Genomic DNA, 115,343 nt, shown 5'->3' with positions numbered 1-115,343 from the left:
TCAGATGGATATAGCCGTGCAGGATGAGAATAATGTACTCCATCTCATATCCAACAAGGGAAATCTCTTCTGGAAAGAACAACTGGACAGTCAGATTACCAGTCCTGTTTATCAGGTGGATCTGTTTAAGAACGGCAACCAGCAACTGGCATTTTCCACCGGGTATAATCTGGAGGTTCTGGATCGGGACGGCAATAAAGTGAAAGGTTTTCCCATAAAATTCAACAATGCTTTAACTCAGCCCCTGGCAGTCTTTGATTATGATAAAAACCGTACCTATCGTTTTGTACTTACTCAAAACAACCGGGTTTATATGGTTGGACCAAAAGGGAAGGCCATCAAAGGTTTTGATTTTAACGGAACCGAAAGCAGAATCATTCAGGCTCCTAAACATATACGATTAGGCGCCAAGGATTATATCCTGGTACCAGAAGAATCAGGGAAACTTCATATTTTAAGCCGGCAGGGAAACACGAGAGTTCCTGTGACGGAAACTTTCGAATTCTCTGAAAACGAATGGTACGGCTATGAAGATAAATTCATCTCCACGGCTCCCCAGAATGAGCTTATAGAAATTTCACAACAGGGACAGGTTTCTAAAGAAAATCTTCAACTGGCAGAGAATAACAGGGTCGCTGCCACCGGTAAGCACCTGGTTTACCTGAATGAAAATAAACTTTCCATAAATGGCAAAATACTGGAACTGGATTATGGTTTATATACTCATCCGCAGATCTTCAAATTTCAGAAAAGCACGTTAATAGCCATAACAGATACGCAGACTCAGAAAGTGTATGTTTTTGATAGTAAAGGTAAATTACTCGAAGGCTTTCCGGTCTACGGTACTTCCCCGGTAGACATCGCCAATGCCGATCTCGATTCCAGACTGGAAATTGTTGTACAGGGGGAAGCAAACGAAATTCTTATATATAAGCTATAAATTAAGTTTTAAGGGCCTTCCCCTATCAGAATATTTAGGCACTATAGCTAACTTTAAGAGACCATAAATATTAAGCTGCCAGGTATGCGTTTAAAGTTACTCATACTCTTTATTTTATTGAACGTTTCGGCTAAACTGTATTCACAGAAAAAACTGCAGAGGCCTTCAGGAAATGTAGGCATTGAAAGCATAGACTCTGTAGTGGTACAATCCTTCAATTTATATGAAAAACTGTTTACTTACAAAAAAAGACTGGATGCAGGGGACATCTTGAATAAAGATGAACTGTGCCAGATAGAAGCATTTTCAAGCTTCTCTGATAGTTTAGCAAAAAACGCCATAGCCGTTAGATCGGATCTGGATTCCGAAAGTTTTTTAATGAAGATCAGAGGCACTATACAACTTCAGCGAGCAAAAAGAGCTCTAGATTATTGTCACCGTACCAGCAAAGAAATCATTTCTAAAAAGAATACACTTGATTAAGTTTAGTATTGATAGAATTTTCATGCATTCTCAATCAATTCTGCTTCAAACAGGCTCTTAAAATGTTTTAAAAGCTTACCTTCAACTTCTTCTAAACTAATTTCCTTCCTGCCCAACTCCACATTCATAGAAGTTACAGCTTTTCCTTTAATTCCGCAGGGAATAATATTGTCAAAATAACCAAGATCAGCATTCACATTCAGTGCAAAGCCGTGCATGGTTACCCAACGACTAGCCCTCACGCCCATCGCGCATATTTTTCTTGCGAATGGTGTTCCAACATCCAGCCAGACGCCAGTCTCTCCCGGACTCCTTTCAGCTTTCAAACCATATTCTGCAAGAGTGAGAATCACCATTTCCTCAAGAAGCCGTAAATATTTATGTATATCGGTAAAGAAATTATCCAGATCCAGTATGGGATATCCTACTATCTGACCGGGCCCATGATAGGTGATATCCCCTCCTCTGTTGATCTTATAAAAAGTCGCGTTCTTTTCCTGAAGTTCTTTTTCTGAAATCAGCAGGTTTTCAGCATCACCGCTTTTTCCGAGTGTATAAACGTGTGGATGCTCAACGAACAGAAAATAGTTTTTGGTGGGAATATTAGTTTCCTCCCTCCTGTTCTTTATTTTAAGATCCAGCGTATTTTTAAAAAGTGCTTCCTGATAATCCCAGGTTTCTTTATAATCTTTTACTCCTAAATATCTAACCTCAACTTCCTTATTCATAACTAAGATTTAGGATTGTTCAGAATAATTAAAGCGGCTATCACTCCCGGAACCCAACCTAACAGGGTAAGGATCAATACAATAATTATAGAACCACAGCCTTTATCATAGACTGCTAACGGCGGAAACAACACCGATAAGATCACTCTCCAGATACTCATTGGCAGAATTTTCATGCAAAGATAGAATTATTATTTCGGCTTTTAATTGCGTTGTGTGGCAGGCTGATAGTCACTATATTTGCATCCGCATTTTGTTGAATGCACAAATAGAATTATATGCAGCAATTATCAGAACAGGAACAAATTAGACGAGAAAAACTATCGGCTATTAGAAAAGCCGGTATTAATCCATATCCTGCCGATCTTTTTCCGGTAGATCATACTACAACCGATATCAGGGAGAATTTCGAGGAAGGAAAAAAAGTAGTGATAGCAGGAAGATTAATGTCCCGGCGAATTCAGGGAAAAGCATCTTTTGCCGAATTACAGGATTCCAAAGGAAGGATCCAGGTTTACTTTAACAGGGATGAAATCTGCACAGGTGAAGACAAGTCTAAGTACAACGATTTCTATAAGAAATGGCTGGATATAGGTGATTTTATCGGAATTGAAGGAGAGCTATTTAAGACCCAGGTTGGGGAAATGACGGTGATGGTGAAAGACTTTCATCTTCTTAGCAAATCAATCAGACCCCTTCCACTTCCTAAAATCGACAAGGAAGGAAATGTGCATGACGGATTTAACGATCCCGAACAAAGATATCGCCAGCGTTATGCTGATCTTGCCGTGAATCCGAAGGTTAAAGAGATCTTCGTTAAGCGAACTAAACTGTTCAACGCCATGCGGAATTTCTTTAATGAAAAAGGCTATTTTGAGGTTGAGACCCCAATCCTTCAGTCGATACCCGGAGGCGCTGCGGCAAGACCTTTCGTAACACATCACAACGCACTGGATATTCCATTATATCTAAGGATCGCTAACGAGCTTTATCTGAAAAGGCTTATAGTAGGCGGATTTGACGGGGTGTATGAGTTCTCAAAGAATTTCAGGAATGAGGGAATGGACAGAACCCACAACCCTGAATTCACGGCTATGGAGATCTATGTGGCTTATAAGGACTATAACTGGATGATGGAGTTCACCGAAAAGCTTCTTGAGCACTGTGCAATTGCTGTGAACGGAACTACCGAAGCAACTTTCGGAGAGCATAAGATCGATTTCAAGGCCCCTTATGAAAGGCTTACAATGACCGATGCAATCAAAGAATATACAGGATTTGATATCACGGGAAAATCGGAAAAAGAACTTTACGATGCTGCCAAAGAAATGGGAATCGAGGTTGATGACACCATGGGTAAAGGAAAACTTATTGATGAGATCTTTGGAGAAAAATGTGAAGGTAACTTTATTCAGCCTACTTTCATTACCGATTATCCCAAGGAAATGAGTCCGCTTTGTAAAGAACACCGTGAGAATCCCGAACTTACCGAGCGTTTTGAGCTTATGGTCTGCGGAAAAGAGGTCGCAAATGCCTATTCTGAGCTAAACGATCCTATAGACCAGAGAGAGCGTTTTGAAGAGCAGTTAAAACTGTCTGAAAAAGGTGATGATGAAGCGATGTTCATCGATAATGATTTCCTTCGTTCACTGGAATATGGAATGCCTCCTACCTCCGGACTTGGGATTGGAATGGACAGATTGATCATGTTCCTTACCAATAAACAGTCCATTCAGGAAGTATTATTCTTCCCACAGATGAAGCCTGAAAAGAAAGCGGTAGAACTGAATGAAGACGAAAAAGCAGTTTATAAGCTTTTAAAGGCCGATGAGATCTTTGAACTGAACGAGATCAAGGAGAAATCAGGTTTAAGCAATAAAAAATGGGATAAATCCCTGAAAGGGCTTAGAAAACATAAGATGATAGAGGTATTTAAAGAAGACGATGATATGAAAATCAAGATTTCTTAATGATTCTTTAAACCATTTAGAATAAGATTAGTCCAAAGACTGCCGAAAGGCGGTCTTTTTTATTTTCTGATTTAAAATTTCCGTCTTCACATCAAATCTGTATTAACTAAAACAAAAATTTATGATCAAGAACCAGAGCCTAAAGCTGTTGCTTTTAGCCCTCTCATTATCGGTTTCCAGCTGTGCTGTTTTTCAGAAACAGGAAAAAGCACCTGCTTCTGCCGCCAGTAATGACTCCAAAAAAGACAAGAACGGAATTAAACCTTACGACAAGGTGATCACTAAGGATGCAAAAAGTGACGAAGGATTATTTACCGTTCATAAAGTTGAAGACAAATATTTCTACGAGATCCCAGACAGCCTGTTTAACCGCGAAATGCTTACCGTAACACGTATAGCCAAAACAGCCAGTGGCATTGGCTTTGGAGGCGGAAAGCAGAACACACAGGTTCATCGCTGGCAGAAGAAAGGTGATAAAGTACTGCTTAGAGTAGTTTCTTATGATATCTATGCTAATGATTCGCTTCCCGTTCATGAGGCTGTAGTAAACTCAAATTTCGAACCTATAATACAGTCTTTCGACGTAAAGACAATTGGTAAGGATTCCATCAGTAAAACCACCGTGATCGATGTTACCGATCTTTACACCAAAGATGTGCAGCCTTTAGGCCTTCCAGATCGTACCAGAAAACAATACAAGGTCTCAAGACTTGACGAAAGCAGGTCTTATATAGATACGATTAGAAGTTACCCTGAAAATATCGAAATAAGACATGTAAAGACCTACAATGCAGGCGAGCCACCATCTAATGAAAGTATGGGATCCATATCCATGGAATTCAGCAATTCCATGATCCTTCTTCCAAAAGTTCCAATGGAAAGAAGGTATTATGATGAGCGCGTTGGCTGGTTCACCACTGAACAGACCGATTACGGGCTTGCTGCTCAGAAAAGTAAAACCGTAGAATTCATTGACCGCTGGAGACTTGAGGTGAAAGAAGAGGACATGGAGAAGTTCAAAAATGGAGAACTTGTGGAGCCAAAGGAACCAATCGTCTATTACATAGACAGGGCCACTCCTGAAAAGTGGAGACCTTTCATTAAACAGGGAATTGAAGACTGGCAGGTTGCCTTTGAAGAGGCGGGTTTCAAAAATGCCATTATTGCCAAAGACGCTCCTACAGTTGAAGAGGATCCGGACTGGAGTCCTGAAGATGTAAGATATTCGGTAGTTAGATACCTGGCTTCTCCAATTCCAAATGCCAACGGTCCCCATGTAAGTGACCCTCGTTCCGGAGAGATCCTGGAATCAGACATCAACTGGTATCATAATGTGATGACCCTTTTAAGAAACTGGTTCTTTGTACAGACTGCTGCGATCAACCCTGAGGCACAGGATGTGGAATTCAAGGACGAAGTAATGGGAAGACTTATTCGCTTTGTTTCAGCTCATGAAGTTGGACATACATTGGGACTCCCTCATAATATGGGAAGCAGTGTGGCCTATCCTGTAGAAAAATTGAGAGACCCTGAATTCACTAAAGAATATGGAACGGCTCCCTCTATTATGGATTATGCCAGATTCAACTATGTCGCTCAGCCTGAAGATGGAGATGTAGCTTTAATGCCGGAAATTGGTCCTTATGATAAGTATGCTATAGAATGGGGTTACCGTCCAATTCCTGAAAAAGAAGGAAAGGAAGAAAAGCCGGTTCTTGATGAATGGATCCTGGAACATGCCGGTGATCCCATGTATCGCTTCGGAAGACAGCAGGGTGGAGGTGTTATAGATCCAAGTTCACAAACCGAAGACCTTGGGGACGATGCGATGCTTGCAAGTGAATACGGAATTAAAAACCTGAAACGAATCGTTCCTAAACTTATAGATTGGACGGCTGAAGACGGTAAAAACTATGAAGATCTGGACGAGCTTTACGGGCAGGTGCTATCTCAATACAATCGTTACATGGGGCATGTTGCCGCAAATATTGGTGGTGTCTACGAATATTATAAGACCTATGACCAGGAAGGAGCAGTTTACACCCATGTGGACAAAGAGACGCAGGAAAGAGCTATGGATTTTCTACATGATCAGCTTTTCGAAACACCTGAATGGCTAATTAACCAGGATATCTTCAATAAGATAGAATTTGATGGAAATATTGAGCGTATCAGAAATATACAACAAAGAGCGCTGAATAATATCCTCGATTTCGGAAGAATGTCTCGTTTAATGGAAAATGAAGAGATCAACGGTAAAGAAGCATATTCTTTACTTGATATGATGACCGAGCTTCGAAAAGGCATCTGGAGTGAAGTATATTCCGGCAAGAAGATAGATCGCTACAGAAGAAATCTTCAGAGGGCTTACATCGAGAGGATGGAGCATTTGATGAATGAAGAGCAGGATGAGATCCCTGCCAGATGGAGAGATTGGATCACAAGAAGTAACATCGATGTTTCTCAAAGTGATATTAGACCTGTAGTAAGAGGCGAATTAAACACCCTGGAGAGACAGATAAGAAACTCTCTGTACAGGTCTGGAGACACCCTAACGCGATATCATCTTCAGGATGTGCTTAAGCGTATAGATCTTATCCTGAACCCTGTGGAATAGTAGCTTTTAACATTTATAAATAAAAAAACTATCACTTTAACAGTGATAGTTTTTTTTATGTTAAAACATATCCTTCCAGATTCTATATCCCTTAATTTTAAGTGAGTATAAACCAAAACGTACAGTGATGAAGAATATTAGCTTATTATTAGTGATGCTATTCCTTTCGTTTGGGGCCCTTGCCCAGGTTGATAAAAATAAGGGAAAAGCAAAAGGCCATGAAAAACAGGCCATGATGATGGAAGACCCTGAACCACATGCCATGATGTACGCCGATAAAATGGCGACCCGTTTAAGCCTGAATGCAGAACAGAAGGAAAAAATTAAAAAGGCCCAGTTAAAGCGTCTTGAAGCACAGAAAGAGCTCATGGCAGACCATATGGACGATATGGCCGATGAGCCCGAAGATATGGCCGACGAAAGAGCCAATATGCATAAACAAAGGATGAAAATACAGGACGATTTCAAAGAAGAGATGAAGGAGATCCTGACTGAAAGTCAATATACCAAATGGGAAGTGATGCATGAAAGAGAAATGAAAATGCACAAGGGGGAAATGAAAATGGAAGGCAAGAAAAAAGGCAAAAAAGATAAGTCTGATGATGATGATACCGAATATTAGACTTTCAAAAAAAGTTTTTACAAAACAGGGCAAATGCCCTGTTTTGTTTTTAAACCAATTGCAATTTGAAGAGTCAAATAAACTCAACGTCAAAACCTTATGATTATGAAAAACCTAATCACTCTAATACTCCTTCTTTTCAGTGTTGTCACCTTCGCCCAAGAAAGAGGAGAAAGAAGATCAGAAATGTCTGATGAAGAAATGGCAATTCTTGGGGCTAAAAGACTGGCTATGCAACTAGATCTTAATGAGGAACAGGAAGCCCAACTTAAAGAGCTCTATACTAAGAGAATTGGAGAACAAAGGGAACTTATGCAGGAGCGTCGGGAGGAACGTGAGGAAATTCGAAAGGAATTACAGAAAGAACGAGCCAAAATCAGGGAAGAACATCAGGAAATGTCTGAAGAATATAAAGCTGAACTGAAAAAGATCCTTACCGAGGAACAGTATACCAAATGGGAACAGCTTCAGGAAAAAAGACGAAAAGGAAGAAAAATGCATATGCAAAAAAGGAGAAATCAGGGATAAAATCCTTTTCCCATATATTAACCTGAAGGGCCATCCGGCCCTTTTTTAATTTTATCCGTTTATCAAGAATTTTAGTACAAGTCCTGCAGCCAGCCATGCATAGCAAATGAAGGCAATATATTTGAGCGTTTTCTCCAGCACCTGGCTTTTGGGAGCCATTTCTTTCATGAACATTACATCGTCACGTTTAAAGAATCCGAGATAAAGCATATAGCCGGAAATTGCAAGAAATATCATGTTCAGCCAGAAGGTATAATTGATCTTAAAATATTCGGTATCCATGATCTTTACCGAAGACGGATCTGGAAGAAGGTTTAACAAATTAAAGCCGTAATGTAATGCCAGCGATGCCCCGATTAAGGAAGCAAATAAAAGAAACAGAATAAAGAAACTCATTTTCCAGCCGTAATATTTGGCATTGATCCTTAAGATTGGGAAGACTACCAGGTCGCTGAAAATAAAAGCCATTACCCCGGCAAAACTAACGCCTTTCCCAAATAACAAAGCTGCCAGAGGAATATTCCCCATAGAGCCTATAAAGGTTATAAATGCGGCCACCGGCCCTACAATAATGTGCTCCAGGATTGTAAAAAACCCAAGATCTGCATTGCCCTGCCCGCTATTGATAAATAAAGTCTGGAAAAAAGAATCGGGCACAAAAGCGGCTACGATCCCGGCGATTGTAAATCCTATGGTAACATCTTTCCACACCATCTTCCATTCCATGGCGTATTGCTGAGATACCTTAGCCCATCCTGTTTCAGATTTCATCTTTTTTTTCCAGGATTTATCAGGATCGGCTTCATCATCATCTTCACTGTCCAGACGTTCACGAGCCTTTTTGATCAGTTTTTTAGGATTTATAAGTCTGATTAATAACCAGCTTATGAGAATCAGTATAATTCCACCTACATATTCCCCAACAACGAACTGCCAGCCCAGGAAGATCGAAATAATAATTCCCAGTTCTATAACCAGGTTGGTGGAGGCAAGAAGAAAAGCAATGGATGAAACAAAACTGGCTCCCTTTTTAAAAAGACTTTTGGTAGATGCCAGTGCAGCGAAACTACAGGAACTGCTAATGAAACCAAAAAAAGTTCCAAGCAGGAGCCCTTTGGATTCTTCCTTTCCCATAGTTTTTTGCATTCGTTTTTCGGTCACAAAGACCTGTATCCCGCTACTTATAACATATCCCAAAGCGAAAGCCCAAAGAGCCATCCAGAAAAATCCGGCTGTAGTATACGCCGCTTCTCCCCATTGACTTAAAAAATCCTGCATATTAAAAGTTAATTTTAAAACCCTGAGACAAGTTCAGGGTATTATTATCAAATAAAATGTCATTTAGAAGGAGTCCCTATGACTGTCAGCATGATTGAGAAATCTCTTCAGATTTCTCACTTCCTTCGAAATGACCTGATTAATCCAGTTTTGCATTTCTTAACCTCAGCGCATTCCCTATTACAGAAACCGAGCTAAAGCTCATCGCCAGGGCTGCGATCATAGGTGAAAGCAAAATCCCAAACACCGGGTAAAGTACCCCTGCAGCTACGGGAACCCCTATAATGTTATAGATGAGTGCAAAGAATAGGTTCTCCTTGATATTTCTCATCACCTTTTCACTAAGCTTTTTCGCTTTCAACACTCCTTTTAGATCTCCCTTAACCAGGGTGATCTCAGCACTTTCGATAGCCACATCGGTTCCGGTTCCCATGGCTATCCCAATATTAGCCTGTGCAAGAGCTGGTGCATCATTAATACCATCTCCAGCCATGGCAACTTTTTTTCCCTGCTGTTGTAACTTTTTAACCTCTTCCATCTTATTTTCAGGAACCATTCCTGCTTTAAAATCTGCAAGATCAAGGTGCTTTGCCACGGCCGCGGCTGTCTTCGCATTATCACCTGTAAGCATGATCACTTTAACCCCATGTTCCTGTAATTCTCTCAATGCCTCTTCACTTGTCTTTTTAATAGCATCAGTGATCGTAATATAACCGATGATCTTTCCGTCCACTGCGAAATAAGATACCGTTTTCCCCTGCTCCTGCTCTGCGATGACCTTCTTTTCGACCTCTTTTGAGATCTCAGCATTTTCATCAAGCATCAGCTTATCATTCCCTAGAGCAAGTCTTTTTCCACTAAGACTGGCATGAACACCCTTTCCTGTAACGGCATTGAAAGCAGTGGCTTCACTAAATTCAATATTTTGATCTGTCGCGTAATTCACAGTCGCTAAAGCAAGGGGATGTTCACTCTGAGCATTAACCGAAGCTATTAATTCGATCAATTCTTTTTCTGAATAGTCAGGGCTGACTGAAACCACCTTTTCAACCGAAGGTTTTCCCTCGGTAATAGTTCCGGTCTTATCGATGATAAGAGTATCAATCTCATTGAATTCTTCCAGAGCCCGTGCATTTTTGATAAGTACACCGTTTTGAGCCCCTTTCCCTACTCCAACCATTACCGACATGGGAGTGGCCAGGCCAAGTGCACATGGACAGGCAATAATAAGTACTGCGATAGCATTCACCAGCGCATAGACATAAGCCGGCTCAGGGCCGTATATCGCCCAGGCAATAAAAGTGATCACTGACACCAACACCACGATAGGAACAAAATAAGCCGAGATCCTGTCAGCAAGTTTTTGAATAGGTGCCTGAGAACGGCTGGCTTCATTTACCATTTTTATGATCTGTGCGAGCAGGGTTTCATCTCCTACTTTTTCAGCAGTCATAGTGAAACTCTGATTTCCGTTGATGGTACCTGAACTCACTTTATCTCCTTCAGCTTTATCTACCGGAATTGGCTCTCCGGTGATCATGGATTCGTCAATACTGCTCTTTCCGGTTTTTATAATTCCGTCTACCGGGATCTTTTCACCAGGCTTCACACGTAAAACATCTCCTTTTTCGATCTTATCTACAGATATGGTTTCTTCCTTTCCATCCCTTACTCTAACAGCTGTATTGGGAGCCAGTTTCAGTAATTCCTTAATTGCGGAATTCGTTCGGCTATGAGCTCTTGCTTCAAGTACCTGACCCAGCAAAACCAGTGTCAGGATAACGGTTGCAGCCTCGAAATATACGTGCACCGTTCCCATTTCGGTCTTGAACTGAGGCGGGAAGAAATCAGGAAAAATAAGTCCGAATACACTAAAAATCCATGCAACACCTGCACCAATCCCAATTAAAGTGAACATATTAAGGTTCCAGGTCTTTATAGATCTGTAGGCACGTTCAAAAAACATCCAGGTTCCATAAAAAACCACAGGTAGTGAAAGTCCGAACTGAATCCAATTCCATACTCTCATTCCGGCTACTTCATAAAGCGGATTTCCGGGGATCATTTCAGACATCGCAATAAGGAAGATAGGAAGTGTAAAGGCTACAGAGATCCAGAATTTACGAAGTAATTTTTTATATCCCTTTTCTTCAGCTGAAGCTTCAGGTTCCATAGGCACCAGATCCATTCCACAGATAGGACAACTACCTGGTTCATCCTTCACTACTTCAGGATGCATAGGGCAGGTATATTTTGTAGAAGAAGATTTTAGGCTTACTTCTTCCACAAGGTCCATCCCGCATACAGGACAATCACCAGGTTTATCATAAGTTTTATCGCCTTCACAATGCATGGGGCAATACCAAGTTCCCGTACCTTTCCCGACTTTCTTTTTTGGTTTAGATGGTTCCTTGAAAGAGTGTTCATCTCCTGGCATCACTATATGATAATTTCCGCCGGCTTCCTGCAAGGCATTTTCAAATTTTTCAATTTTTATATGCTCTTGCATACTTATCTTTGCTTCTGCTTTTTCAAGGTCAACAGAAACCTCCGAGACACCATCCACATTTCTCAAAGCGGACTCCACATGTGAACGGCATCCCATACAGGTCATTCCGGTTATTTTGTAGGTATGCTGCATTGGTTTGGATGAAGTACCCGGATTACCAGGCTCCATAATATGATAATTACCTCCTGCTTCCTGCAAGGATTTCTCGAATACCTGAGTAGGTACATGTGATGTCATTGTAATTTCGGCTTCTCCTTTTTCGAGATCGACGCTTACATTCTCAACATCTTTAACGTTCTGTAGAGTCTTTTCCACATGTGACCTGCATCCGTTACAGGTCATCCCGGTTATTTTATAAACGTGCTTCATTTTAAAATTATGATGAACTGAATTATATCAGTCAATTAGCAAGAGCTAAATTAAGGGAGAGAAAATATAAACGAATTCGATTTTTTGGAAAAAACTTTTGAAATTAACTGCCTGAAAAATGTTTCAGGCAGTTGATATTTTTTTAGGCGAGATAGGCTTCACATGCATTCACACATTCCCTACATGCCTGTGCACAATCTTTACAATGTTGAGCCTCATGTTTACCACACTCATCCGCACAGTCCTGGCATACCTTTTTACAATATTCCACTAAAGCATTTACATCTTTATAGTTAGTGGCCAAAACCTGGTTTAATGCAGAACATACCTCAGCACAAACACGATCAGTTCTAATGCAGTCAACCATTTTCTTTACATCGTCCTCGTCCAGGCAGGCATCAGCACAATAATTACAGTGATTAATACAATTGCCGAGTGCCTGAATCAATTTCTCATTTCTCATAACTAGTTGATTTTTATTGTTATACCTTAAATATAAAAACCACTTAAATGGGGAGGTTATAAAATTATGCTAAGTTCTTTCGGTTTTAAATGTTTTTAACCTGTAGCAGGGAAATTTAGGATTTTGTAAAGATTATACGAGATCCCAGCTCCAGCCATCCTGTCTCACAAGAGTCTGAAATAACCTTCGGGTATGTATAAGGTCTTTGCCCACATTCATACTCGGGCGGTCAACAGTCGTAAGACCCTCTTTTCTTAACATATCGGTCCCGGCTAATGGAGGGGCCTCTTCAATGATCTTAATATGCGTAACCTCTGTGATTACTTCCCTGTAATTCTCAAATGCAACCTCCAGAGGCTTTAGCTCTATTTCGTCTGGCCTTCTCTCTTTATCTATTTCATATTTGAGTAAATACAGAGCTTCATGGAGCCTGGCCAGCTGTAAAATCACCGCATTCTTTTCCTTCCAGTTATGAAAATAATGAATTACCGGATAGGCCCGGTGATTCTGACTGTGATGTACAAGGGATTCAGAAAGATCATTGATCTTCTCTGTAAATTCTGTAAAATCCTTACCATTCCATGAATTGATCAGTATCTCTTCAGGACTATTCCCCAAATTGCTTAATCTGATCCCAAGTTTACGTTGCTCTATAACCGCCGAAAGAACGGGGATGAAGTAAGTAACTGACATGGTCAAAAGGATAAGGCCTGTAAAAGAGTATATGGCTGATATTATTCTCCAGCTATCTAAAGATGGTATATAATCCCCCACGCCGAGGGTAGAAATAGTGAATCCCGCATAATAAATCTTTTCTAACAGCTTGGCAGCATCCCTTGTCGTACTGTTTATTACAGAATCGTGATCTGCAGCGAGAAGCAGCACAAAACTTGACCACAGTAGGAATACCCAGATCAACACAATGGAAATGAGCAGTATATATCCAGTATGAGATAGAATTTTCTTTTTCCCATCCCTGCCCGATAGTCTAAGAAAGATTGTCCAGAAGCCATGTGAAAATCTACTGGTTATCCATCCACCACCCTGCATGGATAAAGTGGTTTGAATAATATCCAACACGGTGAATAAATAGATAAGGATCCCAGCAACGAGGAGGAGTATTTCCATAAAGGCTTTTACATTATGAGTTACCAGTATGAAAGAACAAAATTATTAAAGAATCTTTCCTAAAATAGCCTTAAATCTTTTGACTCAACTAAACAGCGTCTAGACTATTCCTGTCATTCAGATTCAGGCTCTTATATTCAGAAGGTGTATATCCGGTAGTTTTTTTAAAGGAAGTAGAGAGGTATGCAGGGGTGGAATATCCAAGGAGATCGGCTATAGTGGCAAGGCTGTACTCGTCGTTACTGATGAGTTCTTTTACCCTTTCAGTTCTAACAGCATTGTAGAATTTCTGAATGCTCTGTCCTTCCTGTTCTGTGAACAAATGGGTAATATGGCTATAGTCGTAATTAAGCTTCCGGGTGAGTATCTCAGAAAGCTTTTTATTGGAAGGATCGTTAGAATATACTTCATCAATAATAGTGGATTTGATCTGGTTGATCATTTTTTGCGTCTTATCCTGAACAATCTCAAATCCCACTTTCTCAAATTCCTTCTGAAGCTGGTGTATTTCGATACTGCTTAAATCCCGGGAAATAACGGCTTCTCCGAGCCGGACTTCCTTAAAAGGGATTTCCAGGTTCTTCAGAATACTCTCTACCGTCATAATACAACGGTGGCAGACAACATTCTTGATATGGATCTTAATCTCTTCCAATTATAATTGGTTATGGCTCTATAAAAATAGAAAAAAAAGGGCGGAAAAATATCCGCCCGGTTTTCAGTATCGGTCTTACATTATAGTATCTTCCACACGACCACATTTAAGCATTTTATCGCCAAAATACGGGTTCCTTATCTGGTCTGAGTCCGAGTACCAGTAGTCCCCTTTTCCTTCAAAGGCCATAGGGCAGTACTGCTTATAGATCTTGCCCCCTGAGATAGATCCCTTAAGGACAGGCTCCATACTTTTGGTAAGCTCAGAGAAAAGCTCCCTTTGTTTATTCACATCGGCGGTCTCTGCCATTTGCTGAGCGACAGAAGCAATTTCCTCATTACCTGCTGCTGCCGATTTTAATTCGGCCGCAGCCGATTTCGCTGCTTCAGCATCGGTCTGTACCAGGGCATTTTTTACTGCCAGGTAAGCATCAAAAAGTTTTTGGGATTCCTCATCCTTAAATTCAGTAACGCTCTTCTCTGTTTCTTCAGCATGAGCCATATCTTCACTTTCCTGATGCATTTCATGTTGCATTGGGGCCGAGGCATCATCCTTTTCTTTTTTGTTATCGCCGCAAGAGGTTAAAACTAAACTACCTGCAATTACACTCATTGTTATTAAACTTCTTAGATTCCTTTTCATCATTCTAATTATTAATCTGTTATTGGTTTGACGTATTTAATTATTGTTATTACACTCTGTTTTTTCTCTTTTTTTCCTTTTTCTTCTTTTTCTTCTTTTTACCTGGCTGCACCACTTTTCTAACTGTAGGTGATGAAATATACCACAACAAGAATCCGCTAAACACGGTAATGAGCCCCAGTAAAGAGAAACTACGCAGGGCCAGATTATTAAAATCATCCCTTCCTTCATAATCCATGGTGTGGGTCATCCATAAGAAATCAAACCACCTCCAATCTCTGTGCCGTACCGTTCTGAAATCTCCATTGGTCGCACCTATGTATGCCTTCAGGTTTTCATCGGTATCATAAGAGATCACATAAGCCGGCAAAAGATTCTCCCTGTACTCATGATGTTTTCCGGTTTTGGTAATCCTCTCTACTCCGGATACCTCCAATTCATCTTTCATATACCTCGCTGCGATGGATAAAGCATCCTCTTCGCTTATTTCATCAAGTATCTCCCCTGTCCTGGCATTCATTAAAACTTCTCCATTCAGAAAGTAATAAGGTTGGCCGGATATCTCCTGCAGATCTATCGAGGTGACTTCCATATCCGGAGCCAGCTCTGACGGACTCATCAGATCACTGAATGCCGACTGATCGGGGTGATGCTTCTTAAAATTGTCACCATGAATCTCATCCAGGTCGGTCCAGCTAAAATATAGTCCACTTACCGTCCACATGATAAACTGAATTCCTATAAAAATACCCAGGTACCTGTGAGCTTTCCGGATATTCATCGCTGTTTTTCTCTTTACTATCATTTAAAAAATTTGAATTGGGGTTATTTAAAGGTTATTCTATTTTTCGTTTTCAAGGCGGTATATTATCTTCTTCATTTGGGCTATCTCTCTTTTCTGAGCTTCAATGATTTCCTCTGCCAGTTTTTTGGTTTCCGGATCCTTGATATCGGCTCTTTTACTGGTCAATATTGCGATAGAATGGTGAGGGATCATAGCTTTCATATATAGCACGTCGCCAATTATAGGTCCTTGTGCCCTTACCAGGCCTAGCGCGCTAACAAATAACACCAGGCTACCAACGTATATGGCGATATTCTTTTTTCTGTTTTTATACATATTAAGCATGAAAGACAGCATAATGACAGCCATAGCAGAAATTCCCAGACAGGTCATATAAAAACGGGTGAGGCTGAAATAAACATGATCAAATTCGTAAGTATTCAGATACATGGTGATGTACATTGCAATAAATGACAATCCCAACATCATGAAAAAATTAACGTATTTGCCACCTTTCATTTTATTCTGGTTGTTTTCTTTAGAATCCATGGTCTATTTTTTAGGTTTATTATTTTTTGATAGTTTTCTCTACAGTCCCACAATCCAGCATCTTATCGCCAAAGTATGGATTTGTGATTTCCTCTACATCAGCATACCAGTAGGCTCCTTTATTATTAAAAGCCATAGGACAGAATTTTTTATAGATTGTACCTTTGGAGAGAGCTTCTTCAAACATAGGTCCAACCTTTTCGGTAAAATCAGCGAATAGTTGGCGTTGTTTTTCAATATCATCGGTCTCTGTCAACTGTTGAGCGATACTCTTCATTTCCTCCCTTTCAGAAGAAAACGAATCAGCCATTGACTTCGCCACATCCTTTGCTTTCTTAGCATCTTCACGTGTAAGGGCCATTTTTATTTCCAGGTAATTGTGCCAGACTTTTCCAGTCATCCCGTCAATGAAATCCTGATCTGCCACATCAGCAGTCTTTTTCTGAGATTCCCGCACCTCCTCGGGTGTATTAATCTCTACTGATTGGTTCTCCTTGCCGTCTTTACATGAGGTTAAAAGAATAACAGAGAACATCATCATGCTAATTGTTAATAATCTAGTTTTCATAATAATAAAATTTGGTTGACAATAAATTTAGAAGATTAATAGTTGCTTAATAATGATTTAACTAAGGTTTAAGTATTACTAATCCTCTTCGCAAGTTAGCACTGGGTCCAGCGTAATACATATAAGTATAATCCTCCCTGCTTTTTACTATCACGTTTATACAACGATCGTAAACTATTTTAAAACTTCTACCTGTATGATGGCCGGGGAATTGTTATGGACTAACCTCAAAAGGCAGGCTAATTTTCACCTTTTCCCAGCCCAGACTGATCATCCCTTTATTTCCGCCTATTTTATCAACTTTATATTCCAGCTCTTCCTGAATTTCCTGTGACTGCTCAGGTTTCACATTAAGGACCAGAACATCGTTCTTCTCATCATATTCATCCTTTCCATGCTGATCCCAGTTACTATTAAACATCACTTTCCAGGTTTCCCTTCCAGGAATAGTAAAAAAAGCATATTTTCCAGCTGGTAAGGTCTTACCGTCAAAAACCAGGTCTTTGTTGGTCTCGATCCAGGTGGCCATATGCGCACCGGCCTGCCATACCCTGTCATATCCAACAAGCCCCCCAAAGATCACACGATCCCGCACTCTGGGCGAAGAATAATCTATATGCACATGAGCATCCCCGATCATGGCCATAGCACTGGTATGAGGACTCAAAGATTTTTTCTTCCCTTCCGTTGTTTCCTTGTTGGTCATTGAATGACCCTTATGGTCGTGGTCTTGTGCAAAACCTGAAAAACTTATTACTGCAATGACTATTGTGATTATTATCTTTTTCATTTTTTTAAATTTATTGTTCTGGTTTGTAATCTCTCGAAGAAGAATGTGTTTTGATGATTTTCCATTCTCCCTCTATTTTTTTCAACACCGAAGTCGCAACACCTTTTTTCCGGATCGTACGGCTTTCTGAATTTTCCTGGTTCAGTACTATGGTATAGACGTAGGTTTCTGTAGTAAAGGCATATGGAAGGTCTACTTCCACGTCCAGGCTGTAATCTGAAAATTTGAAACTTTCAAAATGTCCCAGTTCAGGACCTAAATGGTGATCGATGTAATCCTTATAAGTGCCTTCAACCCCTCCCGATTCGTATACCTTTGAAGAATCTGCATAGAGCTTAAAGGTGCCCTCTGTTGTAAGGTTCTCCAGAGCAGATTTGTAAGCCCTGATCACTCCTCTTACATTTTCCTCTTCTGCTTTTAGATCTGCATTTTCACTGGAGGTGATCTCCTGGGAGGTTTCCTTCTTTGTAGCGCTCTTATCATCAGCACAGGAAATAAATCCCAATAGTACTGCTCCAAGCAAAAAATTAAATCTCCATTTTCTCATAATTATTTTGTTATTTAAGGGTTTTTGAAACTTCTCCACAAGTGAGCATAGCTTCTCCATAGTATGGGTTTCTCACTTCTGAAGAAAGGCTTAGCCAGTCGGCTCCCTTATTGGAATCAGCCATGGGGCAATGCTGTATATGGATTTCTTTCCCCAGGCTATCAATATTCGCGGTAAGGGCGATCATATTTTCTGACAGGATCACAAAGTGTGCTCTTTGGTTTTCCAGATTCTCATTGTTAGAGATCGCCTCCAGCATTTCTTCCACTTTCTTAAAATGAGCGGCTGCCATTCCCTGAAGCTTAGCTTCAGGTACAGTTTTTAAAGAAGCCTTCGCAGCATTCATAGCCTGAGTAGGATTAGAATTCACAAGGGCATCCTTAAGTTCAAAGTATTTATCCAGTGTTTTCACAAATTTCTTCTGAAAATCTTCCGGAAGCTCCATTTTCATATTCATGGCCTGCTTCTGCTGGCTTTCAGGATTGTTCATCATGGATCTTTTTCCCTGAAGCTGGGCCGCAGCATCCACGGTAAAGGTTCCGTTAGTCACCACTTCATCTCCATCACTCAAGCCTTCCAGCACTTCATAACTATTATCAAGTGCATCTCCCAGCTTCACTTCCTTCATCTGGAAGACCGGCTCATCAGGATTGGACTTTACATACACCAGTGATCGGGTACCGGTCCATAACACTGCTGATCTGGGGATCAGAATAGATCCTTCCTGAACACCTTCAGGTCTTTCGAGCTCCGCCTGTACGAACATGCCCGGTTTAAGCATATCATCGGTATTTTTAAGCTCCACCCTTACTTTTACCGTTCTGGAACTTTCATCCAGCAATGGATCGATAAAGGAAATTTTTCCGCTGAATTCCTTATCGGGGTATGCATTAGCTGTAATTTTCATTTCCTGTCCTACATTCAGATTCGATATCTGGGACTCATAGGCGTCAAAAATGGCCCACACCGTGTTAAGGTTAGCTATCTTATAAAGTGGCTGACCCTGTTTAACATAATCACCTTCCTGAACCAGTTTTTCAGTAACCGTTCCGGAAACCGTGGCATAAACCGGAAGGTTTTCCCTAACCTCTCCCGAAGCCTCAATCTTATCGATCTGGGCATCGTTTAGTTTCCAGTATTTCAGCTTATTCCTCACCGCCTTATAAAGAGCGGGCTGTGATTCCTTGAGCCTCGCGGCTGTAAGCAGTTCCTGTTGCGCCGCAACCAGATCTGGGGAATAGATGGTGGCTAGCACCTGCCCCCTGTTCACCTTTTCTCCGGTGTAGGTCACATACAGCTTTTCTATCCTACCACCCACATGGCTGGATTGTACCGCATTGGCCTCTTCATTCTCTTTTATTTTTCCTGAAAGACTGATCTTGCCCGGGGTTGCATCTGCATTTCCCACAACCGTAGTCTGAATATTGGCCAGGCTCATGGCATTTTCGGTCATTTTGAATTCATCGGCAGTCAAACCTTCTGCACCGGCTTCAGCTGGAATAAGTTCCATCCCACAAATTGGACAGTCCCCGGGTTCGGGTTGCATGATCTGCGGATGCATGGAACAGGTCCACATTTGTACTTCCTCTTCGGAATGCTCATGAGTATCGGAAACTTGTGAACTTTCTTCTGAATTGCTATTAAAGATCAGATACCCCAGCAACAATCCTGCGAGCATCACAATTATATAGGTTATATATTTTTTCATTTTTAAATTTATTTATCTGTACCTAAAAAATATTCTATCATAGCCGTTTCCTGATAATATTCAACAACAGCATCAATAAGGTTCATCTGGATCTTTAACTGAAGTTCCTGTATATCAAGTACATCATCAAAATCCAGCCTCCCGGTTTCATAGGTCTTAATAAGAATTTCCTCTGCATTTCTCGCCTGCTCAAGGTTATCTAACTGAACCTTCCAGCTTACTATTGCAGAGGACCGGGCGTTCATAGCTGCTTCAAGACGACTTTGTAGCTGATTGAGCTTATCTTCCCTTTTTTGAGCAACTTCCTGTTGTCTTATTTCATTCTGCCGGGTTACCGAACGGTATTTATTACTGAAGATCGGGATCGACACAGAAACCATTGGCATAAGAATATCCTTGCCGTTATCTGACATTTCCATATCGGTTCTTTTGGCCACATTCACATAATCAAGACCAAGTCCCAGTTTAGGAAGCGCTTCTTTTTGATTTAAAGCTTCGGCCTGCAGTATGCTTTCAGAAAGACCGTCGAATTTTAGTATCTCAGGGTTCACTTCAATATTTCCCGAAACCGCTATCGTATCTGCCGCATCTATAGCCAAAGTATCCGGCAAGGCTACCTGCAGGGTAACTTCACGGTTAAGGACCTTATTGAATTCAACTTTCTTCGAGTTGTATTTAAAACCAAGGATCTCTTGCTGTTCTTTTAATTCGTTTTGCCTCATTTTCAGCCTAAGCACCTCAATAGCTGAAGCATTTCCTGCTTCTACTGAATTAAGAGCCAGCTGATGATAGAGTTCCAGCAGATCGATATTCTCCTGAAGTACCTCTTGTTTTTCCTGAAGGGCATAAAGCTGGTAATAATTCTGACTCACGGCAAGAGCGATCTTTCTCCTCGCAATATCGGCTTCTATATCTTCTACATTTACCATGGCTCCCGCGGCTTTCTCTCTGGCATCAATAGTTCCAAACCAGGGCAGCATCTGCCTTACGGAAAATCTCGCTGTTTGCGGACCGGTTCTGGTTTCAGGCTCACTCACAAAGATACCTGCACTCAATTCGGTATCGGGTAGCGAGTTCACCTCCTCTACCTTCTCCCTGGCAATATCTACCCGGGAATTATAAGCACGGAGCTCCGGATTATTATTCTGGGCCTCGTTGATATAACTCTCCAATTGTTGTGCACTTATTGAGTGAAAAGTGAAAAGTGAAAAACTAAAAGCTATCCATAGGGGAAGCTTCTTACGATTTCGCTTATACCGGGCAGACCTAATATTTAATCTTTTACCTGTTTTCATTTTCTTAAATTTTAGACTTTGCGGTTTTTACGGAACTTACCAACATAGCAATCAATTCCTTGCAGGCATTCTTAAGATTGCCGTGAAGCGATAAGTCTATATATTCGGAATCTTTTAGTAAATCCAACCAGTAAATGGTCTCATTTGCTTCCTTTAAAGCAATGCTCATTTTATGAACAAAATCCTTTTTGCTTTCAGCAAATTCGGCTTCACGAATTAAGGCACCTATAGCCGTCCCACTTCTCAAAATTTGTTTACTGATTACAAACTCCTTTTCCTCTTTAACGATTATTTTATAACCCTGAATAACCAAAAGGGCAAACGAATAACTTTTCTCTTTTAAAATACTTTCAGCCATAATTGAAAATTTTAATTGCTCCCTTTTAGTTTTTCACTTTTCACTTTCAACTTACTTTCCTTTCTCCAGCTGAACAACACCGGCACCACGAACAGAGTAATAAGAGCTATAAGCATTCCTCCAAAACTAGGGATAGCCATAGGTATCATAATATCACTTCCTCTTCCGGTAGAAGTAAGTATGGGCAATAAAGCCAGGATAGTCGTTGCCGTAGTCATCAAACATGGACGAATCCTTTTTTCACCTGCTTCCACGACCGAAGCCCTGATCTCTGCTCTATCCTCCGGATCATTCCTGTCGAATGTCTGGGTTAAATAGGTAGCCATTACCACTCCGTCATCGGTAGCAATTCCGAATAAGGCTATAAAACCTACCCATACCGCCACACTCAGGTTGATATTTTTCATCTGAAAGAGATCTCTTAGGTTTTCTCCAAAGAAATTGAAATTCAGGAACCAGTCCTGTCCATAAGCCCACATCATCATAAAACCGCCACCAAAAGCAACAGCTATTCCGGCAAATACCATTAATGAAGTGGAAACCGACTTAAACTGGAAATAAAGGATCAGAAAAATGATGAGCAGCGAAAGCGGCACTACAAAAGATAATGTCTTTTCAGCTCTGATCTGGTTCTCATAAGTACCGGTGAATTTATAGCTGATCCCACCAGGCATTTCCAGCTCTCCGCTGTCGATTTTATCCTGAATAAGTTTTTGGGCGTTTTCAACCACCTCCACTTCGGCATAGCCGTCCTGTTTATCAAACAACACATAGCCCACCAGAAAGGTGTCTTCACTTTTAATGACCTGTGGTCCCTGCTCATATCTAATATCCACCAATTCTTCAAGGGGTACAGGATTTCCTTTTTCAACAGGAATGTAAATATTCTTAAGGTCCTGAGGAGTATTACGGAGCTCACGCGGATACCTCACTCTTATACCATAGCGCTCGCGGCCTTCAACCGTCTGACTAAGACTCATTCCTCCTACAGCAACTTCAAGTACCTGTTGTACATCATCTATACTTATTCCATAACGGGCGAGTCTTTCTCTCTTTATATCCACAAGCAGGTATGGCTTACCTACGATTCTGTCTGCAAATACCGCTTCATCCTTAACTCCTTCGGCTTCTTTCAGAATATCTTCCAGTTTCATCCCGAAAGCTTCTATCTGTTTCAGATCCTGGCCTTTAACTTTAATCCCCATAGGTGCACGCATCCCGGTTTGAAGCATCACCAAACGGGTTTCGATCGGTTGAAGTTTAGGCGCCGAAGTCACCCCGGGCAATTTTGTTGCCTTTACAATCTCATTCCAGATATCATCGGGCGATTTTATATCAGGTCGCCAGTTTCTGAAATATTCTCCATCCTCATCGGGGATCAGATCCTGTCTTTTAAGTAATAAAGGATTTTTAACCAGGGAGTCGGCATAATTTGCTTCATTTTCAACCTCCAGGTTGGGGTTAGCAGCAAGTTTCCCGTTCTTCAACACAAAGAAATTGTCTTCATTCACCCTGTACCGCTGCTGTTTTCCCCTCTCATTCTGCATATATTCAGGTTTATACTGAATTACATTCTCATACATGGAGAGAGGTGCGGGATCCAGGGCCGATTCAGTACGTCCGGATTTTCCGACCACGGTTTCAATTTCAGGAATATTGGCTACCGCCATATCGAGCTGCTGCAATACCCTCTTATTCTCTTCAACACCTGAATGAGGTAGCGATGTTGGCATTAAAAGAAAGGAACCTTCATTCAGGGAAGGCATAAATTCCTTTCCTGTATTCTGCATAATCACACCCCCCATGATCACAATAGCTAAAGGTATTGAAAGGAAAAGTAATTTGTTATCCAGGGCCCACTTCAGGATCTGTACATAGTATTTTCTGAAAAGCCAGAAGAAAGCCAGAAGGCCAAAACTTATAAATCCAACAAATAACAAGTTCCAGAAAATATTCTTATCCAGTCCCAGTGGTCGCCAGTACTGAGCAAGCAGAAAGACAATCACCAGAGCTGAGATGACTACATTGATTTTGTTGGTGAAGGTTTTATCTATACGACCTCTGCTCTCCAGTATTCCTCCAATTCCGAAGGCGATAAGAGCCAGACCAAGCAGAATACTAAAGAACAAACCAACGATCCCAAGTAAAATCAGGAAACCATAAATAAACGGTACCAATTTGTCTTTGACCTTATCCCTTTGGAAAATAAATGCGGCAAAAGGCGGGATAAGGAATAAAGCCACAAGTACAGCAGATACAAGTGCCATGGTCTTGGTAAAGGCCAGCGGCCGGAATAGTTTTCCTTCAGCTCCTACCATAGTGAATACCGGCAGAAAACTTATAATAGTGGTGAGAACCGCAGTAAGGATTGCTCCTGAAACCTCAGAAGTTGCATTATATACTATCTGGTTGATGGATAATTTTTCAGTCTGTTCATTGTTATGTCTTATGATATTCTCAGTGAGGATAACTCCTAGGTCTACCATGGTTCCAATCGCTATCGCTATACCCGAAAGAGCTACAATATTGGCAGGAACGCCAAAGAATTTCATGGAAATGAAAACCATGAGTACGGCTACTGGTAGTAATCCGGAGATCAGAAGGGAAGCCCTAAGGTTGAATACCATTACCACAATTACAAGAATGGTGATGAGGATCTCCAGAATAAGCGCCTCATTTAGAGTTCCCAGGGTTTCCTCAATGAGTTCTGTCCTGTCATAGAAAGGAACAATGGTCACCTGAGAAGTTCTGCCATCTTTCAATTCCTTGGAAGGCAGGCCACTGCTTATTTCATTGATCTTGTCCTTTACATTATTGATCACTTCCATAGGATTGGCGCCATAACGGGCCACCACTACTCCACCAACAACTTCAGCACCTTCCTTATCCAGAATTCCACGGCGTTCAGCCGGTCCCAGAGATACATTGGCTACATCTTTCACTCTTAATGAAGTATAATCTTCAGAAGCTACAACGGCATTTTCAATATCCTCTACTGATTTCACATAGCCAAGACCTCTTACAAGATATTCTGCTCTGTTGATCTCCAGGGTTTGAGCTCCTATTTCCCTGTTACTTTCCTTAACGGCCTTTACGATCTCACTTAAAGAAATATCATACTGCCGCATAAATTCGGGATTCACATCTATCTGGTATTCCTGTACATACCCACCTATTGAAGCTACCTCAGAAACTCCGCTGGCTCCGGAAAGAGCATATTTCACATAATAATCCTGGATGCTCCTCAATTCCTGAAGGTCCCATCCACCCGTCACATTCCCATCCTTATCACGGCCTTCCAGGGTATACCAGAAAATTTGCCCGAGTCCGGTTGCATCCGGTCCCAAAGAAGGATTTACCCCTTCTGGCAACAACCCGGCGGGTAGTGAATTTAACTTTTCAAGAATCCGGCTTCGGCTCCAGTAGAATTCAACATCCTCTTCGAAGATCACATAGATACTCGAAAAACCGAACATAGATGAACTTCTGATAGTCTTTACCCCTGGTACACCAAGCAGGGAAGTAGTAAGAGGATACGTGATCTGATCTTCAATATCCTGGGGTGATCTTCCCGGCCACTTGGTGAAGACGATCTGTTGATTCTCTCCAAGATCGGGAATGGCATCCACGGCCACCGGATCATTCGGAGCAAATCCAATATCCCAGTTGAAAGGAGCAGTAGTGACTCCCCAGCCAATAATCACGGTAAGTAATATTACCGCAACAAGTTTGTTTTCTATTAAAAATTTGATGCTTTTATTCAACATATAAGAGATGATTAAACATTAATTAGAATTAAAAAAAATCAATGCACTGACTTCCCTAAAAACTTTCAGTTTAAAGGATAAATCCAATAATGTTTAATATCAAATGAGGAATACCTGGTCTACGAGCTGAATGTCCCGGACCAGTATAGGAGGAGAATAATCCTTAAAAGGAATGACCTGTTTTGGTAAGCTTTCAAAAAGTTCAAAATAGGTATAAGTGAAAGTTGTGATGAAAACCTGCTGATGAAAATCGAAAGAATCAAATGAGATCTTTAATTCATCCTGCCCTTCCACCGAAACTTTTTCATTAGTACAACAATGATCTTCGGCCGAAGCACTCATCTGCATTCCGCAGGTCTCTGCTTTAGAGAACACTGCTTTATCCACTAAATGCTCCCCGCAATAATGTTTATCCACTGTAAAGGACATGGTAGACAGCATTACAAGGAAAGCCATCATTAGTGAAGCGATATGTCTTAAAGCCTTCTTCATCGGCTACAAAAATACATTTTTTTTCAATATCAGCATTTTAGAGTCTATAAACCCCAAATCTTCCAACAAATCTATCCCGAAAATCTGAATCCCTATTTCAACTTTTGGGAAAAATATTTCAAAAAACAATCCCGATTTTTATTTTCTAAAGCCAGGGAAATTTGACACTTGAAATTAAACTTAATATATGTAACTTTATGTGTATCAAAAACTTAAAAGAATTTATTAGAAATGGAAAACGATAAGATTATTGCAGTAGTAGGGGCTACCGGTGCCCAGGGAGGCGGACTCGTTCGTGCAATTCTGAACGACCCAAAAGGCGGCTTTAAAGTGAGAGCCATCACCAGGAATCCATCTTCAGATAAAGCGCAAAAGCTTAAAGATATGGGAGCTGAAGTAGTGAAAGCAGATATCGATGATAAACAAAGTGTGATCAAAGCCTTTGAAGGAGCTTATGGAGCATATTGTATGACCAACTTCTGGGAGCACCTCTCTCCTGAAAAGGAAATGCAGCAGGCCAAGAACATGGCTGAGGCTGGAAAAGAAGCTGGTCTACAACATATAATGTGGTCTACCCTTGAAGATACCAGAAAATGGATCCCACTAGATGATGATCGTATGCCAACACTAATGGAAAAATACAAAGTTCCTCATTTTGATGCGAAAGGTGAAGCCGACGAATATTTTGTAGAAAGTAAGGTTCCATACACACTTCTTTTTACTTCTTTCTATTGGGATAATTTTATCATCTTCGGAATAGGCCCCAAAGAAGGTGAAGACGGCGAACTCGCAATCACTTTCCCTATGAACAATAAGCAACTTCCGGGAATAGCGGCAGAAGATATCGGGAAATGTGCTTACGCCATTTTTAAGGCAGGGGACACCTATAAAAATAAAATAGTTGCTATTGCGGGAGAGCATCTTACCTGCAAGGAAATGGCAGATATCTTTTCTGAAGTATATGGTAAAAAGGTGAAATGCAATGCTGTTGAACCGGATGTATACCGGAGTTTTGACTTTCCCGGAGCTGAAGAATTCGGAAATATGTTTCAATTCAAGGCAGAAGAGGAGGAATATTTTTGCACCATACGGGATATAAATGCCACACGTAAACTAAACCCTGAGTTACTTAACTTCAGGCAGTGGCTGGAAAAGAACAAGGACAAATTAGAAGTGTAATCGTTATCAGGACCCTCTGTAGTTCATTAAACGATAATAATAGAATGCAGGGAGAAGAATGATCAAAAATAGTGGATGTATAAGAAATCTGCGCACATAAAATAAGGCCAGATAGTGTTCCCTTTCAATATTCAACACAAGAAATATAAATACTATAGTGGCCAGGACATACAGGACCGCGTAAAGGAGCACTGAAAACTTGAGAATGCCCAGATCTCTGAAGCATATGTAAATTATAGCCAGAGAAATGATAGAGTTCAAAGCATATCTCAGGCTAAGGTTGATCATTAGTTTTGCCATATCCATAGGCGGAATGATCCCGAGCAGGTAATCTGACTTAAAAAAAACTATTAGCGGATCATAAAAGAGATCCTGCTCAAAAAATCTTATTGCCGCTAGCAAAAGGGTTAAAATGCCTATTTCTACTATCCGGTATCTTCTCTTTACCCTTTTTTCCATACCGAATAGATTTTAACCCAGATTAGCCATAAAATAAATACAGTACCATAAATGGCGAGAGGAAAGAACACCGAATGCATAAAACCTGAATACTGGGGGTATTCATAGATACTAACAGCGAGGATCACAATCCTGATTATATTTGCCACGTAAATGATCACCGATCCGGCGAAGATGTACATAAAAGTGCTTAAAGGCCGCCCGAAGAAAGCCAGTACGAAAGATATGAAGAGAATTATGATACTTGCCGAATTACAGCCTTCCACAATTCCGGCCAGGAAAATATCTTCCACCATTAGTTTCATGGATAAACCCGTATAATGCATTACCACTTCAGTCTCATATCCCAGACTCTCCATTAGGGTTCCACTTTGTCTGGCCACAAGTTGGGTTAAGGGATCCGGAACGGGCTGTTCTGTATCATACAGGATGAGATAGCCGTTATACAGGCTTGAAAAAAGAAAATAGCTGCCCAGAAAAATAAAAATGAATCGCAGAACGAGGCGGTATTTACGAAATAAACTGAGCAAATTACAGTATGGTTTTTAACAAATTTATAGAAATGAAAGACGCGCTTTACACTTTAAATTGAATACTTTTGCACTAAAGATTGTTAATATGGCATTTCACAAACTCAGACCCCAGATAGAAGAGATATTAGAAAACAGCAAAAAGTCGGTCGATGACAGGCTTTCTGAAGTCTGTGAATTGTTACAAACCAGTGTTCCTTATTATGATTGGGTTGGATTCTATTTCCAGAATGGGGATAAGGAAGAACTTAAATTAAGATCGTATGCAGGTGAGCCAACAGATCATGAAATCATTCCTTTTGGAAAAGGAATTTGCGGGCAGGTTGCTGTCTCCAATAAGAATTTTGTGGTACCCGATGTAAAGGCTCAGAACAATTATATAGCCTGCAGTATCCATGTAAAAGCCGAGATCGTTGTTCCGCTTTTTTTAAATGGCAGGAATGTAGGTCAGATAGATATAGACAGCCATACAGAGGACCCTTTCTCGCATGAAGACGAGATATTTCTGGAGTGGGTCAATAAAAAAGTAGCAGAGATATTATAAGGATCTTATCAATTATAAAATCATAAAACCCTCTTTTCCAAGAGGGTTTTATTTTTATGGATTTTATTCCTGCCGCCTGATCACAACAGAATTGTTAGAATTATAAACAAAAGGGTAAAGAACCCTAGTAGTTGTACAATAGAACTCAAATAATCTTTTTCAATTTCATTTCCCATTTTGATCCCTGTTTGAAACAAATATAACGAAGCTAAATTCTGATTTTTAAGCTTTTAACTAACTTTAGAACTTTTTAAAATAAATTAAGTAAACATATGTAGGAAGGTGTATAAATTTTAACACGAACTTTCATTTTGTCGATATATAGGGGTCGTAAATCCCATAGCTATCAGGCCATTTTCACCTTAAAAGAATTATCAACCAGTCTCGGATCCTGAGCAGTCTCCTGCCTTTCAATACTGCTCAGCCTTATGGAAACATAATCAAAACTACAGACAACCGTACCCCTGCAAAAATAAATACCCTTTCCTCTTATAGGATACTTTTCAGAGGTATCTGGAAATTGAACGGTATCAAAGATCCCGCCTTCTTCATCATAAAAGGTTCCAAAACGCATGATCTTATTATTCACCGTTCCCGCGGTTCGCGAAGTGATAAGATTTCCATAAATCTCTATCTCCTGTCCTATATACTTTTTCAGGTCTTTTGCCTTTACACCTTCCTTCATCGAATATTTTAACAGATCAAACTGACTGCACAAGGGAAAACCCAGAAGTTCTATCTGATCATAAGCCTCTACCAGCCGGGAAATCTCAAATTGAGGCAGATCAAAGTCCCGGTATTTTGGCTTGAACAATAATGGCTGTTGTATGGGGGATTTATTTTTATTCAGTTTAAAATGAGCTTTCCAGAGCAGGTGATATTTATCAAATCCAGTAAACCTGAACGCATTTATCTTTAACAGAATAGTAAGCTGCTCTATAGAAATGGAAAGCCGGTCCAGAAAATCCTCAAAACTCCTGAATTCCCCAAAGAACTGCCTGTTTTCAAGGACCTGTTTTATCACTTTATTTTCGAGATCTTTAATATATCCAAACCCCAGGTATACGTGATTCCCATAGATCACATTCGGATGATCGCTTTTGTTGATACAGGGAGCATGTATCTTCCCTCCCCATCTTCTTATCTCGTGAATATAGGTTTCAGTATTATAAAAGCCTCCGCCGTTGTTAAGAGCGGCTACCATGAATTCCAGTGGAAAATAACGTTTAAGATAAAGACTCTGATAGCTTTCTACCGCATAAGAAGCTGAATGCCCCTTGGGAAAGGCATAACCGGCAAAAGAAGATATCTGCTCCCAGATCTCTTCAGCAAGCTGTGAAGAATATCCTTTTTCTCTGCAGTTATCATAATAAGTCTGCTCCACTCTTTCAAGATCAGCTTTTGCCACTTTCTTACCACTCATTCCCCGTCTTAGAACATCAGCATCTTCAAAATTGAATCCGGCAAATTCATGAGCTACCTTCATCACATCTTCCTGATAGACCATTACGCCATACGTCTCTTTCATAATTTTCGCCATCACCGGGTGAGCCTGTTTTCGTCTTTCCGGATCACGATGACGTTTGATGAATTCCTCCTTCATTCCGGCACTGGAGACTCCCGGCCTTATCACTGAGCTTGCCGCTACCAGGTTCATGTAGTTATCGGTTTTTAGTTTTGTAAGTAGTCCGCGCATGGCCGGAGATTCCACATAAAAAACTCCCATGCAATCCCCTTCTTTCAGTAGCTCATTGATATTTGGGTCACGTGTAAAAGTTTTAAAGTCCTCAATATCTTTCAGCTCTGCTTCCGGCTGATTGTTTTTAATGATCTCTATGGCATCGGTGATCTTTGAAAGGCCGCGCTGGGCAAGAATATCGAATTTATGTATTCCCACATCCTCGCTGATGTTCATATCTATCTGAACCGTTTCAAAACCTTTAGGAGGCAGAAAGGTTCCGCAGTAATTATACACAGAGTCATTGAGGATGAGTATTCCACCCGAGTGTACACTGAGATAATTGGGAAAACCTTCGATAAGTTTACTATACCTCAACACCAGTTTCTCCAGGTGGTCAAGTTCCTGGTAATTAAAATAGCCATCTGAAAGCTTATCGATATTCTCTTTAGGAAGCCCGAAGACCTTCCCAAGTTCGCGTGCCACCGCTTTTCTTTTAAAGGTCACATAAGTCCCCATCAGAGCCGTATTCTTATACCTTTCAAAAATATAACGGGTGATATCCTCCCGGTCCCGCCATGAAAAATCGATATCAAAATCGGGCGGAGAAGCACGACTCTCGTTGATAAAGCGCTCAAAGTACAGATCCAGCTCAATGGGATCTACATTGGTGATCCCGATGATATAGGCCACAATGGAATTCGCTCCGCTCCCCCTTCCTACAAAAGGATAATTCATGGAACGGGCATAGCTAACAATATCATAATTGATAAGAAAATAAGAGACGAATTTCAGCTTAATGATGGAAGTCAACTCTTTCTCTACCCTGTCTTTCACCTTCTGACTGGCTTCAGGGTAACGCCTGTATAAATTCTTATCACAGAGCTCTCTTAACCGCCTGATATCTTCTGCTTCGCTATCTCCATATACCTGTAAATTGCGATTCTCATCCCTGCCAAACTCAAATTTCACCTCACATTCAGAAACCAGGTGCTTGGTATTTTCCAGGATATATGGGAAATCCTCAAATTCATTCAGAATAGTGTCAACTGAAATGAACCGATGTGAAATTGAGCCCTGCTCCGTTTCCGGAAGTTTACTTAAAAGCTCGTTATTATCTATTGCTCTCAGTAAACGGTGTGCATTGTAATCCCTTTTAGTTTCAAAGCTCACTGTTTGAAACAATACCAGCTTTTCCTTATAAGCTTTATATTTTGAAAATTTCAGCTTTCGTAGATTCCCTATGGAAATCCCTATAAATTCATTGTTCTTAAATTCTGATTTATTCCATTTAACTACTTTTTCAAAAGGATAGATAATGATACAGTCAGGCAAAACAGCTGCTTCCGGTTCAAACTTTTTCTGAACGTGGATATGAGTGGAAAGGTGTTCATTCAGCTGCCTGAAACCCTCATTATTTTTAGCAATCCCAACATATTGCTGATCTACCCCGTTCCTGAAATCTATTCCTATAAGAGGCTGAAAATTGCTTTTTTCAGCCATTTTTAGAAAACTCAGACAGGCCGAAGTGTTATTGATATCTGTCACTGCCAGAACTTCTACTTTATTTTTTTCAGCCAGCTCACATAAGCGCTCTACAGGAAAATTTCCGTAGCGCAATGAATACCAGGTATGACAGTTCAAATAGATCATTGTTTGCGATGTGCTAATACGATTGGGGGCTGACCATCGAAAGGATTTCCCATGCGACCGATGGTCTTCACCTCCATCCCCACGGCCCTCTTCACGCTATGCTCTCCAAAGCGCTGCCTGATCTTATCCAGTGAATTGTATAGGCTCAGGATCTCTTCAGAATCTTCAAAAAGGTTTATCTGGTAATGCCCCGCAACCAGCCCGCTGAAACGGACTCCGATAAGGCGGATCAACAGACGCCTGGTATATAGTTTTTCGAACAGCTCTTCTACCGTGGGAATAAGGATATGGTCGGCACTGGTGTAAGAGATCTTTACCTGCTTGCTCTGGGTCTGAAAATCGGAATACCGGATCTTCACAGTGACCACAGAGGCCAGTTTATTACCTTTTCTGAGCTGGTAGGCAAGACTCTCGGCCATCGCAACCAGGGTAGCGTGTAGCCTCACCATGTCTATGGTATCCCTGTTAAAGGTACGCTCGGTAGAAATTGATTTTCGTTCATGGAAAGGAACAATAGGCGGATCATCAATGCCATGGGCTCGTTTCCAGATCACCCGGCCATTCTTCCCAAGTACGCTTTCCAGCATTTCCACCGGCATTTCCTGGATGGTCTTTATCTTTCTAACCCCAAGATTCACCAGCGCCTGAAAGGTTTTGCTACCTATCATCGGGATCTTATTCACTTCCAGCGGAGCCAGAAATCCTCTTTCTTCCCCTGCTTCTATATATTTTTCGGCATTGGGTTTGGCTTCACCGGTAGCGATCTTGGAGACTATCTTATTTTGGGAAAGACCAAAGGAAATGGGGAGGCCGCTTTCTCTTATAATGGTTTCCCGCAATTCATGGGCAAATTTCTTTACCCCGAAAAAACGATCCATTCCCGTAAGATCGGCATAAAACTCATCTACACTCGCCTTTTCAAAGGTAGGCACCTGACTCTTGATGATTTCGGTCACCACTTCAGAATGACGTATATAAACCGAGGCATCTCCCCTGATATAGGTAGCATGCGGACAAAGTCTTTTCGCTACCTTCATCGCCATACCTGAATGCACACCAAATTTCCGGGTCTCATAGCTGCATGCCGCAACCACCCCACGATCACCCAAACCTCCTACTATAAGAGGCCTGCCCTTGAGCCGTGAATCTTTCAGGCGTTCTACGGAAACAAAAAAAGTATCTAAATCGAGATGTAATATAGACTTAGTTTTATTCTTCATTTTGGATTATTTCCATTTTATAGGATATTTTCCAAATTTATAAAATCACCAGATTATTTTCAGAAATTGAATGTTAAAAATTGAGAGAAGAAAGGTTTTCTACATCCCGGTTCTGATGGCTTCCACAGGATCCAACCGGGCAGCGGAAATGGCAGGGATAATTCCGGAGATAAGACCAATAACGGCCGAAACCAGGGTTCCTAAGAAAATGTTGAACGGCGAGAGCACAAATTCAAAATCACCCGTGAATTGCGAAGCGATGATAGAAACCAGCCAGACAATGAAAAGCCCCACAAGTCCACCAATCACCGAAAGTATAACAGCCTCAAAAAGGAACTGAGAAAGAATGAACTTATTTTTTGCTCCCAGAGATTTTTGGATTCCTATAAGACTGGTACGTTCCTTTACGCTCACAAACATGATATTCGCGATCCCGAATCCTCCTACCAACAGAGAAAATCCACTAATCACAATTCCAATGATATTAAGCTGACCGGTAATATTGTCTATAAAATCTGCAAAACCCTGCAGCTGATTAACAAAGAAAGTATTTACCTCTCCAGGCTTAATGCCTCGCATGGTTCTTAACTGCTGCTCCAGCATCGCGATAAACTCATCATTATCCACACCCTCTTCAGGCTTCAGCACTATCTGAGGAAAAACAGTACCTTTTTTGGTCCCATATACCCTTCGTGCGAAATTCGCCGGGACAAATACCTGACTATCTCTGGAATTTCCAAACAAAGATTGTCCCTGTTTCTTAAGAACACCAATCACAGTGGCCCTGCGGCCAAAAACGCGTATTTCCTTACCTATAGGATCGGTTTCTCCAAAAAGATTTCCCGCTACTTCATGACCAAGCACGATAACTCCTGCTCCAGCCACTGCTTCGGGTTCATTAAAGAATCTTCCTTTTTCAAATTCAAAGGCTTCAATATCATAATACTCATGGGTTACCGCACCCACATCAACTCCCGCACTTGTCACCTCACGATATTTCAGGGAAGTGCCGCCGGGAACCCCAAGCGCAAAACTAATCGCCTCCAGGTCTGGAAGATTTTTCTTTAATTGCTGATATTCTTCGTAGGTCACATCCGGAAACTGTTCCCTCTTCCACCGAGGAATATCCGAAGGTCCAAAATTGAACCTCATTACGATCACCGTACTGTTATCCAGGGCACTCAGACTGCCTGTAATGTCCTTTTTAAGGGAATCAACCGCTGCAAGCACCGCGATAATGGAAAATATACCAATGGTAACACCAAGAAGGGAAAGAAACGTCCGTAGCCGGTTATTCCTGAGCGCGCCAAGCGCAAAATTGAAACTTTCCTTAAGTACGCGCAGATAAATTAACATTGGAAAAACAGCTGGTTTTAGAATAATTTAAAGATAGGACGTATGTTCTGAAAATTCGTTACAAACTTTCCCGATAATTCGCCAGATTCACTTTCCCATTTTTAGTTGAATTGGTTACTTTTGCAGCTTTAACAAACACAACACAATGAGCGAATTAAAACAAGCAAAATCTGCTTTAATTTCAGTTTTTAGTAAAGACGGGCTGGAGCCCATAGTAAAAAGACTTGACGAACTGGGTGTAACCATCTATTCTACAGGAGGCACCGAAAAATTCATTAAAGATCTCGGGATCAATGTTATTCCTGTTGAAGATATTACCTCTTATCCTTCAATTTTAGGTGGAAGGGTAAAGACCCTTCACCCAAAAGTTTTTGGAGGGATTCTTAACCGTCAGGAGAATGAAAGCGATGTAAAAGAACTGGAACAGTATGAAATTCCGCAGATAGATATTGTGATTGTAGACCTATATCCGTTTGAAAAAACCGTTGCTTCGGGAGCCTCAGAACAGGATATCATCGAAAAAATAGATATCGGGGGAATTTCATTAATTCGTGCAGCTGCGAAGAACTTCAAGGATGTTACCTGTGTTTCTTCGGTAGACGACTACGAAGAATTTTTGAATTTGCTGAATGAGAAAAACGGAGAGACCAGTTTGGCAGATCGCAAAAAATTCGCTACAAAGGCCTTCAATATTTCTTCTCACTATGATTCGGCCATCTTCAATTATTTCAATCAGGAAAGAGAAGTAAACTCATTCAAGCAAAGTGAGCTGCAAGGAAAAGAACTGAGATACGGAGAGAACCCGCATCAAAAAGGAACTTTCTATGGGGATTTTGAGGCGATGTTTGACAAACTGCATGGAAAAGAACTTTCATATAACAACCTTCTGGATGTTGATGCAGCGGTTAATTTGATGAACGAATTCAAAGGAGAAGCCCCTACATTCGCTATTTTAAAACACAACAATGCCTGTGGTCTTGCACAACGTAATACTATTCACCAGGCATACGTAGATGCCCTGGCCGGGGATCCGGTTTCCGCATTCGGTGGAATTCTAATAAGCAATGTGGAAATCGACGCCAAAACTGCTGAAGAAATCCACAAACTTTTCTGTGAAGTGGTGATCGCTCCATCATTTTCTGCAGAGGCCCTGGAAATTCTTAAAGGCAAAAAGAACAGGATCCTGCTTGTTTTAAAAGATATCGAGCTTCCAAAAGATCAGGTAAGAACCTGTCTCAATGGAGTTTTGGTTCAGGATAAAGATCTTAAAACAGATGCCCCGGCAGATCTGAAACTGGCCACCCACAATAAAGCTACCGATGAGGAGTTATCTGACATGATATTTGCATCAAAGATCTGCAAACACACAAAATCCAATACCATCGTTTTAGCGAAGAACAAACAGCTATGTGCCAGCGGAACAGGACAGACCTCAAGAGTGGATGCCCTGAAACAAAGTATCGAGAAAGCTCACTCCTTCAATTTTGACCTTAATGGGGCAGTAATGGCGAGTGATGCGTTTTTCCCATTCCCAGATTGCGTGGAGATCGCAGGGAATGCCGGCATTACAGCTGTAATTCAGCCCGGCGGATCGATAAAAGATCAGCTAAGCATAGATTATTGCAATGAAAATAATATCGCAATGGTGATGACAGGAACCCGCCATTTTAAACATTAATTTTAGTACATTTACCCAAACCTCAATACTTATAACACACTATGGGATTTTTTGACTTTCTCATTGAAGAAATTGCGATAGACTTAGGTACAGCTAACACCCTGATAATTCATAACGATAAAGTTGTTGTAGACAGCCCTTCGATAGTAGCCCGTGACAGAACTTCGGGTAAGATCACTGCCGTGGGTAAAGAAGCAGCAATGATGCAGGGTAAGACTCATGAGAACATCAAAACCATTCGCCCGTTAAAAGATGGTGTAATTGCCGATTTTGATGCGAGTGAGAAGATGCTCACCATGTTCATCAAAGAGATTCCGGCACTTAAGAAAAAGCTTTTCACGCCAGCACTTAGAATGGTGATTTGTATTCCATCCGGTATTACCGAGGTGGAGATGAGGGCCGTAAAAGAAAGTGCCGAAAGAGTGAATGGAAAAGAGGTTTATCTTATTCATGAACCTATGGCTGCTGCGATTGGTATTGGGGTAGATATCATGCAGCCAAAAGGGAACATGATCGTGGATATAGGAGGTGGTACCACCGAGATCGCGGTTATAGCACTTGGAGGTATCGTGTGTGACAAATCGGTAAAGATAGCCGGGGATGTATTCACTAATGATATAGTGTACTACATGCGTACGCAGCATAACCTTTATGTAGGAGAGCGTACAGCAGAGAAGATAAAGATCCAGATAGGCGCGGCGACTGAAGATCTTGAAGTTCCGCCAGAAGAGATGAGCGTCCAGGGTAGAGATCTGTTAACGGGTAAACCAAAGCAGGTGAACATCTCTTACCGCGAGATCGCCAAAGCTCTGGATAAATCGATTCTAAGGATCGAGGATGCCGTAATGGAAACCCTCTCTCAAACTCCGCCGGAACTCGCAGCAGATATCTATAATACCGGTATCTATCTTGCAGGTGGTGGATCGATGTTACGAGGACTGGACAAACGTTTATCTCAAAAGACCGATCTGCCGGTCTATATTGCTGAAGACCCATTACGTGCGGTGGTACGCGGGACAGGTATAACCCTAAAAACACTTAACCGTTATAAAGGAATTTTGATCAAGTAGGAGAAGTTTAGTTTATGCAGCAGATTTTTAACTTTCTTATAAAGAATAAGAATTCAATTCTATTCTTGTTTCTGCTTGCCGTATCCCTTTTCCTTACCATTCAGAATCACGCCTTTCATAAAAGCAGGTTTATAAGTTCAGCGAATGTTGTCACAGGAGGCATCTATTCATGGTCAAACAGCATCAATACTTATTTACATCTGGACGAATATAATGAGAGGCTGCTGGAGGAGAATAATAAACTCCGGAACATCATTTCAAATATCAACGACAGTATCTCGGTGGAAAAGCAACTGGACAGCACCTCGTTTGAAGGTGATTACCTGTTCAGAACAGCCCGCGTGATAAACAACAATTTCGCGAAACCCAACAACTATCTCACACTAAACCGGGGAGAGAAATCAGGGATCCAGCCGGAGTATGGTGTGATCACCAGTCAGGGGATCGTTGGGATCGTTGACAGGGTGAATAAGAATTATTCCAGGGTAATTTCAATCCTGAACAGCAACTCGAGGATAAATGCCCAGCTAAAAAACACGAATCATTTTGGTAGTCTCGTGTGGAATGGTGAGAACCCCAACATCGTCCAACTAATTGACGTTCCAAGACAGGCTCCTCTTCAAAAGGGAGATACAATAATCACCGGAGGTCGCTCGTTGATCTTCCCAAAAGGTTTACCCATTGGTAAGATAAACGATTTTACACTGGACCAGACACAGAGTTATTACACGATTAATATCGAATTATTCAACGATATGACCAACATAGGCTATGTGTACGTGATTGAGAATGTAAATAAGGAAGAAATCAAAGCCCTGGAAGAAAGTGAACAGTAGTCTGATATCAAATACACTTAGATTTGTTTTACTGGTACTACTTCAGGTACTGGTACTAAACAACATCAATTTTGCGGGATACATAAACCCCTACCTCTATGTTCTCTTCATCCTTCTTTACCCGTTTACCGGAAATCAAAGTCTGTTCCTCTTCCTTTCGTTCCTGCTTGGTATAAGCATCGACATTTTTGAGGATAGTGGTGGAATAAATGCCGCGGCATGTCTTGTTGCAGCTTTTGTAAGACCTAATCTCCTGAGATTTTCATTCGGAATAAGTTATGACCATCAAAACATCCGGCTTTCGGCAACTCCATTCGGAGCTAAACTGAGCTACGTTTTTTTAATGGTTCTTATACATCATTTTGTACTATTTTCCTTGGAAATGTTCAGCTTAAACCATATACTCATCATACTGAAAAAAACGTTTTTTTCAAGTATATTCACAGTGATCGTAATCCTTCTTAGTCTTACACTTTTCACGAGGAAATACAGATGAGAAAAATTCTGCTTTACATAACCATATTAACCACGGGGCTGATATTTATTGGCAGGCTTTTTTATTTACAGGTAGTAGACACCTCGCTTGCCATAAGGTCTCGAGATAATGCGATCAAGGTCATTTACGATTATCCCCAGCGTGGATATATTTACGACAGGAATGGTGAGCTTATGGTCTCCAATCAACCCTCCTATGACGTGATGGTGATTCCCAGGAATCTTAAGCCCTTTGATACTACCGAATTCTGTAATATTCTAAGCATTGAACGTGAAGACCTGGAGAAAAAGCTGGATAAAGCAAGGATATATTCCCCCATGTTACCTTCAGTAGTGATTCCCCAGCTAACAAAAAGCGAATATGCCATCCTCCAGGAGAAAATGAGAAAATATGAGGGATTTTATATTCAGAAGAGATCTTTACGCGATTACCAGGTTGATCATAGCGCGAATGTTCTTGGCTATATAGCCGAAGTGAATCAGAGCAAGGTAAACAGCGATCCGTATTATCTTTCTGGTGACCTTATTGGGCGTGCAGGCGTGGAGGAGTATTATGAAGAATTGCTTCGGGGAGTAAAGGGAGTTAAATACATTCAGAAGGATCGATTTAACCGTGATATAGGCCCTTATAAAGAAGGGATATATGACACCCTGCCAGAAAAAGGTAAGGATATAAGTCTTACCATAGATGCGGCACTCCAGGCGTATGGCACCAAACTCATGGAAAACAAAAGAGGAGGCATCGTTGCACTTGAGCCTGGAAGTGGGGAGATCCTGGCGCTAATTACGGCGCCTACCTATGATCCGGCAAAACTTGTAGGACGTAAGCGCTCCCCTAATTTTACCGAACTATATTACGACACTATTGCCAGACCGCTATACGACCGCGGACTTCTGGCCGAATACCCTCCGGGCTCACCTTTCAAAACCCTGAATGCACTGATAGGTCTTCAGGAAGGAATTGTTGATACTAACGATAAATTCTCCTGTAATCATGGTTATGCCTACGGAAGAGGAAGAAAACTTGGCTGTCATGCCCACAGAAGTCCCCTGGATATGATCCCCGGGATCGCGAATTCCTGTAATGCCTATTTCGCGAATGTATACCGTCGTATTATAGAGAAGTACCCTACTCCACAGGAGGGAATGGATGTATGGCATGATCACCTGGCTAGTTTTGGCCTTGGAAATTATCTAGGTTCGGATCTTACAACTGGAAGACCCGGAAAGATACCTTCTTCTGAATACTACAACCAGATATATAACTATCCTACCTATAAGTGGTATGCTACGGCTACCATTTCTAATGCGATAGGCCAGGGTGAGGTATTGATGACTCCCATGCAACTCGCGAATATGACGGCGGCCATCGGGAATAAAGGATGGTATTACACCCCGCATATCCTTAAAGAAATAGAAGGTAAGCCCATCAAGGATGAAAAGTTCACCAAAAGAAATTATACCAGTATAGATGCAAAACATTTCGACCCGGTGGTTGAGGGCATGCATGAAGTTTATAAAAGCGGAACGGCATCTACCCTACGAATTCCCGGTATTGAGATAGCAGGAAAAACAGGTACAGCGGAAAATTTCGCCAAAATTGACGGCAAACGGGTTCAGTTGACAGACCACTCAATATTCATAGCCTTTGCACCGGTAGAGAATCCAAAGATCGCATTAGCGGTATTTGTGGAAAACGGATACTGGGGAAGTCGCTATGCAGGTAGAATTGCCAGCTTAATGATAGAAAAATATCTTAAAGGGACCATTACAAGGACCGATATGGAAGAATGGATATTAAATCACAGCCTTGAAGACGAATATGCCAAACCACTTAGTGGCGAACCTTTCAAAATTAACCAGTAAATGAGCAGGAGCAGCGCGGGATTTGACTGGATAAGCATTTTTATTTATTTAATTTTAATCTGTTTTGGCTGGGCTAATATATACTCGGCTTCCCTGGGAACAAACACGGGTTCCTATTTTGACCTGGGCCAGCCTTATGGAAAGCAGGCGCTTTTTATCGGTCTCAGTATTTTCCTTATTATTATCATACTTTCTATAGAAGCTAAGTTCTACCAGCGATTTTCAAGTATCATTTACCTTGTTTCCCTGTTATCTCTGGCCGGATTGTTCGTTTTCGGAAAGACGATCTCCGGGGCTACTTCCTGGTATTCCTTTGGCAGTTTCGGAATCCAACCTTCCGAATTTGCCAAATTTGCAACAGCTCTGGCCCTAGCCAAATATTTAAGCGACATACAAACTAATATAAGAAAGCTGAGCCATCAGGTGCAGGCCTTTATCATTATTGCCATCCCGGCGCTACTTATTATACCTCAACCCGACCCCGGTAGTGCCCTGGTCTATGCAGCCTTTTTCTTTCCCCTTTACAGGGAAGGACTGTCCGGTTTTTACCTTGTAACAGGTCTTTCGGCCGTAACCGTATTCATTTTAACCCTTCTGGTTGGCCCTTTCTGGGTAAGCGGGGGTGTTCTGTTAATAGGTCTCTTTTTATTTTTCAGAAAAAGAAAGAAAAGGCCAGGTCGCGTGCTTATTACCCTTTTTACCATTATTTCAATCGGCCTGAGTTTTTCGGTGAATTATATTTTTGAAAATGTATTCGAACAGCGTCACCGTGATCGTTTCAACATTGTTCTGGGTAAGGAAGTGGATTCCCGCGGAATTGGCTACAATACAAATCAAAGTGAGATTGCTATAGGCAGCGGAGGCTGGTTTGGCAAAGGCTGGACCGAAGGTACCCAGACCAAGGGTCATTTTGTACCGGAACAACACACGGATTACATATTCAGCACTGTAGGAGAAGAATGGGGATTTTTAGGGAGTGCAATGGTAGTGATACTCTTTGTTCTACTACTTCTCAGGCTGCTCCAACTGGCCGAAAGACAACGAAACCAGTTTACCAGGGTATATGGTTATTCAGTGATAGGCATATTATTCTTACACTTCCTGGTTAACGTAGGAATGGTGATAGGGATCTTTCCAACGGTTGGTATTCCCCTACCCTTTTTCAGTTACGGTGGATCAGGTTTATGGGGATTTACGATCCTGATCTTCATCTTCATCAAACTGGATTCTGACAGACTCTCTTATTAAGCGCATTTATCAGTCAGCAGAAGAATAGCCGCTATCAATAATATGATTACCGGATAGATATATTTTCTTTTCATCAGTTCAGTTTACACCATAAAAAAACCCGGAACCTTGATCCCGGGTTTTCAATAATATGACAGAATTAATTTTTAACTTTTTTACGCTCCACACCAGCAACTTTATTACGGGTGATATTATTCATTTTCATGTCGGATAGAAGATTAATGGCCTCTTCCATATATACATCCTTACTAAGGCTTTCGTGCCATCTCTGTCTTTTTTCTTTCAGAACGGTATCGTTAACAAAGAGTTCTTCTTCGTAAGGCAGAGAGTTATAGGTCAAATCTGTCTTATAATCTTTGATAGCATCAAATTCCTTAGCCTTTTGTTTTTCCCGTTCAGCCTCCTTAGCATAAACCTCATAATTAAGAGGATAACTGGAGTCTTCACTTTGCTCTTTAACCCATTTAGCATTTTCTTCGATAAGCTTTAACTGCTCATTCTGGCTCATTCTCTTCTTACTAGCTTCAATAGCCTCTTCATAGCCTACGTATCCATCCCAGATATCATAATCGGCAGCATCTATCTTATCCCATGGAAGCGGGTTTTCCTGGTCTTTTTCTCCTATGTCCACAAAGCTGTAACGATCTGGCACCACTACATCACTTTTTACACCTTCAAGCTGGGTTGAGCCTCCGTTAACACGATAGAACTTTTGGGTAGTGATCTTAAGTGCTCCCATATCACCCATATCATTATTTCTCAACCATCGGTTAAGGTCTATTACGTTCTGCACGGTTCCTTTACCATAGGTTTGCTTACTACCTATAACGATCGCTCTTTTATAATCCTGCATGGCAGCAGCAAGAATCTCTGAAGCCGAAGCTGAAAGTTCGTTCACAAGGATTACTAATGGGCCATCCCAAAGCACCTGGGGATCCTCATCCTTTAGAACCTCTTTACGCTGGCCGTTGGATTTTACCTGAACTATAGGGCCTTTTTCTATAAACATCCCCGCGATATCCACCACAGTCTTAAGCGAACCTCCGCCATTATTCCTTAAGTCCAGGACAAGACCTTCCATTCCCTCTTTTTTAAGACGGATGATATCCTGCTGAATGTCTGAAGCCGCGTTACGCTCTTCGTAATTTTCCATATCAAAGTAGAACTTTGGAAGATTGATCACACCAAACTTTCTACCTTCTTTTTCAACCAGGGAAGCTTTGGCATAAGTTTCCTCAATTTCAATTACGTCACGGGTAAGAGTTATTTCCTCGATATTACCCATAACCTTTTTTCGTACGGTAAGGGTGACTTTAGTATCTTTTGGGCCTTTGATAAGGTCTACCGCGTCGTCCAGTCGCATCCCGGCAATACTTACAGCTTCTTTTTCATCTTCCTGCTTTACCTTAAGGATCACATCTCCTTCGCTTATCTGCTCACTTCTCCAGGCCGGACCTCCCGAAATCACTTCGGTAATAGTAATATTATCATTTTCCTTAATGAGACGCGCCCCTATTCCCTCGAGCTTACCAGACATGGCTATATCAAACCTGTCTTTATCCTGAGGAGCAAAATAGAAGGTATGCGGATCAAATTCTTCTACGATGGAATTGATATAAACTGAAAAATAATCTTCCCTTTCAAGATCGTCTGTGAAATCATAATATCTGTCAATATTAGACATAGTGGTCTCGCGCGCCTCTTTCTCAAGCTCGGCATCTGACTTCATTTCATACGAAGAATCCTTTTCCTTCTTTTTTTTCTCGTCCTGTTTGAGATCATAATAGGTGATAAGAGTATTGAATTTCAATTGCTCTTTCCATCTTTTTCTCATTTCTTCTTTTGAAGAAACATATTCCAGATTATCGTAATCTGTATTGATGGTCTCTTCTTCGGTAAAATCAAAAGGCTGGGAAAGAATCTCCTTATACATAGATCTGGCCTCTTCCATCCTTTTGCCCAAACGAGCGTACGCCAGATTAAAAAAGTCTATATTCTTAGCTTTTATCTGGTCGTCTATCTGCTTTTTATACTTGTTGAATTCCTCTACATCTTCGGCATAAAAGAATCTCTTGGAAGGATCAAGGTCCTCCAGAAAATCTTCATATACATTAGCTGAAAAACTGTCGTTTATGTCTTTGGCATCATAATGACCCTGATTAAGTACATAGGTAATAAGGTCTATTAGCAGCTTATCTTTATTAGGGTCATCAAACTTTTTGGTAGTAAAACTACAGGAAGCAACGGCCATAAGAAGAACCACCGCTAAAATCTTAAAATTCCTTTTCATAATTCGCTTTAATTTCGTCATCGTTTGGTTACCATAAGTATAGTAAAAACTGTGCCAATGAGTCGGTTAAACGGCACTAATTTTGTCAAACCACTAATATAAGCTTTCCTTATTTAAATTCTTATTTTAGCGAAACCAAATATTTTTGAATGAATAAATCGAAACCGCTTATCCTGGTTACAAACGATGATGGTATTACTGCACCGGGAATCAGGACACTTGTTGAAGTAATGAAAGAACTCGGAGATGTGATCGTTGTGGCACCAGATAGTCCGCAAAGCGGAATGGGACATGCCATCACAATAAGTGATACGCTTTTTTGTGAACAGGTCACCATCAAGGAAACCTACAAGCATAAAGAATATAGTTGTTCCGGGACGCCGGCCGATTGTGTAAAGATCGCCACGCAGGAGATCCTCCATCGCAAGCCCGACCTGTGTGTAAGCGGGATCAACCACGGATCGAACTCCTCAATAAATGTCATTTATTCAGGTACGATGAGCGCGGCAGTGGAAGCTGGTATAGAAGGTATTCCGGCGATAGGTTTTTCTTTACTTGATTATTCATTGAACGCCGATTTTGAACCCACAAGAAAATATGTAAAGACCATCACCAGGAACGTCCTAAAGAATGGCCTACCAAAAGGAGTGGTTTTAAATGTAAATTTTCCTAAATTAAAAGAATCGGAAATAAAGGGCGTAAAGGTTTGCCGACAGGCAAATGCACACTGGGAAGAAGAATTCGATAAACGAACAAACCCCCAGGGAAGGGAATATTACTGGTTAACCGGAAAATTCGTGAATAAGGATGATGGCGAAGATACCGATGAAAAAGCCCTGGCAGAAGGATATGTTTCGATAGTGCCGGTGCAATTTGACCTTACGGCCCATCATTTTATTAAAGATCTAAGCAGCTGGTCTCTTAATGATTAAACAGGATCTATTTACAGGCTTCTTAACAGGTATCGCCGCAAATATAGCGGGGGTTCTGCTGTATGTTAGTTTGCTTTCTGAAGCCGGGCTGGACGCAACCCTCCAGGACGCAGTCGCAAATGGCTACCTTGGAAAGATAATTGCCCTGGGTGCCATTCTGAACTTTCTGCCATTTTTCGTTTTTTTAAAAAAGAAACAGAACTATCACGCCCGTGGAGTCTTACTGGCAACCGTAATCGTTGCGGTGGCAGTAGCAATCTATAAATTCCTGTAGAATGAAATATTATATCATCGCCGGCGAAGCCTCTGGAGACCTGCATGCCTCCAACCTAATGAAGGCTCTTAAGGAAGTTGATAGTGAACCACAATTCCGCTTCTGGGGTGGCGATCTTATGCAACAGCAGGGTGGCACTTTAGTGAAGCACTACAAAGAACTTGCTTTCATGGGATTTTCTGAGGTGATCATGAACCTTCGGACTATTTTTAAGAATATCAGTTTCTGCAAGCAAGACATAAAAAAATTTGATCCGGATGTAATTATTTTTGTGGATTATCCCGGTTTCAATATGCGCATCGCGAAATGGGCAAAAAATGAGGGTTATAGAACGCATTACTATATTTCTCCTCAAATATGGGCCTGGAAGGAGAACAGGATCAAAAAGATAAAGCGTGATGTGGACCAGATGTATGTGATCCTTCCGTTTGAAAAGGACTTCTATACTAAAAAACATGATTTCCCCGTTCATTTTGTGGGGCATCCGCTACTGGACGCAATTGAGAACAGGCCTCCGGTGGACCCCGGCAGCTTTAAAAAGCAGCACGGGCTGGATAACAGGCCTGTGATAGCCCTGCTTCCTGGAAGCAGGAAGCAGGAAATTGAAAAAATGCTGACAGTAATGCTCAGTATTACCCAGGATTTTAAGGATTATCAGTTCGTTATTGCCGGTGCCCCAAGTCAGGATGAGGAATTCTATGAAAGTTTTATGAAAGGGTCCAATATCAGCCTTATAATGAACAAGACCTATGATGTATTAAGCATCTCCCATGCGGCCCTGGTAACTTCGGGTACCGCCACTCTGGAAACGGCTCTTTTTAAAGTGCCAGAGGTAGTTTGTTATAAAGGCAGTTATATTTCCTATAATATCGCCAAACGAATTATCAACCTGGATTATATTTCTCTTGTAAACCTGATTATGAACCGGGCTGTGGTGAAGGAACTTATTCAGAACGATTTCAATTCAAAAAACCTTCAAACCGAGTTGCACAAAATACTTGATGAAGACAACAGGAAAAGGATCTTTGAAGATTATTATGAACTGGAAGAAAAGCTCGGCGGAAATGGCGCCAGTAAAAAAACCGCTCAACTTATCTACAAAAATATAACTGCATGAGCACGGGAATAGTTAAAAGATCTCTATTGATGACCGGGCTTTTTATTTTAACAGGAATTCTGCTTACTTCCTGCGGTTCTTCCCGGTCCAGAGTTATTACTACCAAAAAGGAACAAAACAGGACCGAAGAGATATCGCATTATGATAGAGATCCTTCCGCGGAGCCTGAGAACAATAAGGCCCTTAAGGTGATTGAAACAGCAAAAAGATTTGAAGGTACCAGATATAAATTCGGTGGAACAGACAAAAAAGGAATGGACTGCTCCGGACTCATCTACCGCTCGTTCCATGAAGAAGGCATCGCTCTTCCAAGAACTTCCCGTGCCATGTCCCTGGAAGGAAAGCGGCTTTATCTGAAAGAAGTAAGTGTTGGGGATCTCCTCTTTTTTGAAACGAACAAGAACAGAAAAGTGATTAATCATGTAGGACTGGTAGTTGAGGTAAACAATGATGGGATATATTTCATTCATTCATCCACTTCCAGGGGAGTTATTATATCCTCACTATCAGAATCTTACTGGTATAATAATTTTGTGATGGCCCGCAGAGTGATCTGAAAATTTCATATCTTCTGAATGTAAATAGCATTCGTTGAAGAACTTCCAGTTTATCTTTCTCAGGTTCTCTATCTATCTCATTGCAGGTATAATTTGTGCTTACTATTTTCCATTTAGCACAGAATTTATCATCGTTCTTGGTTTAGCAGCCATTCTGCTTTTTATCCTGGCCTATTTGAAGTCTAAAAGAAAGTTATTTCCCGATCTTTCAATGGGTATAGCTACTTTAATATTCATTTTCGCCCTGGGTCTCTTTACTGCACATTTTTCAATTCCTTCCAACCAGCCGGGTCATTATCTTGGAAAATCTAATCCTTCTAAAGAAGAATTATTTGCAAGAGCTCTCATTACTGAAGAATTAAAGCCGACTAATTTTTCAAAAAGATATCTGGTAGAAATAAAAGAACTGGTCAGTCAAAATAGTGTTGAATCTGCTAAAGGAAAATTATTACTTAACCTACACGTTGATTCTTCCTCGCTTAAAATGGGAGATGAAGTTCTTATTCCATGGAGGTCCAACGAAATAAGCAGACCTCTGAATCCATTTCAGTTCAATTACAGGAGCTACATGCAAAAGCTGGGAGTAGAAAGACAGATCAGTATTACCACGAACCAGTTAAAGATAATCGGGCATATAGAGAATATAACTTCAACAGCCTGGAACCTCAGGGAACAGCTGATCACAGAACTCCAGAAATACAACTTCAAAAAGGATGAAATGGCAGTATTCCAGGCTTTGATTCTGGGACAGCGTCGAGATATCACGGATGAGCTCTATAAATACTATGCCGCCGCCGGAGCAATCCATATCCTGGCGATTTCAGGTTTACATATTGGGATACTACTACTCTTACTGAATTTTATTTTAAAGCCGGTGGAAAGTTTCAAAAAGGGAAAATATATTAAGCCCATCCTGGTGATACTATTGCTGTGGTCGTTTGCCCTCTTAACCGGCTTAAGTCCTTCTGTGGTCAGGGCTGTTTGTATGTTCAGCTTTCTCGCTATCGGCCTTCAAATGAACAGGAAAACAAGCACCCTCAACAGTCTCTTTGTCTCGATGTTCTTCCTCCTGCTCATAAATCCACGATTCCTGTTCCAGGCGGGATTCCAATTAAGTTATCTTGCGGTATTCAGCATCATTGTTTTTCAGCCCCCAATATACCGGTTGCTAAAACCGAAAATTAAGGTAATTGATTACTTCTGGAAAATTATATCGGTGAGTCTGGCTGCTCAGATAGGTGTATTACCATTGAGCTTGTACTACTTCCATCAGTTTCCAGGTTTGTTCCTGGCAAGTAACCTTGTGGTGCTGCCCCTTCTGGGTATAATTCTCGGTCTGGCTATCATGGTTATTCTCATGGCTTTAATCGGAATTCTCCCCGATATACTTGCTGAACTTTTCGGGCAGGTTCTAAGTTTCCTTAATTCATTTATCCACAGAATAGCTAATATAGACTCTCTGGTCTTTAGTGAAATAGATCTCAGCCTGCTTCAATGCCTTACACTTTACCTTTGTATTCTTGGCATCCTGCTTATCCTTGTAAAACCAAATTTTGCAAGATTATGTTTTCTTCTCACAAGCATTTTACTATTTCAGCTATCCAGTTTTTACAATAGGATAAGTATCCCACCACAGGAGTTAGTGGTTTTTCATAAAAGCCGCGAGAGCCTAATAGGAAAAAAACAGAGAGATCTCCTTTATTTATTTAAAAGTAATCAAATCAACACGGGTTTTATAAAGGATTATATACGTGAGCGAAAGATTGAAAATATCGAACTGGACGAGATTCCCGGGATCTTATCATTTTCAAAGGATCTAATTCTTGTTATTGATACCGCTGCGAACTATAAGCTTCCAGATTTTAAGCCAGAGATTATAATTGTAAGAAATTCTCCCAGACTGAATATGGATAGGCTTATTCAACAGCTTCAACCCGGACAGATTATTGCCGATGGAAGTAACTACCTCACTTACGTAGAAAGATGGAGACGCACCTGCAATTCAAAAAAAATCCCTTTCCACCATACCGGTGAAAAGGGAGCATTTATTTTTAGTGATTTCAGGAATTAACTGGAAAAAGTTCCTTCAAACTCTTCCTGGTATTTTTTCCATTCCTCATTGGTCTTTACCTTTTTATAATCATCTGTAGCAAATACCTTCAGAAATATCTCCAGTTGTTGAGGACTTAGGTATCCTTTTAAAGGACTTAGAAACTCCCCTTTCTCGTCGAAAAAGACCATGGTTGGATAAGCACTGACTCCCATAGCCAAGGCAAACTGATGTATACTATTTCGTCGCTGAGCTTTTTCGGGATCATAATCAGGATTTTTAAAAACCTTATCCCTGTAGTTTACAACCTCGTTACCTTCAGCATTAAACTTTACGGCATAGTAATGTTTATTGACGTACTCAACCACATCCTTATTAGAAAAGGTGTTCTTATCCAGTAATTTACACGGCCCACACCAGTTGGTATAAGCATCTACAAATATCTTTTTAGGCTGCTTTTTTTGGGCTTCCAACGCCTCATTCATACTCATCCATTCAATTTCCTGAGCATTCATAACGCCACCGGCAATCAGCATTAAAAAAAGGAAAAATCTCTTCATAAAATCAGTTTTTCATACATCAAAGCAAAAAGCATTCCCAAATTTAATGAATTCCATTCATCCATTTACGTAGGAGAGGTACAAGAAATAGCAAAATTAATGCAGCTATACCAACTACGCCTACTCCCCAGATAAGATAAGTTTCAGAATAGATGCCCAGAGTCATTTCTGCCGGGGTATCATCGGTGACGGCCTCACTGGTTGTAAGGGTACCTATTAAGCCTGCCATCTTATTGGCCAGGGCAATTGACAGGAACCACGCTCCCATTACGAATCCTACAACTTTTGCTGGTGAAAGCTTGGTAACCATGGATAGTCCTATAGGAGATAAAGAAAGTTCTCCGGTTGTATGTAATAAATACATCAAAGCAAGGAATACTATTGGCACAAGCCCGTCTCCACCAGCGAAGAATTTCGCTCCCAGGACAATCACTCCAAATCCTAAAGCAAGCTGAGTAAGCCCCAGAACGAATTTCATAGGGGTACTTGGCTCCTTTCCTACCTTATTTAACCTTAGCCAGATCCAGGAGAATAATGGCGCCAGTAACATTATGTAAAGCGGATTTAAACTCTGAAAGATGGATGCCGGTATTTCGGTGCCACCTACGAACCTGTCTACATTCTTATCTGTAAAGATAGTAAGACTACCTCCAGCCTGTTCAAACAACGCCCAGAAGACAGCATGGAAAAAGAATAAAACCACTACCACCAGCAATCGTTGCCCCTCGACTCTGTTTTTTGTGGTTAAAGCCTGATAAAGAAGATAGCCTACAATTAAGAGGGAGACCACGATGAGGGCCCCAGACATGAACTCGTCAAGGTCCAGCATAAATGCACAAACGGGTACTGCCAGCAATGAGATCACATAGATCCCGATATCGGGTTTCATACCCAGGAATTTTCTTTCCCCGGTTCTAACTTCTTCGGGCTCTATTCCTTTGCCTTCAAAATCCTTACTGGATTTTGTAAAAACGTAGAATACGATGAGGCCTAATAACATTCCTATTCCTGCCAGTCCAAAACCATAATGCCAGTTTATCTGCTGTCCCACATAACCACAGGTCAAGGTGGAAAGAAACGCCCCAATGTTCACCCCCATGTAGAAAATAGAGAAGGCACCATCTTTTCTGGCATCATTGGGATCATAGAACGTTCCAAGGAAAGAACTGATATTTGGTTTAAAGAACCCGTTCCCTACAATGATAAGCGCCAGCGCAGCAAAGAAAAAGGGCATATTCCCCTCCAGGTTTTCAAAGCCCTGCAGAGCCAGCGTAAAATGTCCTAAGGCCATTAATAAGCCTCCCCAGATAATGGTTTTCTTGAAACCGAGTAACTGGTCGGCAACCAGCCCTCCCAGGACGGGAAACAGATATACCATGGCCGTATAGGAACCATAGATACCATAAGCCTGGGTTTCAGCAACATTTTGAGCGAGGTCAATGAATAAAACTTTCGTCATATACAATACAAGCAAAGCCCGCATTCCGTAGTAAGAGAAACGTTCCCACATTTCAGCAAAAAACAAAACAAACAGTGCTTTGGGATGCGTATCCTTATTCGTATAAATGATAAAAGGAACCCAGATGAGCACGAAAGCCCATCCGATAATCATGATCCATAAAGTAATATCCATGGCCTTAAATATTTAGTTTATTAATTCACTTCAGTATCTGCAATTTCATATTGTTCCTGTTCCAGCATTTCCCTTTCATTATCTTCGGCACCATGCGTGAGTCGCTTAAGAGGTTTTAGCATTATTAAAACTATTGCGGCAAAACATACCGTAAATATGGTTATACCAGAGAATATCGCAATATCACCGGCTTCAGACGCAAATTCTCCAACCACCCCGGCAACTTTATTTCCTAATCCAGTAGCAGCAAAATAGACCCCCATCATAAGGGAAGCATATCTAACCGGAGCCAGTTTGGTGATGAAAGAAAGTGCAACCGGCGAAGAACACAGCTCACCAATAGTATGGAAAAGATAAGCTAAAACTAACCAGTACATAGCTGAAGCTCCGTTTGATTCGAACTCTAAAGCCGCAAACACCATAAACACGAATCCTAATCCCATAATGATCACCCCTGTGGCCATTTTAAAAATAGAAGAAGCCTCTTTATTTTTCAGCTTTCTTCTGGCCCAGAAATTTGCAACCACTAATCCGAAAATGATAATAAACATCGCGTTAAGTGACTGGAACCATGATGCAGGAACTTCATTTCCTATCAAAGGAAGACTAAACGGTAAGGACCTGTCTGTATTATCTAAAGCGTAAATATTCATCAAACCTCCGGCCTGCTCAAATGCACCCCAGAAAACGATAACCAGAATAAATGAAAGAAGCATAACCACATATCTGTCTTTCATCACTTTTGTAGTGAGATCTTTATAAACCATCATCATCATGGAAATAACCCCGGTAAGGAAAATAAAGAGCAAACCATATGCGATTCCCATCATATACATTCCGAAAAGGGATGCAGCAAGTAAGATTATAGAAATCACTAATTGTACAGGAGATTTCAGAAGATCACTAAACAGGTTACCAAGAGAGGCTCCTTCATCCCTTTCAGCTTTTGAAAGAAGGTTCCCAACATTCCGAAGGTGTTTCTGGCCCACAAGATATACGATCAAGCCAAGAGCCATAGCGATCCCGGCAAGACCAAAACCATAATGCCATCCTATATTTTCACCTACATAACCCACGATCAAACTTGAAAGGAATGCTCCGAGGTTGATCCCAATATAGAAAATGGTGAATCCTTTATCCCTTCTAATATCTCCTTCTTTATAAAGACCTCCTACCATCGTTGAAATATTAGGTTTCAGGAATCCTACACCTATTATAATAAGCGTTAAACCGGTATAAAAGGCCCACATCTGCTCCACCGCCAGGATCCCGTGACCGGCCACCAGCACTATTCCACCAATTAGGACCGCTCGTTTCTGACCAAAGAGCTTATCGGCCAGGATACCGCCGGGGATAGAAGCCACATAGACGAGCATGGTATACCATCCATACAGGGCAAGAGCCTCTGCCTGTGTCCATCCCAATCCTGCATTTCCTTCTGTGGTGGCACTAACAAGATATAGTACCAGAATTGCACGCATTCCGTAGTAAGAGAAGCGTTCCCACATTTCTGTAAAAAATAAAATATAAAGCCCTACAGGATGCCCAAAAAGCTCTTTCTGTTTAACACGAACGTCTTTAGTTGCCATTTTATAGTATTGTATTTGATTAAAGGTTTTCCAGTATAAAATTTGTCATCTTCGTATAAAGATGAAGTCGGGTATTGCCACCGTAAATCCCGTGATTTTTATCGGGGTAAATAGCCCAATCGAATTGTTTATTCGCCTGAATAAGTTCTTCTACCATTCTCATGGTATTCTGAAGATGTACATTATCATCTCCCCCACCATGGATTATAAGGTAATCTCCTTTCAGTTTCTCAACATGATTCAAAGGAGAATTCTCATCGTAACCAGATGCATTCTCCTGCGGAGTTCTCATATATCTTTCTGTATAAACCGTGTCATAGAATCTCCAGCTGGTCACCGGCGCCACGGCTATCGCAAGAGAGAAAGTATCGTTGCCTTTAAGGATCGCGTTGGAAGACATGAATCCACCATAACTCCAACCCCAGATACCTATTCTTTCTTTATCTATATAGCTTCTTTCTCCAAGCTTTTGTGCAGCAGAGATCTGATCTTCTACCTCATACTTGCCAAGTTCCTGGTAAGTTACTTTCTTAAATTCGGCTCCTTTGAAACCTGTTCCTCTTCCATCCACACAGGCAATGATATATCCTTTATTTGCCAAAAGCTGATACCAATAATCATTAGTGCTGAAATATGAGTTTGACACCGACTGCGAACCGGGACCGGAATACTGAAACATTAACAAGGGATACTTCTTATTCTCATCAAAATTGGATGGTTTGATCATCCACATGTTCAGCTCATTTCCATTAATTTCTATAGTGGAAATTTCTTTTGGAGAAAACTCATAATCCTCGACTTTTTTCAGCAGCTCATTATTATTCTTAATTTCACGAACCTGCTTGCCATCTTTTGCTCTGTGAAGACTATAAATATGCGGAGTGTTGGTATTGGTAAACGAATTGATAAAATAAGTGTAATCTGCACTAAAGTCGGCAGAGTTCATTCCTGTTCTTTCAGTAAGTCTTTTCTTTGATTTTCCGTTTGGCCTGATGGAATAAACATCACGATTCACACTTCCGTTCTCGGTACTCTGATAATAGATCCTGTCAGCCCTTGGATCGTAACCATAATAACTGGTCACTTCCCAGTTTCCCGAAGTAACCTGATTTAAAAGTTCACCATCTTCATCGTAGTGATAAATATGATTATAACCATCCTTCTCGCTGGTCCAGATAAAACTGTTATCTTTTAAGAAAGTAAGGTTATCGGTGATATCAACATAAGCTTTATCGGTCTCTTCAAGGATTACCTCTGTCTCATTATCCTCAGCATCCACAAAGATCAGATCAAGATCATTCTGATGCCTATTCAGAAACTGAACACTTAACAACATTGGATCATTGGTCCATTTAATACGCGGAATATAGAAATCGGTGAAATCTTCAGTTTCAACTTCCGAATCCATTGAGGCCATATCATATTTATCACCAAGGTCAATTTCTTCGGAAGATTCAGATTCCACATCATACATATGCAGACTTACTTTTGAATTGGATTCGCCAGCCTTGGGATATTTGAAAACATGCTGACTTGGATACAGATCCTTTCCGAACATATCCATGGAGAATTCCGGAACTTCAGACTCATCAAACCTTAAGTAGGCCAGCTTTCCACCATTTGGATTCCAGGCAAAAGCCTTTACAAAAGAGAATTCCTCCTCATAAACCCAGTCTGTAATCCCGTTAATCACACTGTTTATTTCACCGTCGCTGGTAATCTGTTTGATTTCGCCACTTTTCAGGTCTTGGATATAGATATTGTTCTCAAAAACATAAGCCACCTTTGACGCATCTGGAGAAAAAGAAGCCTCCTGTATCTTTTGATCGCTTATTTTGGTCAACTTTTTAGAACTTACCTCATAGACATAAAAGATCTCACGCGAAGACCGTCGGTAAATAGGCTCCACCTGAGTAGAAAGCAATATTTTATCTTCATTTTCACTGAACTTAAAAGCCTGAAAAGAACTTATCTCATCAAGATCGGCACTGTTAACCAAAGTACGGGTCTTTTCCCCGGTTTTATAACTGTAAACATCGATGCTGGTATTACCGGTTTCTCTGTCCCGGTTAAGCACCACATATTCCTCGCCGTTATTTAATGATTGAAGGGATTGAAGTCTTTCTTCCCGAAAGGTCCCGCTCCAGATTTCTTCGAGACTCACTTCTTTTTTTTGCGCTGTTAGCACAGAGGATGTTGCCACAATAAAAGCAACGAGTATTTTGGGGAATTTCATAAAAATTCAAGAATATTTATTGAAGGCCAAGTTTAATAAAATTTGACCAAAAAATGGGCATCTTGAGCGTTAAATACTAAGAATTTGTTAAAAAAATTTAGTTTTCGGTTTTTTACTATTGCCCGGAATATTCCGGTCTAAAAATTTGAATTGTATCTTTGCCCCTTTGAAAGACTAAATAGAATGACAAAACCTGTAAACGGATTTTCAAGGCTTAGCAAAAATGAGAAAGTAGAGTGGCTTGCTGAGCATTATTTAAAGAATGACGAAAAGGCTGTTTCAGTCCTGAAACAGTACTGGAATGAAGATGAGAAATTGCAGAAATTGCATGATGAGTTCATCGAAAATACCGTATCCAATTTTTACCTGCCTTTAGGGCTGGCTCCTAATTTCCTCATAAACGGGAAATATTTCACACTGCCGATGGCTATTGAAGAAAGCTCGGTAGTGGCAGCGGCAAGCAAAGCCGCGAAGTTCTGGAGTGAAAGAGGTGGATTCACGGCAAAGGTTATCAACAATAAAAAAATAGGTCAGGTTCATTTTATTTTCAAAGGAAACTATTCAAAACTGCAAGCCTTCTTCAATAAAATCGAACCCAGACTTCATGAGGCGGTGGAGCACATCACCCGGAACATGGTAAAACGTGGTGGCGGGATCCTGGATATGCAGATTGTCGATAAGACCGCGGAACTGGAAAATTACTACCAGCTCTTTGTAAAGTTTGACACACGAGATTCCATGGGAGCGAACTTTATAAATTCCTGCCTGGAGAAATTCGCCGAGGTATTACAGGAAGAAGCTAAGAAACAGGAAGGTTTTACACCTGATGAGAAAGACCTTCAGATCATCATGAGCATACTTTCCAATTATGTACCGGAATGTACAGTAAGAGCGGAAGTTTCCTGTCCCATAGAGCAGCTTTCCGAGGATAACAACATCACCGGGAAGGAGTTTGCCCAGAAATTCATTCAGGCTGTTAGAATAGCTGAAATTGAACCTTACCGGGCAGTAACCCATAATAAGGGAGTGATGAATGGGATTGACGCAGTGGTCCTGGCTACCGGAAATGATTTCAGAGCGGTGGAAGCGGGAGTACATGCTTATGCAAGCCGAAATGGAAAATACACCAGTTTAACCCATGCCAGTATCGAAGACGGAATCTTTAGATTCTGGATGGAAATCCCATTGGCACTTGGAACAGTAGGAGGTTTAACCAGCCTGCACCCTTTGGTAAAACTTGCACTGGACATACTCCAAAGACCAACAGGAACAGAACTGATGGAGATCGTTGCGGTGGCCGGTCTTGCACAGAATTTTGCAGCCCTACGATCACTCATTACCACAGGAATACAACAGGGACATATGAAAATGCACCTGATGAACATCCTTAACCAGCATCAGGCCACGGAAGAAGAAAAGGCCGAAATGGTAGAATTCTTCACCCACCACACCATTACCCATAGCAGCGTGATAGAGCAACTTGAAAAATTGAGATCTTAATGCAGGTTTTCAAAAGCAATGGAAAAGTTTTATTAACCGGAGAATATGCCGTTCTGGATGGTGCAAAGGCTTTAGCACTACCTACGAAAAAAGGTCAGAGCCTTGAAGTCGCCGAAGACGGAAAAGACATAATCAAATGGACAAGCCTGGACGAAAATGGGGAAACATGGTTTGAGGCACAATTCGCCATTGATAATGGTAAGTTTCAGCCAAAACTGGATATTGAGCAGCAAAAGGACCCTGAAGTAAGGAACACCGCCCAACGGCTACAACAAATACTGAGCAGTGCCTATGAGATCAATCCGGAAAGATTCTCAGGACAGATAGGTTACAGTATTACAACAAGACTGGATTTCAATAGAAAATGGGGTCTCGGAACTTCTTCTACCCTCATAAATAATATTGCACAATGGCTGGAAACAGACCCCTATAAATTACTGGAGAAGAGTTTTGGCGGCAGTGGCTACGATATTGCTGCAGCCGGAAACGACCATCCGGTTACCTATCAGAAGACCTCGCATGGGCCGGCGGTATTCACTGCAGATTTCAATCCTGTTTTTTCTGACAGCTTATTCTTTGTCTATCTTAACCGAAAGCAGAATAGCCGCAAGGCAATAGCCCATTACAGGAATCAATCTACAGAAAACATCCGGGAGCTTACTGAAAAGATCTCAGGTATCACCGAGCAGGTATTACAGAGCGAAAACCTTGAGGAGTTCAAACTTCTTCTGCAAGCTCATGAAGTGCTCATATCTAAAGCAATTAATCTACCCAGAATACAGACTGAACTGTTTCCGGATTACCATGAGCTTATTAAAAGTCTCGGTGGCTGGGGAGGTGATTTTATACTGGCCATCGGTGGTGAGCAAGAAAAGGAGTATTTCAGAAGAAAAGGCTACAACATAATATTTGATTATTCAGATCTGATACTTTCATAACCGCTAAAAGATCCCAAAGTACCCGGTAGCTACCGGGATAACCTTATAAATGAAAAGCCCCGCCAAATGGCAGGGCTTTTTCAATTTGTATATCGATCAGATCCTAGTAGAATCTGGCTCTGTTATCTTCGATTTCAGCTTTCTTCTTAAGAGCATCAAATACTCTCATAGAGGCCTCAGCTCTTCGAGCCATGCTCTCCTGCTGTGCAAAAGCCTTATATGAATCCATTGCTGGCGCTTCAAACTTACTAACAAGCTCTACCACATAAACACCTTTTTCCCCGGCGATAGGCTCACTTACCTTACCTGGCTCAAGCGCAAATACAGCTCCAACAACCTCTGGTTCTTCCCCGGCACCTGCAAGAGTAGGACTGCTCAGGTTAACCGCATCTGCAGTCTGAACACTTTCTCCATGGTTGTTCGCGATCTCCTGAAGATTACTTCCTTTCAATCTTTCCTTGATCAACTCAGCCTTTTTCTCCTTTTTAAGAATTGGAGTCACAATAGAAGAAGCTTCTTCAACGCTCATAAGACCTTTATCTTTCTTAGATATAAGCTGGGCAACGATGTAGCCATTATTGGTATCAAATCTCCTAACATCTCCTACTTCAGCTTCGTCTTCAAAAGCCCACTGAATAACTCTACGCTGTGCTCCTGCTCCAGGAATATTCTCATCAAGCGCCTTTACATCCCTTACTGTCTTAACCTCGTAGTTGTTTTCTTTTGCAACATCTGCAAAGTCACTTTCAGAAGCCGAGATCTCAAATTTGGTAACCTCGTTAAAGAGCCTGTTCATAGTAGTCTCTGAAGCCTCGATCTCTCTAGCAATAGTCGCAACTTTCACCGCTCTTGCAGCTTCGGTCTGATCGTCTATAGAGATCACATGATAACCCAGAGGAGTTTCAACAACTCCAACATCACCGGTTTCATTTTCAAAAACATAGTTCTCAAATGCAGGAATCATCATCCCAGGAGTAAAATATCCAAGATCTCCACCCTGCTCTTTATTTGAAGTGTCAGCAGAATATTCTGAAGCCAGTTCGGCAAATTTATCCTTATCATTTCTCACCACTCCGGCAATACTATCTGCCAGTTGCTGGGCTTCTTCCTTAGAGCGGCTTACTCCGGCTCCAAGCTGCGATCCCTGGTAAGTAACAAGAATGTGACTTGCTTTTACAGAATCTGGAATGTTCTTGGTCTCAACCACCTTGCTTAATTTCCAGTAGCCGTTTTCCTCATACGGTCCAAAAGTCTCTCCTTCTTCAAGATTGAAAATGGTTTCGGCATTCTCACCGGTAAATTCATTTCTGAATTTGAACCTGCTCTCAAATGGCAGATCTGAATTATTGCTCAGGAAATCCCCATAATCCTCTGTACTATCAAAACCTGGAAGAGTATCGTTAGCTCCGATGGCAGCATTATATTCAACTCGCTCCTTTCTAAGGTCGCTTAAAGACTCTTTTGCTTCGGTCCTATCTTCTTCAGAAGCGGTCTCTTCAAAGATCACATACTGAATATTTCGGGAGGCCTCGGTCTCAAAACGAGCAGGATGCTCCTCAATATAGCTCTTGATCTCAGATTTGGAAACCTCTACTTCAGTATCAGGAATAGAAGAGTATGGCAACTGAACGAATTTCATATTGATATTGTCATTCTTCATTCTATATGCCTGCTCTCCTTCTATAAGAGTAGCACCAACACCGGCGCTTACCATATTATAATAACTGTTCAGTTTGGCAGTTTTACCCAGATTCGAAGTGAAATCCTGCCACTGCTCGTATGCCTGTGGGGAGGTCTCTCTTAAATTGGCTACATATTCTCTAAGCCTGTTCTCATCAAACATACCAGCCTCATTGGTGAAATTTGGATTTCCGGCCATTTGTGAACGCACAAGATTGGTAACCTGTCCTTCACCTGCCCTTATTCCAAGTTTTTCAATCTCTTCGGTAAGGATCACTTCTCTAAGTTTCTGATCCCAAACTCTGTTCACCGCCTGGGTAGTACTTATGTTACGACCCATATTTCTTTCAAATGCCTCAACATCACGGGCGAATTCCTCTCTTCCAATCTCTTTACCATTTACGGTTGCAATCACATTCTGGGAATTTTGAGAGCTCAATCCACCGTTTCTTATCACATCGGCCAGAACGAAAGAAAACAGGGCCAGTGCGATGATAATAATCAAGAAAACAGACCTTTGTCTGATTTTATTTAATACTGCCATTTGAATTTAAATTTATCAAAATATAGGGGGCGAAAATAAGGTTTTTAGGCTAATAATAAAATTTAAAATTAGCAAATTCTTAACTTTTAAAGTTTAATCTTCAGCTTTGATTTTAAGCTCTACCAATTCGATTTTGGTATTGGAAGTTTCCAGGATTTTTATTTCGAAGTCTTCAATGTGTATAACCTCTCCCTGTTGAGGAATTTCTTCGGTATGATTCACGATAAAACCACTAAGGGTTTCGTAGTTTTCACCTTCCGGAATTTCTGTTCTATACATCTCATTGAGGTAATCCACCTCAAGCCTGGCTGAAAATTTGAAATGTCCTTCGCCGATCCTTTCTTCAATAAGGATCGCTGAATCATGTTCGTCCTCAATTTCCCCAAACAACTCCTCCACTATATCCTCTACGGTCATCATTCCACTGGTTCCACCATACTCATCGATTACTACCGCGATACTTTTTCGCTTCTTAATGAGAATATTCAACACATCTTTTATCCACATGGTCTCCGGAACAAAAATCACCGGCAGCAGAATGGATTTGATGGATTTTGGTTTTTTGAATAACTCAAAGGAATGAACGTAGCCAATGATATCATCTATGGTTTCATTATAAACCAGGATTTTGGAAAGACCGGTTTCTGTAAAGGTCTGAACAAGATCTCCCGGCGCCTGGTTCTGATCCACAGCAATGATCTCGGTTCGTGGTATCATAACTTCCCTGGCCTTTATATCTGAAAATTCCAGGGCATTCTGAAAGATCTGTATCTCGCTATCCACCTCTTCATGCTCTTCAACGGTTTCCATCTGTTCACTGATAAAATTCCCGAGTTCCACTTTACTGAATGCAAGCTGCACCTCATCTCCATCGGTCTTAAAGAAGCGCTTTAGGATCATATCTGAGATCCAGATAACAAATGACGAAACAAAGCTGAACAGCAGGTAAAAGATATAAGCAGGAACCGCGAAGAATTTCAGCATGGTATTCGCATAGATCTGAAAAAATACTTTGGGGAGAAATTCGGCGGTCAATAGGATCACCAGCGTGGAGATCACCGTTTGAGTAAAAAGACTCAGGTCTGTAATCATATATTTCACGAAACCGCTTTGAGTATCCATCCCCGTGAGCCAGGCCATGAGCAAATCCCCCATAAAGAAACCATAAACAACCAGGGCAATATTATTCCCCACCAGCATAGTAGCGATGAACTTGGAAGGTTTTTTTGTAAGTCTCTTTAAAACAGTGGCAAGAAAGTCATTCTGACGTTTCTCAATTTCTATGAATATCTTATTGGAAGAAACATAGGCGATCTCCATCCCCGAAAAAAACGCTGAAAGGATAAGAGAACAAATTATAATAAGTATATCAACCTCCATCGGGTCTACTTGTTACGATCTTCGTATTTCCGCCTGAAACGTCTTTTAAAGAAGAACATAAAAACGGCTATACAAACAAAAAACAGGAATAAATAAGCCCTGTTCCTTTCAGTATTCCATATTCTGATCGCCTCAAAAATGAAAAAGGCAGCAAAAAAGAGGTAGGCATATTCAAAATACCTGAAAAATTTATTCATCCTTTTTTTCTTCTATTATTTGTATACCGGTATTGGTTCGAGAACGGAAATTACCGAAATTTTGATTAGAATCAAAACCCTGCCCCTGGTTTAAAGCACCATTTGGAAAGCGAATGGTATTAGGCTTATCAGTGAACACCCAGTTTCTATCCTGATCCCAGAAGAGCTGACTCGCTTCCAGCCTGGTACTATCGGCAGTAATTATTACAACATTCCCTTGCAGATCGATAAGATTTGTTTGCTCATAAACGATCCCGTAATCGGCTTCCACAGTATTTTTGCGGTTCTTTTCATCAAAAAACTCTACTTCCACTCCTTCGGGAAATTCACGGTAAGGAAAAGATTTATTGCTATAATCGAGCATTTTTGGGCTTTGGAGTGTCGCCACCAGCCTGCCGGAGTCTGTAAACTTTAAATTAATACCCTGAGCAATGGCCTGGGGCGCATCTTCCTCAAGACTGAAGGCTCTTACTTCCTGTAAATTACCTTCGCATGAAAAAAGCATTGTCACGCCGATAAGCGTGACAATGCCTGAAATTATATTACTATATGTGAGTTTCATATTATTGGTTCGGGATACGAACGCTTCCACCTATCCAGCAGTTGAACTGAATAGCATCTCCTACATTATAAGAAGACTGGAATACATCAGACTTTTGAGGAGCTCGTCCTCTATATGCGGATGCAGCCTGATTCGCGTTGCTCGAGATAGACGGGTCCACTCTCGCAGCTCTGGAAGCATAGTCCGCAGCCAACCAGTATACAGCTCTCTTAGTAAATGCGTCGTTACCACAGTTATTCGCACTTTGAGCATACATGCTGGCTATCTGTAAGTAAGCACTACCCAGAGAAGGTTTCGCATTTAAAGCTTTCTGGTAAAAGCTTCTTGCCTGGCTAAAGCTACCTCTTTCCTTATAGTTATTAGCAATTCTATAGTAGATCTTAGCCTGGTCAGACTTATTGGTCTCAAGCTCTGCAGCTTCATTATAATAGTCAAGCGCTTTTGCCCTGTCTCCTTCAGCTTCGGCTAACTGACCTAAAGAATAAGCTGACTTCGCTGATGGCTCCAATTTATGAAGAGCTTCAGATACCTGGAAGAACAACGGATCTTCAGTACAGTCTTTAGCAGAGAGTCTCGCGTTAGCATTTTTCAACCAGGCAACATCTGTCTTCTTAGAATCAAAATCTTTCTTGTAAAGAGGGATAAGATTATCACAATCTGCTCTCGCACCAAGTTTTGCATTGATTGCCTGCTTTACCTTAGCATAGTTAGAAAGGTTAATTTCAGCATACTTAATTTGCTTTTCCTCTTTAGAGGTAAGATCTTCACCTTCCTCCTGCTTTTTCAAGAGGGGAGCAAGATTTTCTGCAGCTTCGTTCTCTTCTTCCTCGATCTTGGTAAAAACCTTGTCATAGTTATCAAAAACATCCTGAAGAGATCTTTCGCCTTCATCCTGCATTTCCACCATCAGGTCAAAATATGCGTAAAGACCTTTAGGGCTTTTAAAGTTATCTTTATCTTCAGTATAAGCCTTATCGAAAGCATTATACTGCTCTTCCTTATCTCCTATTTTATTATCGAACATTAGCAAAGCGATATCGGAATACACCTTACCCTTTTCAGTTTTGTTAGGATAAAGCTCAAGTCTTTCCTCCCAAACCTCGATAAGCTCTTCTACAAGCTCTTCTTTTTGTTCCCCTTTAGCCGATTTAAGTTTTGCCTCAATAGCTCTTTCAAGATACTGATAGGTTGCAAGGCTATATTTTGGACACTCTTCCCTTACCTTTAATAAAGCAGGATAAGCAGCATCATAATTTTTGGCTTTTGCATCATCATAAGCTAAAGCCGCCATTGTAGCACAATCGCCAGACTGTGCGCTCATAGCCCCAGAACCTAATAAGGCCACAGTTAATAGTGCCAGAAATCTCTTTTTCATCTTCTTGTTTATTGTGTGGTTAATCAAATTTTCTTTTAGTGAACCATTTGTCGTTTAATGACAGTCCAACAGACAATCTTAAAAAATTCTCCTGAATCAATCCCGAATCGGTTGTGCCTCTGCGGCCAAGCTCGATTCCAAGGTTTGCATTAGAGAATAAATCCCTGTTGTTGGCTCCAATTGGCAATCCTAATCCAAACGTCATGCCAAACTCCTTAATGGACTCATTATTGATAACAAGACCCGTGCCATCGTAGCGGAATCCTGCCCTGTAAACCACCCTATTAAAATAGCTGGTAAATGAGTTGTACTGGGGAATATAGAATCCGCCCACCGAAAACTGGGAAGCATCCTCAAATTCACCACCATCATTTCTAAACATAAAGCTATCTTCATAAGAAGAAGAGCCAAGATTTGAATACTCTGCTCCCACAAACCATTTATGAGGTTTTCCAATCCCCACACCAAAGCTCAGCTTTGAGGGTAGGCTAAACCCATTATCTTCCACATCAACCTCACGCACATCCACAACGCGCTCCCCTCCGCCGGCAAAAGCAACAGTGGAAACCTCTCTGAAATTTTCTGCATTCAGATCCATTGCCGGAGCATAGGTTCCTGAGATGTGCAGTTCCAGTTCCTCGGTAAGCATTTTCTGATAATTAGCTCCAAAATTAAAATTGAAACCTTTGATATCAGACCTGTTTACATCACGAGTTCCAAACTGGATCCCATCCCGGATCACCGTTCTTCTATTCTGAAAATTACCAAAATTATAATTAGCATCTACCCCAATGCTAAAATTATCGTTGAAAGCGTAGCCTGCAGAAAGAAAAACCTTATTCATCCCACCTCTTCCATTAAGGCGACTAGCTGATTCATCTTCAATATCAAGTATCCTGTATCCAACAGAAGTATATGGAATCAAACCTACGCCAATTCCAAAGCCATCACCTAGCGGAATACCTAAAGCAAGATAATCCAGAGAGGTAATCTTTGCATTGTCACTGGCCTCTGAAGATTCCAGATTCACTCTTTCATGACTGGCTCCTACAAGATAGTTTGTAAGTTTAAGCCTACCATAGGAAGCAGGGTTCTGAAGATTGGAATGAATACTATCATTAAAAATACTGAAGCCTCCCATAGACCTGTTAGCAACAGTCCCTTTGAAGTTGGTTAAGCCAATACCATAGTACGAATAGGGTGAAGATACGTTTTCCTGTGCCTGGGCACTAAAAGCTAAAAATAAAGCTACGATTACTATAAATCGTTTTATCATTGAGTTTTGTTAAATTCTAGAATGAAATTAAGTCCTTCTAACAAAAAATTTGAGTTCGCAAATATGCTATTTTTTAATGGTATAGACAAAATTTGACTGTCCCCACCGGTAAAAATTACTGTTAAATCTTTGAATTCAGCCCGGTAAGCCTCAATTGTGCCCCTCAACTCCATTCTAATTCCGTTAATAATTCCCGATAGAATACTCGTTTCGGTAGATTTCCCGATAAGTTCCACATCAGGTTTAGGTTCTACTAACGGCAAATTGGCGGTAAACTTGTGCAGCGACCGGAACCTCATTCCCATTCCCGGCGAAATGGCTCCGCCAAGATAGCTCTCATCGGCTGTTTTTATATCATAGGTAATACAGGTTCCGGCATCTATCACTAAAACGTTCTGACCGGGATAATCTTTTACCGCGGCCGCTACAAGCGCCATCCTGTCTTTACCCAAAGTGGCCGGCGTGGCATATTCATTCTTAAAGGGCAGCTTAATAGTGCTATTCAATTCCAGCAGAAAATAGATCCCTTTCACTTCCGAAATGATCTCAGCATCATCAGAAGTCACACTTGAGATCACCGCATGGGTTATTTCAGGGAAGTCTTTGCAAATAATTTGAAAATTTTCAGAAAATTCCTTCTTGTTAAAAGCCCGTCTTTCTAAAAGCCTATTATTTTGAAAAACAGCAGTCTTCACAAGAGTATTTCCAGCATCGATGACTAAATTCATTCAGCTTATCTTTAGATCTCAAAAATACGAAAGCATTTTTTTAATAATTCCTTTGTGAGATTTTAAAAATGAATTTATATTTGCCACCGCTTTCAAAGCAAACGGTACCTTAGCTCAGTTGGTAGAGCAACGGACTGAAAATCCGTGTGTCCCTGGTTCGATTCCTGGAGGTACCACCTTTAAAAACCCGCTTCAGATGAAGCGGGTTTTTTTGATTTTCATTCGCAACTAACAAATATAAGGCTTTAGAATAAGCTATAATCTTAGTTATTCGTTCTCGATAAAACTTTCCTTTTGTTTCATTTAATTAAATCCTTTATTAATTTGTTCGATCATGCATATAATTCTCTACATCCATGAGAGTCTAAACCAATTTATTACCTATCACCTCCACGATTTTATTTTTTGATTCTTTATAGGTATTCACTTTTTTAGGTTCATCTAGGAAATATTTTGTCTTTTCATATCTGAGGGCGAAACTCCAAAGGTTTCTTTAAAGTTTTTTCCAAAATATTTCGGATTTGTGAAACCAACCATATACGCAACTTCATTTATTCTTATTTTATTATTATCCCTGAGAATTTGTTTGGCTCTGTTCATTCTCATTTCATCTAAAATTTCTTTTCCTGACTGACCTGTAAGGCTCTTAACCTTTCTATAGAAGTTGGAATGACTCATTCCTAATTTCTTCTCCAGTGAATTTACATTGAACTCGGAGTCCGGAATTCCTTTCTCTATATATTCCATAAGCTCTTTTAAAAACTTTTCATCCATGGAATTCACAGTGACAGCTGAAGGCTTTAAAAAGCTGCCTTTAGCTTGAAAGATTTTTCTCAGTTTTTCTCGTGATTGCAGCAAATTCTCTATACGGAGGCTTAAATATTCCATTTCGAAAGGCTTGGTAATATAATCATCCGCCCCCGTCTCAATTCCTTTATATTTAGACTGCTTATCTATTTTAGCAGTAAGTAAAATTATAGGTATATGGCTTGTTTTGAGATTGGTTTTAATATGATGACAAAAGGACATACCGTCCATATTGGGCATCATGAGGTCACTTATAATTAAGTCTATATCATAGTTTTCTGCCCTTTCGATACCTTGTATTCCATCTGCTGCTTCTAAAATATTATATTTATTTATGAGTTCAGATTTAATGTAAGATCTCATATCAGCATTATCCTCTACAATTAATACTGTTTTTGCAGAATCTTTAACCGGTTTTATTTTCTTTGCAGGTATTTCATTTTCTATTCTGTAAATATCATCTTCACCAGATCCTACTGCTTTATTTCCTGTACTCGAAGTGTTCACATGGGGAATAAAGAACCTAAATGTGGTCCCCTTATTTTCCTCGCTTTCAGCTTCAATAAATCCATCATGGGCCTCTATCAATTGATAGGTATGAGACAGCCCAATACCATAACCTTTACCATAAGCAGTATCTTCCTGATAAAAACGATCAAAAACAAGTTTCAGTTTTTCTCTTGGTATTCCCTTCCCAGTATCGCTTATTTCCACCTTTATGAAAGAATCGTATGGAGAATTAGCAAGAATAGCATGTTCATATTTCTGAACCTCACTTATTTGAATGTCAACCTCTCCATACTCGGTATATTTTAAGGCATTCGAAATTAGATTAAAATAAACTTTAGAAAGCATTCCTGAATCAAATCCAATAATTAAGCTAGAAAACGGTGAGTTAACGTTCCATCGTAAACCTTTTTTACGAAATGCATAAGTAAAGTGTGAAATTTCTTTTTTGGTAAAAGCTATTATATCCTGTTCTTTTAAATGGGCAACTAATTTCTGATTTTCTGTCCTTCTAACATCCAGTAGTTGTTCTACAAGGTAGTTTAGTCGTTTTACATTCCGTCTTATTAAAAACAATTTTTCCTTTAAATCATGATTAAGATTCTTTTCTTTGAGAATGCTATCCAGGGGGGCTTTTATTAAAGTTAAAGGGGTTCTTAAATCATGGGATATATTAATAAAGAATTGCGTTCTTAATTGGTTTAAAGATTGAACCTTATGATTATGTTCTTGCTCTAATAACAGCTTCTTCTTCGTGGTATAGCGAATAATTGAATAATATGAAAAGTAAACCAGAATCAATATAATAACAAGAAAATATAGAGCATATGCATACCAGGTATATTTAAAAGGGGTTTTTATATGAATAGCTAAATTTCTACCTTCTTCTTCCCAGACACCATCACTATTGGTGGATTTAACTTTAAATATATAGCTGCCATGATCCAGATTTGTGTAATTAGCTGTAGTTCCCTCCGTATATTGCCACCCCTTGTCAAAACCATCAAGCATATATGCATACTTTATTTTCTCTATATCTGGATAAAGCATTGAAGAAAATTCAAAACTGATATTATTTTGCGTAGGAAGAAGATTGACAGTATCGGCAACTGATATGCCTTTTTTTAAAGGGACATTTTTTCCAAAAGTCTTATTTGGATGGATTCGATTTCCATCAATGTAAAAATCTGTAATAGTTGTTTCAGGCTTTCGTTTACTCTTATTTATTTTATCAGGGTAAAAAGTGGTTATACCATTAACTCCCCCCATAATAATTTCACCATTTTGGGTCTTATAGGTAGTATGCTCTGAAAACTCATTACTTTGAATACCATCACTCTCAAAATAGTTTACAAAGAGTTTACTAGTTGGTATATACTTTGACAGACCTTTATTCGTTCCTATCCACAAAGAATTTTCATCATCTTCAATTATTGAATTGATCATATTATTTGGTAATCCATCTTTTTTGGTATAGGTCTTAAAAGAAATCTCTCCTTCTAAAGAAGAAGTGATTATCTTATTTAGGCCCTCATAAGTTCCAATCCAAAAATAACCATGGCTATCCTTAATAATGGATCTGATATAATTATTACTAATTGAACCATCAGATTCGCTACTTTTATATTTCTCATCCTTAATTACTTCCTGTTCATCATCTAGAGACAGAATATGAAGTCCATCCCCTTCGGTACCTACCAATAGATTATTTGACTCATCATTGAAATAAAGAACTCTACAGTTCTGGGGGTGGTTTGACTCCTTAGACTTTAAGGAATAATTTTTATCAACAATTATTTTATCATCATTAACTTTTAAACGGAATAAGCCTTCAAATGATGCTAGCCAGTAAAAGCCTTGTTTACCCCTGACGATATAAAAAGTAGCATTTGATTCTTCATGGCTCAAAATATTGATATCGTTTTCGGACTCTTCAATTAAATACAAACCTTCATCAGAACAGATAAAATATTTATTTTCAGCATAGGAAGTTATATAAAAGACAGTCTTATTTTCTAGCCCGAGTTTATCTATATTTTTTATATCCCTATTAATCTGATAAAGACCATTACTATGGGTCCCCACCCACAATTCCTCACCAGGATTCATATATACAGCCCGAATAAAGTTTGACCCATTCGTGGTGGAATTATTAATCCTAAGGTTATTAAAATTTTTCTGATCCCAATCAAAATAATTAACTCCTTTTCCAATGGTTCCAACCCATACAATGTTATCTCTAGAAGAATATAACGTACGGATGAGGTTAGAATTTAAACTAGAAGGATCGTAAGGATTATATTGCAGGTATTCAAATTCTATATTTTCATTATTAACCTGATCTGTGGTAATTAGATTAAGACCGTTATCAAGTGTCCCTATCCAGACATTCCCCAATAAATCAACAGCAATATCTGAGCATTTCAAGGAGGAAGGGCCATAATTAGAATCGGTAGGTTTAAAAATATATTTCTCTTTTGTACGTATATTATATCTTAACAAACCACTTTTACTACATGAAACCCACAGATTATTGGAGTTATCTTCTGCCAGATCAAATAAACTGAACGCGGGATCCATTATGGGGGTTTCTACGATAACGGCTTTATCACTCTGATTATCAAATAATATCCTACTCACCATACTACTTGTTTGCACCCATAAACCACCAAGACTGCATTCTTTTAAATTGACTATATTCCCTAATGTTTCACCCTGTTCAGTTTGGAGATCAATCCGTTTTATATCTAGCACTTTCTCAACATTAAACTGGCCATCAAGATTAATGCGAAACAAACCACTTCCCGTGCCCAGGTATAATTGAGTGTCATATATTAATAATGTATTAATATTTAGTTTCTGGGACGAAGAAGAAACAGGGATTATTTGTTTAATTATTTCCTGGTGGGGGTCATACATATTTAAACCATCATCTGTACCAATCCATATTCGGCCTTTAGTATCTTCGACAAGACTTCGTACTGTATTATTGGTTAAAGCATTGGGATTGTTTTTTTCGGTATTGAAAATTTCAATACTATAACCATCAAAACGATTGAGACCATCAACAGTCCCAAACCACATAAAGCCTCTACTGTCTTTTAAAAAACAATATACTTCGCTCTGGGAAAGGCCCTGGTTTGAGGTTACATGATGAAAACGTCTAACTTGCGAGTAGATATTAGTATTTAGAAGAATTAAAAAAAACACCAGGGTTATCTTAGCAGTCTGTCTCATAAACACAATATTACAACTTTAAGGGCTGCTCTTCATAAAGTTGAATATCAGAATCTTTCACCTGAACTAAATTTACCCCTAAACAGACCAGAAATTACCACCTACTGAACAGATATAAACCAGAAAATGAAATTTTATAGACCTGTAGATAAGTGTTAAAAATTGTTAATTTGATATATATAAAGATCCTCGGAAGAAATCACTTTAATCGTATTCATCCAGAGCTTGATTTTAACTCTTAAATTAATTTTTATGAAAAACCAACTGAAATTATTAAGACATTCATTAATATTTTTATTTAGCCTCTTGTGCTTCTCGGTATGGGCACAAGAGGTGGTTGTGACTGGAACAGTAACTAATCAGGAAGATGGTATGCCTCTTCCGGGTGTCACAATCCGTATTGAGGGGACTAATGATGGTGTCATCACCGATTTTGATGGTAATTATACTATTAAAGTGGATAATCCAAATGCAAGACTCCTTTTCTCTTACACCGGATTTGCAGAGCAATCTGTTGTAGTAGGTGATCAACGAACCATTAATATTTCATTGGAACCTGTCTTTACCGATCTTGATGAAGTGGTGGTTGTTGGGTATGGTACTGCTAAAAGACGGGACCTAACAGGAGCCGTGGCTTCTGTGAAAGGGACCAGCATGGAAAAAGGAAAACCACTCTCCGTTCAAAGTGCTCTGGCAGGTCGTGTAGCTGGTGTTCAAATTTCCCAAACAGATAACTCTCCGGGGGCAGGCGTTAGAATGCTGGTTAGAGGAGGTTCAACTCTAACAGGTGGAAATCAACCTTTATATGTGATAGATAATTTCCCTATTGTTCCTGATAATAGCGATCCTTCTCAAAATCCTTTAGCCGATTTAAATCCCAATGATATAGAGTCTGTTGAAGTACTGAAAGATGCTTCTGCCACAGCCGTTTTTGGGGCCTTAGGTGCTAACGGTGTAATTCTTATAACTACCAAGCTGGGAAAACTAGGAAAGCCCCAAATTAATTTTGAATACAATAGTGGTGTTTCGTATATGACGAATACCCCGAATATATTAGATGACCAGGAATATTTGCAATGGCAGATAGAGAGAGGCCCTCAATTAAACTTTATTAACAGCGGTAATCAATCCAGTATACAGCAATGGATAGATATTCAAAATTCCGGTCAAGAAGGTAGTGTCTGGATTGATAGAATTACTCGTCCTGCATATACAAACCAAGCGGATATTAGCTTTAGTGGCGGTGCAGAGGGTACGAGATACAGGTTGTCAGCAGGATATTTAGGGCAGGAAGGTGTAATTAAAAACTCTGATTTCAACCGTACTAATTTAAGTGCCAATTTAGAGCAAAAAATAGGGAAAAAGATAAAAATTGGTTCCACCATAACGTACTCCTCGAAAAAAACCGAAGGATTAGTTACTGTTTGGGATCAAAACTCACTGCTAAAGACAGTATTCCAGTTGAACCCTTTTATGCCTGATGATTTTGATATTGCAGATTTTCCTGAGGATGATGCAACTTTTATCTGGAATTCTGAGAATGTATTAACTTATATTGATGAAGTTCAAAATTTTTCGGAATCAGAAAGAGTTTTAGGTAATTTATTTCTTGAATACAAATTGGCTGATAACCTAAGTTGGTATACAAGTTATGGTATTAATCAATTCAATGACGAAGATTCACAATTTTACCCTAGTTCGGTTAGAAGAGGTTTCAGCAATAATGGTTATGCTCGATTTAGAACCCGTAAAACTGAGAATACTAATTTTCAAACACGTTTAAACTACAATAAAAGTATAGAAAAACATAGTTTCAATGCCACTACGGTCTTTGAAGCAAGAACCCATGATTTAAACATACAAACTTTTGGCGCATCAAATTTTGAAGAACAGTCACTGGGACTCTTCGATTTGTCATCGGCAGCACAATCAGATTTTCCGGTAAATATCGTAGATGAAAGAACTGCATTATCATTCCTGGCAAGGCTGGGATACTCATACGCAGATAAATATTTATTGACAGCTTCATATAGAGGAGACGCCGATTCCCGTTTTGGATCAAATAATAAGTGGGGGTATTTTCCATCCCTGGCCTTAGGTTGGGTTGCTTCCGAAGAGGATTTCATTAAAGATCTGAACACCTTCGATTTATTTAAATTGAGATTATCTTATGGTGAAACAGGAAACAGTCAAATTCCCACCTACCAGTCCCTGGCTAGACTAAACACTCAAAGATATATTTTTGGAGATGCTTTGGTGGTAGGGCAGGTACCAGGCAGTGTAGCTAACCCAGATTTGCAATGGGAGATCACTACGCAATACAACATTGGACTGGATTTGTCATTTTTCAAGAATCGACTTTCAGTAACCACAGATGCCTATTATAAAGAAACAAACGATTTATTATTAGATGTACAATTACCGTTAACTTCCGGGTTTGAAACTGCCGTTCAAAATGTAGGCTCTATAAGTAATAAAGGTCTTGAATTCGCTGTTCAATCATTGAATATTGATACTGAAAACTTTAGCTGGAATACTACATTTACCTGGTCTACCAATAAAAGTGAGGTTTTAGATTTAGGAGAAAGAGAAGAAATGTATTTCTCCAGAGTATTTAATTATAATTTCAGAGATGAAATATTGCTAAGAGTAGGTGAAGAAGTAGGTACGTTTGTTGGATATATTGAAGATGAGGTTCTTAATAGTGAGAATGAAATTGCTAACAGTCCTGAATCACAGCTTTTAGAAAATATACCCGGACAGGTAAAATTTAAAGATGTTAATGGTGATGGTATTATTGATACCAACGACAGGGTTATTATCGGAAAAACACAACCAGATTTTATTGGTGGGTTCAACAGTGAAATGGTATATAAAAACTTTGACTTTAGCTTCTTTTTGAGATGGAGCTATGGAAATGATGTAATTAATGCAAATCCACTATTTTTAGATAGGGTAGGTAATGGAAACTGGAATACCTTAGAAGGTTTTGTGCCTAATGCCTTCACTCCACTTAACCCGGATGGAACTGTCCACGGTCAGGTACCGGATACCTACTCTAACTTCATGAAAAGTAGTATTGTTGAGGATGGTTCGTTCTTAAAATGCGACTATATTACTTTAGGTTACACCTTACCTCAAGATATGATGACTAATTATGGCCTAAAATCCATGAGGTTATTTTCAAGGGTTAATAATCCTTTTATGATTACAAGATACAGTTGGTTTGATCCTGAAGTTAGTACGGGTTTTGGAACCGCTGCAAAAGTAGGGCCTGGTGTTGATTATGCTACCTATCCAAGATCGGTAACTTTTACGGTAGGAGCATCAATAAAACTATAATATTGAATTAAAAAAAAAGATAAATCCATGAAAAGTTTCAAAAATTATCTGTTAATCTTAGGTACTTTAATAGTCTTTACCGGCTGTGAAGATTATCTAGAGGAAGAGCCAATGTCTCAGTTGTCTCCTGAGAATTATTACAGAACTGCAGATCAGGCGGAGGCTGCTGTGGTAGGGGCATATAACGCTTTACAACGAAGTGGTGTATTTGGAAGTAAACAATATTTTCTTACAACTGATATTGTCAGAACTGCGAGCTGGAATACTCAGGGAGGTATTGGCACCTACACCTTTTCAGCTGATAACGTTCAAGTGATTTTGCCATTATGGAAGGATCATTTTCAGGGAATTAATGAAGCCAACGCTGCTATAACCCATATTCCAGATGTGGATATGGACGTAGACAGAAGAAATGAATTAATCGCTGAAGCCCGGTTTTTAAGAGCATTGATGTATTTTAATTTAGTTCGGTATTTCGGTGATGTTCCATATTTTGATACAGAGACAAATTCTTTAGAGAACTTAAAGGTTTCAAGGGATCCTGCATCAATGGTTTATGAAAAAATTATCGCCGATTTAGAATTTGCCATAGAGCATCTTGATACCAGAGCAGAAATAACCCAACCGGGCAGAGCTACAGTAGGTGCAGCTAAAACTGCACTTGCCAAGGTTTATCTTACCAGGGGAAGTATGACAAAACGTGATGGTAATGGTGATGGGAAGGCAGACTTTCAAAAGGCTGCTAACCTGGCAGGAGAAGTTATTGCCAGTGGGGAATATCAATTAGTAGATTATTTTCCTGATATCTTTATTAATGAGAACAAGAATAATTCTGAAATCATTTTTGATGTCCAATTTAAAGGTGGGGGAATTGATGAAGGAAGTTGGATTGGAGCACATTTGGGCTTACAAGGTCCTCCAAACAGGGGTGGAAGCTGGGGAAATCTTAATGCTACAACCTATTTTCATACCATGTATGATTCCACAGACGTGGTTAGACAAGAATGGACAACCCCACATGTAAGAGTTCTTGGTAATGGAAGTTTGGATTTGGATAGACCATGGTGGGACGTTTGGAAAATAGGAAAATTTAGACGCTACCCTGTCCGAAATTCTGATTATCAGTTCAGGGATGCAGATACAAACTGGCCGGTATTTAGATATGCCGAGGTGTTACTAATTTATGCCGAGGCACTTAATGAAGTGAATAACGGTCCTACAGATGAAGTTTTTGATGTTCTAAATCAACTGAGAGAACGAGCACGAAATGTGAACGGGGATGGCACCCGGGAATATTTGCATGCTGATGTTTTACCCAGAGATTTAACATATGACCCAAGTATTCTACCGGATATTTCAGCTGCAGACTATCCCGATTATGCTTCTATGAGACAGTATATCATGGATGAACGTGCCCGGGAATTAGGCGGTGAAGCGAAACGCTGGTTCGATTTAGTTCGTTGGGGAAATCTAGTAGAGAGAATCCAGGTTCCACTGGATATGTCACCTCCAGAAGGTGGCGGATGGGATGTAACAGCAACCAATGTAGACGAACATCACGAACTTTTACCTATTCCAAATACTGAATTGCAATCAAATCCTAATTTGGTTCAAAATCCGGGATATTAATTTTATACCTAATTAAACGATACAACAAATGATAAATAATATAAAATCTTTGCTGATACTAGCTACTTTAGTAATTACTATTAGTTGTAGTAAAGAAGCACTCACACCGGAAGTCAACTTCAATGTGGATAATGCAAATCCTCAGGTTGGAGAAACAATAACCTTCACCGTTAGTGGCGACGCAGAAACATATGTTGTTTACACAGGAGACACCTCCCATGAATTTGCCAAAAGCCATTTAGTACTTACAGAAGGAATGGATGTAGACCAGGAACTCGTAGTATTGGCTAATGATAGTTTACCGGCAATAAGAGAATATTTAGAGGGTCCTGTAAATAATTATAATGCTGATGCTAATGCTAATGGAGAAATTAGTCTGGACAATGTCATGTCTAACATCGCTAATCTGGTTGGCAAAGAATATACAAATAAACAGACGGCAGCTTATGAGATGTGGGAGTTTGCATCTGGTCTGGAAGGTCAATTGTTTAGAGATTTAGTTGATTTGTATTTTGAAGACAATAGTACTTTACTAGCACCTGAGGGAGGATTTTCAACAGGGTTTGCAGTAAATAGATATGAAAAGACCTTTAAGTATACATACAGTACCCCAGGCACCTATACTGCAACGCTAATTGCCACCAACGTAGGTGGAAAAGAATATTCAGGTTCCGGCTATCAGGATGATAGAACCTCTTCGGGTGATGAATACGATTTGAATCGTAAAATTAAAGAGTTGGTAATTACTGTTCAGCCTGACTAGTTAAAATATTCCTCTTGAGTTAGTTGTTTGATTAAGTATCCTTAACCCCCTGCTGACCTATTAACAGCGGGCAGGGGGTTTCATTTCTAAAATTATGATATGAAAAACATAACAGTTTTCATTTTGATGCTCTTTTTAAGTGGTACATCTTATTCCCAAGAGAATCAATCTGTTGAAATTGAAGTCGAAAAAGATGAATATTGGTGGGGAGGTATCAGTTCATTAGGTTATCAGACACCATATGATAAAAATTCTAATTTTTCCTTGAATTTGTATGGTGACAATAAAGGTAATCAGGCACAGCCTCTACTTTTATCAAGTAACGGTCGGTATATTTGGAGTGAAAGTCCTATTGAATACGGTATTTCCAATGGTAAATTGACTGTATCTACTACAAATGGCAAAATTCATTATGGCACCGCTGGAAATAATTTAAAATCGGCCTACGACTATGTGTCCGAAAAATATTTTCCTTCCAATGGAAAAATACCGGATGAACTATTGTTCACCCACCCACAATATAATACGTGGATTGAACTAATGTATGACCAAAATGAGGAAGATATTTTAAGGTATGCCCAGAGTATTATTGATAATGGTTATCCACCAGGAGTTCTTATGATAGATGACAACTGGCAGGAAGATTACGGTACCTGGGAATTTTCGGCACGCAGGTTTAAAGACCCCAAGGGAATGATAAAAAAGTTGCATGGCATGGGGTTTAAAGTCATGTTATGGATCTGTCCTTTTGTTAGCTCAGATTCTGAAGTGTTCAGAAAATTAGCGGCAGAGGGACTATTATTACTCGATGCTGAAAGAACACAGGAAGTATTATGGGCTAATACTAAAAATAAGGCAGCAGTTATTCGGTGGTGGAATGGCGCAAGTGCATGTTTAGACCTAAGTAATCCCAAAACTAAAGAATGGTTTAAAGGCAGGCTGGATTATCTAGTAAATGAATATGGTGTTGATGGTTTTAAATTTGATGCAGGAGATGCACAATTTTACAAAGATGATGTGATCTCCTTTGAAGAATCAACTCCTAATGATCACACTCAATATTTCGCGGAAATGGGATTGTATTATCCGTTGAATGAATACAGAGCCTCCTGGAAAATGGCAGGTTTGCCTCTGGCTCAGCGTTTAAGGGACAAAGGTCACAACTGGGAAGATCTTCAAAAACTAATCCCTGATCAAATGTCCCAAAGTGTAATGGGCTACGCCTATACCTGTCCTGATATGATTGGCGGGGGTGAATATCAATCCTTTTTAAATAGCGATACCATTGATGAGGAATTAATCGTACGCTCTGCACAGGTTCATGCTTTAATGCCAATGATGCAGTTTTCAGTTGCACCATGGCGTGTACTGTCTCCCGAGAATCAGGAGATTTGCTTAAAAATGGCCAATCTACATGAACAATTTGGACCTTATATACTGGAACTGGCCAGGAAAGCATCGTTGACTGGGGAACCAATTGTAAAACCCATGGAACTGGCTTTCCCGGGATGTGGTTATGAGACTATAAAAGATCAGTTTGTTCTGGGTAGTGATATAGTAGTAGCACCTGTTATGGAAAAGGGAGTACGATCCAGAAAAGTCGTTTTACCTAAGGGAAACTGGGTGGACGAAATGGGAAAAAAATATGAAGGAGGAAAAGTGATAGAAATAAATGTTCCAATAGAACGCCTTCCCTACTTTAAAAGGAGGAAATAAAACAATATTTATAGTCGATTAGATGAGAAATAGAATTGAAATAAGTATTACTCTATTATTGATGTGGAGTATATTACATACAAGTTGTTTATCAGGAAAACCTGAACCAGAAGAAACTAAGGAAGAACCTATGGAGGTTAAGGTTGCTCAAACTCCGCCAATGGGATGGAATAGTTTTGACAGTTATGGAGTTTACTTACATGAAGAAGCTGCAATGGCCAATCTTGAAGCCTTTGCAGAAAAACTTAAACCCCACGGATATGAATATTTTGTTATTGATGCAGGCTGGTTTGGTGAATTCAAATTAAAAGAAGGTACTATGTATCCGGCTGAGAAACATGCTTTAACACTTAATTTTAACGAATACGGACTTCTTCAACCTTCACAAACTTATTTTCCCAATGGATTACAGCCTATCATTGACCGCTGTCATGAATTAGGGCTTAAGTTTGGTATTCATTTAATGCGGGGAATCCCAAGAGCAGCGGTAGAAGCCAATACAAAAGTGAAGGGAACTCAATACCATGCCCAGGATATTGCAGATACTACCAGCATTTGTAGTTGGAATCCACAAAACTATGGGATAGATATGTCAAAACCCGGAGCACAGGAGTTTTATAATTCACTTATAGATCAAATGGCAGAATGGGGTGTAGACTTTCTAAAATATGACGACCTGGTACCTTATCCCAAAGAAGTGGAAGCTATAGCCAATGCTATAGAACAGAGCGGAAGACCAATAGTATACAGTCTAAGCCCTGGAGGTAATGTAGATGCTAATGCAATAAATTCTTTTAAACGTGCTAATATGTTACGTGTGACCCCGGATATTTGGGACGATCAAAAAGGATTGGATGAATGTTTCGCGGCCTGGCGGAAATGGCAGGGACATGAAGAACCGGGCTTCTGGATCGACATGGATATGATTCCATTTGGACAACTTCAACTTATGTCACCTAAACCGAATGGGATTGACGGAGATGAGTCTAAAGGCGAAATTGAAAAGAAAATAAAGGATGGTGAATTAGAAGATATTGAGCTTTTGGCCGGAAAAGGCTGGACCCGGCATAGCAAGTTTACAAAAGACCAAATGTATACCTTTATTACGCTTAGAGCTTTATCTGCGTCCCCATTAATGATGGGTGGGGATTTACCAACCCTTGATGACTTTTCATTAGAGTTAATAACAAATAAAGATGTAATTGAATGTAATCAAAATGGAGTAATGGGTAGTTTGGTGTATGAGGATGATGGAATCGAAATCTGGAATACTCCAAAAAAAGAAGGAACGGGTGGTTGGATTGGAATCTTCAATCGATCAGACGTATCAAAAATGACCTCTCTTTCTATGGCCGATTTAAAATTGGGAAATACAGAAGATTACGCCATCATTCATGACATCTGGAATAATAAACAGGTAAACGATTTGAACTTTGAAATCAATCCGAATGGTGTTATTTTTTTAGAATATGAATATTAAGATAATTTATATAGTTGTACTATTTGGTCTATTCGGCTGTAATAATTCTTCTAGCAAAAAAGAAGATAGACCTAATATATTATTTTGCATATTGGATGACGCGTCCCCGCATATGAGCGCTTATGGGTATGACTGGATAGAAACACCGGCATTTGATAGATTAGCTGAAGATGGAGTTCTATTTAAGAATGCGTATACCCCTAACGCCAAATGTGCTCCATCCAGATCCATAGTACTCACTGGCCGCAATTCTTGGCAATTGGAAGAGGCAGCAAATCATGTGAATAATTTCCCGGAAAAATTCAGGACCTTTCCAGAGGTTTTACGGAAAAATGGTTACGTAACTGCGAAAACTGGTAAAGGCTGGGGCCCAGGAGATCCAGGCACAATCGATGGGGAGCAAAGACTCTTAATTGGCACTTCCTATAATGAAATCAAGACCACACCATGGGCTAATGGAATGAGCACTGAAGATTACGCAGGAAATTTTGAACGGTTTCTGAGCGATCTTAATGAAGATGAGCCATGGTTCTTCTGGTATGGAGCCAGAGAACCGCATCGCAGATATGAATATGGTTCCGGGCAAAAAGTTGCAGGAAAAAAAATTACAGATATAGATTCAGTGCCATCTTTTTGGCCAGACAATGAAATTGTGAGGAATGACATGCTGGACTATGCCCTGGAGATCGAATATGCTGATTCCCACATGGAGCGTATGATTGCCACTCTGGAAAAAAGAGGCTTACTGGACAATACGATTATAGTTTTCACATCTGATCATGGCATGCCCTTCCCTCGCTGTAAAGCTCAGGAATATGAATACTCCAATCATGTACCATTAGCAATCATGTGGCCGAAAGGATTAAAAAACCCCGGTAGGGTTATTGACGATATGGTTAGCTTTATAGACTTTGCCCCTACTTTTTTGGAGCTCGCGGGCATTGAATTTGATAAGTCTGGCATGCATTCCTCCCCAGGGATCAGCTTAACAGATATCCTGTTTTCAGATAAAAATGGGCAGGTAAACCCTGACAGGGATATGGTCCTGATAGGAAAAGAGCGTCATGATTACAGTCGCCCCGACAATCAGGGATATCCTATTCGGGGAATTGTTTCCGATGAATACTTATACTTATATAATTACGATATATCATTATGGCCGGCCGGGAATCCTGAGATAGGTTACCTTGATATTGATGGGTCACCCACAAAGAGTGAAATACTTCGATTATTCCGTTCTGGGAAAGATGATTCGTATTGGCAGTGGTCTATGGGAAAACGAAAGGTGAATGAAGAATTTTATAAAATAGACACGGATAAGGAATGCATGCAAAATCTTGCTAACGTGCCAGAATTTAATCATGAAATGTCCGATATGAAAAGACGAATGTACACTATGCTTAAGGATCAAGAAGATCCTCGAGTATTAGGAAATGGAGATATTTTCAATTCATACGGTTATTCCAACGAGGAAGGCTGGAATTATTACGAACGCTTTATGGCAGGTGAATTCACAATAGAAGATACTGAATGGGTAAATGCCACTGATAAAGAAGAAAAAAAATTGGATTAAAAAAGGATCATGAAAAAATATTTTTACCTTATTATCTCCTTACTATTAATTTCTCAAAGTTGTAAAAAATCAAATAGCAGTAATTCCTTTTCAGAAAAACCACCTGTGTTAGCTCCTTTTAAAGGTATAGATACTATTGCCACTAATGATTGGTGGAACAGAAAATCAAATAAAATTATAGATGTTAAAGTAGAAAGGGATAAGGTTATCGCTTTTGGCATTTATACGCTTCACAATAACACCTTAAAGTTAACTGCCCAACTATTTCCATTATACCCTAATGAAACCAGAGAAGTTAGACTTGAGATAGAGAGAGATGGAGATTGGCAAGAGATTCAAAAACAAAAGGTAAATGATTTAGGTTGGTCTGCCACTTTTAGAGTAGAAAATTGGAACGCTACAGAAAATTTTAAATATAGGATATTACATGGTAAAAAAGCAACATTTGAAGGTTTAATCAGAAAAGATCCAAAAAATAAGAAAGAAATTGTTTTAGCAGCTCTTTCTTGCAATAGTAATAGGGACAGAGGAGATAGAGATAAGATCGTAAATAATATTAATTATCAAAATCCAGATTTGGTGTTTTTTGCTGGAGACCAATCTTATGACCATTCAGAACATACAGCAGCATGGCTAAAGTTTGGTATGCAGTTTAGAGAAGTTTTTAGAAACCGACCTTGTGTAACCATTCCTGATGACCATGATTATGGCCAAGGAAACTTCTGGGGAGAATCTGGAAAAAAAGCCACAACTCCTGCTGGTGATGATGGCGGTTTTTACTATCATCCAGAGTATGTAAAAATGGTAGAAAGATGCCAGACAAGTCATTTGCCTGATGCTTATGATCCATTACCAATAAAACAAGGTATCGGGGTTTATTATACTAATTTAATAGTTGGTGGAGTTGATTTCGCTATTATAGAAGACAGGAAATTTAAATCAGGCCCTAAAGGAAAAATTCCACAAGCGGGCCCAAGACCAGATCACATTAGAGATCCCAACTACAACCCTGAAAATATAGACTTACGAGGACTTAAGCTGTTAGGAGACAGGCAATTAAAATTTTTAGATGATTGGGGTAGACAAAATAAAGAAAATATAAAAGTAGTTTTGTCGCAAACAGGTTTTTGTGGAGGAGCTCATTTACATGGTAAAAACAAAACCAGACTTCATGCTGATTTAGATTCAAATGGATGGCCTCAAAGTGGAAGAAATAAAGCATTACAACTAATTAAACAAGCAAATGCAATTCATATAGCAGGCGATCAGCACCTGGCAACTGTTGTTCAGCATGGCATTGATGAATTTGAGGACGGACCTTGGGCCTTTGTGGTTCCTGCTATCGTGAATAACTATTACAGCAGATGGTGGTGGCCGGAAGACGAGAAAGCTGGAGAAAACTCAAACGGTGTATTGCCTTGGAATGGCCGATTTTTAGATGGTTTCGATAACAAGATTACGATGCATGCTTATGTTAATCCTGACAATACTTCAAACGGAGCTGGATACGGATTAATAAAATTTAAAAAGAACAAAAATAAGGTTGTTTTTGAATGCTGGCCTAGAGATGTGGATGTAACCAATACTGATGCCCAACAATTTAAAGGTTTTCCAATAGGAATTATGTTAAAATAATCCAAACAGGTCGGAATTATTACGAACGCTTTATGGCAGGTGAATTCACTATAGAAGATACTGAATGTGTAAATTCTGGTAATCTTTAAGAAAAGCCTTTGGATTAATGTAGATTTAATATTTTAGACATTATTAAAAAACCGGAACAAGACTGAACAGTTTTTTTTCGGTTTTTCTGATGAATATAACGGGCTTGGGATTAACTTACAACCAAACCACATCCATTAATTTTTTTAGAGTCATCCCTTAATATCATAGAAGCATTAATCTAAAATATTTGGTAGGTATTATATCTTAAAAACCTGGAATACAGTTGTATGTTAATAGCCTTGAAAAAAATTTTAAACCGCGTTTGTTTGTGAACTCTTAATTAATTTTTCGGTCCTTCAGGCTCATTTATTTCTGGTAAATAAGCTTTTAATTTTTCTTTGATTTTTCTATATGCGGGGTTCAAAATAAGATTATTATGCTCCATAGGATCTCTTAAATGATCATAAAGTTCCTCAACTCCATCACCCTCCACATTTATATAACTATATCGCCCGTCATATATCCTATGTGCTTTATATCTATCTGTGGTAATGGTTGGATCATCCCATATCATATCAGGATTTCCCAGGAGTTTCGCAAAACTTCGCCCATCATTAGCCGGGTTTGGAGGTAATCCGCATAAATCTATCAAAGTTGGATACATGTCGATTAAATTAACTACACCATCACATTTTTTCTTCGATGTGGTTAGGCCTGGTACTTTAACAATCAGAGGAACACGAGTAGCTTCATTCCAAAGCTGAGTTTTACCATACTTTTGCTTTTCGCCTAAGTGCCAACCATGGTCACCCCAAAGCATTATTATAGTATTATCTGCATATTTACTAGAGTTTAATCCATCCATCAATACTCCAATACAGTCATCAACAAATGTAATTGTAGCCAGATATGCCTGAACAGCTTCTTTATGGCGGCCATGTTTTTCGGCCCTTTCCCATGAAGTCCCGGGGCTGTAAGCTTGCTCACCCCATTTGTTCAATATATCCGTCAGATCATTTTCTTTTGTTTCAGGAATTTTGATCTCATCCAGTGGGTACATATCGAAATACTTTTGTGGTACATACCAACTCAAATGAGGTTTACTGATTCCGATAGCCATAAAAAAAGGTTTACCTTTAAAATCTCTTGTCAACAGCTGGTCAGCAGCCCACTTTACAGTTTTGTAATCAAGCATCTTCTTTTCATCATTCCCTTTGGTTGGTCCCCAATCAAAGGCCCATGAATGATAACTATTGAGATTTTCATTAGGTAAGTTTGGTAAACCATTAACCGGACGCTCTGAGCTTATGGGACCTACTCCACCTAAATGATGATGCCATTCCTCAAAAGCCCACTGCCCTTCCTCTAGTTCTTTAGAATCTGGCACCTGATGCTTATGGAATATTTTTCCCATTGATATTGTATGATACCCATACTTGCTGAAATATTCTGGTAAAGTAATTAAGTCTTTGGCCTTAGGAGCATTCTTAAGGTTAATATCATTACGATACACTCCGGTGTGATGTGGATACCTACCGGTCAATATAGCCGACCGAGACGGATTACAGACGGTAGCAGGCGCTTGAGCTTTAGACATCATCATACCACCCATCGCATGTAACTTGTCAATATTGGGCGTTTTAATCTGAGGATGCCCACCAAAGCCACTAACCCAATCATTTAGATCATCAATGGCAATAAATAATACATTTGGTTTCTCTACAGCCTGTGCTTGAATAAAAAAGCTTATTAACCCAGTAGTGATATAAAGTAATATTTTTCTATTTATCATATTTTTTTATTGTAGAAGTAAATAATCAGTTTTATATATTCAATTGTTAGTCTCTTAAAAGTGAATTGGGAATTATAAAACATTACCCATTCTTAGGGATTAATCCTCACAGATTCGAACAGTACATTGTACCCCTTTGATTCACTCCACAGATTCTGGTTAGCGAAGCGAATAGAGTATTCTGACCGCCTCTGGAGCTTAGGAGCAGCATCGGGGATCCAAAGAGCTAACTTGTACTCCCCAGATTGCATATTCAAAGGCAGGTTAACCGTCTGCGGTTTAAGCTGAAAGCAGCCACTTACCCATTTCCGTACATCCACTTCAGGCAGGTCGATATTATAACGTTCAGTTCCGTTATCAAAAACAAGGTATATAGGGCGTTTTTTAATGATACCAGCGTACCCGTCGTTACTCAAATTAGCAGAAATAATAAAGCTCTCCCCGGCTGTTGCAGATGTAGGAAAGGTAGCGTCGATCAAGCGCAGGCGATATCCAAGTTTACGTGAGATGCGATCAAATTCTGACTCTGCCGGGTCGTTACCAATCGCAGGCAACATTCTATTTTTCCATTTGTTTATAGCCTCCCCCCAGAAATTGATGTTAATTTCTGACCAGTTTGCATATGCCATCTCTGCTTGTGTATTTTCAATACGGTCAATTGCAGGTGAGCAGGTTTCCCCACCCATGATCTTATTACCCCCGTACGAAGTTATAAGATCAAATGTGTATTGCTTCTGGTGATTCAGGGTTTGATCACCAAACCATAAATCCTTTCTTGCATAAGTACCACGGTCATCTTCGTTGAAAAGAAAACAATCATTGTGGTGGCCCAGGCGATCCCTCTGAGTTTGAGTCAGCGGTTCACTGCCCTCGGGTACTGGGAGTTCATCCAGTATTTCGCGAAGATGCATAGGGTAACGCATTGCGATTGGAATTGTGTTAGGTGTCGTATTCAATATCTTTTCTACAATGCGATACCTAGTGTCGCCTTCACGTTTATTACTTAGTTCTGTATAACGTCCGGAATGCCATTCTCCCCACATACCCAAATATCCAGCCTCGAGATGATTAATTATCTCAGCATTTGCCGATATGACGCAATTAATTTGTTCGATGTGGCCCAAAATTCTTGCTTCAGGAACAGAATGTTCTTCGTCCCACACATAAGTAGGTCGCAGGATAATCTTTAAGCCCTGCGCCCGAACAGCGTCCAGAGCTTCCTGTAAATCATCGAGGTATGACTGGGGTATCCTGTCCGTTTCTCTGAAATCGTCCAGGCGAAGGTAGCTGTGAACCAGAGTATGCCCCGCCGCTCTCACATCTGAAAAATCACGATCATCATCGCCATTACGCCCATCGACATCACGGCGATTATGCCAGCCTCGCTCGGGATTCGGAAACACGCTGTTGAAATCGGCTGTATATTTAACAGTAATTCGCTCTTCAGGTTTTTTTCCTGAATACGATATTAATATTAAAACAATGAGAACCGCAAGTATGGGTAACAGTTTATTTTTAGACATTATAGGGTTTTAATTTTACGAGTAATAGTCCGCTATGTTATCACAATCATTTACTGGGGGTTGAATCAAGAATCGCAATATTGACCAGTGATTGATCACTGTAAATTCTTCGGTTCGAGTCTCCACCACCCCTGATCTGCTAAAAAAAGACAGGCAGATATATCTTCAACTCTTAGCGATAGGCAATCCAATGGGATCAGTTTTTTATTTCTCAACCTCACTAGAAATCTTAATCGTCAAAAGACTTCCCGTCAGTAACGCCTTCCCAATCGTCCGTTCTAAAAGGAATGGCAGGCAGGCCTTCCTTATTATATAAATTGAACTCCGAGGGGTTGGAAGACCAGGCAAACCTGACGGCAACCGGCTTATTTACCTTATCAGACCACACGATAACTTTATCTCCATTTAATTTGGCTTTTGCCCAGTGAAATTTCTGATCCTCACCAGCAATCTCAAACTCATTTATATAACCGTGTTTACTTTTAACCATAAGTCCGGAGCCGATATGATCAAAATATATTACAGCCTTACCGTCTTCTATTTGCATAGATTTATATTTTGGACCGGAATGAACCACATCATCTTTACCGTAAGCTACCTTAAGAGCGCTTAGCTTCAAACGCTCACCTACCTCCTGTTTATTTGTAGGATGGATGTCGTCTGCTTCACCAATATCTATGGCTAACGCCATTCCCGTATTATTCAGACTTAAAGCACTGGTTTGAGATTCTCGAAGTTCAGCCCAATTATCTTCTCCTGGCATTAATTTAGGTTTCTGAAAATTAGCCAGCTGAACGAACAAAAAGGGGAAATCACCTTGTTGCCAATTTTCCCGCCAATTATTTATCATATTAGGGAATGTAATTGCATATTCTTTAGCCCGGGGAGTATTATTTTCTCCCTGATACCAGATCACTCCCTTTATGCCATAAGGAATGAGCGGATGGATCATGGCATTATACAGTAAACTTGGAACTTCGTTGGGTGAAGCTTTGAAATTGTCATATACCTCATCAACCTTAAATTTCCACTTACCGCTAAGAGGAATGTTTTGCTTCCCGGCCTTTAAGAAAAATTTTTCCTGCGTGGTGGCAAAGCCTCCCTTACCCCATCTATCGTCCACCCGAATAGTAATATTGTTTAAGCCTGGCTTAAGTACATCAGGTGGGATTTTATATTCTCTATCTTTTTCGTGGCCCCATTCCATTTCTCCAACTTTTATTCCGTTTACCCAAGTGATATCAGAATTATCAATCCTACCTAAGTATAAAAAGGATCGTGGATCAATATCGTCTTTCTCCAAATTGAAGTCATAACTAAACCAGACAATTCCATCGAGGTTTTCATATCCAAGATTTTCCCAGAAGTTTGGAATTTCAATAGTTTTCCACTCACTTCGGTCCATCGAAGATTTCATCCATCCTTCCTCCATGCCCCTTTCACTCATAGGGAGAGAGCCTAATGCATCTTCGAGGGAGTTCCTGTTTCTTTTCTCAATCTCTTCAGGATTAAAATTTTCAATTCGTTTACCAAATCTTTCATATTTTGGTACCTGAACAATAGATTCTTTAGAGGTCCATGTTTCTACACAGGTGCCTCCCCATGTTGTATTAATAAGACCAATTGGAACATCCAACTCATCGTGCAAGCCCCGGCCAAAGAAATATCCCACGGCCGAAAAATCTTTTATAGTTTCAGAAGTACTAATTTTCCAGGATGTATTTTTCATTTCATTCTTAGGAACACTACTTACAGCATGCGGGACGGAAAAAAGTCGGATATTCGGGTAATCTCCTTTATCAATCTCCTTTTCTGCATTATCTGATTGTGCTACCGTCCAGGCCATATTGGATTGTCCTGAACATATCCATACATCACCTATTAAAATATTGCCTAGTACAATACTGTTTTTACCCTCAATGATCATTTCAAAGGGTCCCCCTTCAGCCATTGGACTGAGTATTACTGACCAATTTCCCTTTTTGTTGGTTCTGGTTTCCAGCTTCTGGCCATTAAAACTTAAGGTTATTTTTTCACCAGGATCTGCATCTCCCCAAACTTTTAGTTCTATTTGCCGCTGTAAGACCATATTATCAGTAAAGATATCAGCAACACTTACGTCGGCTTTAAGAATTTCTGTACTCAGTAATAACATTACAAGAGGAAAAAGTAATTTCAGGACTTTCATAATTAAATTTTTTTGCTGATTTAATAGTTGTTATCTATACCTTCTCTAAAAGGGAAGTCCGTATTTTCCACGTGTTCCTTTTCCATAATTTCCAAAAGTTCCTTTACAATTTCCGGATGTTTTGAAGCTATATTGTTTTGTTCACCTATATCCACACTCAAATCATACAATTCCACTGTGGTTTTGGCTTCATCAAAACAGTTTAATTTCACCGCTTTCCATTTTCCCTTGCGCACAGCCTTTTTTCCTCCCTGCTCATGAAATTCCCAGTATAAAAACTTATGCTCTTTCTGCTCTCCTCCTGTTAATTCCGGATAAAATGAAATGCCATCTATATTACCGGGGATTTGTGTCTTTGCAACCTCCGCTAATGTGGGCATAATATCCCAAAAAGCGGAGATATGCTCTGTTTTGGAGTTAGCCTCTATACTACCTGGCCATCTTGCTATCATTGGCACTCGTATCCCACCTTCATATAAATCTCTTTTGTGCCCTCTTAGCTCTCCATTGCTATTGAAAAAATCAGGATCGGCACCTCCTTCCATATGAGGACCATTATCTGATGAAAATATTACGATAGTGTTCTCATCAAGTCCCAATTCCTTTAATTTGGAAATAACCTCCCCTACCTGTTTATCAAGTAAGGATACCATAGCGGCGAAGGTAGTGCGAGGTTCTGGTTGCGAAGTATAATATTTAACCTCGAATGGTTCATCACCATAATCTGCTCCAGTACGCTCATCTACATAACCGGTCTCTTCAAATTTTCCCCGGTACTTATCCATCATTTCCCCTTCCGGCATGATAAGTTCTGCATGAGGTAAAACATTTGCATAGAAAAGGAAAAATGGCTGATCCTTTTTAGATTCTATAAATTCCAGTGCTTGTTCATGGATTCTATTCCCGGCGTATTCTTCTGTATTTTTGAAGTCATTACCTTCCAAAAACACCTTTTCATCATTGTGCCATAGATGTTCCGGGTAGTATCGATGAGCCTGACGTTGACAATTATACCCATAAAATTCGTCAAAGCCTTGTTTATTAGGATCACCTTCGGTGCCTACGAAACCTAATCCCCACTTACCAAAAGCACCGGTAGAATAGCCCGCCTCTTTTAGCATTTCAGCAATGGTGTAAGTTTCACCATCCATGGGGTGTTGTCCTTCAGGAATATATTCTTTATTTCCTCTTATAGCTGTATGACCCGTATGTTTGCCCGATAATAGCACACTACGAGAAGGAGCGCAGACGGTACTCCCAGCATAATGTTGAGTAAACATCATACCTTCCATAGCCATTTTGTCAAGACTGGGAGTTTCTATTTTGGTTTGACCATAGCTACCTACATCGCCATAACCTAAATCATCTGCCAGAATATAAATAATATTGGGAGGTCTTTGCTGTTTATCCTGTGCTTGATCTTCTTTTGGTGCATTATTGCAAGCCTGGAGCATAAGAACTATAACTGTGAGCAACCATATTAATCTCTTCATATCTGTATTCAATTATTGTTTTTCTATTTATTGATAAAATTACTGTCGTAAATTTTAAAGAATTCAACACCTATTCTTTTCATACTTCCTGTATTATAATGTCCAATTGGTTGTGGATACTGTTCATAATAATTTGGAGAACTCTTATCCTGTGATTGAGGTATCAGAAAAACACGGTCATCATTTTTGGCCGTAGAAAGCATTCCCTCTACTACTTTTCCTTTCCCCACCTGAAAAATGATAAAAGGCATTTCCAAAGCGTTAAGGTCAATTCTTACGTTCTCAATAAGGTTTTTAAGATTTTTACCATAACTGGCAGCTGGTTCTTCTCCCCACCTGTCTGTATAACTATCATGTTCTCCCTGAACCCAAAACATACCTTTTATTTCATACTCTTCGGGCTTATATGACTGAAGTATACTTTCAGTATAGCTAATAAAATCAGAATATAACTTTGCTTTATTTTCTTCATTTATTAAGCTGGCCTTCTCATAGGTCCACTCAGGATTCCAGCATCCATATAGCGAAGTACCTCCCTCTGATCTTTTGATAAAGATGAATTGATCCTCCGGGTATTTTTCGGCCAATTCAATTCCAAAAAATAATTCCGGACCAAAAGATTGATTTAAATTAAATTTGTTTTGTACGAATTTTCCAGGTGTGGTTAATTGAAGTGGGGTAACAGGTTTTTTATTATAATAAAAAAGGATTCTATCTGCCACTTTCGTAAGTCGCTCCAAATCCTTTTTGGACAATTCCTCTCCATTTCCCCTGCCGTCCATATTGGACTGTCCGGCAAACAAAAAAACCTTTTTCTGATTCCCACAGCTTTCTATTTCATTAGCCTGAGGGTAAGAGGACATAACGGAAAATAGAAGAAGAGTAAATATTAGAATTCTCATTTCTCTTATATTAAAATTCTATTTTTTTGAATCTCTTTTCATTACTTCAATCAAATGGAAACGACAATCAGTGATTCCTTTGTTTTTAATAATCAGGTCCGCTCCTTTCTCTCCACCATTATTCAATAAGGCATCATTTAAGGAAATAGTAACCTCATTCCATTTACTCTGGCCGGTATTGGTTATTGATATGGCATTTTTCATGGTTCCATCAGTTGCATGATATAACAGTTCCCAACTGCCTTTATCACCTTCGTAATAGATAATTTTTACCTGTACTTTAGATTTCTGTTTTGATGTGTCCTTATCCAGGAAATTATTATCTAAATCAAAGTACATTGCATTTTTGTCATTTTTATAATCAAATCCCCGGGCAAAACGACCATAAATACTCTTATCTATATTCCACCAACCAATGCTTGTTTCCTCCGGGTCTATTTGTGATAAATGCCGCTCATAATTACCTGGCAGAATTTTCCAGCCGGCATCATTATAGCCATTCCTTTTTCGATTTATCATACCTCCACCTGTTGCCTTTTCTGGATCGGCCATCTGTGCCCCATATTGGCTAAATGCACTGGCGATATTTACATAGCGTTGCTGATTAGATTTAACAGCTTTACCATATACACTTTCGGGAAACCTATCAGTGTCTGAAGCATCCAAACCACTTCGTAATGCACAGAATGCAAAGTTTGCTGTCGGGGCATGAATTTGAGCAGCATAGCGATTGAAAAGGTCAAATGCCGGAAAGTTTTCTTTCTGGGTGCAAGCCTCCCATGGAATATTCCACATTGTAAGACCACAATGAGTGGCATACAAAGCAGACCAGTAGAAGCCCTGGGGAATATTTCTTTTACTCCAGCCATATGTCTTATACTCAGCGTCCTGCTCTCCACGTGCGAAAAATACTTTACCCTGTTCTTCTACTTTATTTCTATAGTTGATAAAATTTACCAATCGCTCCTGGGCATCACTAATATGGTAACCATGGGAAAACATGCCATTTTTAATTCCAATTGCATTGGGCAAATTAGAAATCATCCAATCATATTCTTTCTCTCCATTTGAATCGTAATTTGTGAGGAGCGGGACTTGAAGTATATCATCCCTTGAAAAAGCCTTGACCAGCACCTTCCAGGTTTCGACCCTAAAGTCATCCCATTCATCGGAAGAAATATTATATTTTGATTCAAGAGGTTCCCCTTTATATGGCTGTCCATCTCCAGTTGATCCTTCAGCACTTTGAACAAACAATATCCTATTTCTGAGGTTTGAAGGTAAGCTTAAAACATATTTCCCCAACTCCTCCAGCATTCGATGAAAATAGAATTTATAAGTTTGATCAAGATAATAAGGAAAATATCGTGTTAAGGTCTTTCCCAGGGGATTCACCGTGGGTGGAAACTTCACTAGTGGTACGCCTTCTTTAAAAAGCCATGAAGGAGTGAACGCCCAGGTAGTATCCTTCATGGTAACCTCTGTAGTAGAGAAGGCGATCCAAACCATTATTGTGGTATAATAATTATCTTTTTCTAAGTCTTCTAATTTGGTTTTTATTAATTTATCAAATTTAAATTTTCCGTCTTCGGGCTCCAGATCGGCCCATTTTAATATTATAGGAACACCTTTTACATTAGGTGTTTTTTCAGGGTTAATTAAATCCGGATCATATGAACCCCAGGTATATACACCCCAGGCATCTTCAGGAAAAATATCCTGAGCCTGAATATCAAAGAATACTATGGAAAAGAATAGTGTCAGAAATATTTTAGCTCTCATTCTCTTCCGGATTTTATAATTCTTACAAAACTTATTGTAGGTTCAAACCCCTTTTCTCCATGTATTTCAAGATCAAACAGCAGTTCCTTATTCTGAAAGTCTGTATTAATAAAAAATGAAGCTGTCTTAACCTCGCCTGTGTTTGTATTCTTTAGGCTTCTCTTTTCGATTCCTTTTTTACCTTTAAATAATAGAGACCATTCACCATTTCCTATGTCCATGTACGATATTTTAATGACAAATTTCTCATGTGATGCAAGGAATTCGTCATTAATATCGAACCCAATTTTCCGGCCTTTTCTGGCAACAAAATCAAAGTAATTTTCTGGATGTACCATCCACATTTTGATAGGATGATTTATTTTTAAAACCGGTGTTGTTTCATAACCCGGCTTATCCCTCTGGTAAATCCATCGCTCGAAATTTTTTACTGGACGGGCTTCATCTCCTTTTAAATAACTTTCACGTAAAAAACACCAGGCGTCGGGGGCATCTTCTTTTGTCCTTCCCAACTCTAGACTAACCCAGGTGAGCATATCAGGTAATAATGCAAATTCATTATTTAACAGGTAATTATTTCGCATTTGCAATAGCCTGAGGTTAGCTGTAAAATAACGATAAGGGAAGGGTTTAGTGTTCTTTCCAAATCGAAAGTCCCTTTCAGCTGTCGCCCATTTTTCGTCATATTCCTCATTCTCCTCGCCATGGAAAAAGTTATTCTTAATAATACTATTGTCCTCATTAACGTATAAATACCCATTATTATCTAGTTCCTGTCCTATATGTTCATCAGGGATATGGTAAAGATACATTTCCACAAATCCGCGTCTTATGCCAAAACCTTTGCTCAGGCCATAATTGGATAATCCTCCCATGAAAACTTTGTTTTCCACACCTGAACAGGCACTAGCCCATGCATCGATTCTCTCTCTCACATGTTTTACAGTATCATTGGCTTCGGCATATATCTCCGGATATGGCCCAATACCTTCATCACCATTGGAAGGAGAAGCGTATCCCAGAAATAAACCCTTTACCTCGTTCATATGCGGTATTCCACTATTCCCCAAAGCCTTAATAAATTTTATATAGCGGTTATGAAACCTGGGGTCGCTCACTTCATAGTTTCTTTTAATGGGATTCTCTTTATGTTCCTTTCTAATAGGAATATTATATTTTTTGATCCATTCAGGTGCGAAATCTGTTGCTGAAAAATGAATTCGAACTACTGAGCCATATCCTTTCTCATAAGCTTTTTTAATATTCCTAATGAGAGGTTTAAAATTAATCTCATCTTCTTGAGGTTCTAAATCTCGCCAATTCACCCAATGGGAAATAACAGGATTTGCAGAAAAATTGATATGTGGAAGTTTCTTTATTTTGTCAATATCCAAACCGAAGTTACGTGCCACACAAAGATTTGATGTTTCAGAAGGTTCAATTGAATCGGGGAGCGACCAATCCCACCCATTTATAATTGTATCTTTATTAATCCATTTGGGATTTTCGATATTAGCAACTGGTGTTTTGTGATATTCACCCCAGAAAGGGTAGCTATATTCTACATTACTTAGCAGTTTACCTTGAGCATTCGTGGTTGAAAAAAATAACGCAAAAACATGGATAAGAAATATAGTTTTTATTTGAATAGCGGAAAATTTCTTCATTCTTTTAGATTCATTATTTTAATTTTTTTACTTATTATACCGGTGAAGAAATGTTATTTTCTAAAATTAATTCAACCAGAATTCAACGAATGAATAAAGAAGGATAATTAATATTATCTTTTAATAGTTTTCTGGTTTAAAAGTATAGAAGGGGGGATAAAACAAGTAGGTTCAAATATTCCAAAAACTGGATAATTCTTGTTCTTTTAACTATAATTATGCATTAACTTTTTATTGAAATAACATTGCTGGGATATTGAGTTAACAGAATCCAAGATTTTCGAACTTGAAATAAAGACTTCATGCGGTTACAGTTTTATACAGAAATTTCGGAAAGAAAGCTCTTATTACCATTACTACCTTAATCACTATTCAAAACTGTTACTATTTTTCATGAATGTTATTTCCTGAAATTTTATCAACAGGTTACTAAGCTACTTCTGATTACTTAGGAATACACTTAAGATTTTCTGAGTGCATTTTAGATTTTTCGAGAACATATCAAACTAAAAGTCAATTACTTGAAGTGCACAAACGGCCATTTTATTTAAAGGAAGTAAATTGTCTCTGGTTTCTGGAGGTACCACCTTTAAAAACCCGCTTCAGATGAAGTGGGTTTTTTGTTTTAAATAAAAAAGGCGGGTTTGGAAATTGTAACCGCCTTTTCTTCTTCTTAAAACTAAACACCTTAAACAGAGCATTATACACTAAATCCCACATAGAAGTGGGCAGTATTCAAATTCCAGGATCTAAAAGATATACCTATTTTATGATGGAACAGAAACCTCTAACAATTTCAAAGACTCCCCTTCTATCCTAATTGATTCTGCTATCGCGGGAACCAATATAGACTCACCATATTCAATTACATCTTCCTTACCATCAACTGCAATTTTTCCATGTCCGCCCACGCACATTAGAATTATGAAAGAATCCATCAAAGAACAATCCTTAATAAATTTTCCATCTATATGGATAATGTTTGTTTTAAAAAATTCACAATCTACCAAATTCGCTGGCTGGTTGGGCATGGCTTTATAATTAACGGAATGATCGTCATTTACATTAAAGTTCATAGCCTGGGCAGCCAAATCTACATGCAATTCTCTTGAATTGCCTTTTTCATCCACCCTATCCCAGTCATATACTCTATACGTAACATCGGAAGTTTGTTGGATTTCAGCTAGCATAACTCCCGCTCCTATTGCGTGAACCTTTCCTGCTTTTATAAAAAAAGTATCTCCCTCATCAACCTGAATAAAATTAAGATAATCCGTTATAGTTCCTTTTTCAATACCCTCCCTATATTCTTGAGGACTTATAGGATTCTTCCACCCAACATTTATGTTCGCGCCTTCATCGGCCTGGATCACATACCACATTTCAGTTTTACCAAAGGAATTATGTTCCTTTTTCGCCATTTTATCATCCGGATGTACCTGCACAGATAAATTCTCAGCAGCATCAATAAATTTGATTAACAAAGGAAATTTCCCTCCAAATTTGGCAACTACGGCTTTACCCAGAATTTCGTTGGGGAAACTCTCAAGCAGGTCGTCAAATTTCCAGTCTTTATACTCTCCGTTTTTCACTTCAGAAATATCCCCTTCTACCGCTGAGACTTCCCAGCTTTCTCCAGCCTTGGAAGAAGCATGTTTTCCCAGAAGATCTTTTAATTTGCTGCCACCCCATATTTTATCTTTTAGTATGGGTTTGAATTTGATTCCGTATGAATTAAATTTCTTAAGTATCATTTAATTTTATTAAAATTCCGTATTTCAGGTGAGAGCACTTATTATAAAAAGTTACTCGAGCTGCCCGATAAATTGAAAATATCATTCTTAAAAATGCCAGTAAAGAGCATTAATTCTCAAAGAATTTCTCGATCTCCTCTAAAGATTTTCCTTTTGTTTCAGGCATTAAATAATGGACAAAAAGGAGCTGTAATACCATTAGTCCGGCGAATATTGCGAAAAGTACCCAGGGCTGGAGTGAATTGAGCAAGATAGACCCGAAAAGGGTAACGAGTGCTGCAAAAACCCAGTGAGTTCCACTTCCCCATGCCTGACCGTAGGCCCTAACCTTATTGGGGAAAATCTCAGAAATGAATACCCAGATCACTGCTCCCTGACCTATTGCATGGGAGGCTATGAATGTGAGAATAAATATTAGTTTTGAGATAGCGGATGCATCAATGAGGAATAAATAACTTACCATCCCCAGACTGATTATATATCCAATCGAACCTATATACATTAGATTCTTTCTCCCTGTCCTATCAATCAGAGAAACTCCTACAAAAGTGAAAATAAGGTTCACCAGTCCAATCGCTATTGAGCTAAAAAGAGAATCCTCGGTGCCAAATCCAGCTTTCCCCAGTATTTCAGGAGCGTAATACAATATAAAATTGATCCCAGAAAGTTGATTGAAAAAAGCGATTAAAAAAGCCAGAATTAAAGGAAATCTGTACTTCCTGGAGAACAAACGGGTACTGTGACTCACACTCAACTCACGATCCCTTTCCATATCCCGCAGAGTGTTACGGGCTTCTTCCTCTGAACTGGTTTTGGCCAGTACCTGCATAGCCAGGTCAGGCTGATCCTGATGGAGATATAGCCAACGCGGACTTCTGGGCACTCCAATCATCAAAATGGTATAGACCAGAGCAGGAAGTGCCTCCACTCCCAACATCCATCTCCAGTCATTACTCCCCCCAACTCCTTCAAGGAGATAATTGCTTAAGTAGGCTACAAGAATACCAAAAACAATATTAAACTGATATAATGAACCAAGTGTACCTCTATTCTTTGGATTGGATATTTCAGATATATAGGTAGGGGCTGCAATAGAGGAAATCCCAACACCAAGTCCCCCGATAAAACGGAAGAATGAAAAACTATAAGGATCCTGAGCCAGTCCTGAACCAATTGCCGAAATGAAATATAATATACCTATTGCTATAAGAGTATTCTTTCTTCCAAATTTATCGGTCGGAATTCCGGCAAATAAAGCGCCTATTACCGTGCCCCAAAGGGCCATAGACATTATAAAGGTTCCGTGAAACCAGCTAGAAGTATTCCATAGTTCTTTAATGGGGAGGTTGGCACCGGAAATAACAACCGTGTCAAAACCAAAAAGAAATCCCGCCATTGCCACGGTAATGGAGTAATATAATAATCGTTTGTTCACAATTTATAGGCTTTTTTAATTAGCGAAGCAGTCTTCTTCCCCAACACTAATTTAATTAGTAATAAAGATCAGAAATAATTTGTTTTTGAAAATAAAGCTTTAAAGAGTAAGTATAACGTATGAACCCAAAATACACCAGCAGAATAATAAGAAAAGGCATATTCGGAGTTCATTCTACCCTTAAGTCTTACCAGTTAAAAAAGCCTGTTTAAAACAGAAGAGGCTAATTTCAAATTTGACAATCATCACTAAATAATTCTGTAATTTAAACAGGCTTTTTCAAGACTTTTTTAACCTTATTTGCAGGGTTTGGATTTAACTACACCCACCATACTATCGGCAGTACCATAGTACAGATACCAGGCATCGTTAAAGTAAACCAAACCTTCTATAAAAGTGGTTCCGTCTTTATACTGACCTGATTTCTCAAAGGGCAGTTCCGGCTTGATGAAGGGCTTATCTGCGCGGTCCAGAAGCTTCCAGGGTTCATTAGCATCAAATAAGGCCTGGCCACCGGTATATATACGATTCCCGAGTTCTTTAACTCCAATATTCTTGGAGTTTCCGGCATTATAAAGTACCACGATCCCATCTTCTGTAAGAATTGGTGGTGGTCCTGCTTCTACCAACCAGGAATCAAAATATCCAGGACGGGGATTAAGAACTGGGGTTAAATTTCCTTCATAATCTTCTACGGGCTCCCAGTTCACAAGATCTGTTGAAGAAGCCAGCCAGATATGGGGGACCCCATAGTACATCCAGTATTTCCCGTCTATTTTGGCGGCTACCAGCTTACCATCCTCATTAAGTTTACTTACAATAGCACCAGATTTAGTGTGCATATCATTGTATTTTCCATCTTTATACTCTTCAAAAGCAGGACCATGCTTTTCCCAATTTTTCAGATCCTTTGAAGTTGCAACGGCTAAACGGGGTGTATCCCTGTTCCATTGGGTATATGTGAGAACATAGGTCCCGTCTTCGGTTTCAATAATTCTGGGGTCTTCTGTTCCTCCAGTCCACTCATATTTTTTCTGATCATCATTATCCGGATAAAAAACAGGCTTTTCCTTTCTTGTATATTTCACACCATCTTCTGAAATTGCCAGTCCCAGCCTGGATGTATGGGTTCCTATCCCATCTTCACCGACTCTTTCTTCAGCCCGGTAGAAAACATTTATCTTACCATCCTTAACAATGGCCGCGGGATTAAAAGTCGCCATGGACTCCCATCTAACTTCCTTCCCACTCATAGGATCATTAAAAGTAGATAAGGTATCCTTGGAAATTATTGGTTTTCCCTGGGTGAACCTCTGAAAGGGCCCTAACATCCATTCCTTTTCTTTAGTTTCCTGTGCTATTCCCTGCATTCCGCCCATAAAGAGCACGTATAGTAAGGTTGCACCTAAAAAACTTATTTTTTTCATATTGTTGTTTTTATTTTCCGGCTACCTCTGGGTAGCCGGGTTTTATTGATTTTTCTAGTAGCCGGGATTCTGGGAAATCTGCCCACCCGATTTATCGATCTCTCCCTGTGGAATTGGGTACAGGTAATTAAAATCCTGGAAGTTCTTTCCTAAGTCTGTAAGCACCTCATCGGCGATCTGCCATCTCTTAAGGTCCATAAAGCGTTGAGATTCAAAACCTAGCTCTACTCTTCTTTCATGCATAAGAACCTCCATGGCTTCAGCCTGAGTAAGCCCCTGTCCTGAATAAGAAGGCAGTGCATCACCCGGAGTTGCACGTCCATCTACAGCCTGGGTATTTCTTGCTCTTTCTCTAATTTGATCTACTATGGCAAGGCCCTCTTCTACCTCTCCAAGCTGGATATGTGCTTCAGCTTTCCACAATAGCACATCAGCATATCTGATATAAATTTTATTCCCAGGAGAATCGGCATTCCCTTTAAAACTACCGTCAGTAGAACCCAGTAATTTATGTACTTCCTGCGCTTCCACATCTACGGTATAACCTAAACGAGGATCGTTCTCTTCAAATGCGGCTATAAAGTCTTCAGAAGGAGCAACAAACCCCCATCCCATTAAAGCAGCAAGACCGTTACCCTTACTAGGGTTCACACCTTGCTTATGATCATAGGCAAAGATCACTTCATCTTCGTTAAATTCTTTTGTCACATCAAAAGAATCAAAATAATTATCATTTAATGAATAGAATCCCCAGGACTGAAGCTCTTCAATATGAGAAATAACACTATTCCAATTTTCCTGATATAAGGCTACTTTTGCCTGCATAGCTTTAGCAGCACCAATAGAAACTCTCCAGGGTTCTGAAGCACTTGAATACTTTTGTTGTGGAAGCAGAGAAACGGCTCGTTCAAGATCAGAATTTATAAATGCTATAACTTCGTCCTTAGGCGTTCTTGTAGTAACCTCGTATGCTTCAGAAAAATTCTCTAATGGTTCTGTAAGCAAAGGTACATCTCCAAAATTATTTACCAGATCAAAGTAATAGAAGGCTCTGAGGAAATAAGCCTCACCCAGAAGTCGGTCCCTCGTAGCCGCATCCATATCGATATTCGAGATCACCTCATCCTGATTCAGGATGTTTATGGCCTGATTAGCTCTTGCTATACCTTCATAATCATAGCTCCACTGTCCATTGAAAGCTCCATTCATTGATGTGAAGTTAAAAGCAGCGATCTGATCCATCCAGGCCTGGTCACCATCAGGATTCCATTTCTTTTCCATATCTCCGGAAGCAATGTCCTGAAGTATGAAGTCGTTCCTCAATACAGTGGCGTCATCCCAATTCCACTCCCCTATAATATTCAGGGTACTGGAAAGGGTTTGATAGGTTGAGTTCACACTGGAAGTAACCGAAGACGCAGTCGGTTCCGCATTTATTTGCTCCTGCGTAATAAGGCCTATTGGCTCTTTGTCCAGGTAGGAGTCACAGCCGGTAAGAAATACGGCTGAAGCTATTATTAATATTTTAGGAATATGTCTCATTATATTCAGTTTTTTTGTTAATTAAAGTGATTTAGAATCTTGCATTTACACCGAACAATACGGTTAAAGACTGCGGATATGTTCCCATATCTATCAGATCTGTTGATTCCGGATCAAGACCCGAATAATCTGTAAATGTTATCAGATTCTGGCCTGAAACATAAAGTCTGATATTTCCAAGACCCGATAATTTATCGGCGTCAATGCTATATCCTAACTCCACATTTTTTAGTCGCAGGTAAGAAGCATCTTCTACAAAAATATCAGACACCTTGCTGCTTCCATTATCACTAAAGCTCACCCTTGGAATGGTGTTGGTAGACCCCTCTCCGTCCCAGGCACCCAGAACCCTGTCTGAATAATTGAACGGACGAGTGTCATAATCAATGATCTTCTTAAGGTCATTATACCTGTCTACATCTTCCACTCCCTGCAATAACATGCTAAAATCAAAAGCCTTGTAATCCAGATTAAGGTTCATTCCGTAGGTCAACTTAGGATTAGGATTTCCTATGAAATCACGGTCATTATCGTTAATGATACCATTTCCATCCAGATCCTTAAACTTGATATCACCTGGTTTTTGCGGTGGATTCGCAGTTCCCGACAGATGTTCATTCACTTCTGCCTGGTTCTGGTAAATTCCTTCCTGAACAAAGCCATAGTAAGCATTCAAAGGTTCACCCGGCTGAGTTCTTGTGACTCTCCCATTCAAATAAGGAAGATTAGGGTGTAACGACTTTACTTCATTTTTCAGTGTCGCCATATTCGCACTAACGCTGATTCCAACAGGATTGTCATAATTCCTGTATGAAAGAGCAAATTCAAACCCGCTGTTCTCCACTTCTCCGGCATTTAGATAAGTTGGGGATACATCACCCACAAACTGAGGCAGAGAAATAGGTAACAGGATATCTGAAGTATTCTTCTTGAAATAATCTGCGCTACCATATAACCTGTTCTTATAGAGCCCAAAATCAACACCTATGTTTGCCTGGGTAGTAGTTTCCCATTTAAGATCTGGGTTTCCATATCTGCTTATAAGATACCGGTCTGCATCCCTTCTATACAATGTAAGGTATGCGTAGTTAGGGATTTCCTGATTACCCAGTTGCCCCCAGCTTCCTCTTAGTTTTAATTCAGAAAGCCAGTCAGTATCCTCCATGAATTCTTCTTCGGTGATCATCCACCCTGCAGAGACCGATGGGAAATATCCCCATTTATTCTCTTCGGCGAAACGTGATGAAGCATCTGCTCTTAAATTGGCAGTTAACATATATCTGTCTCCATACACATAGGTTGCTGAACCAAAATATGAGAACAACGCCCATTCCTGGGCAAGACCTCCATTCCAAAGATCACGGTCTGTCCCTCCAAAATCAATATATCTGAAATTTGGATCTGTAAAGTCATATCTTAACCTTGAAGCACTTAGGTTTGCAGATTCATTCATAATGAATTCAGTACCTAAAAGAGCACTTATGGAATGCTCATCAAATTCCTTATCAAAATGAAGACTGTTATTCCAGGTGATCGTAAAGTCCTGCCCTCTTGCTTCAGATAATGAACTCGGACGATTTTGTCTACCAAGGCCCTGGTCTATAGCCGCACTGTTTCCATCATCATCCCCAAAATTCCTGTTGAAAGCTTTTGAATGGAAAAAGTTTAGGTCGGCCCCAAAATTTGTCTTGAACTTTAGTGATTTATCCTTTAAAATATCATACTCACCAAAGACATTTCCGAAAGTCTTAAAAGTGGAGGTTTCATCATCGGTAAAATAGGCTAAAGCTATCGGGTTCTGGCTGTATTCATATTTCCCGCTCTCATAACTATTTGGTCCCTGGTAAAAAGGAAGATCGGTAAAAGGATCTTCTTCAGAATACGTTGGATCTGAAGGGTCTTTGCGAACAGGGATATTAGGAGGACGTAGAAATGCATGCCTTATAATTCCAGGGGCATCTCCTTTAGAAGAAATCCTGTCCTGCGTATTATAGGACATCTGCACATTGGCTCCTACTTTTATACGTTCCAGTACCTGCGAACTTATATTGGTACGAAGATTCAGTTTTCTGAATTTATCGTTATCATAAACCACTGTTCCATCCTGGCCAAAATAACCTCCAGAAAGCATATAGCTGGTCTTTTCATTTCCACCTGAAACCCCAACATTAAGACTATGAGTTTTTCCTAATTCGAATAATTCATCAAGATAATCCACATCTGCAAAATCTGAACGGCCAATATCTTCAGTATAAGGATTCGTACCCTCATATCCGGCATTATCCCATGCCTGTTCAACTGTTTGCATATACTGTTGCGTATTTAGCATAGTTGGCAGATTGATCACCTTCTGGATACCTCCAAAATAATCCACTTTAAACTGCCCTCCTTGTTGTCCTTCTTTGGTCTTAATAACTATAACTCCACCAGCAGCCCTTGAACCATAGATGGAAGCTGCAGCAGCATCTTTAAGAACCGTCATCGATTGTATATCTGCCGGATTAAGGAAAGATATCTCACGGCTTGGAATTCCGTCAATAATGTAAAGCGGATTATTATTCCCAATGGTCCCATTACCTCTTATTCGCACTTCCACTTCATCTCCCGGAGCACCGGTACTTTGAGTTATATTAACACCAGCAACCTGTCCCTGTAGTGCCTGTGTTACTTCAGAAACTCTTCTGGACTCCAGTTGGTCAATATCCACCGAAGAAATAGCTCCGGTAATAGTGGACTCTTTCTGAGATTTATATCCTACCACTACCAATTCGTCCAGCATTGCCACATCTTCCTGGAGAGTGACATCTATCCTCTCTTTTCCTGCAACTTCGGCTTCAAAAGTCTGGTAGCCTACATAAGAATATACCAGGACTGCATCACTGCCCGACACCTCAATAGAGTATTCTCCGCTAAAATCTGAAACCGTACCGTTGGAGGTTCCTTTTTCCACTACCGAAACGCCAGGGAGAGCACCGCCTGCATCAGTGATTGTTCCGGTGACGGTCTGTGCATTAACCACACCTGCCGTAAATACAGCCCATATTATCAACAGACTGAAAATCGTATTTTTTTTCATCATAATAGTCTTTTCAAAAGATTAGTAATAGAGTTGACTTTTTTCATGCTATACATTTATTAATTACATTCTTATTAGTTTTTTGCTTCTCTTTTATAAACCCTAACTAGGTTTAGCTTAAAAATTAAAACTCCTTTTTCTCATAATCGGGATCCATGGCAGGGCTACGAAGGCCCGCAAATTCATTTGCCATTAATACAAACACATTCCAGCTTAGTCCTCTTGTAGAATCCCACCATTCTTCATAATTGTTCCATTTAGTTGGGATAAATTCTTTGCTGTAAGGCCAGTTTGGATTCAGATTAATCTCTGCCCATAAACGGTTCTCCATACGTTTTTCGGCTTTTTCCCAGCCGTGTTTGAGACCAGTCACATATGCGGTATATTCGGCACGCAGCCAGCTACCCCCATTATAGTAATAACCATCCCGGGCATGGTCACCATAATTGTTCTTTCCAAATTCACCGAATGGCTGATAGTTTTCATCCATATAGGTATAGCCCGGAGCATCATCCGTTAATCTTATACAAATGGGAGAAGTAGTTCCAATTTCAGGATAAGGCGCTTTGTTAGTTTTATTCAGTGCCGGGATCTGGTCCAGATGATTTTTAACCATTTCATCGGTGAGCATGGGCTCGTCAAACACCCAGAGAGAAAGGAATTCAGGAATAAGATCGGTAAAGCTTATAAGATCAGGATAATCTGTATCAAAAAGCAAATGCTTGCGCTCAGGATCGTAAAAATTCGAATACTCCTTTTCAGCTTTTGCTATGTAATCTTCACTGATCTCCACTCCCAATGCTTTAATGGTCTTCAGGGCCACCGTGAACATCCCCTGGTTGGCGGCCATGCGTTTCGTTTTAGGATGGTATTCCATTACATCTATCTGACTCATAGAAAAATGGGAGGCGCACACTGCATCGCCGTCTTCATCGAATTCGTTCAGAATATAGTCTGCTGCAAGCTTTATCTTATCTTCAGGTAATTCAACACCGAAACGTCTTTTGTTTAGCAATCCCCATATAAGCCATTCTATGGTTGCCTCATTATCTTTGGCTTCTACCGACCCCATATACGGAGTAATAATAGTTCCTATAGTTCCTCGCGAAGTCTGGGTTTTGGCCCACTGATTCCAGATTGAAACGTTTAGTTCCCTGTTATAAGTTGAAATAACTGACCAGAATGAATCCCTGTTATACATATCTGGCGAATAATTCATATTTGGTACATTAAATGCCGTAAAATCATCCACTGAAGTGATCCAGGTCATCATCTGGAAATTAGCATACAACATCTTTTCAATTTCAGTACCCTGAAATCCCATTCCTTCGGCCAGTCTGGTTTTTGTAGAAATTTTAAACTGCTTCTGGTCTTTCCAGGGTTCCGAAAAAATATAGGTGACCTTTTCTACCGGCTCACCTAAAGTCAGCTTATTATAAGACCTTTCAAATGGGTGGTTTTCCTCTATTTTTAAATTTTTTAACTGTAAAGTGCCATTTTCAGGATTATTAGCTCCTATGAACATCTTAATACTATCCTTCTCGATATATGGAACCAGAACGCTCCCTTTAAACAAGGTCCACTCTTCCGTATTCACCGGGAAATTATCAATATACTTGATCCCGTGTTCCAGCTCTTTGGTTCTTTTCCCATTTTTCATTCTGAATAATTTCAGAGAAAGAGGGGAATTAGCTTTAGCGAGGAATGAAACAGTATACACCCTCTGGTCCCTCATAGATGTAAGTAGTTCAATCCCCGCTTTATTATTGTCTTTAAATTTCAATTCTATTATGCTGTCTTTTCTTTCCAGCTCGATATTTCCAACTTTATTAAAAGTATCAGGCAGATCAAGCTCTTTAACCGAACCCCGGTCCAGCACATCCATACTCCCGAAAGTGTATTGTATATAATCCTCGCCGGATATTTGCTCCTCAGGCGAGGCAATGGAAAGCAGACGGGCATCAGGAAGCACCCTCATCCCAATCATTCCGCCCCCACGACCGCTAAAACGCCTGCGGGTAGTTCTGGTAAAGTGATTCTTATAACCCGGATCTGTTAAAAACCCAACCACATTACCCTGGGAAGTAATAAACCCGGCTGAAGGATAGAGCTCGTGAACCAGGCCACCAGGAAAATCCTCATGCTCAAAGGTTATATAGCGTTCCGGTGTATTTGCAGGCGTATTCTTAAGCCTAAGAGTGTAGTAAAGAGCAGGAATGGATGGCTGAAAAAGCCGTACTGTTTTCTTAATAAGATTAGAACTCAACTGCTCGTAATTCACTTCCACCGATAGGTTTGAATCATATTGCTCCAGATAAATATCTTTATAAAGACTTATTCCGGTTGCTGTATTTTTAAAGGAAGCAGCTCTAAAATCCCTGAGCTCCTGCTGGACACTTAAATCAAGATTTGAGAGGCTGAGAGTAAATTCCCCTTCAGATGATAACAATAGCTCCTCCCCATTAAGAACATTCACTGAATAGCCATTTTGTTCGTCCCCGGAAACCTGTAGATTCAGCTTCTGAGCAATAGCCGTAGATGAAGTTAACCAGAAAACGACTCCTATAAATAAATAAATATGTATGCGGTAAATAGCCATCCTTTTGGATTAGAGTTAAGTATTTATTTAAAAAATTAGAATGTTTAAACTTTACACTCTTATGTAAAACGTTTTACTAAATCGATTTAGTAAAACGTTTTACATAAGCGCTAATATAGATATCATGTTCCGATTTACCAAAATATTGGAGCAGATAATCTACCTGTCAGTTTACGTATAGACAAAAATTATGGCCTAAATTGCATTATTCTCAGAAATACGCTGAGATGAAGTTCTCTCTACCAATTTTCCTTTTAAAACTTTTTGAAACCTTGAGTTAGGTTTCAAATCTTCTTCAAGTAAATTTAAAGTTCCTTCTATAAGCTCATTAGCCAGGTGACTAACCGGTTGGGATATCACACTAATAGGTGGCGAATAAAGTTCAAAAAGGTCACGGTCGTCAAAGGTAAGAACCGAAATATCCTCCGGAATTTTAAGCCCCATTTCCTTTAACAACTTAAGTCCGGTTATGGCCAGGCTATTGGTAGCAAACAATAAAGAATCTATTTGGGGATTTCTACTGATGAATTCATAGATCTTCTTCTTTCCGGTGGGTGTTTTCACCTCATCAAAGGAAACAAGAACCGAACGCTCTTTCTTGGCATTTTCAGCCATTACCTGCTGGTACCCGTGGAGTCTTTCCTGGGTTGTTGAAATATCAGATTTCAGCCCTACAAATCCCACATTCTGAAATCCGTTATTAAGGAGGTATCTTGTAGCCCGTATGGAACTATCAAGATTGTCTAACACAACATAATTATGCTCAAAATCATCATAGTATCTGTCAAAGACCATGACCACCTGTTTATTCTCCTTAATTAGTTCTTCCATTTCATTTTTGAAGTCTTCAGGAGGAGTAATAATAAAGGCATCTACCTGCCGATCCTTAAAAAGAGTAAGAAGCTCCAGGGCTCTCTCCTTTTTATTCTCTGTACTGCAATAGATGATTTTATAACTGTTTTCAAAAGCAATTTCTTCCATCTCTTTTGCTATGGCAGAAAAAAAAGGGTCAGAAATATCCTCGGCCATGAAAACTATGGTCTTTGATTTTCCGGTTCTTAAGGTCTGAGCAGTAGAATTAGGCTTATAGCCAACTTTTTCTATATAATCTTCAACCTTTTTTATAACTTCTTTACTTATCCTGTTTTCAGCTTTACCGTTAATGATAAATGAGATGGTAGTTGTAGAGATCCCCAGTTTTTTAGAAATATCTTTTATCGATATTTTTCGCTTTTCTTTCATTTTGTATTGGATTATAGACTCAGAGTAAGGTAAATAACCGTAAGCTTGTAGGGGACCAGATAGTAAAGCTTACGAAAAATTAGAACTCAAATCTATTAAAATCATGTTCATAAGGCAAGGTATTTATATTATTTAGCTTTAAAATTAAATTAGAAACAGATTTTACTGATGGTTCCAATTTAAAAATCTGGCTTCACTTTTACTCCTCTATATCAGCCCTAAACCAATGTTTAAAAGCATTATATAAACAACAGGCCTTCCAAACCTCGTCAATACAACTTCCAAACTGAAAGATCAAAAAACACAAAATCCTTTTACCGTCTTGGAAAGACCGCAAAAGGATTTTGAAGAATTAGCAGTTTAATTCTGGTTATTCCCTAAAATTAAACATTGTGAATTATCACATTTACAACAGCTCCTACTACAGCAAGTAAGATTAACGCTAACGCTAATGTTACCGCAATTTTGGCAAAAACATTTAAACCTTGTAGGGATCCTCTGTAATTGTGAACAAAATCAGTAAAAATGTCCATACGCAAGTTTTTTAAGATTCATATTCAACCTTTCTAAATTTAAGAAGATAGCCTCCCGATTCAAAAAATAATCGGTGAACTAACGATATAATAGTTGTATAGCACACAGCTGTTTTTACCTGCAATAAAAACTCTCAAATTATTATTATAGAGCGCATTACAGCTATTGTTAATCTTCAATGTTAAGCTGCAAAAACATGATTTTAATCATATTATACTTCAATTTTAGACTCTAACTTATACGCAGAAAAGTTTTCGTAGTGCATCCACCTAAAAGGTCTACTTCATGAAAAAATCCGGTTTGGATGTCTACATCCTTTTACCCATCAAAAATTTTATTGAAAAGCAAACCTCGGTTGGAATAAGTCTTATTATCGCAACCGTTCTGGCACTACTTATCGCTAATTCTCCTTTGGCTGAATTTTACCATAAATTCTGGAAACAGGAAATATTTATCGGGATGGATGAATTCGTGATCAGTAAAAGCCTGCATCACTGGATAAATGACGGTCTTATGTCCATGTTCTTTTTTCTGGTAGGCCTGGAATTAAAAAGAGAGGTTATGCATGGTGAATTATCCAGCTTCAGAGGAGCAGTTTTACCTGTGGCCGCCGCATTAGGAGGAATGTTATTTCCCGCTCTTATCTATTTCTTTTTTAATATGGGTACAGATTCCATATCGGGCTGGGGTATCCCTATGGCCACTGATATAGCATTTGCTCTGGGTATACTCTACCTCCTAAACGACAGGGTGCCTGTTTCCCTCAAAATATTCCTTACCGCCATTGCCATTGCCGACGATCTTGGAGCAGTGCTGGTAATCGCTTTCTTTTATACCGAACAGATCTCATTAGATAGCCTGGGAATAGGTGTTTTCTTTCTGGCGGTTTTAATTCTGGCTAATTACATAGGCATCAGGAATGTGTTATTTTATGCGGTGATGGGAATTGGAGGGCTATGGCTTGCAATCTTACTTTCCGGGATTCATGCTACCATAGCTGCGGTACTGGCCGCATTCGCCATCCCTACCAGCAAAAGGATAAATACTCCTATCTTTTTACGAAAAGTGAAATTATTATCCTACCATATTAAAAAACAACTTAAAAAGCCCTACGGCCATAAGGAAAAAGACCAGGAGGAGATCTCAAATACAATTGAAAAATTCTCATTGCTTACCCAGGACGCTATCCCACCTCTTCAGCGGCTGGAAAACGCCTTATATCCTTTTGTAAGCTTCGTGGTACTGCCTTTGTTCGCCTTTGCTAACGCCGGCGTTAGTTTTACAGCGGATTCTCTTTCCTATTTCCTGAAACCCGTGAGCCTCGGCATACTTCTGGGTCTTATCCTGGGTAAATTCTTCGGAATTGTACTCTTTACAAGGCTCATGGTAAGCCTCGGAATATCCTCCCTGCCTAAAAAAGTACAATGGAAACATATCTATGGTGTAGGACTGCTGGCAGCTATAGGCTTCACTATGTCACTGTTCATAACCGAACTGGCCTTTGACAACGAGACCTATCTGGATCAGGCAAAAATAGGGATCTTTTCAGCATCACTTCTTGCGGGGGTTATGGGTTATTTCTACCTGAAATATATCAACCGTTAGATCTAGATAAAATCAGCAAAAACCGTTAATCTCTACATTCTTATGATCCTATGTCTTCCTCTGTGCTGAGGGGCCCTACCTCCTCCAAAACTGCTGAATTTATAGGTAAAACTCAGCATACCGTAACGCCGCAGGATAAGATTATTTACATCCTGGATGTAATCGTCTCCAACCATTCTTCGGGTATCTACATTCTGATCTAGAAGATCATACACCTTCACTTTTAAGGTTGCTTTTTCTTTCAGAAACTGATATCCGAGGCTGGTGTTCCATAATAAGGAGGTATTATCAAAGCCGGGTGAGACATTTCCGTATAGATTATAGGAGATATCATTGCCAAAAACGACATTTTTAGGCCAGTATGTGGTAGTCTCCAAAGACAGGTTATGGTTAACATAGCTCTGATCCCGACCTCTGTTGATATCATATCGAATATCATTATAAGACAATGAATATCGCGGACTTATCTCCAGAAGTTCATCAATGGCGTAAGACAAAAATATGGCAGGACTCAGGGTATACTGATCAGAATTATATTTCACCGCGTTAATAAAACCAACATTATGATTATAATTAGCCCCCAGTCTTACGCGGAATCGAAACTCACGTTCATCCTTTTTATAGGTTTTGGAATAACTTGTTCCAATGTATCCATTAACCACACCATCTACATTTGTAAAGGTGGTCTGGCGCACGAAATCTTCATTTAATCGGCTTAAAGCAACCACCTGATTACTGATGAAATTCAGGTTAAAATAACTAAAAAACCCACTGCGAGTGGCAAAGTCGAAATTTCTGAAATTAAAGTTTATCCTTTGATTGAAACTTGGCTTCAGTTCCGGATTTCCTACAATAACATTCAATGGATTGGTACGATCTTCCACCGGTTGCAGCTGCCTTACAGACGGCACATTAGATCTTGTGCTATATCCCAGATGCAGACTTTTTGAACGCTCTATGGTATATCGTACATCGGCGTCTACAAACAAATTATTAAAAGTATTGTCAAAGGAGACATTGTCAATAAAGTTATTGGTTTGAAGCCTGGTACTAAGTAATCCTAACTCGGTATCTATTCTCCATTTTTCACCTTCATAATTGATCCCCGCATTTGGTGTATGCACATAACTTATCACTTCAAAATCATTGCTGAGCAATTCATTGAAATTTGTGTAGCTCCCATTTTGAGCATTAAAGACGCTTCTCGTGGTGGTAGACTTTGAAGTATTGAAATTGTAATTTACATCAAGAAAAAGTTTATCTGCCAGCACGCTTCTCTTAGAAGCGCCCACTTCAAGTGAATTTCTGTCTTCATCCTGATCTATGTACTGATCCTGAATCTCAGCTTCTTCGACCCCGTCTGAAATAAAAAAACTTTCAGAATAATAGAAATTATCATTCCGCTGCCTTTCATGAGAATGGTTCAGGTCTAACTGAAGATAAGAACCCCTGCTGCCAAACCGCTTTATGAAATCTATCCTGTTGGAAAAATCTACACTCTCCAGATCTTCTGTTTCGTTTGTGGTCGTGGAATTTTTCAAAAACTTATCCTCATCTAGCGTTTCCTGCTCACGACTTCGATAGGAAATGCCAAAATTCGCATTCATTCTGGGTCTTACGGAAAGCCGGGTAAGAGTATCAAATTCCACCTCAAGCCTAAGATTCGCGCGATGGCTGTCATTCATCAGATTGCTTTCACTAAGCGAATTGATGAAATATCTGGAATCTGGAAGGATATTCTCACGTTCTACCCGCCTTCTTGTTTCGGTATCGTTGCGGCCAAAGAAATAGTCGGTACTTAATTCTAACCCATTATCCCATTCATTCACAAAATTAAATCCGCCAGTTTCGGATTTGGTAATTCCTCCAGAATTTCCAAAATTATTTCCGTTTATACTGAAGGATCCATCACCACCAACCCTTATACTCCGTGCATTGCCTCCCATCATATCAAAGACCTCGTCAAAGCTAAAACCCGAACTATTGATATTATTGGAACTGGCCAGTACGCTTAGCCTCATATCGTCCTTGAAATAATTTCCAATTCCGCTAAGCTCATAACGATCATCTGTCCCCCCACCGGCAGTTATCCGGGAAAAATAACCTTTGTTCTTATCTTCCTTGAGTTCGATATTAATGGTCTTATTATCAGGATCCCCGGCCTTTCCCGTGAACTCTTCACTTTTGGTTTTGGTATCGGTTACCTGAACTTTATCTATGATCTCCTTCGGAAGGTTTTTTGTTGCGATCTGGGGATCATTTCCGAAGAACTCCTTCCCATTTACCAGAATTCTCGAAACCGGCTTCCCATTTACGGTAATATTTCCATCAGAATCTACCTCAAGGCCGGGAAGTTTTTTCATGAGGTCTTCGAGGTTGGCATCCTGCCTCGTATTAAAGGAATTCGCATTGAATTCCAGCGTATCTTTCTTAATAGTTATAGGAGCTCTGTTTGCGGTAAGTGTAATTTCTTCCAGGGTATTATCCATCACGGCCAGGGAAATATTCCCTACACTTATCTGCTCCTCCACCTCCAGAGCACGCCTTTCGGGAACATAGCCAGCATAACTCACAAAAAGATTAACTTGTCTGGCGTCTGTTTCACCCTGCAGCAGGAACGAACCATCTTTTTCACTTATCGTATAACTTACCAGACTGCTGTCACTAACCTTTTCAACATACACGGTTGCAGCTTCAAGGGGCTTGGATTCACTATCTGTGATTGTGCCTGTGATTTTAAAATTCTGAGAGAAACCTGCATTCGTAATTAAAAACACAAGCAGGCTAAAGTATACACGCATTATATAAGCTTATAAAATTGATTTTCAGAAAATCCATAGAATTCCTGGCTCAGATTGTTTGAGCTTTAGACTTATACAATTGTTAATAGTTTAATTAGAACCTATTTCTTTCTGAAATATATGGTTACCGGCACCCCCTGGAAATCAAACTCCTTCCTTAGTTTGTTCTCTATGAATCGTTTATACGGATCCCTTACATATTGCGGAAGATTACAGAAGAATGCAAACTGCGGATGCGGAGTAGGCAGCTGCGTACAGAATTTGATCTTCACATATTTCCCTTTATAAGCCGGAGGTGGATTCTTTTCTATAATAGGAAGCATGACATCATTCAGTTCACGGGTCTTGATCTTACGGCTACGGTTCTCAAATACTTTAACCGCGGTTTCAATAGCCTTAAACACCCGTTGCTTGGTCAAAACCGAAATAAACACGATAGGAACATCTGTAAAGGGTTCTATCTCCCTGCGTATCATCGCCTCATAATCCTTCAGAGTATTGGTCTCTTTATCTACCAGATCCCATTTATTCACAAGGATCACGATACCTTTATGATTACGGTGGGCTAGCCAGAAGATATTCTGCACCTGCCCGTCAAATCCACGGGTGGCATCCAGAACCAGCAAACACACATCACAATTCTCGATCGCTCTTACCGAACGCATCACCGAATAAAATTCAAGATTTTCCTTGACCTTTGATTTTCTTCTTATCCCCGCAGTATCTACAAGGTTAAACTCAAACCCGAAGCGATTATAACGGGTATCCATCGAGTCCCTGGTGGTACCTGCGATATCTGTAACTATATAACGATCTTCACCAATCAGCGCATTTATAAACGAAGATTTTCCGGCATTTGGTCTTCCAACCACTGCAAATCGCGGCAGTTCGGTCTCTTCTTCGGCTTCTACTTCAGGCAGGGCTTCTACAAGAGCGTCCAGCAGATCACCTGTTCCACTTCCATTGGTGCTTGCTATCGGGAAATATTCACCGAGTCCCAATGAGTAGAATTCAACGGCATTTTCCAGCCTCTTGTTATTGTCTACTTTGTTAACAGCAAGCAATACCGGCTTTTTCACCTTTCGCAGCAGAGTGGCTACTTCCTCATCCATCGGTGTTACACCCGATTCAACATCTACCATAAAGATGATAGCATCGGCTTCATCAATGGCCAGCTCCACCTGCTTATCGATTTCAGCTTCAAAGATATCATCACTACCCTTTACGTATCCACCGGTATCTATTAGGGAAAACTTATGGCCATTCCAATCAGATTTTCCATAATGCCTGTCGCGGGTTACCCCACTTACCGAATCCACTATCGCTTCGCGGCGCTGAATAAGGCGATTAAAAAAAGTTGATTTACCCACATTAGGTCTACCCACAATGGCGACGATATTGCCCATAACTAAAATTGATTTCAGGGTGCAAAAGTAATGGTTTTAAACCAATTAAGCGCCCTATGTATTAAGCTGAAAAGATTATTTTTTATCGGTGTATCCGAATCGACGAAGTTGTTTGGAATCACTTCGCCAGTTTTTGTTCACTTTAACATACAATTCCAGATGCACCTGTTTTCCGAAGAATTTCTCGAGATCCTTCCTGGCTTCCACTCCTACTCTTTTGAGAGCTGAACCCTTGTGACCAATGATGATACCCTTTTGTGTTTCACGCTCCACCATGATCACGCTGCGCATCCTGATGATATTTTCCTCTTCAAAGAACTCGTCAGTTTCGATCTCCACGCTATAAGGAATCTCTTTTTTATAGTGCATCAGGATCTTTTCACGAATAATCTCATTAACGAAGAATCGCTCGGGTTTATCGGTAAGCGTATCCTTTGGATAGAAAGCCGGAGATTCCGGAAGCAGTTCCACAATGCGGTTAAAGACTTCAGAAACATTAAAACCTTCAAGAGCTGAAATTGGATGTATCTCGGCATTTGACACCTGTTCCTGCCAGTATGCCACCTGCTCTTCCAGTTGTTCCTGATTGGATTTATCGATCTTGTTCAGCAACAAAAGAACGGGAACTTCCGAATTTCGGATCTTATTCAAGAAGGCTTCATCTTTTAAGGCCTTTTCGCCAATTTCCACTATATACACAAGCACATCGGCATCTTCAAAAGCCGATTTCACAAAATCCATCATGGATTCCTGAAGCTCATATGCAGGCTTTATGATTCCGGGAGTGTCACTAAGTATCACCTGAAAATCCTCTCCATTCACTATCCCCAGTATTCTGTGACGTGTTGTTTGCGCCTTAGAAGTTATGATAGACAACCTCTCACCCACGAACGCATTCATGAGGGTAGATTTCCCAACATTGGGATTTCCAATAATATTCACAAAACCAGCCTTATGTGCCATAGCTCTTCTTCATTGTATTAAGAGTACAAAAATAGGAACTTAAAAGTGAGCATTTCGTAAAACCCGGAGCAAATTTCGAAACAAGACCTAAAAGATTCGAATTTGTTTATCACAAGAACTTAGAATATTCAAACTTAAAGGACTGAAAATCAAAATTCCATAAAAATTTCAATCTAACCGCTTTAGAAGTTGTGCTTCTATTTTTAATAACTATTTTTGCCCGCTCTTAAAGTGAGCTGAAAAGCGAAAAATATTGTCATGAAAAAAGTTCTGAACCTATTCGATTTCTCACAAAAGGTCAATTATAAAACCGAGATCCTGGCAGGTCTTACTGTTGCTCTGGCTTTGATCCCGGAAGCAGTCGCGTTTGCAATGATCGCCAAGCTTTCGCCTCTTACCGGTCTTTATGCCGCTTTTGTAATGGGGCTTATCACTGCGATCCTGGGCGGACGTCCCGGAATGATCTCCGGAGCCACTGGTGCGGTTGCAGTTGTAATAGTTGGACTTTCGGTTTCTCACGGCCCTGAATATATCTTTGCCACCGTGGTCCTGGCTGGAATTCTACAGGTGCTTGCCGGTGTATTCAAACTTGGGAAACTTATAAGGCTCGTTCCTCATTCAGTGATCTTCGGATTCGTGAACGGGCTGGCAATTATCATTTTCATGTCCCAGCTTGCACAGTTTAAAACTCTGAATGCCGCAGGAGAGACAGTCTGGATGACGGGACAACCACTCTATATTTTCCTTGGTCTGGTGCTTATCACCATGCTCATCATTTGGGGACTTCCTAAACTTACCAAAGTTTTTCCTTCGTCCCTGGCCGCTATTCTGGCGATATTCGGAATTGTGATAGCCTTTGGAATAGACACCAAAAGTGTGGGAGATATGGCCTCAATAAGCGGGGGATTTCCTCCATTCCATATCCCGATGGTGCCTTTAAGCTATGAAACACTTTCTCTTATCTTTCCTTACGCTCTCATAATGGCCGGTGTTGGTCTTATTGAAAGCCTGCTTACCCTGAACATCGTGGACGAGATCACCGAAACCAGGGGAAGCGGAAACAAAGAATGCGTGGCTCAGGGAACCGCAAATATCTTTTCCGGATTTTTCTCAGGAATGGGAGGCTGCGCCATGCTAGGGCAAAGTCTTATCAATATATCCTCTGGTGCCCGGGCACGATTGTCTGGAATAACCGCTGCGATAATGCTTTTGGTCTTCATCATGTTTGGCGCAGACCTTATAGAAAAGCTGCCAATGGCAGCATTAACCGGTGTAATGGTAATGGTTGCCGTTGGAACCTTTGAATGGGCCAGCCTGAAGACCTTTAATAAAATGCCCAAATCTGATGTGATCGTTATGGTTTTGGTTACAGGAGTTACCGTAGTACTGCACAATCTCGCCCTGGCTGTACTGGTGGGCGTGATCATCTCGGCCCTGGTATTCGCGTGGGATAATGCAAAAAGGATACGGGCAAGAAAAAGGATTGATGAAAACGGCGTTAAGCATTATGAGATCTATGGGCCTCTTTTCTTTGGATCGGTAAGCACATTCAACAGCAAATTTGATATTCTTAACGACCCGGAAGAAGTGATCATCGATTTTTCAGAAAGCCGGGTGGTAGACATGTCGGGCATAGAAGCCCTGAATAAATTGACCGAGCGCTACCTGAAACAGGGAAAAACGCTCCATTTAAGGCACCTGAGTTCAGATTGTCGCCGGCTTCTGGATAATGCCGATGAGATCATAGAGGTTAATATTCTTGAAGACCCAACCTATAAAGTAGCTACAGACAGGATTTAGTAGTTAAAGCCTGTTATTGTTCACCTCTATCCAGTATCCGTCGGGATCCTGAAGGTAGATCTGTTTAATTCCA

General features: G+C 39.9%; 84 protein-coding genes and 1 tRNA gene (2 of these 85 cut by a window edge). 31 read left to right on the top strand and 54 right to left on the bottom strand.

Annotated features, from left to right (window positions below; genetic code table 11):
* Both EZJ28_RS10260 and EZJ28_RS10255 read left to right on the top strand, forming a co-directional pair.
* Positions 1–940 carry the end of a hypothetical protein gene (locus tag EZJ28_RS10260; protein WP_131397503.1) on the top strand. 1,490 nt of this gene lie to the left of the window's left edge, so the window shows 940 of its 2,430 coding nt (coding positions 1,491–2,430); the start codon falls outside the window, past its left edge; its stop codon occupies positions 938–940.
* Between the two features lie 84 nt (positions 941–1,024).
* Positions 1,025–1,423 (top strand): hypothetical protein, encoded by a 399-nt coding sequence (locus EZJ28_RS10255; protein WP_131397501.1) that lies wholly within the window; start codon positions 1,025–1,027, stop codon positions 1,421–1,423.
* Between the two features lie 20 nt (positions 1,424–1,443).
* Here the strand turns inward: EZJ28_RS10255 and lipB are convergent, their stop codons facing one another.
* Positions 1,444–2,151, bottom strand: coding sequence for a lipoyl(octanoyl) transferase LipB (gene lipB, locus EZJ28_RS10250; protein ID WP_131397499.1), 708 nt, complete (start codon positions 2,149–2,151; stop codon positions 1,444–1,446).
* Positions 2,152–2,153: 2 nt separating this feature from the next.
* Positions 2,154–2,312: a YqaE/Pmp3 family membrane protein gene (locus EZJ28_RS10245; RefSeq protein WP_131397497.1), complete on the bottom strand. Its 159-nt coding sequence runs from the start codon at positions 2,310–2,312 to the stop codon at positions 2,154–2,156.
* 117 nt (positions 2,313–2,429) lie between these two features.
* Between EZJ28_RS10245 and lysS the strand changes: the two genes are divergently transcribed.
* The 4 genes from lysS to EZJ28_RS10225 all read left to right on the top strand — a co-directional run bounded on the left by lysS (position 2,430) and on the right by EZJ28_RS10225 (position 7,888).
* Positions 2,430–4,121 carry a lysine--tRNA ligase gene (gene lysS, locus EZJ28_RS10240; protein WP_131397495.1) on the top strand — a complete coding sequence of 564 codons (1,692 nt, stop codon included), beginning with the start codon at positions 2,430–2,432 and terminating at the stop codon, positions 4,119–4,121.
* A gap of 121 nt (positions 4,122–4,242) precedes the next feature.
* The gene (locus EZJ28_RS10235; protein WP_131397493.1) at positions 4,243–6,738 is read left to right on the top strand and encodes a zinc-dependent metalloprotease; all 2,496 of its coding nucleotides are present in this window, start codon (positions 4,243–4,245) and stop codon (positions 6,736–6,738) included.
* A gap of 127 nt (positions 6,739–6,865) precedes the next feature.
* Positions 6,866–7,360, top strand: a complete 495-nt coding sequence (locus EZJ28_RS10230) for a hypothetical protein (RefSeq protein WP_131397491.1) — start codon at positions 6,866–6,868, stop codon at positions 7,358–7,360.
* A 105-nt stretch (positions 7,361–7,465) separates the two neighbouring features.
* Entirely contained in the window at positions 7,466–7,888 is a 423-nt protein-coding gene (locus EZJ28_RS10225) for a DUF4890 domain-containing protein (RefSeq protein ID WP_165499062.1), read from the top strand.
* 51 nt (positions 7,889–7,939) lie between these two features.
* On the opposite strand, the gene EZJ28_RS10220 is transcribed toward EZJ28_RS10225, so the two are convergent.
* From EZJ28_RS10220 to EZJ28_RS10145, 16 genes are all read right to left on the bottom strand, one after another.
* Positions 7,940–9,166 carry a permease gene (locus EZJ28_RS10220; protein WP_131397479.1) on the bottom strand — a complete coding sequence of 409 codons (1,227 nt, stop codon included), beginning with the start codon at positions 9,164–9,166 and terminating at the stop codon, positions 7,940–7,942.
* A gap of 139 nt (positions 9,167–9,305) precedes the next feature.
* Positions 9,306–12,044, bottom strand: a complete 2,739-nt coding sequence (locus EZJ28_RS10215; protein WP_131397477.1) for a heavy metal translocating P-type ATPase — start codon at positions 12,042–12,044, stop codon at positions 9,306–9,308.
* A 142-nt stretch (positions 12,045–12,186) separates the two neighbouring features.
* Positions 12,187–12,507 carry a four-helix bundle copper-binding protein gene (locus EZJ28_RS10210; RefSeq protein ID WP_131397475.1) on the bottom strand — a complete coding sequence of 107 codons (321 nt, stop codon included), beginning with the start codon at positions 12,505–12,507 and terminating at the stop codon, positions 12,187–12,189.
* 132 nt (positions 12,508–12,639) lie between these two features.
* Positions 12,640–13,635 carry a potassium channel family protein gene (locus EZJ28_RS10205; RefSeq protein WP_131397473.1) on the bottom strand — a complete coding sequence of 332 codons (996 nt, stop codon included), beginning with the start codon at positions 13,633–13,635 and terminating at the stop codon, positions 12,640–12,642.
* A gap of 88 nt (positions 13,636–13,723) precedes the next feature.
* The gene (locus EZJ28_RS10200; protein WP_242670101.1) at positions 13,724–14,290 is read right to left on the bottom strand and encodes an AraC family transcriptional regulator; all 567 of its coding nucleotides are present in this window, start codon (positions 14,288–14,290) and stop codon (positions 13,724–13,726) included.
* A 75-nt stretch (positions 14,291–14,365) separates the two neighbouring features.
* Positions 14,366–14,902: a DUF3347 domain-containing protein gene (locus tag EZJ28_RS10195; protein WP_165499061.1), complete on the bottom strand. Its 537-nt coding sequence runs from the start codon at positions 14,900–14,902 to the stop codon at positions 14,366–14,368.
* A gap of 79 nt (positions 14,903–14,981) precedes the next feature.
* Complete coding sequence (locus tag EZJ28_RS10190) at positions 14,982–15,734, bottom strand: PepSY domain-containing protein (RefSeq protein ID WP_131397548.1); 753 nt, start codon at positions 15,732–15,734, stop codon at positions 14,982–14,984.
* A 39-nt stretch (positions 15,735–15,773) separates the two neighbouring features.
* Positions 15,774–16,265 (bottom strand): DUF305 domain-containing protein, encoded by a 492-nt coding sequence (locus EZJ28_RS10185; protein WP_131397469.1) that lies wholly within the window; start codon positions 16,263–16,265, stop codon positions 15,774–15,776.
* Positions 16,266–16,284: 19 nt separating this feature from the next.
* Positions 16,285–16,833, bottom strand: coding sequence for a DUF3347 domain-containing protein (locus EZJ28_RS10180; RefSeq protein WP_131397467.1), 549 nt, complete (start codon positions 16,831–16,833; stop codon positions 16,285–16,287).
* Positions 16,834–17,047: 214 nt separating this feature from the next.
* Positions 17,048–17,623: a DUF2911 domain-containing protein gene (locus tag EZJ28_RS10175; protein WP_131397465.1), complete on the bottom strand. Its 576-nt coding sequence runs from the start codon at positions 17,621–17,623 to the stop codon at positions 17,048–17,050.
* Positions 17,624–17,633: 10 nt separating this feature from the next.
* Positions 17,634–18,170, bottom strand: a complete 537-nt coding sequence (locus EZJ28_RS10170; RefSeq protein WP_131397463.1) for a nuclear transport factor 2 family protein — start codon at positions 18,168–18,170, stop codon at positions 17,634–17,636.
* 10 nt (positions 18,171–18,180) lie between these two features.
* Entirely contained in the window at positions 18,181–19,878 is a 1,698-nt protein-coding gene (locus tag EZJ28_RS10165; RefSeq protein WP_131397461.1) for an efflux RND transporter periplasmic adaptor subunit, read from the bottom strand.
* Positions 19,879–19,886: 8 nt separating this feature from the next.
* On the bottom strand, positions 19,887–21,173 hold the full coding sequence (locus EZJ28_RS10160) for a TolC family protein (RefSeq protein ID WP_131397459.1): 1,287 nt from the start codon (positions 21,171–21,173) through the stop codon (positions 19,887–19,889).
* A 4-nt stretch (positions 21,174–21,177) separates the two neighbouring features.
* Positions 21,178–21,531, bottom strand: coding sequence for a four helix bundle protein (locus EZJ28_RS10155; RefSeq protein WP_131397457.1), 354 nt, complete (start codon positions 21,529–21,531; stop codon positions 21,178–21,180).
* 11 nt (positions 21,532–21,542) lie between these two features.
* On the bottom strand, positions 21,543–25,298 hold the full coding sequence (locus EZJ28_RS10150; protein ID WP_131397455.1) for an efflux RND transporter permease subunit: 3,756 nt from the start codon (positions 25,296–25,298) through the stop codon (positions 21,543–21,545).
* A 99-nt stretch (positions 25,299–25,397) separates the two neighbouring features.
* The gene (locus EZJ28_RS10145) at positions 25,398–25,790 is read right to left on the bottom strand and encodes a hypothetical protein (protein WP_131397453.1); all 393 of its coding nucleotides are present in this window, start codon (positions 25,788–25,790) and stop codon (positions 25,398–25,400) included.
* 231 nt (positions 25,791–26,021) lie between these two features.
* Here EZJ28_RS10145 and EZJ28_RS10140 point away from each other — a divergent pair, with 231 nt between their 5' ends.
* Complete coding sequence (locus EZJ28_RS10140) at positions 26,022–26,969, top strand: NmrA/HSCARG family protein (RefSeq protein ID WP_131397451.1); 948 nt, start codon at positions 26,022–26,024, stop codon at positions 26,967–26,969.
* A 6-nt stretch (positions 26,970–26,975) separates the two neighbouring features.
* Here EZJ28_RS10140 and EZJ28_RS10135 read toward each other — a convergent pair whose 3' ends face one another.
* Together EZJ28_RS10135 and xrtF are read right to left on the bottom strand one after the other, a co-directional pair.
* Positions 26,976–27,428, bottom strand: a complete 453-nt coding sequence (locus EZJ28_RS10135; protein WP_131397449.1) for an exosortase F system-associated protein — start codon at positions 27,426–27,428, stop codon at positions 26,976–26,978.
* Positions 27,413–27,958, bottom strand: a complete 546-nt coding sequence (gene xrtF / locus EZJ28_RS10130) for an exosortase family protein XrtF (RefSeq protein ID WP_131397447.1) — start codon at positions 27,956–27,958, stop codon at positions 27,413–27,415. The genes EZJ28_RS10135 and xrtF overlap by 16 nt, the downstream gene beginning before the upstream one ends.
* 88 nt (positions 27,959–28,046) lie before the next feature.
* Here xrtF and EZJ28_RS10125 point away from each other — a divergent pair, with 88 nt between their 5' ends.
* Complete coding sequence (locus tag EZJ28_RS10125; protein WP_131397445.1) at positions 28,047–28,502, top strand: GAF domain-containing protein; 456 nt, start codon at positions 28,047–28,049, stop codon at positions 28,500–28,502.
* A gap of 346 nt (positions 28,503–28,848) precedes the next feature.
* Here the strand turns inward: EZJ28_RS10125 and EZJ28_RS10120 are convergent, their stop codons facing one another.
* From EZJ28_RS10120 to EZJ28_RS10110, 3 genes are all read right to left on the bottom strand, one after another.
* Positions 28,849–31,833, bottom strand: coding sequence for a DNA polymerase III subunit alpha (locus EZJ28_RS10120; protein ID WP_242670100.1), 2,985 nt, complete (start codon positions 31,831–31,833; stop codon positions 28,849–28,851).
* Positions 31,830–33,053 (bottom strand): DNA polymerase IV, encoded by a 1,224-nt coding sequence (gene dinB / locus EZJ28_RS10115; protein WP_131397443.1) that lies wholly within the window; start codon positions 33,051–33,053, stop codon positions 31,830–31,832. Before dinB ends, EZJ28_RS10120 begins: the two co-directional genes overlap by 4 nt.
* 99 nt (positions 33,054–33,152) lie before the next feature.
* Complete coding sequence (locus EZJ28_RS10110; protein ID WP_131397441.1) at positions 33,153–34,409, bottom strand: ABC transporter permease; 1,257 nt, start codon at positions 34,407–34,409, stop codon at positions 33,153–33,155.
* Between the two features lie 145 nt (positions 34,410–34,554).
* Here EZJ28_RS10110 and purH point away from each other — a divergent pair, with 145 nt between their 5' ends.
* The 6 genes from purH to rodA are packed head-to-tail and all read left to right on the top strand — an operon-like array spanning position 34,555 to position 41,602.
* Entirely contained in the window at positions 34,555–36,087 is a 1,533-nt protein-coding gene (gene purH, locus EZJ28_RS10105) for a bifunctional phosphoribosylaminoimidazolecarboxamide formyltransferase/IMP cyclohydrolase (protein WP_131397439.1), read from the top strand.
* Positions 36,088–36,128: 41 nt separating this feature from the next.
* Positions 36,129–37,157 carry a rod shape-determining protein gene (locus EZJ28_RS10100; RefSeq protein WP_072553762.1) on the top strand — a complete coding sequence of 343 codons (1,029 nt, stop codon included), beginning with the start codon at positions 36,129–36,131 and terminating at the stop codon, positions 37,155–37,157.
* Between the two features lie 14 nt (positions 37,158–37,171).
* On the top strand, positions 37,172–37,993 hold the full coding sequence (gene mreC, locus EZJ28_RS10095) for a rod shape-determining protein MreC (RefSeq protein WP_131397437.1): 822 nt from the start codon (positions 37,172–37,174) through the stop codon (positions 37,991–37,993).
* On the top strand, positions 37,983–38,489 hold the full coding sequence (locus tag EZJ28_RS10090; protein ID WP_131397435.1) for a rod shape-determining protein MreD: 507 nt from the start codon (positions 37,983–37,985) through the stop codon (positions 38,487–38,489). Before mreC ends, EZJ28_RS10090 begins: the two co-directional genes overlap by 11 nt.
* A complete protein-coding gene (mrdA, locus tag EZJ28_RS10085; RefSeq protein ID WP_131397433.1) occupies positions 38,486–40,354 on the top strand; it encodes a penicillin-binding protein 2 in 1,869 nt (622 codons plus the stop codon). The genes EZJ28_RS10090 and mrdA overlap by 4 nt, the downstream gene beginning before the upstream one ends.
* Positions 40,355–41,602, top strand: coding sequence for a rod shape-determining protein RodA (rodA, locus tag EZJ28_RS10080; RefSeq protein WP_131397431.1), 1,248 nt, complete (start codon positions 40,355–40,357; stop codon positions 41,600–41,602).
* 139 nt (positions 41,603–41,741) lie between these two features.
* Here the strand turns inward: rodA and EZJ28_RS10075 are convergent, their stop codons facing one another.
* On the bottom strand, positions 41,742–43,892 hold the full coding sequence (locus EZJ28_RS10075) for a carboxy terminal-processing peptidase (protein WP_165499060.1): 2,151 nt from the start codon (positions 43,890–43,892) through the stop codon (positions 41,742–41,744).
* Positions 43,893–44,041: 149 nt separating this feature from the next.
* On the opposite strand from EZJ28_RS10075, the gene surE reads away from it, so the two are divergent.
* The 5 genes from surE to EZJ28_RS10050 are packed head-to-tail and all read left to right on the top strand — an operon-like array spanning position 44,042 to position 48,843.
* The gene (gene surE / locus EZJ28_RS10070) at positions 44,042–44,824 is read left to right on the top strand and encodes a 5'/3'-nucleotidase SurE (RefSeq protein WP_131397427.1); all 783 of its coding nucleotides are present in this window, start codon (positions 44,042–44,044) and stop codon (positions 44,822–44,824) included.
* Positions 44,817–45,098, top strand: a complete 282-nt coding sequence (locus EZJ28_RS10065; protein ID WP_131397425.1) for a hypothetical protein — start codon at positions 44,817–44,819, stop codon at positions 45,096–45,098. Before surE ends, EZJ28_RS10065 begins: the two co-directional genes overlap by 8 nt.
* Before the next feature lies 1 nt (position 45,099).
* A complete protein-coding gene (gene lpxB, locus EZJ28_RS10060) occupies positions 45,100–46,215 on the top strand; it encodes a lipid-A-disaccharide synthase (protein ID WP_131397424.1) in 1,116 nt (371 codons plus the stop codon).
* A complete protein-coding gene (locus tag EZJ28_RS10055; RefSeq protein WP_242670099.1) occupies positions 46,212–46,772 on the top strand; it encodes a C40 family peptidase in 561 nt (186 codons plus the stop codon). The genes lpxB and EZJ28_RS10055 overlap by 4 nt, the downstream gene beginning before the upstream one ends.
* Positions 46,773–46,806: 34 nt before the next feature.
* The gene (locus tag EZJ28_RS10050; RefSeq protein WP_131397422.1) at positions 46,807–48,843 is read left to right on the top strand and encodes a ComEC/Rec2 family competence protein; all 2,037 of its coding nucleotides are present in this window, start codon (positions 46,807–46,809) and stop codon (positions 48,841–48,843) included.
* On the opposite strand, the gene EZJ28_RS10045 is transcribed toward EZJ28_RS10050, so the two are convergent.
* The 4 genes from EZJ28_RS10045 to EZJ28_RS10030 are packed head-to-tail and all read right to left on the bottom strand — an operon-like array spanning position 48,840 to position 54,840.
* Complete coding sequence (locus tag EZJ28_RS10045; protein WP_131397421.1) at positions 48,840–49,382, bottom strand: thioredoxin fold domain-containing protein; 543 nt, start codon at positions 49,380–49,382, stop codon at positions 48,840–48,842. The genes EZJ28_RS10050 and EZJ28_RS10045 overlap by 4 nt on opposite strands.
* Before the next feature lie 43 nt (positions 49,383–49,425).
* Positions 49,426–51,015: a peptide MFS transporter gene (locus tag EZJ28_RS10040; RefSeq protein WP_131397419.1), complete on the bottom strand. Its 1,590-nt coding sequence runs from the start codon at positions 51,013–51,015 to the stop codon at positions 49,426–49,428.
* A gap of 20 nt (positions 51,016–51,035) precedes the next feature.
* Positions 51,036–52,604, bottom strand: coding sequence for a peptide MFS transporter (locus EZJ28_RS10035; RefSeq protein WP_131397418.1), 1,569 nt, complete (start codon positions 52,602–52,604; stop codon positions 51,036–51,038).
* 19 nt (positions 52,605–52,623) lie between these two features.
* Complete coding sequence (locus tag EZJ28_RS10030; RefSeq protein ID WP_131397416.1) at positions 52,624–54,840, bottom strand: S9 family peptidase; 2,217 nt, start codon at positions 54,838–54,840, stop codon at positions 52,624–52,626.
* A 183-nt stretch (positions 54,841–55,023) separates the two neighbouring features.
* Here EZJ28_RS10030 and EZJ28_RS10025 point away from each other — a divergent pair, with 183 nt between their 5' ends.
* Positions 55,024–56,340, top strand: a complete 1,317-nt coding sequence (locus tag EZJ28_RS10025) for a hydroxymethylglutaryl-CoA reductase, degradative (RefSeq protein WP_131397414.1) — start codon at positions 55,024–55,026, stop codon at positions 56,338–56,340.
* Entirely contained in the window at positions 56,340–57,278 is a 939-nt protein-coding gene (locus tag EZJ28_RS10020) for a GYDIA family GHMP kinase (protein ID WP_131397413.1), read from the top strand. Before EZJ28_RS10025 ends, EZJ28_RS10020 begins: the two co-directional genes overlap by 1 nt.
* 103 nt (positions 57,279–57,381) lie before the next feature.
* Here the strand turns inward: EZJ28_RS10020 and EZJ28_RS10015 are convergent, their stop codons facing one another.
* The 7 genes from EZJ28_RS10015 to EZJ28_RS09985 form a co-directional block, all read right to left on the bottom strand.
* Positions 57,382–59,502, bottom strand: a complete 2,121-nt coding sequence (locus EZJ28_RS10015; RefSeq protein WP_131397411.1) for a peptidylprolyl isomerase — start codon at positions 59,500–59,502, stop codon at positions 57,382–57,384.
* Positions 59,503–59,595: 93 nt separating this feature from the next.
* On the bottom strand, positions 59,596–60,882 hold the full coding sequence (locus EZJ28_RS10010) for a hemolysin family protein (RefSeq protein WP_131397410.1): 1,287 nt from the start codon (positions 60,880–60,882) through the stop codon (positions 59,596–59,598).
* Between the two features lie 5 nt (positions 60,883–60,887).
* On the bottom strand, positions 60,888–61,079 hold the full coding sequence (locus tag EZJ28_RS10005) for a hypothetical protein (protein WP_131397409.1): 192 nt from the start codon (positions 61,077–61,079) through the stop codon (positions 60,888–60,890).
* A complete protein-coding gene (gene lptC / locus EZJ28_RS10000; RefSeq protein WP_131397407.1) occupies positions 61,072–61,641 on the bottom strand; it encodes an LPS export ABC transporter periplasmic protein LptC in 570 nt (189 codons plus the stop codon). Before lptC ends, EZJ28_RS10005 begins: the two co-directional genes overlap by 8 nt.
* Before the next feature lies 1 nt (position 61,642).
* Complete coding sequence (locus tag EZJ28_RS09995; protein WP_131397406.1) at positions 61,643–63,016, bottom strand: hypothetical protein; 1,374 nt, start codon at positions 63,014–63,016, stop codon at positions 61,643–61,645.
* Between the two features lie 19 nt (positions 63,017–63,035).
* Positions 63,036–64,292 carry a hypothetical protein gene (locus EZJ28_RS09990; protein WP_131397405.1) on the bottom strand — a complete coding sequence of 419 codons (1,257 nt, stop codon included), beginning with the start codon at positions 64,290–64,292 and terminating at the stop codon, positions 63,036–63,038.
* On the bottom strand, positions 64,289–65,020 hold the full coding sequence (locus tag EZJ28_RS09985) for a type III pantothenate kinase (RefSeq protein WP_131397403.1): 732 nt from the start codon (positions 65,018–65,020) through the stop codon (positions 64,289–64,291). The genes EZJ28_RS09990 and EZJ28_RS09985 overlap by 4 nt, the downstream gene beginning before the upstream one ends.
* Positions 65,021–65,123: 103 nt before the next feature.
* On the opposite strand from EZJ28_RS09985, the gene EZJ28_RS09980 reads away from it, so the two are divergent.
* Positions 65,124–65,196 (top strand) — tRNA-Phe (locus tag EZJ28_RS09980).
* A gap of 265 nt (positions 65,197–65,461) precedes the next feature.
* On the opposite strand, the gene EZJ28_RS09975 is transcribed toward EZJ28_RS09980, so the two are convergent.
* On the bottom strand, positions 65,462–69,571 hold the full coding sequence (locus EZJ28_RS09975; protein WP_131397401.1) for a two-component regulator propeller domain-containing protein: 4,110 nt from the start codon (positions 69,569–69,571) through the stop codon (positions 65,462–65,464).
* A gap of 252 nt (positions 69,572–69,823) precedes the next feature.
* Between EZJ28_RS09975 and EZJ28_RS09970 the strand changes: the two genes are divergently transcribed.
* The 7 genes from EZJ28_RS09970 (at position 69,824) to EZJ28_RS09940 (ending at position 81,709) form a co-directional block, all read left to right on the top strand.
* A complete protein-coding gene (locus EZJ28_RS09970; RefSeq protein WP_131397400.1) occupies positions 69,824–72,913 on the top strand; it encodes a TonB-dependent receptor in 3,090 nt (1,029 codons plus the stop codon).
* Positions 72,914–72,940: 27 nt separating this feature from the next.
* Positions 72,941–74,542, top strand: a complete 1,602-nt coding sequence (locus EZJ28_RS09965) for a RagB/SusD family nutrient uptake outer membrane protein (RefSeq protein WP_131397398.1) — start codon at positions 72,941–72,943, stop codon at positions 74,540–74,542.
* Between the two features lie 28 nt (positions 74,543–74,570).
* Positions 74,571–75,305: a hypothetical protein gene (locus EZJ28_RS09960; protein WP_131397397.1), complete on the top strand. Its 735-nt coding sequence runs from the start codon at positions 74,571–74,573 to the stop codon at positions 75,303–75,305.
* Between the two features lie 99 nt (positions 75,306–75,404).
* Positions 75,405–77,021: a glycoside hydrolase family 31 protein gene (locus tag EZJ28_RS09955; protein WP_131397395.1), complete on the top strand. Its 1,617-nt coding sequence runs from the start codon at positions 75,405–75,407 to the stop codon at positions 77,019–77,021.
* 22 nt (positions 77,022–77,043) lie between these two features.
* The gene (locus EZJ28_RS09950; protein ID WP_207388453.1) at positions 77,044–78,501 is read left to right on the top strand and encodes a glycoside hydrolase family 27 protein; all 1,458 of its coding nucleotides are present in this window, start codon (positions 77,044–77,046) and stop codon (positions 78,499–78,501) included.
* Positions 78,491–80,074, top strand: coding sequence for a sulfatase (locus EZJ28_RS09945; RefSeq protein WP_131397394.1), 1,584 nt, complete (start codon positions 78,491–78,493; stop codon positions 80,072–80,074). Before EZJ28_RS09950 ends, EZJ28_RS09945 begins: the two co-directional genes overlap by 11 nt.
* A 9-nt stretch (positions 80,075–80,083) precedes the next feature.
* A complete protein-coding gene (locus EZJ28_RS09940; RefSeq protein WP_131397392.1) occupies positions 80,084–81,709 on the top strand; it encodes an alkaline phosphatase D family protein in 1,626 nt (541 codons plus the stop codon).
* A 370-nt stretch (positions 81,710–82,079) separates the two neighbouring features.
* On the opposite strand, the gene EZJ28_RS09935 is transcribed toward EZJ28_RS09940, so the two are convergent.
* From EZJ28_RS09935 to EZJ28_RS09870, 14 genes are all read right to left on the bottom strand, one after another.
* The gene (locus EZJ28_RS09935) at positions 82,080–83,531 is read right to left on the bottom strand and encodes a sulfatase (RefSeq protein WP_131397390.1); all 1,452 of its coding nucleotides are present in this window, start codon (positions 83,529–83,531) and stop codon (positions 82,080–82,082) included.
* 92 nt (positions 83,532–83,623) lie between these two features.
* Positions 83,624–85,054 (bottom strand): DUF4832 domain-containing protein, encoded by a 1,431-nt coding sequence (locus tag EZJ28_RS09930; RefSeq protein ID WP_131397388.1) that lies wholly within the window; start codon positions 85,052–85,054, stop codon positions 83,624–83,626.
* A gap of 229 nt (positions 85,055–85,283) precedes the next feature.
* Positions 85,284–87,242, bottom strand: a complete 1,959-nt coding sequence (locus EZJ28_RS09925) for a sialate O-acetylesterase (protein WP_131397386.1) — start codon at positions 87,240–87,242, stop codon at positions 85,284–85,286.
* Positions 87,243–87,262: 20 nt separating this feature from the next.
* Positions 87,263–88,735 (bottom strand): arylsulfatase, encoded by a 1,473-nt coding sequence (locus EZJ28_RS09920; protein WP_131397384.1) that lies wholly within the window; start codon positions 88,733–88,735, stop codon positions 87,263–87,265.
* Between the two features lie 23 nt (positions 88,736–88,758).
* Positions 88,759–89,637: a sialate O-acetylesterase gene (locus tag EZJ28_RS09915; RefSeq protein WP_131397382.1), complete on the bottom strand. Its 879-nt coding sequence runs from the start codon at positions 89,635–89,637 to the stop codon at positions 88,759–88,761.
* 18 nt (positions 89,638–89,655) lie between these two features.
* A complete protein-coding gene (locus EZJ28_RS09910; RefSeq protein WP_131397380.1) occupies positions 89,656–91,419 on the bottom strand; it encodes a hypothetical protein in 1,764 nt (587 codons plus the stop codon).
* Positions 91,416–93,086: a hypothetical protein gene (locus EZJ28_RS09905; protein WP_131397378.1), complete on the bottom strand. Its 1,671-nt coding sequence runs from the start codon at positions 93,084–93,086 to the stop codon at positions 91,416–91,418. Before EZJ28_RS09905 ends, EZJ28_RS09910 begins: the two co-directional genes overlap by 4 nt.
* A gap of 767 nt (positions 93,087–93,853) precedes the next feature.
* Positions 93,854–94,840 carry a type I phosphomannose isomerase catalytic subunit gene (locus EZJ28_RS09900; RefSeq protein WP_131397376.1) on the bottom strand — a complete coding sequence of 329 codons (987 nt, stop codon included), beginning with the start codon at positions 94,838–94,840 and terminating at the stop codon, positions 93,854–93,856.
* Positions 94,841–94,949: 109 nt separating this feature from the next.
* Positions 94,950–96,275, bottom strand: a complete 1,326-nt coding sequence (locus tag EZJ28_RS09895) for a sugar porter family MFS transporter (RefSeq protein ID WP_131397374.1) — start codon at positions 96,273–96,275, stop codon at positions 94,950–94,952.
* 296 nt (positions 96,276–96,571) lie between these two features.
* Positions 96,572–97,702 carry a glycoside hydrolase family 130 protein gene (locus tag EZJ28_RS09890; RefSeq protein ID WP_131397372.1) on the bottom strand — a complete coding sequence of 377 codons (1,131 nt, stop codon included), beginning with the start codon at positions 97,700–97,702 and terminating at the stop codon, positions 96,572–96,574.
* A gap of 54 nt (positions 97,703–97,756) precedes the next feature.
* Entirely contained in the window at positions 97,757–99,244 is a 1,488-nt protein-coding gene (locus EZJ28_RS09885) for a RagB/SusD family nutrient uptake outer membrane protein (protein ID WP_131397370.1), read from the bottom strand.
* 31 nt (positions 99,245–99,275) lie between these two features.
* On the bottom strand, positions 99,276–102,323 hold the full coding sequence (locus tag EZJ28_RS09880; RefSeq protein WP_131397368.1) for a TonB-dependent receptor: 3,048 nt from the start codon (positions 102,321–102,323) through the stop codon (positions 99,276–99,278).
* Positions 102,324–102,444: 121 nt separating this feature from the next.
* Positions 102,445–104,919 carry a hypothetical protein gene (locus tag EZJ28_RS09875; protein ID WP_207388451.1) on the bottom strand — a complete coding sequence of 825 codons (2,475 nt, stop codon included), beginning with the start codon at positions 104,917–104,919 and terminating at the stop codon, positions 102,445–102,447.
* A 195-nt stretch (positions 104,920–105,114) separates the two neighbouring features.
* Complete coding sequence (locus EZJ28_RS09870; RefSeq protein WP_131397366.1) at positions 105,115–106,161, bottom strand: LacI family DNA-binding transcriptional regulator; 1,047 nt, start codon at positions 106,159–106,161, stop codon at positions 105,115–105,117.
* A gap of 819 nt (positions 106,162–106,980) precedes the next feature.
* Here EZJ28_RS09870 and nhaA point away from each other — a divergent pair.
* Positions 106,981–108,300, top strand: a complete 1,320-nt coding sequence (nhaA, locus tag EZJ28_RS09865) for a Na+/H+ antiporter NhaA (protein ID WP_131397364.1) — start codon at positions 106,981–106,983, stop codon at positions 108,298–108,300.
* A 32-nt stretch (positions 108,301–108,332) separates the two neighbouring features.
* Here nhaA and EZJ28_RS09860 read toward each other — a convergent pair whose 3' ends face one another.
* From EZJ28_RS09860 to era, 3 genes are all read right to left on the bottom strand, one after another.
* On the bottom strand, positions 108,333–111,101 hold the full coding sequence (locus tag EZJ28_RS09860; protein WP_131397362.1) for an outer membrane beta-barrel protein: 2,769 nt from the start codon (positions 111,099–111,101) through the stop codon (positions 108,333–108,335).
* A 101-nt stretch (positions 111,102–111,202) separates the two neighbouring features.
* On the bottom strand, positions 111,203–112,507 hold the full coding sequence (gene der / locus EZJ28_RS09855; RefSeq protein ID WP_131397360.1) for a ribosome biogenesis GTPase Der: 1,305 nt from the start codon (positions 112,505–112,507) through the stop codon (positions 111,203–111,205).
* Between the two features lie 75 nt (positions 112,508–112,582).
* Complete coding sequence (gene era / locus EZJ28_RS09850) at positions 112,583–113,470, bottom strand: GTPase Era (RefSeq protein ID WP_131397358.1); 888 nt, start codon at positions 113,468–113,470, stop codon at positions 112,583–112,585.
* Positions 113,471–113,728: 258 nt separating this feature from the next.
* On the opposite strand from era, the gene EZJ28_RS09845 reads away from it, so the two are divergent.
* The gene (locus EZJ28_RS09845) at positions 113,729–115,270 is read left to right on the top strand and encodes a SulP family inorganic anion transporter (protein WP_131397356.1); all 1,542 of its coding nucleotides are present in this window, start codon (positions 113,729–113,731) and stop codon (positions 115,268–115,270) included.
* A gap of 3 nt (positions 115,271–115,273) precedes the next feature.
* Here the strand turns inward: EZJ28_RS09845 and EZJ28_RS09840 are convergent, their stop codons facing one another.
* A protein-coding gene (locus EZJ28_RS09840) for a VOC family protein (protein WP_242670098.1) crosses the window boundary here: on the bottom strand, positions 115,274–115,343 show its 3' end. The gene runs 305 nt beyond the window's last position; only the last 70 of its 375 coding nucleotides appear in the window; the start codon falls outside the window, past its right edge; it ends in the stop codon at positions 115,274–115,276.

Source organism: Gramella sp. KN1008 (assembly GCF_004332155.1).
Taxonomy (GTDB): Bacteria; Bacteroidota; Bacteroidia; order Flavobacteriales; family Flavobacteriaceae; genus Christiangramia.
Note: the sequence above shows the minus strand (reverse complement) of the source record. Positions and strands in the feature narration are given on the sequence as shown.

What these genes read in the sequence shown, in the direction of transcription:
- EZJ28_RS10255 (WP_131397501.1), top strand. Translation starts at nt 1,025, where the DNA reads ATGCGTTTAAAGTTACTCATACTCTTTATTTTATTGAACGTTTCGGCT.
- lipB (WP_131397499.1), bottom strand. Translation starts at nt 2,151, where the DNA reads ATGAATAAGGAAGTTGAGGTTAGATATTTAGGAGTAAAAGATTATAAA.
- EZJ28_RS10245 (WP_131397497.1), bottom strand. Translation starts at nt 2,312, where the DNA reads ATGAGTATCTGGAGAGTGATCTTATCGGTGTTGTTTCCGCCGTTAGCA.
- lysS (WP_131397495.1), top strand. Translation starts at nt 2,430, where the DNA reads ATGCAGCAATTATCAGAACAGGAACAAATTAGACGAGAAAAACTATCG.
- EZJ28_RS10235 (WP_131397493.1), top strand. Translation starts at nt 4,243, where the DNA reads ATGATCAAGAACCAGAGCCTAAAGCTGTTGCTTTTAGCCCTCTCATTA.
- EZJ28_RS10230 (WP_131397491.1), top strand. Translation starts at nt 6,866, where the DNA reads ATGAAGAATATTAGCTTATTATTAGTGATGCTATTCCTTTCGTTTGGG.
- EZJ28_RS10225 (WP_165499062.1), top strand. Translation starts at nt 7,466, where the DNA reads ATGAAAAACCTAATCACTCTAATACTCCTTCTTTTCAGTGTTGTCACC.
- EZJ28_RS10220 (WP_131397479.1), bottom strand. Translation starts at nt 9,166, where the DNA reads ATGCAGGATTTTTTAAGTCAATGGGGAGAAGCGGCGTATACTACAGCC.
- EZJ28_RS10215 (WP_131397477.1), bottom strand. Translation starts at nt 12,044, where the DNA reads ATGAAGCACGTTTATAAAATAACCGGGATGACCTGTAACGGATGCAGG.
- EZJ28_RS10210 (WP_131397475.1), bottom strand. Translation starts at nt 12,507, where the DNA reads ATGAGAAATGAGAAATTGATTCAGGCACTCGGCAATTGTATTAATCAC.
- EZJ28_RS10205 (WP_131397473.1), bottom strand. Translation starts at nt 13,635, where the DNA reads ATGGAAATACTCCTCCTCGTTGCTGGGATCCTTATCTATTTATTCACC.
- EZJ28_RS10195 (WP_165499061.1), bottom strand. Translation starts at nt 14,902, where the DNA reads ATGAGTGTAATTGCAGGTAGTTTAGTTTTAACCTCTTGCGGCGATAAC.
- EZJ28_RS10185 (WP_131397469.1), bottom strand. Translation starts at nt 16,265, where the DNA reads ATGGATTCTAAAGAAAACAACCAGAATAAAATGAAAGGTGGCAAATAC.
- EZJ28_RS10180 (WP_131397467.1), bottom strand. Translation starts at nt 16,833, where the DNA reads ATGAAAACTAGATTATTAACAATTAGCATGATGATGTTCTCTGTTATT.
- EZJ28_RS10175 (WP_131397465.1), bottom strand. Translation starts at nt 17,623, where the DNA reads ATGAAAAAGATAATAATCACAATAGTCATTGCAGTAATAAGTTTTTCA.
- EZJ28_RS10170 (WP_131397463.1), bottom strand. Translation starts at nt 18,170, where the DNA reads ATGAGAAAATGGAGATTTAATTTTTTGCTTGGAGCAGTACTATTGGGA.
- EZJ28_RS10165 (WP_131397461.1), bottom strand. Translation starts at nt 19,878, where the DNA reads ATGAAAAAATATATAACCTATATAATTGTGATGCTCGCAGGATTGTTG.
- EZJ28_RS10160 (WP_131397459.1), bottom strand. Translation starts at nt 21,173, where the DNA reads ATGAAAACAGGTAAAAGATTAAATATTAGGTCTGCCCGGTATAAGCGA.
- EZJ28_RS10155 (WP_131397457.1), bottom strand. Translation starts at nt 21,531, where the DNA reads ATGGCTGAAAGTATTTTAAAAGAGAAAAGTTATTCGTTTGCCCTTTTG.
- EZJ28_RS10150 (WP_131397455.1), bottom strand. Translation starts at nt 25,298, where the DNA reads ATGTTGAATAAAAGCATCAAATTTTTAATAGAAAACAAACTTGTTGCG.
- EZJ28_RS10145 (WP_131397453.1), bottom strand. Translation starts at nt 25,790, where the DNA reads ATGAAGAAGGCTTTAAGACATATCGCTTCACTAATGATGGCTTTCCTT.
- EZJ28_RS10140 (WP_131397451.1), top strand. Translation starts at nt 26,022, where the DNA reads ATGGAAAACGATAAGATTATTGCAGTAGTAGGGGCTACCGGTGCCCAG.
- EZJ28_RS10135 (WP_131397449.1), bottom strand. Translation starts at nt 27,428, where the DNA reads ATGGAAAAAAGGGTAAAGAGAAGATACCGGATAGTAGAAATAGGCATT.
- EZJ28_RS10125 (WP_131397445.1), top strand. Translation starts at nt 28,047, where the DNA reads ATGGCATTTCACAAACTCAGACCCCAGATAGAAGAGATATTAGAAAAC.
- EZJ28_RS10120 (WP_242670100.1), bottom strand. Translation starts at nt 31,833, where the DNA reads ATGATCTATTTGAACTGTCATACCTGGTATTCATTGCGCTACGGAAAT.
- dinB (WP_131397443.1), bottom strand. Translation starts at nt 33,053, where the DNA reads ATGAAGAATAAAACTAAGTCTATATTACATCTCGATTTAGATACTTTT.
- EZJ28_RS10110 (WP_131397441.1), bottom strand. Translation starts at nt 34,409, where the DNA reads ATGTTAATTTATCTGCGCGTACTTAAGGAAAGTTTCAATTTTGCGCTT.
- purH (WP_131397439.1), top strand. Translation starts at nt 34,555, where the DNA reads ATGAGCGAATTAAAACAAGCAAAATCTGCTTTAATTTCAGTTTTTAGT.
- EZJ28_RS10100 (WP_072553762.1), top strand. Translation starts at nt 36,129, where the DNA reads ATGGGATTTTTTGACTTTCTCATTGAAGAAATTGCGATAGACTTAGGT.
- mreC (WP_131397437.1), top strand. Translation starts at nt 37,172, where the DNA reads ATGCAGCAGATTTTTAACTTTCTTATAAAGAATAAGAATTCAATTCTA.
- mrdA (WP_131397433.1), top strand. Translation starts at nt 38,486, where the DNA reads ATGAGAAAAATTCTGCTTTACATAACCATATTAACCACGGGGCTGATA.
- rodA (WP_131397431.1), top strand. Translation starts at nt 40,355, where the DNA reads ATGAGCAGGAGCAGCGCGGGATTTGACTGGATAAGCATTTTTATTTAT.
- EZJ28_RS10075 (WP_165499060.1), bottom strand. Translation starts at nt 43,892, where the DNA reads ATGAAAAGGAATTTTAAGATTTTAGCGGTGGTTCTTCTTATGGCCGTT.
- surE (WP_131397427.1), top strand. Translation starts at nt 44,042, where the DNA reads ATGAATAAATCGAAACCGCTTATCCTGGTTACAAACGATGATGGTATT.
- EZJ28_RS10065 (WP_131397425.1), top strand. Translation starts at nt 44,817, where the DNA reads ATGATTAAACAGGATCTATTTACAGGCTTCTTAACAGGTATCGCCGCA.
- lpxB (WP_131397424.1), top strand. Translation starts at nt 45,100, where the DNA reads ATGAAATATTATATCATCGCCGGCGAAGCCTCTGGAGACCTGCATGCC.
- EZJ28_RS10055 (WP_242670099.1), top strand. Translation starts at nt 46,212, where the DNA reads ATGAGCACGGGAATAGTTAAAAGATCTCTATTGATGACCGGGCTTTTT.
- EZJ28_RS10045 (WP_131397421.1), bottom strand. Translation starts at nt 49,382, where the DNA reads ATGAAGAGATTTTTCCTTTTTTTAATGCTGATTGCCGGTGGCGTTATG.
- EZJ28_RS10040 (WP_131397419.1), bottom strand. Translation starts at nt 51,015, where the DNA reads ATGGATATTACTTTATGGATCATGATTATCGGATGGGCTTTCGTGCTC.
- EZJ28_RS10035 (WP_131397418.1), bottom strand. Translation starts at nt 52,604, where the DNA reads ATGGCAACTAAAGACGTTCGTGTTAAACAGAAAGAGCTTTTTGGGCAT.
- EZJ28_RS10030 (WP_131397416.1), bottom strand. Translation starts at nt 54,840, where the DNA reads ATGAAATTCCCCAAAATACTCGTTGCTTTTATTGTGGCAACATCCTCT.
- EZJ28_RS10025 (WP_131397414.1), top strand. Translation starts at nt 55,024, where the DNA reads ATGACAAAACCTGTAAACGGATTTTCAAGGCTTAGCAAAAATGAGAAA.
- EZJ28_RS10020 (WP_131397413.1), top strand. Translation starts at nt 56,340, where the DNA reads ATGCAGGTTTTCAAAAGCAATGGAAAAGTTTTATTAACCGGAGAATAT.
- EZJ28_RS10015 (WP_131397411.1), bottom strand. Translation starts at nt 59,502, where the DNA reads ATGGCAGTATTAAATAAAATCAGACAAAGGTCTGTTTTCTTGATTATT.
- EZJ28_RS10010 (WP_131397410.1), bottom strand. Translation starts at nt 60,882, where the DNA reads ATGGAGGTTGATATACTTATTATAATTTGTTCTCTTATCCTTTCAGCG.
- EZJ28_RS10005 (WP_131397409.1), bottom strand. Translation starts at nt 61,079, where the DNA reads ATGAATAAATTTTTCAGGTATTTTGAATATGCCTACCTCTTTTTTGCT.
- lptC (WP_131397407.1), bottom strand. Translation starts at nt 61,641, where the DNA reads ATGAAACTCACATATAGTAATATAATTTCAGGCATTGTCACGCTTATC.
- EZJ28_RS09995 (WP_131397406.1), bottom strand. Translation starts at nt 63,016, where the DNA reads ATGAAAAAGAGATTTCTGGCACTATTAACTGTGGCCTTATTAGGTTCT.
- EZJ28_RS09990 (WP_131397405.1), bottom strand. Translation starts at nt 64,292, where the DNA reads ATGATAAAACGATTTATAGTAATCGTAGCTTTATTTTTAGCTTTTAGT.
- EZJ28_RS09985 (WP_131397403.1), bottom strand. Translation starts at nt 65,020, where the DNA reads ATGAATTTAGTCATCGATGCTGGAAATACTCTTGTGAAGACTGCTGTT.
- EZJ28_RS09975 (WP_131397401.1), bottom strand. Translation starts at nt 69,571, where the DNA reads ATGAGACAGACTGCTAAGATAACCCTGGTGTTTTTTTTAATTCTTCTA.
- EZJ28_RS09970 (WP_131397400.1), top strand. Translation starts at nt 69,824, where the DNA reads ATGAAAAACCAACTGAAATTATTAAGACATTCATTAATATTTTTATTT.
- EZJ28_RS09965 (WP_131397398.1), top strand. Translation starts at nt 72,941, where the DNA reads ATGAAAAGTTTCAAAAATTATCTGTTAATCTTAGGTACTTTAATAGTC.
- EZJ28_RS09960 (WP_131397397.1), top strand. Translation starts at nt 74,571, where the DNA reads ATGATAAATAATATAAAATCTTTGCTGATACTAGCTACTTTAGTAATT.
- EZJ28_RS09955 (WP_131397395.1), top strand. Translation starts at nt 75,405, where the DNA reads ATGAAAAACATAACAGTTTTCATTTTGATGCTCTTTTTAAGTGGTACA.
- EZJ28_RS09950 (WP_207388453.1), top strand. Translation starts at nt 77,044, where the DNA reads ATGAGAAATAGAATTGAAATAAGTATTACTCTATTATTGATGTGGAGT.
- EZJ28_RS09945 (WP_131397394.1), top strand. Translation starts at nt 78,491, where the DNA reads ATGAATATTAAGATAATTTATATAGTTGTACTATTTGGTCTATTCGGC.
- EZJ28_RS09940 (WP_131397392.1), top strand. Translation starts at nt 80,084, where the DNA reads ATGAAAAAATATTTTTACCTTATTATCTCCTTACTATTAATTTCTCAA.
- EZJ28_RS09935 (WP_131397390.1), bottom strand. Translation starts at nt 83,531, where the DNA reads ATGATAAATAGAAAAATATTACTTTATATCACTACTGGGTTAATAAGC.
- EZJ28_RS09930 (WP_131397388.1), bottom strand. Translation starts at nt 85,054, where the DNA reads ATGTCTAAAAATAAACTGTTACCCATACTTGCGGTTCTCATTGTTTTA.
- EZJ28_RS09925 (WP_131397386.1), bottom strand. Translation starts at nt 87,242, where the DNA reads ATGAAAGTCCTGAAATTACTTTTTCCTCTTGTAATGTTATTACTGAGT.
- EZJ28_RS09920 (WP_131397384.1), bottom strand. Translation starts at nt 88,735, where the DNA reads ATGAAGAGATTAATATGGTTGCTCACAGTTATAGTTCTTATGCTCCAG.
- EZJ28_RS09915 (WP_131397382.1), bottom strand. Translation starts at nt 89,637, where the DNA reads ATGAGAATTCTAATATTTACTCTTCTTCTATTTTCCGTTATGTCCTCT.
- EZJ28_RS09910 (WP_131397380.1), bottom strand. Translation starts at nt 91,419, where the DNA reads ATGAGAGCTAAAATATTTCTGACACTATTCTTTTCCATAGTATTCTTT.
- EZJ28_RS09905 (WP_131397378.1), bottom strand. Translation starts at nt 93,086, where the DNA reads ATGAAGAAATTTTCCGCTATTCAAATAAAAACTATATTTCTTATCCAT.
- EZJ28_RS09900 (WP_131397376.1), bottom strand. Translation starts at nt 94,840, where the DNA reads ATGATACTTAAGAAATTTAATTCATACGGAATCAAATTCAAACCCATA.
- EZJ28_RS09890 (WP_131397372.1), bottom strand. Translation starts at nt 97,702, where the DNA reads ATGAAAAAAATAAGTTTTTTAGGTGCAACCTTACTATACGTGCTCTTT.
- EZJ28_RS09885 (WP_131397370.1), bottom strand. Translation starts at nt 99,244, where the DNA reads ATGAGACATATTCCTAAAATATTAATAATAGCTTCAGCCGTATTTCTT.
- EZJ28_RS09880 (WP_131397368.1), bottom strand. Translation starts at nt 102,323, where the DNA reads ATGATGAAAAAAAATACGATTTTCAGTCTGTTGATAATATGGGCTGTA.
- EZJ28_RS09875 (WP_207388451.1), bottom strand. Translation starts at nt 104,919, where the DNA reads ATGGCTATTTACCGCATACATATTTATTTATTTATAGGAGTCGTTTTC.
- EZJ28_RS09870 (WP_131397366.1), bottom strand. Translation starts at nt 106,161, where the DNA reads ATGAAAGAAAAGCGAAAAATATCGATAAAAGATATTTCTAAAAAACTG.
- nhaA (WP_131397364.1), top strand. Translation starts at nt 106,981, where the DNA reads ATGAAAAAATCCGGTTTGGATGTCTACATCCTTTTACCCATCAAAAAT.
- EZJ28_RS09860 (WP_131397362.1), bottom strand. Translation starts at nt 111,101, where the DNA reads ATGCGTGTATACTTTAGCCTGCTTGTGTTTTTAATTACGAATGCAGGT.
- der (WP_131397360.1), bottom strand. Translation starts at nt 112,507, where the DNA reads ATGGGCAATATCGTCGCCATTGTGGGTAGACCTAATGTGGGTAAATCA.
- era (WP_131397358.1), bottom strand. Translation starts at nt 113,470, where the DNA reads ATGGCACATAAGGCTGGTTTTGTGAATATTATTGGAAATCCCAATGTT.
- EZJ28_RS09845 (WP_131397356.1), top strand. Translation starts at nt 113,729, where the DNA reads ATGAAAAAAGTTCTGAACCTATTCGATTTCTCACAAAAGGTCAATTAT.